The sequence below is a fragment of the Novosphingobium sp. 18050 genome, from assembly GCF_902706195.1.
Lineage (GTDB): Bacteria > Pseudomonadota > Alphaproteobacteria > Sphingomonadales > Sphingomonadaceae > Novosphingobium.
This window is the reverse complement of sequence record NZ_CACSJO010000013.1, coordinates 1-112,625: the sequence shown is the minus strand read 5'-3', so window position 1 is coordinate 112,625 and position 112,625 is coordinate 1. Positions and strand designations below refer to the sequence as shown.

Sequence of the window (112,625 nt, the reverse complement as noted above, 5' to 3'; positions counted from 1 at the left end):
CTGATCGAGCGCAAAGGCGCGATCGTCATGCTGTCATCGGTGGCGGCGACCTACCCTTATACCGGCGGCAACGTCTACGGCGGCACCAAGGCCTTCGTACGCCAGTTCGCGCTGGGGCTGCGCTCGGACCTGTCGGGAACGGGCGTGCGCGTGACCTCGATCGAGCCCGGCATGGTCGAAACCGAATTCACCGTCGTGCGCAATGGCGGCGACCAGCAGGCCTCGGACACTCTCTATTCCAGCGTCAACCCGCTGACCGGCGCGGATATTGCCGAGACCGTGTTGTGGGTCGCCACGCTGCCGGCGCACGTCAACATCAACACGCTGGAACTGATGCCGGTGAACCAGTCGTTTGCAGGGTTTCAGGTGGCACGAGAAGGGTAAGACGAAATTCTGGGGCCATCGCCCCAGACCCCCTTACTGTCGTTGTGGTGCGTGCAGCCGCCTTGGGTGCTCCCTGCTGCCGAAGGCTATCATGTCTCCCGACTCACCGTCGGCGCATAATCAGGCTGCACGCGTGACCTCGACATTCCCGGGGTCTGGGGCAATGGCCCCAGGTCTTACTCTTCAGACTTCTCTCCGGGACAACCCGGATAACGCCAACTGCCGATCAATCTCGGCAACCAGCCGCGCCAGCCCCTCCACCGTGTCGCTTTCCGCGCGGGCAGTCAGGGCGGCCTGCGTGTTGGACGCCCGCAACAGCCACCAGCCATCGGGTAAGGTCACCCTTACCCCGTCGAGGGCGTTGACCTCGGTGCCGGCTTCGACCAGCCGCGCGTGTACTTCCTCGATCACCGCGAACTTTCGCTCTTCCGGGACGGCGAAGCGTATCTCGGGGGTGTTGCACATCGCGGGCATCGCATCGCGCAGCTGGGCCAGCGACGCGCCGAGTCTCGCGCTGGCGGCGATCAGGCGCACGGCGGCGTAGAGGCCGTCGTCGAAACCGTAGTAATCGTCGCCAAGGAAGATGTGGCCGCTCGTCTCTCCCCCGAGCAGCGCGCCCGTTTCCTTCATTCTGGATTTTATATGGGAATGCCCTGAAGGCGCCATTTCGGCAATCCCGCCCAGTGCCCGCACGGTGTCGTAGACGGCGCCCGATGCCTTCACATCCGCGATTATCGTGGCTCCCGGGTGGCGGGCCAGAACGTCGCGGGCGTAGATCATGACCAGTTGGTCGGCGTCGATCACTCGGCCCTGTGCATCGATAACCCCGATGCGGTCGGCGTCGCCATCGAAAGCCACTCCGAAATCGAGGTTCTTCGCCGCGACGAGCGCGCGCAGGTCTGCGAGGTTCGCCTCGATCGTGGGATCGGGATGGTGATTGGGGAACCGCCCGTCCACTTCGGAGAAAAGCAGATGGTGTTCGCCCGGCAGCCGCGAAGTCAGCAGTTCCAGAGCGGGTCCGGCAGCGCCGTTGCCGGCGTCCCAGCCGATGCGCAGGGCGCCGATGTGATCTGCATCCAGACCGGACAACCCCTGAAGCAGCCGATCGACGTAGAGTGGGAGGAATTCCTGCAGTTCGCAGCGCCCAGCGGGTTCGTCCTGCTCGGTGGCAGCCCAGTCTCCCGCTGCCGCCATCGCGCCAAGACGCTGGATATCCGCACCGAAGAACGGCCGGCCTCCAAGCACCATCTTGAAGCCATTGTGATCGGCGGGATTGTGGCTGCCAGTTACCTGAATGCCGCCCTGCACATCTTCGGCTGACACTTCGGCGAAGTAGAGCATCGGCGTGGCGGCAAGGCCGATGCGCACCGTGTCCACGCCGCTTGCCGTCAGACCTTCGACCAGCGCCTGTTCCAGCATGGGCGAACTGAGGCGGCCGTCACGGCCCACCACCAGCCGGTGCCCGCCGGACCGGCGCAGCACGGTGCCGAAACTGCGGCCAATGGCATAAGCGTCTGCCTCCCCCAGCGTCTGCCCGACAACGCCGCGGATATCGTATTCGCGCAGCACCGACGGATCGAAGCGGTGGCTCACCTCACACGTCGACCGGCAGCTGGGCAAGCAGGACATCGCGCGCGGCGTTGGCCTCGTGGACCTGTTCGTTGCTGCCGCCGCGGTCGGGATGGACGGCGGTGATGCGGCGGCGGTGTGCTTCCACGATCTCGCGGCGATCGGCATTGGCAGCGACGCCCAGAAGGGCACGCGCCTGTGCGGCTTCGAACGAAGGCGCCGCCTTGCCGGCAACCTTGCCCTGCCAGGGCCAGCGCCCCTTCATCATCCGCCAGACGATGCAGCCCAGCGCGACAAGCCAGATCAGCTTGATCATCGGCCGGCGGCGATGAGCGCGGGTTCATCTGCCCCGCGCACGAGCTTGGGAAGGTTCAAGCCGGCGACGAGGCCGCGTACTTCCTGCCGGGCGACGAGATGGCTGGTGCCCAGATCCCCCAGATAGCCCTTGTCGAGCAAGGTCAGCCCCGAGGGGAACAGCTCGCGGAAGATCACGCGCTCGGACAGGCCGCCGGCGATACGGAAGCCCGCGCGCTTCGACAGTTCCTGAAGCGCGCCGTCGATGCGGCGCATGTTGCGTGCCTCCACGTGCTGGACGCGGTTGCGCACCACCACCCAGTCAAGCTCGCGCCGCCCTTCGGCGAGGGTCTTGAGGCCGCGCTTCTTGCGCGCTTCCCACATGACCTCGGCATAGAAGGACAGCCGCTTGACCTTGAAGGTCTCGCTCTCGACCTGACCGAGAAGGTCGAAGTCCACGAAGCTGTCGTTCAGCGGGGTCACCAGCGTATCGGCCGTGGTGGCGACATGGCGGGCGAAGAGATCGTCGCGGCCGGGCGTGTCGAAGACGAGGAAATCGTAGCCCTCGGCGATCTGCTCGGCGAGGTCGTCGAGTTCGCCCAGATCGTCACCGTCGTAGACCGCGAAGCGCGCGCCGGGCAGCGAGATATCACGGCGACGCTCGGTCTCCATGCGATTTTCGAGGTATCGGTACAAAGTCCGCTGCCGGTGATCGAGGTCGATTGCCGCTACTTTGGCCCCCTGATAGGCGAGCGCAATGGCGACATGGACGGCAGTCGTGGACTTGCCGGTCCCGCCCTTCTCATTGGCAAAGACGATACGATGCGCTGTCACAGGACCGTTACGCTTTCTTCTAGCGGCCCCGATGGGACCGACCGTTTCTATTCACCCCGGACCGGCCAGGCCGGTCCGTCAGCTCAATTCAATTGCCCCCAGAAGCGCGCAGCGGCTAAGGCCGGCGCGCCAGCCGGTCGAAGCCCACCATACTGGAGCAGTGAAGCTCAATGCAAATCATCCACACTCTTGATCCACTACGCCGTGCAATCGAGCACCTGCGCGAGACCGGGCCGGTCGCCCTGGTGCCCACGATGGGCGCGCTCCATGAAGGGCATCTGACACTCGTTCGCGAGGCGCGCAAACATGCCGCGAACGTGGTCGTCTCGATCTTCGTGAACCCCTTGCAGTTCGGCGCAGGCGAGGACCTGGACGCCTATCCACGCCAGCTGGAACGCGACGCAGGCCTGCTCGCGGCCGAAGGCGTGGACGTGCTGTGGGCGCCCACGGTGGACACTATGTACCCGGCCGGCTTTGCCTCCAACGTCTCGGTCGCCGGGGTAAGCGAAGGCCTCTGCGGCGCGGCCCGGCCCGGCCATTTCGACGGCGTCGCCACGGTCGTGGGCAAGCTGTTCAACCAGATCCTGCCGGACGTGGCGCTATTCGGCCAGAAGGACTGGCAGCAGATCGCGGTGATCCGCCGCATGGCGCGCGACCTCGACCTTACCCGCCCGGCGGCGGACAATATCCTGGGCGTCGAGACGGTACGCGAACCGGACGGCCTCGCGCTGTCCTCGCGCAATGCCTACCTCTCGCCCGAGCAGCGCGCCGCCGCAGTCGCCCTGCCCATCGCCATGCGCGCCGCCATCGCCGCGATTGAAGCCGGAGCCGAAGTGCCGGCCACGCTAGCGAAGCTGGAGGCCGACATCCTTGCCGGCGGCTTCCATGCGATCGATTACGCCCAGCTGCGCGAGGCGGCCGACCTGGAACTGCTGGATGCGCGCACCGACAAGCCGATGCGCTTGCTGGTCGCGGCACGGATCGGCACCACCCGGCTCATCGACAATATGGCCGTCACTCCCGCCAACAATTGAACAATCAGGAAAATTTCTCACAGACATCGTCATTTGTTCGTGCCAAAATCGCGCTCTATCTGACGTGTCGCCCTGCGGATCGGGCGGACCGCGCCATCACAGCGCGGTAAAATGGGAGCAACGATCGACATGAAAACCTCTGTCTGCGCGCTTGCCGCGCTTGCTATTTCTCTGACCGCGACGCCGACGCTCGCTGCCGACAAGTCTTCTGCCCGCAAGCAGCAGGAAACCCGCACCCAGAACATTCCGATGTGCACCAAGAAGCTGGGCAGCGTCGCCATCGTCGAGCCCGACAACCAGTGGTGGCGCGAACTGAGCCTGGGCAGCCCCGAGGCGATCCTGCGCGTCTTCGTGCAGAAGTCCGGCTGCTTCACCCTGGTCAATCGTGGCCGCAGCCTTGAAAACAGTGCGATGGAACGCGCCCTGGCCGCACAGGGTGAACTGCAGAAGGGCTCGAACATCGGCAAGGGCCAGATCAAGGCGGCGGACTACTTCCTGCAGCCCGACATCGTCTCGACCAACAACAACTCCGGCGGCGGCGGCCTCGGCGGCGTGCTGGGCGGAGTGGGCGGCATGTTCGGACGCGGCATCGGCGCCATCGCCGGCGGCCTCAACGTCAAGAAGGGCGAGGCCAATGTCACCCTCTCGATCGTCAATTCGCGCACAACGGTGGAAGAAGCCCTGACCGAGGGCTACGCGCGCAAATCCGACGTCAGCTTCGGCGGGGGCGGCGCGGGCTTCTTCGGCGGAACCTTCGGCGGTGTCGGCGGCGGCGGCTATCAGAACACCCAGATCGGCCAGATCATCGTACTTGCCTACCTCGACGCCTATACGCAGCTGGTCACCCAGCTCGGCGGCCTGCCGGTAGACCCCTCCGCAGCCGCGCCCCAGGCGCACTGAAGCGGATCGGCGCAAGGGGCGTGCACGGGGTCCCGGGGCAACCCGGGACAACACGCCCTCAAGCGCCTGCCATCGGCGGGTTCCCGCGCATGAGCGCCGCATAACAGCCATTGTCAGGCGACCCCGCCGAGGCCGTGGTTTATTTTGCGAATCAACGTACCATGCGGGGAATAGGCACCGGGGGACGGACTATTCGCGACTGGGCTCATCACTGGCATGGCGCCGGCGAAACAGGATGCCACATGGCTTCAGACATGAATGGGGGCGTAGCCGCCATGAGGGAGACAAAGCTGGCATGAGCGGGCTGAACATCCTCTACATCGAGGACGATTCGCGCGCCGCCGCGCAAGTCGGCGAACTGGCGGGCGGGTCCGGCGACACGCTGACCTGGTGCGCGACCGGCAATGACGGCCTCAAGCGCGCCGGGGCCGATCGCTTCGACGTCATAATCCTCGATCGTATGCTGCCGGACCTCGACGGGCTGACCATCCTGTCGCGCCTGCGCGAAAGCGGAGTGGGCACGCCGGTCCTGTTGCTCTCTGCCCTGGGCCGCACCTCCGACCGCGCCGAGGGGCTGAATGCCGGCGCCGACGACTACCTGGCCAAGCCTTTCGAGGGGGAGGAACTACTCGCCCGCCTGCGCGCGCTGCACCGCCGCTCCTCGGGGCGTGAGCATTCCGCAGTGATCCTCTACGGGGCGTTCGAGTGCCACGTGAAGGCCCGGACCGCCTTTCGCGACAATCGCCACCTCTCCCTCAGCCCGAAGGAATTCGAGCTGTTCCGCTACTTCATGGAGAACGCGGGCGAAGTGCTCACCCGCGAGATGCTGCTGCGCGACGTGTGGAAGATGAACTTCGACCCGCAGACCAATGTCGTCGATGTCAACATCGGGCGCCTTCGCCGCAAGCTGGAAGAAGGCTTCGAACGGCCGGCGCTCGAGACGATCTGGGGGTCAGGATACAGGCTATTGGACGGCCGGTGAGAGGCTTGCCCGGATCGGCACTACCCCGCAAAACGAAGACCTGGCGGTGAGCCGCGTCTTCGTCATCCGCCACTCCATCTTCGCGCAGATCGTGCTCTGGGCGATCTTCACGGCGGCGACGATCACTTTCGGCCTGTGGGTACTGACCAACGCGACGATCCAGCGCACCAGCCGCCAGGCCCTCGAACGCGCGGTCAACGTCGACCTTGCCGGCATGGTCGACATCTACGCCAGCGGCGACAAGGACGAACTGGCCAAGCGCATCAACGACCGTCTCGCGCTGCAGCAGCGCGACGGAGACGCCGCTCACTACCTGCTCGCGGACGCGCAAGGCACGCGCATCGCCGGCGACCTGACCCGCTGGCCAGGCCTTCATGCCGGCATCTCCGAAGCGGCAGACATGTACATCGACGGGTCCGGCCAGGCTTTCGCCCGCTCAACCCAACTCGGTCCGAACCTGCGCCTGCTTGTCGCCCACGAATACCGCGACCTCGGGCTGTTGCTGCGGCAGGTCGCTCTGGTGTTCCTGACCGGCGGCGTGCTGGCCGTGCTGGCAGTGGCACTGGGCGGGTGGACGGCAGCGCACCGGCTGGCAGGAAGGCTCGAGCGGATCAACGCCGCTTTCCGCCAACCCGACGATGCCGCGCTTGAGGAACTGGCGCGCGGATCGGCCGGGCATGACGAGATCGACGAACTGGCCAGCCATTCGGGCAATGCCCTCGCCCGGCTCAAGCGCCTGGCCGCCTCCCACCGCGAGACGAGCGACCACGTCGCCCACGAGATGCGCACGCCCCTCATGCATCTCGACAACCGGCTGGTGAAAGCGCTGGCGGCCACGCCCGATGCCGAGACTGCCGCGCGCATCGCCGATGCCCGCACCGAGATTCGGGGCATCATCCGAATGCTCGAATCTCTGCTCGACATTGCCGCCAGCGAAGCCCGGCGCGGCGACCGCCACGGCCTTGCCCCGGTGGACCTCAGCGCGCTTGCGGCTCGGCTTGGCGAGCTTTACGCTGACAGCGCCGAAGAATCGGGCCACGTCCTGCAACTAGACATTGAGCCCGAAGTGACGATCGACGGCGAGGAAATGCAGCTGACCAGGCTCATCACCAACCTGCTCGACAACGCCTTCAAATTCGTGCCGCGTGGTGGTATTGTCCGTCTCAAGCTGCGCAGGGGACCGAGGCTGATCGTCAGTGATGACGGCCCGGGTATCCCCGAAGACCAGCGCGAAAGTATTTTCGAGAAATTCAACCGGGGCGGAAGCTGCTTCGGCACGGAAGGCGCCGGCCTCGGCCTTGCCCTGTGCCGCGCGATCGCCGAACGCCATCACCTGAAGATTGCTCTGGCCCCCACCGATCGGGGCGCCTGTTTCACCGTTACCCCGGAGTTCCAACGATGAGCCCTGTATCGCGCAAATGCGCGGTTCTCGCAGCATCTACCGCCGTTATTCTGGCCGTACCGGGCGCCGCCGCGCAGGAGCAGGCGTCCGCCGCTCCCCTTGCCCTGGGCGAACGCGTCGCACTGGCGCTCGCCACCGCGCAGACCGCCCAAAGCCACGCCGACCGCGAAGGGCTGGCGCAGGCGCTGGGCGTGATCGAGCGTTCCGGCGCCCGCCCGCTGAGCGACTGGAACGGCGAAGACCCGGTGCCCGCATGGCGCACACTGGCGGCCCCCATGCCCAGCCCCCTGCGCGGCAGCGCGCTTGGCCCCGGCTACCGTGCCGGCAAAGCGCAGCCAGGCCGCAGCGACAGCTTCGAGCAGGTCTTCCTCTCGGGCAAGAAAGCGAGCATCGCCCTCTCCACGCCCAGCGATACGCCCCTCACCCTGCAAGTCCTCGACGCCGAGCGCCGCGCAGTGTGCAGCACCGCGGACGCGCGCCGCGCCTGCCGCTGGGTTCCGGTGTTCACCCAGCGTTACGTGATCGAGGTTCGCAACGGCGGCAACCGCGTGGCCGAGTACTTCCTCGTCGTCGAATAACGAACCGCGCCTGATCCGGCCACACCCCGCCGACAGCGCCGCCTTTCAAAAGCACCGCAATCAGCATGCGTTCCAACCCGTGATCTCGGTCCCCCGACGGCGACGCCCACTGAGCAGGATCGTCCCAAAGCCCCGGTCTTCATGGGCCAGTCCCTCACCAGCACGCCTGTTCAAGGTAGCTCCGACCTCAAACACCACCTTCCCGCTCAATATTACGGCCGATGATCGTATGTCCTTTTGCAAAGGCCCCTTCAAAACATTCCGGCCGATGATCTCATCGCAGGTTGAACTGCTCGCGCACCCGAAACTGGTAGACTGAGCTTCGGCGGGGCAAGCCACAAATCTGCCATGTACAACCCAGACGTCAGAAGCTGGCCTAGATTGACAAAATCAGCGTCTTTTCATGGGTTTGTGGCGGCTTGGAGCGGGTAGCGGGAGACTGCCAGACCTCTGAACCGGGTCCGGGACTACGACGTTGATCTGGCGCGATTTCCTTGGTGGCCGGGTTCGGTTCGGTAGCGGGAACCGCATGGCACCTATAACTGATTGAAATGAAATATAATGCTGCATTGCAGCAAAATTTAGGCCCCACAGTGAGGCCCCACTCCCTTTTCGCTAATCGGGTTCGAAGCACAAACAGGGTTCGCTTGGCTGCCCTCGAACAGGAACTACCATAGCTCGCGTCGTCGATTCGGGCGAGTTGCCAATAAACATGACTGATCCGCCGCTGTCCTCCGTGCTTAGCGCAAAAGGCAATTCGTGTAGTCTCCGGTCTTTTCGACCCTAGTCGGACGCTCAGCGAGCAAATTTCGCTCCCCAATTGCAGACCGTTCGGTATTCCGAAGGCTCCCGACCAGATTACGCCGATCGAGTGGCTAGCGGTAGGTTCCGCCGGAAGGTGCCGCTGGGGTTCGGGGAAACGCAAGCAGCAACAATCGCCATTGTTGCCTTAAGGCTTGCGGGAAGTGGGGAGCTTGCACCAAATATGCGGAGCAATGGAAAACCCCTACGAAACCGCCAAAGCGTTCGCGCTTGATTTCGGGCAGACGGAATATGCGCTCAAGCGCTCCGACTATCTTCGAAAGAACAAGGACGTCGCCGAGGCGGACTGGGACTCATTCGCCGGCGATCTCGGCACGGATTTTTTCGCGCATATAGTTAAGAAGGAGATCGCCAAGACACTGATTGGCGATCCACCGCGTCGACTGATGGCAGACATGACTTGGTCACCAGAGAAAACCTCGCCGCTCACCAACGTGCACGAGTTGATAGTTCAAGGCGTATGTCGCGTGCGGAATAGCTTTCTTCACGGAGAAAAATTCACAGGCGGACCAGAGGGGCAGTGGGATCGCGACCTTACGCTAGTCAAAGAGGCGCACGCCGTGCTGACGGAAGCGATGGCCTTCGGGCACCTCACGCACGATTGAGCAAGGGTTGCGGCGAATGCGCTTCACAAAATCCGAAGGACTGACACAGTCCGAAGCGCTTCTTGCCTCGCTATGCGAGCGATCGTTCTTTGCGCTGTGGACATAAAGAAATCGCTTCATTTTGGAGATACCTGATCCGGAAACCTAAATAATATCGAATATATCGCCTTCGCCGTATTGACATCTGGTCCATGCGACACCCAGTTTCGATGGCAAGGGTGGAGTAATAGGTTCGACGACTACCGTCGTCATGGGCGTCCTGCCCGACTTAGGATATCCAGCTAAGTATACGAGCGAATGGAGTGCGGTCCGTGTGGGCTGATACTGAGACCGACGTCGACTTTCTGAATTACTCCGAGGTCGCCGAGCTAATCGCTGAGATGATCGGCGATGATACCCTCCTGCCGATGTCGCTGGGCGTGTTTGGCGGCTGGGGCATCGGGAAGTCCAGCACGCTCAATCTGGTGGAGAGCCTGCTGAAAGAACAGGGCGACGCCCATCTGATCGTCCGGTTTGACGCTTGGCTCTATCAGGGGTTCGACGACGCCCGTGCTGCTCTGATGTCGGTCATCGCGAATGCCCTCGCTGCCGCAGCGCCGGAAGGCATGAAGACGAAGGCAGGCAGCCTCATCAAACGTGTGAATAAGATGCGCGTCCTAGGGCTGCTGGTCGAGGGTGGTGCGGCGGCGATGGGCTTCCCCACCTTCGGAGCGGCTGGTCGGCTGGTCGAGGCCAGCGGCAAGGCGTTGGGCGCGGGGCTGGACGACAAGGATCGCGAGGATGCTGGTGAAGATGCGGAGAAGCTAGCCGAAAAGGCCGGCAAGCTACTGGATCCCGCCAAGGCGCCAACCGAGGAAATCACGGCATTCCGGGCGGAATTCGGCGAAATTCTTACCGGGCTCGAAAAGAAGTTGGTCGTCTTCATTGACAACCTCGATCGCTGCCTGCCGGCCAATTCCATCCAGACTCTAGAAGCGATCCGCCTGTTCCTGTTCCTTCCGAACACGGCCTTCGTCGTGGCGGCCGACGAGGACATGATCCGGCACGCCGTGTCTCAGCACTTCCATGATCCCGACGATCGTCTCGTCACTGACTATCTCGACAAACTCATCCAAGTGCCGGTCTACGTTCCGCGTCCGGGGATCCTTGAAATCCGCGCCTATCTCACGATGCTGAACGCCGTGCGCTCTGGCTGCGGCGAGGATAAGATCGCCGCGCTTCGTACCTTCCTCATCGAGGATTTGCGGCATTCCTGGAAGGATGGCGACGGCTATGACGTCGACAAGGTCATGGGGTTGCTCGGCTCGAACGATCCGACCCTACGCAATCAGATCGAGCTCGGTCTCCGAATGGCGCCGACGCTGGCCCAATCGGCGAAGGTGAACGGCAATCCGCGGATCGTGAAGCGCATGATGAACGTGGTGCGAATGCGCTCGTCCGTCGCGAAGCGTCGGACGATGAACCTCGACGAGGCAATTATCGCCAAGCTCGCGCTATTCGAGCGATGCGTTGACGGCAAAGCCATTCAGGCTCTCCAGCGGGAGATTCAGACCGCCGAGGCGGGCAGGTCGGAGCTGTTCGCCAAGGCCGAGGCGGCGCAGACTGAGGGGGCACTGCGCGGCCTTCTGCCCGAGGCCCTGAAACCGCATCTCTCCGTTTTGCGAGACTGGTTCGGCCTGCCTCCGAAACTGGCCGGCGTCGATCTTCGCCCGGCCGTCTATCTCTCGCGCGAGACCGTGCCGATGCGCCTACGCGGTTCGACTTTGTCGCCCTCGACGCTGGGTGCGGTCGAGGCGTTGCTCACGACTGCGACCATCGGCTCTTCCGTCGCGCAAGAGACCGCTGCCGGGATCGATCCGTCCGAGGCGGTCGCGGCTATGGAGGCGATGATCGCCGAGATACGCAAAAACACGGAATGGTCGAAGGGCAGAAACGATGTGCGCGGCAGCGTGATTCTGGCTCGGGCTTGGCCCGATGCGGCAACGAGGCTCAACCAGTATCTCACTTCGCTGACCGATAAGCCTAAATGGCTGAAGGCGCTGATCAAGAATGATACCTGGATCGAGCTGGCCTGATGGGTACATCCGCATCCGCGAAGGGGCCGAACAGCAGGTCGCCGCTGGTCCCGCCTTGGGCCGACGCCACACCGGGCGCGCCAGTTCCGCAGCCTACGGGGCAGCGCTTCCGTAGCTTCCGAACCGAATTCGGTAAGGTCGCCAGCGGTAACGGCGGTTCGCTGGGCAAGGCGCTGAAGAAGTATGCCTCAGCCGCCACCGGCGGTTCGTCCGTCGGTCCACGGCGCTTCGGACCTGCCTATGCGGCCGGCGCCGATCTCGCGCAGGCCTTATCCGGTGGCCAGATCCAGACCGCGTCCGGGACATTTGACCTAGCCGCTCTGGCGGGCTTGCCAATGGACGAGGCGGCGCAGGCGATCGCCGAGACACTCGCTCCCGAGAACGCCGACGCCGACCAAGTTCGCGCGGCGATGCAGGAGGCCCTCGCCGAGGTGCTGGGCGACGAAGGCGTATTCGACCCAGCTTCGATCAAGCCCGACCAGATCATCACCATACTGGTCGAATTCTTCTCGCAAATTCTCTTCCAGGAAATATCGGCCGCCGCAGGCGAGGCTTGGAAGAAGGCGCCGAGTGTCGAGCGCTCGACCGCCACGGAGAACGAGCTTCTCGAAGTGGTACGCGCCGCGATGGACGCGCATCTCTCTTCCCGGCTTGTAGGCGACCTTGGCACCCTGACTCGCGATCAGATTGCAAAGATCGAACAGGCCGCACTCGCCGACATCTGGCAGGTGTGGAGCGACACGGAATGACCCGCGTCGTTCTTAGGCTGGATCCCAAGCGTCTCGGCGAAGGACTTGGGGGCGAGGACATCCCGGTCCTGCTCTACGGTGCCCACACTTCGGTTCCAGGCGCAGGCCTCGTCGGCAATGACCTTCGCGACCGCTTCTCGCGCCTGGCGGTTCCCCCTTCTCGTCAGGCGATGGACCTCGTCGCCGTGGCGATGGCGATCACCGCCGCCGACACCTTCGTCCTGCGTGACGACACCGCCGACGGATGGCGCCGGGACATCGAGATCGACCTGCCGGTGACCGAGCCAGATCGCTGGAGATCGCTGACCCCGCTGCTCTCCAAGGCGCTGAACTTCCTCAGCGGCGACAGCTGGACGTTCGTGTTCCGTGGCGGCGGGCTCGAGCCGCCATCCAAGCGGGACGTGCACCGTCGTGAAGTCATCGACCCGTCCAAGATCGACGCCGTTGCTCTCTTCTCCGGAGGCCTCGACAGCGGGCTCGGCGTCATGGATCTGATGGATGGCGGAATTCGTCCGCTTCTCGTCAGCCATGCGCCTCGTGGCGACAAGACCTATCAGGGAGCGGTCGCCAGCCTGCTGCCTTGGACGCCACAGCGCTTCGAGTTCAATAGCTACCCTAGCCGCGAGGGCGTCACCGAGATCACTACGCGCACGCGCAGCTTTCTCTTTCTCACCTTCGCTGCCCTGGTGGCGCAGGCGGTCCGAACTTTCCGTGGACCTGCCTCAATCAACCTCTACATGTGCGAGAACGGCCTTATTGCTCTCAATCCGCCCCTCACGGCTCGCCGGATCGGCGCGCTCAGCACGAGGACGGCCCATCCCCACTATCTTTCGCTTCTTCAGGAATTGTTCGACGCGATCGATCTCGGCGTCAGGATCATCAATCCGCATCGGCACGAGACTAAGGGCGAGATGCTCGCACGCCGGGCGAATCAGGCGAATATCGCAGAGTTTGCGACGGCCACCGTGTCGTGTGGAAACTGGAAGCGGAAGAACATGCAGTGTGGTCGCTGCTGGCCATGCTCCATCCGTCGTTCGTCTTTCCACCGGGCCGGCCTGTCCGACGGAACCGAATACGACACGGATAGACTGGTCGACGCGCTGGCCGAAGACGACTACAGGGACGACGTCGTGTCCATCCACACAGCGCTCAAGCGCCGCTATGATCGCGGACTTCGCAGCTGGGTGATGCAGACTGGGCCACTCCCGCAAGACCTCACCGAGCGCACCGCGCTCTTCAGCGTCGTCGAACGGGGGATGGACGAACTTGAGAGCTTCTTCGCGTCGCATGGGCTGAGCATTTGATCGACTTCCACTGCCATCTCGATCTCTATCCGGATCCCGTCCGTGAAGTCCGCGATGCGGAAGCCGCTGGCATCTATGTCCTGTCCGTCACGACTACTCCTCGCGCCTGGGTTCGCACGGCGCAGCTCGCGAAGGGGCATAAGCGGATCCGTACTGCGCTCGGCCTGCATCCGCAGCTTGCCCACGAGCGACATAACGAGTTGGGCCTTTTCGAGGAACTGCTTCCACGTTCGCGCTATGTCGGAGAGATCGGCCTAGATGGCGGCCCGGGCTATCGCGAGCACAGCGCGTTGCAGAGGAAGGTTTTCGATACCGTCCTGCGCCTCTCCGATAAGGGTGGTGGCCGGATCATGAGCATTCATAGCCGGCATGCCGTAGACGAGATTCTCGAGCGGCTCGCAGCGGTTCCTGGTGCGGGCCTGCCGATCCTCCACTGGTTTTCGGGATCCGCCACTCAGCTTCGGCGAGCGACCGACATCGGTTGCTGGTTCTCCGTGGGGCCGGCCATGCTTCGTGGTGCGAAGGGTAGATCGCTCGCTAAAGCGATGCCGCGCGATCGCATTCTCACTGAAACGGATGGGCCTTTTGGCAAGGGCCCAAATGGTCCGCTGCACCCGGTCGATGCTTGGGTGGCGGTCAAACAGCTGGCAACAATATGGGGGATCTCTCCTGGGGAAGCCGAAAAGCAGCTTCTCGACAACCTGCGATCTTTAAGCGCATCCGGGCCGGATCACATCCGCGCGCGATCGCCGATCAGTCAGCGTACGATCGCATAGTTCAGAACTACGAGTGCTACTCAGTTCGAGAAATAACTGATTTCGAGAGCAAAACGGAGATGGCTCTTCGCTGCTGGGTGACCACTTTAGCCAAAGCACTTCGGCAAAGTCGACGATCGCAAATGTCCCAACCTTGGACCGTTCTCCTGCTTCTTGCCGAAATGAACGAAGGGCGGCTCAGGCCAGGTTGGCGCCCGATAGGAGACTTTCCGGATTGTCCCACCCTCCGACGTTAGCAGCCCTTCAACGGACCGCAGATGGCTTGCTTCACGATCGTCAGCTTCCTGTCACGGCGGGACATTTCCCGGAATTCCCTCTCGCCTGCGATCAGCTGCCCTTCGTGACGCCCGTGCGGATGGTGCAAGAGGCCGCCCGCGCTTTGTCATGAGCCTGCTGCATGCAATCCGAAAACTGGGCGCGCTTCTCTTCCGGCAGCCGCAGGAACTCAGCCACTTGCTCCCACCGCTTCGGAGCGTAGACCTGCATCAAGCGCTCGCCAGCGGCCCAGCCATCGCGGTTCATGGTTTCGACAGCAGCCTTCTCCCGCCACAGCCAGCTGTCGGGAACGACGTTCAGCGCCGCGCGAGGCACCAGGAACATAAGCATCGCGCCAAGCACGATGCCCACGCCCCCACAGTACATGAGCCAGCGATCCTGCTTTCCGGCTTCCCTGGCGGAATAGACGACTTCCCGGATTGAACTGGCCTCGGCGTTCAACTGCTGGCGCGCCCGAGACCAGGCCTCCTGCTCGACCTCCCGCACTGCCTTTGCTGCCGCGTCGATCTGGCCCGCAACTTTTTCCGGCGTCAAAGCCATCGCTGGCCGGCGGCTGAGGAGGTTGATCCCTTCTCTCAGCCGCTCGATGCGAACATCGATCTGAGCCAGATCCTTGCTGTAGTCGCGCTCCTGCAGGTCATCAAAGCGCATGGCAAAGCCATCAATGGCGGCTGACATTCCTGCAAGACGGCGGTTCATTGCCTCGAACGCCTCGGTTGCATCAAGCTCGGCTGGTGGGTCGTTTTCAGTCATGCGCGAAGCCTAACGCTCAAGTCCACGCGAGCGCGAGCGGCTGATCCAGTCCTGGATGTCCCGAGACAAAGTACTCCCCTCCCGGACCTTGAGGCCCAGTTCGTGAGACCTCATGCGAAGCCGGGATTCCAGTTCCGGGTCGCGATGGAAGCTCTTTGCCAGGTGATCGATTCGCTCTGCCGCACGCTCGGCGCCAAGATGATCGCCCATCTTCTGGAGTCGCAGGAACTGCCGGGTACGGGTCCGCCATTCCTCAACGAAGCGGTCGGCACGCCGATCGGCCGCGACACGGATTTCGCTTTCCATCCGCATCGCCTGGATGGCGCGCGTACTTTTGCCTTTGGCGGCCTCGTCCATCAGCGACGGGTCCTTCCGCATGGCCGCATATGCATCCTCTGCGCCATTCTGGCGCTGGGCATCGAGGTCGCGCCCTGCGCGTTCGATCGCCTGCCTTTGGCTGACGATCGGATTGAGCCCCTGATGCTGCATACGATCGATGTCGCGTAGGGCCCGTCCGTAGCGCGCGACGGCCACATCGAGTGGCTGGGCCTGCTGAGGCGTCGGCTCCGGCGGCGCCTTGAACCGTAGCCCTGCGAAGGGATTGCGCCGTACCTGTGGTTCGCGCTCCGGCTTGAGTGCGATTTCGGGCTTCGGTACACGTGCAGGCACGCGGGCATAGTCCGAGGCCATGTCCTTGGACCGCTCGCGGCTGAGCGCGCGGACAAGCCGATCCCGATCGGCAAAGTCGTCCCGGCCGTAATGAAGGTCAACGTTGTCCCGGTGCCGCGAAAGCGCCACATAGGACGCATGCCGATCGAGGCCCGGCGTTGCCAGCACATGGACGCTGTCCACCGTCATGCCTTGCGCCTTGTGGATCGTCGCAGCGTAGCCGTGATCGACATGGGCGTAATCCTTCAGGTCGAAGGCGACGGTCCGCCCGTCATCGGTGCGCACGAGCATGGCTGATCGGCTGACCTGCTCGACAGTGCCGAGCGTGCCGTTCTTGACCGCCAGGCTGCGCTCGTTCTTCAGGAACATCACCCGGTCGCCAGAGGCGAAGTCGCGCTCGCCCCGCTCGACCATGAGCCCCACGTCCTGCCCCAGCATCTGCGCTGCTCGCAGGCGGGTACGGGCAACCTCGTTCAGCTCGCGCACTTCCTCGTTGGTGTGGGTGAGGATGATGCGGCTCGTATCGGGCCGGGCCTGCCGTCCCCTGTCCCAGCGATCGATGAGGTCGGCGCGCGCCTGTTCGCGCGTCTCGGCGGCATGGACATGACCGGCCTGCTCGTAGGCCGCGAGTGCTTCGCCGGTGCGCCCGGTGGCGAGCTGGCGCGTCGCATCGCGCTGCCAGTCAATGGACTGGCGACGGATCGAGGTGATCTCCACCGCGCCGTGCCTTTCGGCGATCGAGCGGAACGAGGCGCCGGCCTCGATCGCCTGCAGCTGCTCGGGATCACCGACCAGCACCACCTTGGCGCCGCGCTTCTCGGCCTCGCGCATCACGCGTTCCATCTGGCGCGTGCCGATCATGCCGGCCTCGTCGATAACGAGGACGGACCTGTCGGTCAGCAGCTCGCGCTCCTGCGCCCATTGGTGCTCAAGACTGGCGATCGTGCGCGAGGCAATCCCCGAGCCGGTTTCGAGGTTTTCGGCAGCGATGCCGGACAAGGCCGCACCGCGCACCTCGTAGCCTGCCGCCTCCCAGGCGTCGCGCGCCACGCCCAGCATCGCGCTCTTGCCGGTGCCGGCATAGCCGATGACATTGCTGATGCCGCGCCCATCGGTCACATGCTCGAGCGCGCCGCGCTGTTCAGGCGACAACACCATGCCGCGCGCCTCGGCGCGGGACAGCGCCAGGTCGCGATGCCGATCTGGCAGGCCATGATGGCGCCGCGCCTCGAGCGTGGCGGTCTGGCGCTCCAGACGCTGCTCGGTCTCCAGCATCGCCCGTGAGGTGAAGCGGTCTTCGCCGCGCCCGTCCTTGCCCAGCCTGACGAGTTCGGGCGATGACTTCACCGTCGCCATCACCTGATCGAACTGATCCTTGCCCTCGCTATGGCGATGGACGAACATCGCAAGGTCCCGGGCGGTGAAGGTCGACTGCTGGTGGGTGATCGCATCGAGCGCGATCTCGGGATGCGCCAGCAGCTTCTCGCCATTGGCGCGGGCGATGGCGTGATGCTCGTCGAGCCGTTCGCTCTCCAGCCCTTGCCCGGCCATACGCGAAGCAGCCGGGCCGATCTTGTGCTGCGGTTCGAGCTCGATGCCCTGTGCTTCCAGGGAGCGGTGATCGACGCGGGCGTCGATATCGAGTGCTGCCAGCCGCTCATTGACATGCTCGGCCCAGGCCTCGCGCCAATGGGTGAGAAGTTCGGTCCGGTTCCAGTCGCGTACCTTGGGACCGAACCCTTCCTCGTTCACCTCGCGCATGCCCAGCATCACATGGGCATGGGGCTTGGGGCTGCCATCCTCGCCGATGTCCCAGTGCACATTGAGATCGGCGACCATGCCGCGCGCCACGAATTCGCGGTCAACGAAGTCACGCGCCAGCACGATCCCTTCGGCCTGGCTCATCTCGCGCGGGATGGCAAACTCGACTTCGCGGGCCAGCTGCGCGTCCTTGCGCTTCTCGATCGCCTCGACATCATTCCACAGCCGTTCTCGGTCGCGCCACTCTTCAGGCGCGCCCTCGGGCAACAGGATCTCGGAATGGACGACGCCCGCCTTGTTGGAAAAGTCGTGGGCACGATCGAGCCGCTGGTCGTGCAGCCGCGAGGCAGAACGATAGGCGGCTGCCGCCACGGCGGACGAGCCGCTGGCGCGCGAGATGACTTTGGCCGAGAAGTGGTAGATCGCCATGACGGCCTACCAATTACCCCTGAAAGCGCACGTCGGCACGACGTATAAGCGCGCCCTCGAACGATTTCATCTGCCTCGGGATCACGCAGTCCCAGAAAGCTTCGCCCTATTGAGAGGGTGCCATCATCCCGATACCTGGTTCGTCCGACATCATCAACATGAAGGACGGACGATGCGCAAACCCCGCGATTACGATGCCGAGCTCAAGGCGCTGAACGACAAGGCCAGGCAACTCAAGACCCGCAGGACCAGCCAGCTCGGCGAACTGGTCGCCGCGACGGGCGCCGATGCAATGGCGGTCGAGGAACTGGCGGGCGCGTTGCTCGCAATCGCGACGACGACCGATCCCGCCAAGCGGGAGGCGTGGCGCAAGCGGGGCGCTGCGTTCTTTTCGGGCGAGCGAGAGGCCGGGGCTGACAGCACTCGCCAAAGCGCTCACAGCGAGCCGGGTCAGTCTGCGGCGCAACCAGGCGGCAATGAACCGCCTCGCAGCCCAACGGGCACGGCATGACACCCGGGAATGGCAGGTGAAGCGGCGCGAGCGAACGCGGCACCTCATAGAGCTGGGCGGCCTCATCATGAAGGCCGGCCTTGTCGAACTTGTCGATGATGATCGCGCCGTACTGCTCAGGCTGCTGGTCGAAGCGGCAGGCAGATTGCACGGTGCCGATCGCGAGCAGGCGCTGACCCTGTGGCGGCGGCGCGGCATGCGGGCCTTTGCCGACGATGCGGATGCGGCTCAGGGCTCGCCCGGGACCCGGCGCAGCACGGCGCCGGCAATGCCCAGCGGCACTACCACCGCATCGCCGGTGAAGAGCGAGCGCTGATCGAAGGGTTCGAGTTCGCTGGGCTCGTAAACATAGCGCCAGCTGTTTATGCCGTCCGGCGTGACATCGAGAGAGGCGAGCCGCCGATCGTCACCATTGCGGACAATCCATCGCCTGCCGGGCGCCGTGCCTTCTTCGGGCGGTACGGTCAGCACGCCGTCATCGAGCGACGAGCGGGGATTGGCGTCCTCTCCTTCGCCGACGTAGAGATCGGAGGGCGATTGGCCCTTGGGCGTGCGGACCTCGACATGCAGGGCAACGGTCGGATCGCGTCTGGCTTCGAGCAGGCTGATGCGCGGTTCGCGCAGCGGCCTGGCGAACAGGTGCAGCGCGCCATTCTCGACACGCCACTCGCCCTTGAGGCTGGTCTCATGGGAGAGCCTGCCGCCTTCGGCCTCGAACATGGCGTCGTCGGCGACCATGTGCTGTTCGAAATGGCGATCGGCAGTGAGGCGCAGGGTAATCGTCATGCCCTCCTCGCTGCATCGGTAGGTGCCCGGCGACGGCGATGTGCCTGGCGCTCGGGCGTCGAGATCGACGTCGCTTCCGGCGCAGAGAAGCGGGACGCTGTCCGGATTGGCTCGCGCCGGAGATGATGTCGCAGCAAGCAGGACAAGAGCGCTGATGATCGTGATCCGCATGACCCATTCCTGCCGGTCCCGGCGGGCCGCTGCAAGCCGCTTGCCGCACCGGTCTGCCATGGCCATAGGCGCGGCAATGAACGACACGACCTCCGCCATCATCCTGCGCGTCATCGAGCGCGCACCGCAATGGGTCCGGCACGACCTGGGCGCAAAGGATGAGGCGTTCCGTATTCGCGCCGAAGAAACGCTGGCGGCGATGATCGCCAGTGCTCTCGATACGGGAACCACCGAGTCGCGCGAGGCTTAAGGAAGCTTACCCTCACCGGAGCTTTCCCGATGCGCCGCCGGGCGTTGTATTCCCTCGCTGTAACAGCCGCCCTGCTTGCCGGCGCGGCAGCTCCCCTTGCTTTGGCTCAACCGCGTGCGCCGGCAGAGCGCATCACCTGCGCGGGCGGCAGGCAATTCCTGCTGCAGACCGGTGCCAGTAGCGCCCGGATTCAGATCGGCGCCCGGCAACTGAAGCTCCCACGCAAACCCTCCTCGCTCAGCGAGCGCTATGCTGGCAGCGAGGGCACCCTCATGCTCGATGGTGATTTCGTCGCGTTCGTGCCCCGGGGCGATGCAGGCTGGCAGGACTGCCGCCGCGCGAAGATCATCCCGGCATCGTCGCCGAAGGGCTGAGCGGCCAACCCGCATAAATCCCGGCTTTCACGCAAGACTTGGCGCACGGATTCGCGTCTGATATCGTGCAAGGGCGCTGCGCAAAAGGCGGCGCCGGGACTGGTAATCCCGCAAGTGAAATAAGCTCGGAAAACAGTGTTTTCCGGGGTGCCGTCGCGCATGTCCAAACCTTCGGGTGAAAGGCGGCGGCGCATGTCACTTGCATGTTACCAGCTCCGGCGGCTCCCGCGCGTTTGCGTGCGGGAGTTCGGGGTCGGTCCGCGTGATACCCTGAAGCCTTCCGCTACCCGCCCCTAACGCGGACCGGAGGTACATATGGACAATACGGTTCCTGCTCCTTCAGCTGGCCTTGGCGCTGCCTCGCCGAGCGCTGCCGTCATCACCTTGCCCACCGAGAATTCCGAGCTCGGCGCACTGTGGCGCCGCTACGACGCGCGGCCGATCCGGCTGCTGAGAACGCGCGAAGGGCGCGAACTCAGCCTCGATCGCTATCAGCGTGCGGGCGAGTTCATGGGCTCGCTGACGTGCGGCGCGGCCGACGATACGGCCTGGTTCTTCTATTCGGCGGGCATCGTCGCGCAGCTGGCGATGTCGTCGCACCTGCTCGATGTCGGTTTTCCCGACATGTGGTGCGCGAAGTACATCGGCCTTCATGTCGACCGCTCGCTGGCCTACGCCAATGCCACCGCGTTCGGCTACGAAGACGCGGTTACCGAGCGGCTGATGGATGTGCTGTCGCCCTACTGGAAATGGAACAGCCTCAGCCGGGCCCAGGGCATCCAGCCAGATGATGGCGGCTTCGCCGCCGAGGAGGTCCGCGAGATCATTGCCGCACTGGTCGCGCATGTCGCGGAGGTCACAGGACACGATCGCCCGGCACGCCGTGCTGCACGATCCTGATCGGACATCGACGCAGGGCGCCGAATCGGTTCGCCAAGTCATTGTGATGCGGGGAAACTACCGGCGGGGAGAGCTGCGCGGGCGGTGAGACGCTCGCGCAGCGTCGTGCCGTGAAAAAATTTTGGGGTCCGTGAGGGTGCGCCAGAGGTCCTCAGGGTACTCTCGGGTGTCGTTCGGTGCGGAGAGCGGCGAGAGTGGGTTTTAACGCGGTTGCGCTTCTCCCGGAAAGCCCCAATTCTACTCGTGGCCGGCCAATCCAATCCCCCTAAAAGGAAGGATGCGCCACATGAATACCACCTCTCCCAATGCGTTCGTGCGTCTGCCCCAGGTGCTCAAGGAAACCGGGCTGTCGCGCGCGACGCTTTATCGCAAGGTTCAGGACGGGACCTTCCCCAGTCAGGTGCGCATCGCGAAGCGATGCGTCGGCTGGCGCCGCAGTGCCCTCGAGCAGTGGCTCGCCAATCCGTTCTTCTATTCTGTCGATGATCACACCTAACCCGCCCCGCCGGAACATGCCCCGCGAAACGATGCTGCCGCCCGGTCTCCCGGGCGGCAGCGACAATCGTCACCACCCTTCGCGTTCCTGCCGCTGCATGGAGCGCACGAGCATGAGAAGGGCATAAACGAAATGCCTGTGGGCCTGCCGCCTGGAAAGGCTAAGCCGAGCGGCGATCTCGTCGGTTGTCAGGTCCTCGAAGCGCGCCAGCCGGAACACCTCGTGATGCAGGGCCGGCAGCGATGCCACCGCCCGGTGCATACGGCGCAGGTGGGGATCCTCGACCTCCGGAAAGGCGTCACGCAAGCGCGCCTCCTTTCTGCGCTGCTGCCACATGGCGATGCGCTGGATCATGACCGGTCCTCCCCGAATGCGAGGAGATAGTCGGCGCCCTTGCTGGCCGCGCTGGCCGCCCGGAAGATCGCCTTCTCATCGGCCCGCATTGCTTCAAGCCACGCCCCGATGTAATCTGAGTGCCGCACGGTGGGCTGGATGCCCAGCGTTGCGCAGGTGAAAGCCGCCGTCATCTCGGCCGCCAGTTCCTCCTTGGCATAAGCCATCGAGCCGAACCGCCCGGACTGATCGCGCGCCAGTCGCCCCTTGCCGCCGACCCAATGACCAAGCTCGTGCAGCGCCGTCCTGTACCAGTTCACCGGATCGGGAAAGGCAGCCTGCGGCGGCACCTGTACGTAGTCCTGCCCCGGTGAATAGAACGCCTCCCCGCCGCCAATGCGGAAGTCTGCCCCGGTTGCGGCAATGATCCGGTCCGCCCCGGCAACTGCCATGACGGGATCGGGCAAGGCCGGTTCACCCTGCAGGTCGTCCGGCAGACCTTCGCACTGGTCGAGATTGAACACGGTGAAGCGCTTCAGAAACGCAACGGTGCGCGCCTCGCGGTCCTCGCCCTGCGCTTTGGCTGCCTCATCCTTGGGGGTGAAGCGATCAGCATAGCAGACCACCGTTCCTTTCTCGCCGCGCCGCACGTTCCCGCCCGCTGCTGCGGCCTGTTTGTAGGTCATCCACCGCTGTGAGCCGAAACCGCCGCCGATGCCCGCTGCCCATAAAATGAGCACGTTGATCCCGGAATAGACCCTGCCAGACACCGCATTGGCCGGCATCATACATGGACAGGTCGATGCGTCCCAAGGCTGCGCCCATGGCAACCTGCCTTCTTCCAGCTCGGCGATGATCCGCGCGGTCACCTCTCCATAGAGGCTCTGACGTTCGGTATGGCTCATGGCTCCTTCACTCCTATCTCAACCGCCATTGACCGGCGCCAGGGTGGCGGGGGGCGGCAGGAGCGAACTGAAAGCCCCGCCGGGTGAAGGCGGGGCGCACCTGAAAGGCCGAAATGAAATGAAGGACCCGGGAGCGAAGCGGACGGGTTGCGCCCCGTCGAGGCGGGGCTACAGGGCAGCGACGCCCCCCGCCACCAAGGAGCCGTCAAGGCTCAACGCCGCCGCGCGCAAAGCCCGGCGTCCGCCAGCGGGATGCAGCGCATCCCGCCCGTCAGCGATCGTAGCGGCTATGCCGACGAGACGCCGCAGGTGGCTCGGTTGAGCGTCAGCGAAATAGAGCGCGGCCGCGCGCACGCGCGGGGCGGCGTTACCCGCTTACCATAATGTCAGGATAAGACTGTCCTCGGGCAAGTCGGGTTCAGGGGGAACCTACACAGCGGTTAATGCGAAAAGGCGGGGTAAGGTGATCCATAATCAGCGTTTTCGCACAAATCTGCACGTTGAACAAATAGAGAACATTTGTTAATCTGATGTGTGCAGTGATCAACACGGGAGGGGCTTCATGGCATCGGAGAAAAGGTCTACCTTTCTTCCGTGCTTTCCGGCAGAAGCGAAATCACGCGCTTGGGTGGAACGAAAGGTAGGGGTAGAAATGCGGTATGGATACGCCCGAGTTTCGACCGACGAACAGAGCCTCGCGCCCCAGCGAGTTTCGCTCGTATCCGCCGACTGCGACCAGATTGTTGAGGAGGTAGAGAGCGGCGTGAAAGCCCGGCGTCGGCTCGATGCGCTCCTGGGGCAACTGCAATCGGGGGACGAGTTGATCGTCCTTGAGTTAGATCGTCTCGGTCGCAGTACGAGTGAGGTCATCCTGTTGATGGACGAGCTGATCAAGCGGGGCGTGCACCTTCGTATTCTTGCTCTTCCCTCACTTGATATCGCCACAAATGACGGTCGGCTAATTGCTGATATTCTCGCAAGCCTTGCGGCACATGAACGTCGCCGGTTGCGTGATCGTCAGCGTCAAGGGATTGCAGCGGCGAGATCGCTAGGCCGTCATCTTGGGCGGCCTCAGAAAATGAATGGCCAGCAAATCGGTGAGGCGCGCGCTAGACTAGCGGCGGACGAGCCGGTTCCGATTGTCGCGCGAGCATATGGCGTCACACCGAAAACGCTCCGCGCCACCCTGGCGCGGTCAAATAACCTTTCTAATCCTTCGCAACATTTGAAACGGCGATCGGCGTGATACCGATCGGCCCGCTACATTCGATATGCCCTGTTAGGTTTTAGCAATGCCCAAGAACTCCAAAAGCCCTAAAGGCCTAGAAAAAATGTCTATTTCTGTGGCGACCAAGCCCGATCCAGCGTTCAAGCTGTCAACCAGAGTGATCGCTGGGCGATTTGCAGATCAGGATCTCGATAAACTCCGTGGAGGCTACTATACGCCTGCGCCGCTCGCCCGGTGGCTGGCCTCATGGGCGGTTCAGAAGGCAACGGACCGTATCCTAGAGCCGAGCTGCGGCGACGGAGCCTTCGTTGATGCTGCCGCGCTGCGTTTGATGGAGCTTGGAGCATCAATCGGTGATACGGTTCAGCAGGTTCAGGGCGTCGAGATCGTGCCAACCGAAGCCGAAAAGGCCCGCACCAGGCTGCGCGCAAGCCTTGGTTTGCCTGGAAACCAAGTGGTTAAAACAGCAGACTTTTTTAACTGGCTTGAATTGGATGATGGTGGCTACGACTGTGTTGTCGGGAACCCGCCGTTTATACGCTACCAGGCCTTCCCAGAGCCGAGCCGAAGCCAAGCCATGGACCTCATGGTGCGAGAGGGCCTCAAGGCCAACAAGCTGACGAATATCTGGGTGCCTTTCGTCGTCGCGGCAGCCTCAAAGCTTCGCAAAGGTGGCCGTATGGCGCTTGTGCTGCCTGCTGAGCTACTCCAAGTGACTTATGCTGCGCAGCTTCGTTCATTCCTGACCGAGCGTTTCTCTCGGATAGACGTGATTGCCTGCAATGAGCTGTTTTTTGATAGGGCCGAACAGGAAGTTGTACTCCTCCTCGCGGATGGATGCCGAAAAGCGACAACGGCGAAGTGCCGTGTTGCATTAACCGAGGCCGCCACTGTCCGGGAGATAACAACACACAAGCCAAAAGAAATTTTGTCTAAAACTCTGCCAAAATCGGTCGAGCATAGCAATGAAAAGTGGCTAAAGTATTTTCTTCAGCCTAAAGAAATAGAATTCATGCGAGAAGTTCGCACTAATGGCGTTGCCGCTCCTTTGAAGGAGCATGGTAGCATCGATGTTGGCGTTGTTACAGGAAAGAATGAGTTTTTCGTTTTAAATGATGAGCAGGTAAAAGAGTGGGGGTTGGAGAAACTTACTGTGCCTCTCGTTTCCCGCGCTGTGCAAATGAAGGGCGCTTCTATAAATAAAGATGAGTGGGAGGGGCTCGTTAAGAACGGCGACCGTGTTCACTTACTTTATCTCAATGAAACGCTTGCGAATTCTATACCGGCACGCGCACTCCGATATATCTTGGAGGGTGAGAACCAGGGTTTCCAAACCGGGTATAAGTGCTCCATCCGGAGTCCTTGGTATAATGTGCCATCTGTCTGGATTCCGGACGGATTTTTCTTCCGGCAGATTTATGACTTTCCCCGGGTCGTCCTAAACAACGCCAATGCAACGTCCACGGACACGATTCATCGACTTAGAGCCGATCAACCCGAAAAAGTTGTATCTAACATCTATACCCATCTCACTGCTGCATCCGCTGAGATCGAGGGGCGGAGCTATGGCGGCGGTGTCTTGGAGCTAGAGCCGACCGAGGCCGAACGTATGCTAATGCCAGCGACGCTGAAAGCGGCGATGCCTCTGAAGGAGGTTGATCGGCTCGTGCGTGCTGGACGGCTCGATGATGTGCTATTCGAAAATGATAGGCTTGTCCTTGAGGCACTCGGGCTGAACAAAGCAGATTGTGTAATGCTCCGCAGTATATGGACGAAAATGCGTGATCGACGCTTAGCAAGGCGGCGGCGGAGCAAGCCAGGCCGCGACATTTAAGATGGCCGTTGCAAATACACGTGATGAGGGCCGCGCTGCGATCGCGGCTCTCGTGAGTGCCTTTAAAAGCAATGAAGTCGACCATAAGGCGACAGGGTATAACGAAACGCAAGCTCGGACCGATTTTATCTCCCCGATGTTGGAGGCCTTTGGTTGGGACGTTCATAACACTCTGCGACAGCCAATCGGCCTTCGTGAAGTTTTTGAAGAGGCGACCGTAGAAGTCGGTCCTGAAAAGCTATCCAAAAAACCCGATTACGAACTCAGGCTTGCTCGACAGCGCAAGCTATTCGTTGAGGCCAAGAAGCCTAGGGTGGATATCGATCGAGATATGGCGGCGTCGTTCCAAACTCGACGCTATGGATTTTCGGGCAGCTTGCCGATTTCGATCCTTACAAATTTCCGACAGCTTGCTGTTTATGACTGCCGTCCCGTTCCAGCCGAAGGCGAAGCGGCTCACGTCGCAAGACTGCTCCTTGTCGAATGCGAAGATTTCGAGCATCGGTTTGACGAGCTCTGGGACCTGTTTTCCCGTGAAACCATCTATAATGGGGCTTTCGACGAACGATTTTCTGTCGGAGCAACACGGCTTGGTGCTGCTCAGTTCGATGACCTCTTCCTTGCCCAGGTTCAGCACTGGAGATCAATACTTGCGGTCGATATTCATCGCAGTCGGCCAGAACTGAAACCGGCCGAATTGACCTATGTCGTTCAGCTTCTCATCTCACGCATCGTATTCCTCCGCATTTGCGAGGATCGAGATATTGAGGTGTATGAGAGCCTTCGCAATTTGGCGACGCCGGGCACCTACGCAGCTTTTCACGCGGTGTTGGAAGCAGCCGATCGCTTCTACAATTCTGGACTGTTTCGCTTATTGGCGGACGATCCTTTGGCCATCCAAGTCAGCGATGACGTGATGTCGTTGATGCTATCGGAACTTTACTATCCGCAAAGCCCCTACACCTTCGCCGTGGTGGAGCCGGAGGTTCTTGGCGAGGTCTATGAGCAGTTTTTGGGGGAAGAAATCGTCATCGACGGCGATCAGGTCGAGATTGTTTACAAGCCTGAAGTTCGCGAGAGCGGCGGAGTCGTGCCTACACCGCGCTACATTGTTGATGCGATTGTAGATCGCACCGTCGCGCCCAGGATCGCGGGGCAAAGTCCGGCTGACTTAGCCAACTTCACCATCGCTGATCTGTGCTGCGGTTCCGGGATTTTTCTGCTCTCAGCCTATGACTTGCTCTTAGATCACTATCTGGCCTGGTATGTCGCAAATGACCGTCCAACCCATTTGGGAAGCCAAATTTATGAAGTTGTAGGTGGGCATTGGAGACTGACCTTCGCCGAGCGACGGCGGATTCTGCTGACGCATATTCGAGGCGTTGATATCGACGCCAACGCCGTCGAAATCGCCCGCCTCAGCCTTCTATTGAAGCTCATTGAAAATGAGACCCGTGCTGACCTGGATGACTACGTGCAGCGCGTGCGCGCGCCCGCTCTGCCCTCGCTTGACGGCATTGTTCGGAGTGGAAACAGCCTCGTTTCCTTCGAAGAGTGGGATGCATTCAAGCCAGATGGTGCGCTGCCGGCGACGCTGAACCCATTCAGCTGGCCAGCCGAGTTTCCAGCGGATCTGGAGCGCGGTGGCTTTGACGTGATTGTCGGCAATCCGCCTTACACGCGCATCCAGATCATGCAGCGGTATTTCCCGGAGGAGGTGGATTTCTACCAATCCGCTCCCTCCCCTTACCGGTCGGCCACACGAAACAATTTCGACAAGTACGCCCTGTTCATCGAGAGGTCGTTGCAGCTGCAAGCGCCCAACGGCCGCCTAGGGCTGATCGTGCCTCACAAGTTCATGGCAACGGTCGCTGGTCGCGCCTTGCGGGCGGTCTTTTCGGCTGATCGACTTCTAGAAGAGGTTGTGCATTTCGGTGCACAGCAGGTGTTCGGCGACGTGGCCAACTACACATGCATTCTGATCGCTAGCGGGGCTGGCCAGGATAATGTTACCTTGGAGCGCGTCACCGACCTTGACCGTTGGCGCTATGGCAGCGCGGGCGAATTGTCGATCGTGCCAGCGGCGAGTTTGACCGCTGAGCCGTGGGAGATGGCTGAGCCCGCCGCTATGGCCGCGTTCCAGCGGATGCGTGCCGCGCATCCAGATCGTATCGGGACCGAGGCCGACATTTTCGTTGGCCTCCAAACGAGCGCCGACGACATCTATGCGATCACAGCGATTGGAGAGACGGCCACCCATATCCGTTTTCAGACCGGAGGCCGTGAATGGCAGATTGAGAAAGGCATCCTAAAGCCTTTCCTTCGTGACGTGACGCTAACGGCCTATCGGCGAAGCCCGGCGAACAGCTGGCTTGTGTTCCCTTATGAGGCTGTCGGGGGGCGTCAAAGATTGATTCAGCCCGTGGAGCTGCAGCGTGATTATCCGGATTGCTGGGCTTATCTTTCGGCCCATCGAGAGCAGCTCGATCGCCGTGCAGTCGCGGGCGGCCCAGCAGCCGAGCAGCAGTGGTACCAGTTCGGCCGCTCTCAAAGCCTTGGGAAGTTCGACACCGAAAAGCTGATTGTCCAGGTACTTAGCTTAGAGCCCCGCTACGCCTTCGATGATGCAGAGACGATGTTCACGGGCGGAGGTAATGGTCCCTACTACGGCGTTCGGGCGAACGCGGAATCACGATACTCATTGCGCTACTTGCTTGCAGTCTTGTCCCATCCCTTTAGTGAGGCAATGATTCGAACGCGGACCAGTGTCTTCCGGGGGGGCTACTATTCGCACGGAAAGCAGTTTCTCGTAGCGCTTCCGGTGCCTGATCCAGGCCAGGCGGAACGTGATCGCATTTCGGCGCTTGCTGGCGCTTTGACCGTCGCCTTTGAGGAGCTGGACGCGCTACGCCTTCCCCCTGACCAAGACCGGAAAAAACGCGAAATTGTTCGGCTACGGGAACGTATCGAGACAGCTGTTACGGCCGCCTTCGGTTTAACCGCCGAAGAGCTGAACGCTATAAAATTGGTGAAAATTCCTAATTAATTGTGTCATCCGAAAAGATTTCACGCTCATATCTTCAATGACAATGAGCACAACCGAACATGGTCGGAACAACTTTAGCGCCACAACTATTCTTGCTGATTTAGATTATCTAAGCCGGTTTGTTATCGGTAATTTCCAGCGAATATTCTCCTGTTGCAGACCGTTCTAGTAGAAGCCACTTCAGAGACATGTCACGGCGAGAAAAGGCTTTTGCTAGGGGGCCCAGGTGAAGAACCGATGTATAATTAGCTTGTCCAGATTGTCTATTTGGTGCGTATGTCACGTTAAAGCTCAGAACGCCCATATCTTTTCCGAGAACCGATGCCTTCATGCGTATTGATGCAGTTTCCAGATCCTGGCTAGTTCTAGTCTTTCCCTCAATCCAGTCAGCATTTTCAAAGAAATTTTTTCGGAAATAAGTCTGAGTATCAATTGGAAATCCTGCGGCGACGAGAGTTATACCGCCCCGTTGGTTTCCGCTTGGCTTTCTCTGTGCGTCTGAAATCGTTAGTCTCTTAAACCATCTCGCCGCCGTATAAGGGACTGGAATAGGAGGGGCTGCGTCATATAGGCGTGAGTTAGCGTACTTATAAGCTACATCACTCTGTAGGAACTGCTGTACATTATTTATATCGGCATCGCCGATATAATCGGCAGCATAAGCTTCGCATAAAGCTCGTATCTCTTCCATCAATACCAGCGTGCTTGCTAACCGCAAACGAAGGCCAAGTTTACGCCGAATAGACGGAGGAGCCGACCGAGCTAGAAGAACGGAATCTATGGCAAACCGGGCCCGGCTTAATAAAAGCGTTTCACCGAGCCATAATTTCCGTTCTCCTTCGGAGAGTGCGGTTTCGCATCGTTCCGCTTCATCAGCGAACCAACTGTACAAGCCAGACAGCTGAGCAAAATCTAGCCTCTCAAACGGATTGTCTATGGCATCTACCAACCACCGATTGGCAATAATATTGGCTCTTACGACATCGGCCGTATCAATGACGGAATTCTGTAGGTCATCGCTCCAGGTAACCCAATGTATGGCGGGGTTACCTGGATCAACGATTTTAGCCTTTGGACTACCTCGCACGGGTTCCCAGTCGCCAAGTTCCGCGAGTTCAAATAATACAACTGTGTCATCTATCCCAACATGCTGGACATAGGTGTAATTATCAGCCGACGAGTTAAAAGCAGGGACGCAGACTGATGGGCTGGAACCTCGTGGGTTAATGGCGCCCGACAACCTGTAACTTGCCACACTCATGACGATAGTCCTTGAAGCGATCCAACCACAGGAAAAAGCTGCTCTACCGTCCTGGCCGCGCAAGTTCTTCGCTGTGGCCTGTAAGAGCGTATGGTGGTGCCTCCGGCCTCCCATCGGCGGAGGGCGGTCGTCACAATGGGTTCAGCCAGTAGGAAGTCAGGGATAACTACACTTTCGATGGCGTCGTCTAAGCCCTGAACTTGATCTTGTGTTAATTCCACCGTTTGCGATCTGTCGTCGCATTCAGTTACGTGAGGGGAGGTTAGCAGGTCGTAAAATTTTGATCCTGCTACGCTGTTTGGTGCCGGATTAAGTGAAGATAACTCCTCGCCATAAAAATATGCATCATTAGCGCCAAAAAATCTTGAAACTATGCGCTTATCGGCGTCGGAAACACTTCTACAATCGAGATCGGGAAGCGGGACTCCATCAAGGAAGGGGGCATAGAAGCCCCTGTCGTGAGCGCCCGTGTCACACGGATATATGCCCATAATGGAATTCACTGCTTCTCTGCGGAAAAGCATAGAAACGGGACGGCTGTCATAGTCCCGGTTTGTGGAAGATATCGGTCCGGGGCGATAGGCCGGTCGTCCATAGAAAAAATAGGTGAGAGGGATGTTCATAACTGGGCAGAGCTGAGGTGTTAGAGACACGGTGCTGCCGCTACAGACCTGACGGAATAAGCTGACGGTCGTCGTATGAATGAGCGCCATTGATGGGTCCACTGGCGTCGCAATGGCAATGTCGGTAGCGATGCTCATTCAAGGTCCTCTGACTCGATCATTGCTAGATGCCATGCGCCATCTGGGATGGCTAGCCAGGCTGGTATCCGACGCGCGTCGCGCCCTCGTACCGCCCCCGTCATCACCTAAGCGGAAAATTGGTCGTGGCGGGTAGGGCCACCGACGGATTGATCGGCGCATGTGATTACGGCGAAATCGCGCCGGATTTCCTGGACTGAAGCATCGTTTGTGTCATGCCCTAGTACCCCACTGGTGAATGCAGTCATGCCGTATCTTCGTAAATCCGTATTTACGGGATGTGCTTGCTGAACAGATCGCGGAGGTAATCTGCAATCGCGCCACCCTCACCGGCCACGCCAATCCAGAGCGGTCGAAGCGCACGATCATGTCACGCACTGTAGAACGAGCAAGGCCAGTCAGCCGGGCAATCTCGCGCATCGGGACACAAGCTTCCCGATGCATTCTCATCACTTCGCGCACATGGCGCATCTTCGGCCTCCTCGTCGGCATCTCCATCCTCCGGCTGCTGTGCCGATAGGATGGACCCACGATCGGGCTTCTCACTCCCTCCCGGGTGGCCGGGAATTGCTCGGAATGGTGGCCGGCATCATCTCGGAATCCCGGCCGGGATCAAATCGGAATGGTGGCCGGGATGATCCCGGAATCCGCAGTCCGGCCATAACGATCGTCGCCCGAGACCGGGGCGGTGGTCATTGTGAAGAGATCACAAAAGGACTGCCGGTTGCCGATCGTTGGCATCTCATGGAAAATTCGAGCGGGGCGTTCCTCAACCAGCCATCGCTTCCGGAAAGGGCAAAATGGTGGCCCCGTCTCGTAAGGAATCCAATAAATCGGACCACCACTGCGCCATGGCGACACGCTCCTTCCAATGGGTACCGCGATGATAGGCTGCACGAACCTTGTCGCTGTCTCCATGCGCGAGCGAGCGTTCAATCGCGTCCGAGGACCACTTGCCCGATTCGTTGAGGAGTGTGCTGGCCATCGCCCGAAAGCCGTGGGCAGTCATTTCGTTGCTGGCATAACCAAGCCGCCTCAAAGCCGAGTTGAGCGTGTTCTCGGACATTGGCCGCAAGCGCGACCGCATTGACGGAAATATATATCCCAACGATCCTGTAATGGACCGGATTTCCTCCAGGATCGCGAGCGACTGGCGCGATAGCGGCACTTGATGCGGCTTACGCATCTTCATCTTCTCGCCCGGGATGATCCAAACCCGCGTTTCTAGGTTGACCTCTTCCCATCGCGCATGCCGCAGTTCACCTGGACGCACGAAGACGTGCGGAGCAAGCTGCAAAGCCCACTTAGTCATGCCCTGGCCTTCATAGCCGTCGATGGACCTGAGCAGTTCCCCTACCTGAGCGGCCTCAGTCACTGCCCCGTAGTGGGTGACTGTTGGCGTCGTCAGCGCGCCGCGCAGATCCCGAGTGGGATCCGACTTCAACCGAGCCGTCGCCACGGCGTAGCGAAAAACGGCACTGGCCAGTTGTAAGGTGCGCCGTGCGCTTTCCAGCTTGCCGCGCTTTTCGATCTTGCGGATGGCGGCAAGGGCATCGATGGGCTCGATTTCGTGAATCGGCATCCTGCCAATCGAGTGATCCAGCAGACTGAGAAGATATTCGCAGCGCGTCGCCGTTGCAGGCGCCCACGCCCTGTCGCCATCACGGCGCCGCTTGTTGCAATATTCCTGGGCGATGCTGGTGAACGTATTTTCCGCAAGCGCCTCCCCTCGGAGCTTTTCGCGATGCCTTTCAAACGAGGGGTCTTTACCTTCCGCCAGCATGTCTCGGGCCACGTCCCGCTGCTTTCGCGCGTCTCGCAGACTTACCCTAGGGTAGTCGCCTAGGCTCAGCTTCTTTTCGGCCCCCTTGAAGCGATATTTCATCCTCCACAGCTTGGAGCCGGAAGGTGAGATCAGCAGGAACAGGCCGAGCATGTCGCTAATTTTATACGATTTTTCCTTTGCCTTCGCATTCCGAATCGCGACGTCGGTTAAGGGCATAAGCTTGGCCTTTCCTCGGCGAGGCCCCCACGCTGGGGGCCTCGGTCAAAAATCGGCTCACTATTTTCGCCAAGAGGCCCCCAAACTTTGAGAGCAGCCATGAAACGACGCGAAACCTAACGAGCCGGATGACCCGAAAATACCGCAGAATTCAGCGGTTTACAAAGCTGTATGGGATGTGGTGAGATCGAGAATTGGAGCGGGTAGCGGGAATCGAACCCGCATAGCCAGCTTGGAAGGCTGGAGCTTTACCACTAAGCTATACCCGCTCATTAAGCCCTGAGGCCGTAACGGCCCTGTGGTGTCGCGGGCCGCGTCGTCGGAGGGCCGATTGCCACGGCCCGTGGGGTTTCGTCAACGACTCTCTTGCACTCGCCTTCGATCGTTTCGAAACGGTGTCCAGGCACAACCTGCGGATCGCCCTGGCGGCTTCTGGCAGAAACGCCTGTATATCTGCCATTCGGGCCGGCTTTGGGTAGGCTCATCCCGGCTTCACCGTATTCTCTCGCAGCTGCGGCAGTGATACCCTCAGACCTCATCAGCAGAGGACCCGAGACACCATGAACACTTCACGGACCCGCTCCCCTTCCGATGGTCCGGCGACGGGCACGGCGGCGAATCCGCGGCGGCGCAATCCGCTCGACCTGCTCATGAACTCAGGGCTGGGCAAGCTGCTGCGCGGGATCGGCGTGGCACCGCGACAGGACAGCGGGGAAAGCCTGCTCGAGATCGCCGACGCCCTGCTTTCGCTGCGCGGCCGTGCATCGGGACCGGCGCTGGCCTCGGCCTTTTTCGACCTCTACGAAGCCAGCGACCTGGACGCACGGCAAGATTTCCTGGGCAAAGTCCACGATTTGCATCCGGCCGACGCCAAGGCGATCGACAAGGCCATCGCCAAGTGGGCCGAAAAGCCCGACGAGGCTTCGGCGCTGGCGCTCAATGTTGCCAGCAAGTCACCCAGCCGGCGGCTCATCAACCAGCTCAACCTCGCGCCGCAGGGCACCCAGCGGCTGATCGGCCTGCGTGAGGACCTGCTGGCGGTGCCCAAGGCCGCCTCGACGCCCGGCCTCGCCGCGCTCGACCGCGATCTGGAGAATGCCTTCACTGCCTGGTTCAACGCGGGCTTCCTCGAACTGCGGCGGATCGGCTGGGACAGCTCGGCGCAGCTGCTCGAACGCATCATTCGCTACGAGGCGGTCCACCAGATCCAGGGCTGGGACGATCTGCGCCGCCGTGTCGAGCCGGTCGACCGGCGCTGCTATGGCTTCTTCCACCCGCAGATGCGCGACGACCCCCTGATCTTCGTCGAAGTGGCCCTGACCCCGCAGATTCCCGGCGCAATCCACCAGATCATCGCCGAGGAGCGGGAGACCATCGCCCCGCGCGATGCGACATGCGCGATCTTCTACTCGATCAGCAACTGCCAGGTCGGGCTCAAGGGCATCCCCTTCGGCAACCACCTCATCAAGCGCGTGGTCGGCCTGCTCAAGGAGGAGCTGCCGCACCTCAAAACCTTCGCCACGCTCTCGCCGGTTCCCACGTTCGCCAAGTGGCTAGGCAAGGAGCAGGGTGCCGAGGCCGCGCTGCCGGGTGCTGCGGACCTGCGCCTGCTGGCCGCGCGCTATCTTGTGGAGGCCAAGGGCAAAGGAAACCAGCCGGTGGACCCGGTCGCCCGCTTTCACCTCGGCAACGGGGCGCGGCTGGAGGCAGTCCACGCCAATGCCGACCTTTCCGCCAATGGGCAAAAGCAGTCGCACGGGGTCATGGTGAATTACCTCTACGAACTGGCCGACATCGAGGCGAACTTCTTCGCGCTTACCGAACTGGGCACGGTCGCCACTTCAAAGGCGGTGCAGAGCCTGCTCGAACCCGAGCCAAGCGGCAAAAAGGAAAAGGGAAAGAAGCTCGCCAAGGACACCGTGGCGGCCTGAGCGGCCCTGTCGTCCCGGACCTGATTCGGGACGACGGCTGTTGCCCGCCTCTTTAGTGCCCCTCGAATGCCATCAGGGCATCTGCGGGCACGTTTGCATCACGTAGCCGCTGGGCGCCGCCCAATTCCGGCAGGTCGATCGCGAACAGCGACTGGACGACCGTGCCCCCTGCCCGCCGCAGCAGTTCGACCGCCGCCATGGCGGTGCCGCCCGTCGCGATGAGATCGTCCACCAGCACTACCCGCGCGCCGTCCGGCACAGCGCCGGGATCGACCTCCAGCGTATCGGTGCCGTATTCCAGAGCGTAGTTGATCGCGAGGACCGGCACCGGCAGCTTGCCGGGCTTGCGCACCGGCACGAAGGGAAGCGCCAGGCGCGCCGCGATGGCTGCGCCGAAGATGAAACCGCGCGCCTCGATGCCTGCGATCACCTCTGCGCCTGCAGCCTCCGCCCGATCGGCCATGTGCCCGACTGCGGCAGCGAAGCCGGGACCGTCGCCGATCAGCGTGGTCACGTCGCGGAACAGGATGCCCGGCTTGGGGAAATCCGGGATCGTGCGCACGAGCGCCTTCAGGTCATCGACGGTCACGTTGCTCTTCTCCAAAAAGCGAAACGCCCCGCCATCGCTGGGATGGCGGGGCGCGGAGCCTTTAACAGTCCGGAGACCGTTCGTCAGTGCCTGTCGGCCTCAGTGCTTCTTGCCGGCCCAGATGTTCCGGTAAGCCATGTAACCCAGCACGGTCGCGAAGAGCAGGAACAGGGTGACCGCGAGGCCAGTCTGCTTGCGCTTGTCGAGCGAGGGTTCGGCGGTCCAGATCAGGAAAGCGGCAACGTCCTTCGACATCTGGTCAACCGTGGGCTTGGGGTTGCCCGGGCCGTATTCCACCTGCCCGTCGCCGGTCAGCGGCGGTGCCATCGCGAGGTTCAGGTTCGCGAAGTACGGGTTATAGTGAAGGCCATTGGGCGTCTTGGAGTCTGGGAACTCCTTAAGTAGCTGCGCCGGCTGTGCCTGGAAGCCCGTCAGCAGCGAATAGACATAAGCCGGGCCTTCATGGCGAGCCTTGGTCATCAGCGAGAGGTCGGGCGGAACCGCATTGTTGTTGGCGGCGCGCGCGGCGACGTCGTTGGCGAAGGGCTTGGGGAAATAGTCTGTCGGCAAGCCAGGGCGCAGGTTCGCCTCACCCGTTGTGGGATCGACGCCCGGAACCTGGAAGCCGGCAGCGATCGCCTTCACCTGGCCTTCGGAATACCCCAGCTGCGCCAGGTCGCGGAAAGCGACGTGGTTGAGCGAGTGGCAGGCCGAGCAGACTTCCTTGTAAACCTGGAAGCCGCGCTGCAGCTGCTGCTTGTCGAACTTGCCGAAGGCGCCGTCGCTGGCAAAGGCCACTTCCTTGGGCAGGAGGTGGAATTCATGCTCGGCGGTGGGCGCTGCCGGGTCGGTCGCCCAGGTGTAGAAACCCAGGCCGAACGACCACGCCAGCGCGACTGTGAAGAACAGCCCGACGAGGATCGAGAGAATGCGTGCCATGTCTTTCGTCTTCCGTTCTAGCTGTTGATCAAACCGTCGCCGAGGGAGCGAGCTGGGCGGCTTCGTCCGTACCGAGAACGGACTCGGTGATGGAGTAAGGCAGCGGCAGCGGCTTCTCGATGGCGGAGACGATCGGCAGGACGATCAGGAAGTGCGCGAAGTAATACAGCGCGGCGAGCTGGCTGATCATCACATAGGGCTCTGCAGCCGCGGCACCGCCGCAGTAGAACAGAACCGCCATCGCGGGGATCAGGCCGAACCAGAAGAACTTCTTGTACAGCGGGCGATACGAGCCCGAGCGCACCGGCGACTTGTCGAGCCAGGGCAGGAAGAACCACACCAGGATCGCGCCGAACATGGCGAGCACGCCCATCAGCTTGGCCGGAATGAAGAAGAAGTCCTGGGTGAAGGCACGCAGGATCGCGTAGAACGGCCAGAAATACCATTCCGGGACGATGTGCGCAGGCGTGCTCATCGGGTTGGCCGGAATGTAGTTGTCCGGGTGGCCCAGCGAGTTCGGGAAGTAGAACAGCATCAGGCTGAACACGATCGCGAAGACGCCGATGAACCAGCCGTCCTTGGCCACGTAATAGGGATAGAAAGGAACCGTGTCGCTCTCGGCCTTCACTTCCACGCCTGTCGGGTTCGACGAGCCGGGGATGTGGAGCGCCCAGATATGCAGGATCACCACGCCCACGATGACGAAGGGCAGAAGGTAGTGCAGCGAGAAGAAGCGGTTGAGCGCGGCGTTATCGGGCGCGAAACCGCCGAGCAGCCACTGCTGGAGCGGTTCGCCCACGAAGGGGATCGCGCCGAACAGGCCGGTGATGACCTTGGCGCCCCAGAAGCTCATCTGCCCCCAGGGAAGCACGTAGCCCATGAAGGCGGTAGCCATCATCAGCAGGAAAATCACAACGCCCAGCAGCCACACCATTTCGCGCGGGGCCTTGTAAGACCCGTAGTAGAAGCCGCGGAAGATGTGGACGTAGATCACGATGAAGAACATCGAGGCGCCGTTGGCATGCGCATAGCGCATCATCCAGCCCCAGTTCACGTCGCGGACGGTCATCTCGATGGTGTCGAACGCCACCGCCGTGTTGGCCGCATAGTGCATGGCCATGACGATGCCGGTTACGATCTGGACGATCAGGCACAGCGCCGCCAGGAAACCGAAGTTCCAGAAGTAGTTGAGGTTACGCGGCACCGGATAACCGGCGCCGACCGAATTGAACACCAGCCGCGGGAGCGGCAGCCTGTCATCCATCCACTGCATGAAGGGATGGCTCGGCTTGTATTCGTTGGCCCAGGGAAAGCTCATATTGTGATCCTCTCTCTTGGCCTCAACCGATCTGGACGACGGTATCTGTGGTGAAGGCGTATTCCGGAACCTCTAGGTTCTTGGGCGCGGGGCCCTTACGGATACGGGCGGCAGTGTCGTAGGCAGAACCGTGGCAGGGGCAGAAATATCCGCCGAACTCACCCTTGATCTCACCCTCGCCGGCGCCCAGCGGCACGCAGCCGAGGTGGGTGCAAACGCCCATGGTGATGAGCCAGTTTTCCTTGCCTTCCTTGGTCCGCTCGGCAAGCGTCTGGGGGTCGCGCAGAGATGCAGTATCGACCGCGTTGGCTTCCTCGATCTCCTTGGGAGTGAGGTTGCGCACGAAGACCGGCTGCTTGCGAAACACCGCCTTGATCGCCTGCCCCGGCTGGATCGCGGAAATGTCGATCTCGGTGGAAGAAGCCGCCAGCACGTCTGCGGATGCCGACATCTGGCTGACCAGGGGAATTACGACCCCCACGCCCGCGATACCCGCGGCGCTTACTGCGGCGATATTAATGAAATCGCGCCGCCGCACGCCCTCTGTTTCTGCCATGTTTGCCCTTGCCTTGCTTTCGACCACCCACTGTCGGTATCCGACAGGAGGCCAATCTTGACCATCGGTAAGCCTGGTATCCCCGTTTCGGTTCGCGCACCGGGCATTGCCCGACATTCTCCCGACTTTGCGGGCCTGATATACACGAAAGGCCACCGTGCCAACCGCCTTTTTGGTCGGTCGGCGATGCATCCTGGCAGCAATGCATCAATAGATCACGAAGTAATCAGGGCAATCCGATCAATGACATCTGCCGGCCATAGCTGGCTTCCGACCGATGCGTGGCCCGCCGGAACGAGAAGAATTGCTGCGGCGCACTATAAGTATCGAGACGCAGGCCCTGAACGCTGCCGATCCCGGCCCCTCGCAGCTGGCCCAGTACATAAGCTTCGAGGTCGAACTGGTAATGACCCGGACGGCCTTCATCGAAGCAGCGCACGTTGACGGGATGGTCGGCGACGAACCGATCGCGAAAACCCGCGTCCACTTCATAGGAGGAGCGCGCGATGCACGGGCCTACCGCCGCAACGATACTTTCGCGCCGCGCTCCCAGCTTCTCCATCGCCGCGATGGTAGCGTCTGTGACGCCGCCGATAGCGCCTTTCCAGCCGGCATGGGCGGCGCCGACGACACCCGCCTCGCGGTCCGCGAAAAGAACGGGCGCGCAGTCGGCAGTAAGGATGCCCAGCAGCAGGCCGGGCCGGTCAGTGACGATGGCGTCCGCGTGGGGGCGATCGACCTCGGGCCAGGGATCGGCCCCGGCCGTCACGCAATCGGCGGAGTGGACCTGATAGACCGTGACCAGCCGCGCTCCCGGCAGGATCGCTCCGGCCGCGAGCGCGCGGTTGCGGGCAACCCGCTCCGGGTCGTCGCCCGCGCCGTGCCCAACGTTTAGACCTGCAACATCGCCTTCACTCACCCCGCCCCGGCGGCCGAGGAAGCCATGCGGCAATCCCTCGAGCACGTCGGCGCGGTTGACTTCGACGGGCTCTACCTCAAAGTCAGCCAAGGCTCTTGGTCACCTGCTCGCGCACGTCGCGCGACAGCGTCGGCACGGCGGCGATGCGCTCCAACTCAGCCCGCATCAGGGCGGCGCGCACCGGCTCGATCCGCCGCCAGCGGCCCAGAACGGGCACGAAGCGCGCAGCGGTCTGCGGGTTCACCGGGTCCAGCTTGCGGATCAGCTCGCCGATCATGCGGTAACCCTCGCCGCCCTCGTCATGGAACGCGATGGGGTTGCTGGCGGCCGCCATGTAGAGCGCGCGCACCCGGTTGGGGTTGGTCATGGTGAAGTCCCCGTGACCGGCCAGCGCCTTGATATGCTCCAGCACCTGAGGGTGAAACGCGCTGCCCTGGAGCGAGAACCACTTGTCGATGACCAGCGCATTGCCGGTATAACGCTGGTGGAAATCGGCCAGTGCCTCGGCCCGCTCGGGCGCATCGAGGCTGGCGAGAACCATGAGCGCGCCCTGACGGTCGGTCATGGTATCGGCCGCCCGGTACTGCGCCAGCGCGCGCCTTGCACCTTCGGCCGGGTCGCCGGCGGCAATCAGGGTGAGCGCCTGGGTCTTGATCTTGCGGGCACCGCGCGCCGCCGCATCGCGCCCGTAGGGCACCGCCGCCGCGCGGTCGTGCAGGGCTTTCAGGCCCTCGCCGCATTCGCTGCCGAGCCAGGCCTTCAGTGCCTCGCGCTCGGCATGGATGGCGCCGGGATCGGCGATGAGCAGCTGTTCGGCAAGATAGGTCTCGGCGGGCAGGATCATCAGTTCGCCGCGCATCAGATCGTCGAGTTCGGGATCGGCGATCACCGCCGCGAAAGCCGCGCCGATCGCCGCGCGCCCCTCTGTACGGTCGGCATCGTCAAGCCGTCCGCTCACCGCTGCGACCAGATGCTGGACGACAAGGCCCTGCATGGCCTCATAACGGGCGAAAGGATCGTCGTCATGCGCGGCCAGGAACACAAGATCCTCGTTGGCCCGCGCAAAGTCGATCGCGACAGGGGCGGAGAAGCCGCGATTGATCGACAGCACCGGAGGCCTGACAAAACCGTCGAAGGTGAAGCTGCCGGTCTCCTTGTCGAGCACGATCAACTGCTCGCCCGAATGCACGCCGCTGTCGCGGTCGTAGAGGGCGATGCGCAGCGGGATCGGCACCGGCTGCTTTTCCGGCTGGCCCGGCGTTGCAGGTACGGCCTGCGTCAGGGTCAGTGTCGTCCGAGTGCCATCGTGGTCCAGTTCTACCGTCAGCTGCGGCGTGCCCGCCTGCGAGTACCAGAGGCGGAACTGGGTGAGGTCCAGCCCGGCGCCATCCTCGATCGCCTTGACGAAATCCTCGCAGGTCGCCGCTTCGCCGTCATGGCGCTCGAAGTACAGGTCGGTGCCTGCGCGGAACCGCTCGGGCCCGGCCATGGTGCGCATCATGCGGATCACCTCGGCGCCCTTGTTGTAGACGGTCGCGGTGTAGAAGTTGCTGATTTCCTGATAGGAATCCGGTCGGATCGGGTGGGCCAGCGGGCCGGAATCCTCAGGGAACTGTGCGATGCGCAGGACGCGCACGTCCTCGATCCGCTTGACCGCCGCAGAGCCCATGTCCGCGCTGAACATCTGGTCGCGCAGCACCGTGAAGCCTTCCTTGAGGCTCAGCTGGAACCAGTCGCGGCAGGTCACGCGGTTGCCCGACCAGTTGTGGAAGTATTCGTGACCGATCACTCCCTCGACCGCGTCATAGTCCGCATCGGTGGCGGTTTCCGGGTCGGCCAGGACATAGCGGGTGTTGAAGACGTTGAGGCCTTTGTTCTCCATCGCGCCCATGTTGAAATCGGACACGGCGACGATGTTGAACAGGTCGAGGTCATATTCGCGCCCGAAGGCTTCCTCGTCCCACTTCATCGAATTGATGAGCGAGTCCATCGCGTGCTGGGTGCGGTCCTCGTCGCCCGGGCGGACCCAGATGTTGAGGTCCACCTTGCGGCCGCCCATGGTCGTGAAAGTGTCGTGATTGGCGACCAGATCACCCGCGACGAGCGCGAATAGGTAGCTCGGCTTGGGCCAGGGATCGTGCCACTCTGCCCAGTGCGTGCCGTCCTCGCCTTCGCCGGTCGCGGTGCAGTTGCCATTTGCCAGGAGGATCGGGAACTGCGCCTTGTCGCCGCTCATCCGCACCGAATAGGTGGACAGCACATCGGGGCGGTCGGGGAAGAAAGTGATGCGTCGGAAGCCTTCGGCCTCGCACTGCGTGCACAGCATCCCGTTCGAGGCGTAAAGGCCCATGAGCTGGCTGTTGGCGGCTGGATTGACTGCCGTTTCAACCTCGACCTCATGCGCCTCGCCGGTCAGTTCGACAAGCAGGTCAGGCCCTTCGAGCCGCCAGTCGTTCACGTCGCGCCCATCGACCCGCACGGCGAGCGGGGCGATCTGATCGCCGTTGAGGCGCAGCGTGGATGCGCCATTCCCTTGCGGGTTGCGGGTGACCGAAAGCGTCGAGACGACATGCGTGGCATCCGCCCCGAGGCGGAAGTTCAGCAGGACCTGCGGGATCAGCCAGGCGGGCGGCCGGTAATCCTCGCGGCGGATCACCGGCGGCGCCTGCGGCGGCGGCGCGGCGTCGGCGATCTGGGTGTTCTCCACGGGCTCGGCGGTTCTGCTGGCGATATCCATGCCCGCATACTTAGAGGCTCGGCGGTCGATTGCCAGCGGGAGCGATGCGATTTCGGTGCGAGGGTTGCCCGCTCGCGCCGGGGTGGTAGGCATGGGCGATGCCCCGCCTGTTCATCTTCGGCCTCGGTTACACCGCGCGTTTCATCGCTGCCCGCTTCGAACAGCGCGGCTGGGAAGTGATCTCCACCGGCAGCGAAGGCACTCTCGCCTTCGACGACGCGGGTAATGTGCGGATGGCGCTGGCCGATGCCGACCATGTGCTGTCCTCCGTCCCGCCGGGGCGTGAGGGGCGCGGCGAACCGCTCGATCCAGTGCTGGACCTTTACGGCGATTCGCTGAAAGGACGAGCGCTGTCCTATCTTTCCTCCACCGGGGTCTACGGCGACACCGGCGGCGCGTGGGTGGACGAAAGCGCGCCGATCGGCACGGGCCGACGCACCGCGCGGGCCGAGGCGGACGCGGCATGGCAAGCGCTGGGGGCACGGGTCTACCGCCTGCCCGGCATCTACGGCCCCGGCCGCTCGATCTTCGAGCGGCTGGCCGAGGGGCGCGCCCACCGTATCGACTTGCCGGGGCAGGTCTTCAGCCGCGTCCATGTCGAGGATATCGCCGCCGGGGTCCTCGCCGGGATCGCGGCGCCGGGCGGAGCGTACAACCTTGCCGACGACCTGCCCTGCGCGCAGAACCGGCTGGTGGAGGAGGCATGCCGCCTTACCGCCGCGCCGCTGCCGCCGCTGCAATCGCTGGAAGAAGCCAAACTCTCACCGATGGCGCAGGCTTTCTATGCGGAGAACCGGCGCGTCACCAACGGCAAGGCCAAGGCCGTGCTGGGCTGGCGGCCACGCTACCCCACTTACGGCGAGGGCTTGCGCGCGCTCAGGGCGACGACCAGCCCCGCCATGGCCAGCAACGCCCCCGCTCCTGCGAGTAGCGACCAGCGGTAACCCTCCAGCGCCGTAGAAAACAGCATAGCGATCACCACCACGGCAACCCCGTTGTAGGCCGCACGCCCGGCACCCAGCTGGCGGATCAGCGTGTAGTAGAGTGGGAACGTCACAACCGAACCGAAAATCGCAAGGTAGGCGGTGCCCAGCCAGTATCCGCCATCGGTCGGCAGTACCGGGGGGCCGGCAATGGCGAAGGCTAGCGCAGCGTCGCACAGCGTGCCGTACAGCATCGCCCATGCCAGCAGGCTGACCATCGGCAGGCGCTGGCCGACTTCGTTGGCCTGGATAACATTCGATACCGAAGCGCACATCATCGCGATCAGCGCGAAAACGACGCCCAGCAGGACCTTGTCGCCCAGCGGCGCCTCATGCGCTTCATGAAGCAGCAGCAGGCCGATGCCGCCGATGGCGATGGCGCTGCCCACGGCAAAGCGGGGCAGGATCGGCTGCTTGAGCATGATCCGCGCCAGCACGGTGTTGGGCACCAGCAGCAGCGCGATCATGACCGCGACGATGCCCGAAGTAAGGTACATCTCGGCGCGATAGACGAAGTTGTAGTTGCCGCAGAACTGCGTCACGCCGACGAGGAAGGCCAGCCAGTGCCCTTCTTTGCCGATCCTGAGGCTGCGGCCCATCGCGGCGGCGACGACGAACATCGCCGGGGTCGCCAGGGCAAAGCGCCAGGTCACCGACCAACTGGCCGGAACATCGCCGATCTGGCCGGTGATCACCCACCAGGTCGAGCCCCATATCAGCGCGACGAGCAGGAACGGCAGCGCCACTGCCGGCCGCAGCATCGACTGCGCCGAGGCATCCGCGTTAATGGCGTCCACGCTCATAAGGCCGCGATCGCTTTCGCCAGCAGACCGACATGCTCGGCCCGTGCGTCCCACGAAGTCACCAGCCGCGCCGCATCGGCGCCCCAGTCGTAGAAAGCGAAGCCAGCGCCGCGCAAGGTTTCGCGTTCGGCGGCGGTACAGGTCAGAAACACCTCGTTCGCCTCGACCGGATGGAGCAGGCGGCCCGGTGCGGCGGCGGCGATCTCGGCCGCAGCGGCATTGGCGGAGCGCGCATTGTCCAGCCACAGGTCGTTTTCAAGCATCGCCAGGATCTGCGCGGCCATGAAACGGCCCTTGGACTGGAGGTGCCCGGCTCGCTTGCGGCGATAGCGGATCGCCTTGGCGGCCTCGACGTCGAAGAAGACGATGGCCTCGGCGCTCATGCCGCCGTTCTTGACGAAGCCGAAACTCAGCACGTCGACGTCGCCCGCCGTCTCGGCAGCGGTGCAGCCCAGATACGCCGCCGCATTGGCGAAGCGGGCCCCGTCCATGTGCAGGCCAAGCGAGCGCGCCTTCGCGAAGGCCGCAATGGCGGCGACCTCGTCCGGGCGGTAGACGCAGCCATATTCGCTTGCCTGGGTGATCGAGATCGCGTGGGGCTGAACCTGATGAACGTCGTCTCGGATGATATCGACCACCGCCGCCAGCGTCTGCGGCGTGACCTTGGCGCTGGCGCCATCCGCCAGCAGCAGCTTGGCGCCGTGAAGGAAAAAGCCGGGCGCACCGGCCTCGTCCATCTCGATATGCGCCTCGCGGTGGCATACGGCGGCGCCATGCGGCGGAACCAGCGAGGCAAGCGCGAGGCAGTTGGCCGCCGTGCCGGTCGCCGTCCAGAGCACCGCGCACTCGCGCCCGAACAGGCTTCCGAACACGCCGTCGAGGTCTCGGCTGAGCGCGTCGTTATCGTAAGGCGCATCGGGCGCATCGGCCGCCATCATCGCCTTCCAGACGGCGGGATGCACGGCGGCGGCATTGTCGGAGGTGAACTGCATGGCCATATGCCCTGTAAGGGTGCGCGGCCTGCGTCAAGCGCCCATCAGACATGGCCCATCGAACACGACAAGGAGAACCGCCCATGGTCGGCGTTACCATCACCAAGCACGAAACCGGCTCCACCGGCGAATACCAGGCACACCTCGCCGATAGCGACCACATCGGCCGCCTGACATGGACCGCGCGCGGCGGCGTGCACTACGCCGAACATACGCTGGTGCCGCAGGAAATCGGCGGACGCGGCGTGGCGGGCAGGCTGGTGGAAGCAATGGTCGCCGATGCGCGGGAGAACGGATTCAAGATCGCGCCGGAGTGCAGCTACGTCGCCGTCGCCTTCCAGCGCCACCCGGAATGGGCGGACGTGAAGGAGTAAGCCTGAAGCCTACTCCAGCGTGTCGTCCTCGACACCCACTGCGATCTTGCCTGCTTCGACCTGCCGCAGCGTGCGCCAGGCCATCAGACCCATCACGAGGTAGGAAACCGCACCGGCAAGCGCCACGGCCCAGGCCGCGCCGCTTGGCCCGATGGGGATGAACTGCCACAGGCCGATGCCCAGTGCGACCACCGCGATCAACCGCGCCACCAGCGAGTGACGCGCCCTGCCGGTCGAGTGCAGCACTGGCTCGAAAGCGACGCTGGCAAGGTCGAAGCTGGAGGCGATGGCCAGCGGCACCAGAATGCCGGCCCCGCTTTCGAAAGCCTCACCGCCGATCATGGCCAGCAACTGCTCGCCCGCGAGTACCGCGACGGCAACCACGGCAAGGCCGGCGACACCGGCGATCATCGTCGTCTGCACTGCCAGCTTGCGGAATTCCTCGGCCTTGGAGGCGACACGCACGCGGGCGACTTCGGCATAGACCGAGCGGGTAAGCAGCGTCGAAAGCTTGCTCAGCGCCTGCGAAAGCTGCGAGGCGAGGCGGTAGAGACCGGCGGCACGGGTGCCGACCCAGCCGCCGACGATCAGCAGCGGACCATTCTTCATGGCCGCGTCAATCGACGAGCCGCCGTAAGTAATGAGGAAGAACCGCGCGACGCCGGGATTTTCCGCCAGCGCCTGGCGCCATTTGCCAAGGTTGGAAAGGCGTACCGCTTCAGGGCTGAGCCTGCGCGCCATATACCAGTAAAGTACGGCTTCGAGGATATCGACCGCCGCCCATGCCGCCAGGAACCGCCCGACCGAAGGCCCCGTCGCCCAGATGATCAGCGCCGCGACGAGCCGCCCGCTCGGCACGATCGCCTCGACATAGACGGCCATGTCGAACCGGTTGAGTGCGCGCACCACGCCGGTCGGCGCGGAAACCAACGCCCAGAGCGAAATGCAGCAGTACCAGAAAGCGACGTCGACGTACTTGGGGTTGAGATCCAGCACATGCGCGAAACCGAAGATCACGACCGCGGCGAAGACGCAGCCGATCACCGCGCCCACCGCGTCGATCATGCCGCACAGCATCGCCAGGCGGCCAAACTTGCCCCAGTCCTTGTTGTGGACATGCTCGGAACCGTAGCGGACCGCCACGCGCCAGCTCTGGAAGCCGGCGATCGAGGTGAGCGCCTGCGCAGTGCCGAAGATCAGCGCGAAGTGGCCGAAGTCCTTCAGGCCCAGCGTGCGGGTCTGGATGGCAAGGTAGGCCAGGCCGCAGATCGCGCCGAAGCCCTTGCCGCCCAGCAGCCAGGCGGTGTTCTGGAGTATCCGCCCTAGCGGAGTGGTACTCTCCTGGCGGTCGCGTTTGGCGGGCATCGGGGTGCATTTGGACGAGGGGGCTGTCACTTGCAAGGGATCACTCGTAGTTGGGGGGGAAGAACGTTTTCGGGTCAGCCCCCGCCAGAGCTTTTCCTTTCGCGCCGCAATCGCTAGATGGCGCTGCTCCCCCCTAGGCGCCCTTAAGCAGACTGAACCTGAACATGATAGAACACGCCATCCTCCTCAGCGCCGGCCAGGGCTCGCGCCTTCTGCCGCTCACTGCCGAGCGTCCCAAGTGCCTGATCGACTTCTCGGGCCGCTCGCTGATCGCATGGCAGATCGAGATGCTGGCCCGCTGCGGCGTGAAGCGTATCGACGTGGTCACCGGGTTCATGACCGACATGCTGGAGGCACACCTTGCCGCGATCCGCGATCCGCGCGTGGAAATCGCCATCCGTTTCAACCCCTTCTACAAGGTGGCGGACAATCTCGGCTCGTGCTGGATCGTGCGTGAGGCGATGCGCGGCGACTTCCTGATCCTCAACGGCGACACGCTGGTGTCAGAGGATATCGTGCGCAAGGTGCAGGAAGGTTCGCTCGGCCCCGACGGCAAGTCCTGGCCGGTGACCGTCACCGTCGACGTCAAGGCGGACGGTTACGACAGCGACGACATGAAGGTCGAGCGTGAAGAAAGCGGCCGTCTCGTTCATATTGGCAAGACCCTGACCGCCGCGCAGTCGAACGCCGAATCGATCGGTTTCCTCGCCTTCCGGGGCGAAGGTGTCGAGCTGTTCCGCGAGACGGTGCGCAAGGCCATGCGCACGCCCGAGGGCGTGCAGCACTGGTATCTCAAGGTGATCGATTCGATCGCCCCCACCGGCAAGGTCGGCACAGTCTCGATCGAGGGGCTCGACTGGGCCGAGGTGGACTTTCTCAACGACATCGAAATCGCGACAAAGCTGACCGATACCTGGGTGTAAGAGTAGGCCTAGCCTGCAAAATACCCTTTGAGCCACGCCGTCAGCGCATCGAGGGCCTCGCCCTCCAGCGTTACGGCATGGCCGAGGTCCGGCACCTTGGGCCAGCCGCAGTCGACGAATTCGCGCCCCTGCCACTCGCGCGCGCCTTCGTAGCGCGGGACGACGTGGAAATGGACCTGCGGGTCCGCCATCATCAGCATCAGATAGTTGATTTTCGCGTAGCCCACCGCACGGCCCAGCGCGGCCTCGATGGCGGCGGTGGCAATCTTCAGTTCCGCGTGGGCCTCGCCCGGCAGATCGCCGAAAGCGGTTGCCTCGCTTTTCGCGGCAAGCACCAAGGCGCCGAGCGTGGGCTGCGACGGCCTTGCCAGCACGAGCCAGTGATCGAACTCCGCTACCAGCGTGGCGGGCCAGCCGAACTTCTCGATCGTCGCGTGCATGCTCAGCCTTCCGAAAGCCAGGAGGTGATCTTACTGCCGCGTGCCCGAACGGTCCATGCCTGGACCAGCCGCACGGCATGGACGAGACACGACAGGGCCGTCCACCAGGCCACTGCGATCAGGCCGAGGTCGGGCCGCGAGAACAGCATGGCGACGAACAGGATCACCATGTTCGGATTGCGCCGCGCGGTAATCAGGCGGAACCAGCTGTCGAAGCGGGTCCACACGTGGATGTGCATCATGCCGTTCTGGCGCATGAAGGCGCCTTCGATCAGGCGCTGGACGATATAACCGCCCTGGATCGCGCCCTGCACCCACCAGAAGGTGACCGGATCATAGGCCATGCCCCAGAAGCCGAGGCCGGTTGCCCAGAACCACCACCAGAACGGCGGGTGGACGAGGTCCATGCCGTGGTCGAACACATTGCCCCAGGCAGACGACGTGATCGTGCAGCGCGCCAGCTTGCCGTCCACGGTGTCCAGCACCATAAACACGAGGCCGGTCGCCATGCCCGCCCAGTAATGGCCATAAGCGAACAGCACGGTGGCGACGACGCAGAACACTGCGCCCACGCTCGTCACCATGTTGGGGGTAATCCCCAGCTTCGCGCAGATGCGGGTGAGGACCAGAGCCCATTCGGGCCAGAGGTACTTGGTCAGCACATCGGTCACGCCCTTGTAGGCGCCGAAATAGCTGGCCCGCTCGATCGCACGTACCGTTTCGGGGACGAGCGGCATGAGGAACGGCGTCTCGCGCTTCCTGAGCTGCTTGTTCTCGACGGTCGGGCCGTCCTCGTAGGCGATCACGTCCAGACCGGAGGTATCCGCCAGCGGCGTGCCCTGCATCATGGCCTGCGCGATTCGGGCAGCCTGTCCGCCATCCGCGGCATGGGCGAGCGCCGGAATACCCCCCAAAGTGAGCACCACGCCGGGCCTGTCGGTGATGTTTCCAAACCACGCCGGGTCCCAGGCATGGGCCGCGTTGGAGAGGATCGCGGGGCCTGCAGGCACCTCGTCCAGCGAAACCAGCCCTGCCGCCCGCGCGATCCGCGCCACGCGCCTGGCCATCGTCAGACCCCAGAGCTTCACGAAATTCTCACCGATCGTAACGACCGGCATTGCCTGCTTTTCCTGCACCATGACCCCAGCCCGTAGTCGGTCGCAGGCAGGCTGGCAATTGCAGCGGGGCGAACGTGTCTGCCCGGCAACAGCTGCCATCGAACTGTAACTTTAATGTGTCAGAGCATGTTTATTGATGATTTTACGGCCGGGCGTCACTACATAGCGGCCGTGCACGGAAGCATTTACGAATTTGAGACGCTGCCGATCTTCGGTGAGCTTGGCCGCCATGGCGGCGCCCACACGGTCCGCCCCGCACGCCGTGGACGGGCGGTTCCGCTCGTCGGTATCGTGCGCAATCCACGCAGCCACCGCAACAAGGGCAAGAAGCCCGAAATGGCGGATTGCTCCAACATCCTGACGCAGACGCCCAGCACCCGCGAGGAACTGCATTACACGCTGGCGGAATTCGCCCGGCGCGGCATCGACTACCTCGTGGTCGACGGCGGCGACGGCACTGTACGCGATGTGCTGTCCTGCGGCGCCGACATTTTCGGGGACGACTGGCCGACTTTCGTGGTCCTGCCCAAGGGCAAGACCAACGCACTCGCGGTCGACCTGGGCCTGCCCAACCATTGGTCGCTGACCCAGGCGATGGCCGCCGCGCACCGGGGTGAAACCCTGGCCCGCCGACCGATGCGTCTAACCCCGGCCGACGGCAAGGGACGCGGTGTCCTCGGCTTCGTGCTGGGCACCGGCATCTTCGCACTGGCCACCGAGGCCGGGCAGGAAGCCCACCGCCGCGGCGCCTTCAACAGCTTCGCCGTGGGTCTTTCCATTCTGGCCGCCATCGTCGGCGCCCTGTTCGGCCGCGCCGGGAATATCTGGCGCGCCTGCACGCCCACCCGCATCGTCGATCGCCGCACCGGCCGCCATCTGCCTTATGACGGGCGCGGTAATCCCGGTGAGCGTTTCCTGACTTTCGCCACCACATTCGAGCGCTTCCCGCTGGGCGCGCGGCCGTTCGGACGCAATCCCGGCGCGGGCCTCAAGCTGGCAGTGATGGATTCGCCGGTGCGCTGGATCGTCGCGCTGTTGCCGGCGATCATGTTCGGCCTCCAGGGCAAGTTCCTGACCCGCAACGGCGCCAAGCGTTTCAGCGTGAACAACATCGACCTTGACATCGGCGGCGCGTTCATCCTCGACGGCGAGGCTTTCCCCGCCGGTCGCTACGTGCTGGACGAAGGCCCGCAGATCAACTTCGTGGTGCCCTGACGCAGCCCTGGGCTTGCATTGACAGCAGGCCTGCACGATGCACGCCCGAATGAGCGACGACCTCTACGGATCCGAAACCCTTGCAGACCGCACTGCGGCAGCGCTGGCCCGCGACGTGGTGCCGCAGGTGCGCGCCTTTGCCGAGCGGCTGGCCCGTGATGCGGGCGCTCTGGGCGTGCTGTTTTACGGCTCCAACTTGCGCACCGGATCGCTGGAAGGCGTACTCGATTTCTACGTGCTGCTGCCGGGGCCTCAGGTCGAACGGATCTGGCCGCGCGTCAGCTATCACGAATGGGCCCATGACGGGGTTCCCCTGCGCGCGAAAGTCGCGACTATGGCGCTGGAAACGTTCCGCGCCGCCGCCGCCGGAGAGCGGATCGACACCACGATCTGGGCCCGCTTCGTCCAGCCCAGCGCCCTTGCCTGGCAGCAGGACCAAGCCGCCGGCGCGCTCATCGCCGAGGCGGCGGGGCAGGCTTCACGCACCGCTGCACGACTCGCCGTCGCCCTCGGACCCGAGGCAGGGACGCCCGAGGATTACTGGCGCGCCTTGTTCCGCGCCACTTATGCCGCAGAATTCCGCGTCGAGAAGGCAGGCCGCGAGGATTCGATTCTCGCCGCCAACCGCGCCCACTTCGACGGACTGCTGCCGCTGGCGCTGACGGCGCAGTCGATCCGCTTCACGCGCGGCGCGGGCGGCACGATCCGCCCCGAACTCACAGAGCGCGACCGCGCCCGGACCCTGGCCTGGTGGAAGCGCCGCCAGCGGCTGGGCAAGCCCTACAACGTGCTGCGCCTGCTCAAGGCCTCGACCACGTTCGAGGGCGCCTCGCTCTACGCCGCCTGGAAGATTGAGCGCCACACCGGCGTTGCCGTCACGATAACCCCCTGGCGCGAGCGTCATCCGGTGCTGAGCGCGCCCGGCGTGCTGTGGCAGGTCTGGCGCGGCCGCAAGGCACTGGCAAATGCGGGAGATACGCGGTGAAGCCTTCTGCTCTCATCCTCGCCGGTTCCCGCCCCGGCGCGCCCGACCCGGTCGCCGAGGCCGAAGGGGTCGCGCACAAGTCGCTGGTGGAGATCGCCGGGCAGCCGATGCTCACCCATGTCGTCCACGCCCTGCGCGACGCCGGGATAGAGCGGATCGCGGTCTCGGCCAGCGACGACAAGGTGCGGGCACTCGCCCTGCTGCTCGGCTGCGAAGTGCTGGCGACCGGCACCGGGCCCAGCGCCAGCGTAGCCGTCGGCCTCGATGCGCTGGGCGCGCCGCTGCTCGTCACCACCAGCGACCATGCGCTGCTGCGCGGCGAATGGGTGCGCGATTTTCTGAATGATACACCCGAGGGCAGCGACGTCGCGATACTGCTCGCCCGGCGCGAGGCGATCGAGGCTGCCATGCCCGGCAGCAAGCGCACCTATCTGCGCTTTGCCGACGGGCAGTGGTCAGGCTGCAACCTGTTCCTGCTGGCGAGCGGCCATGCCGGGCTGGCGATCGAGACCTGGAAGATGGTCGAGGCCGACCGCAAGCGCCCCTGGCGCATCGCCGCGCGGCTGGGGCTGGGGATGCTGCTGGGCTATGCGCTGGGCCGGCTGACGCTGGCGGCAGCGATCGCGAAGCTGGGCAGGCGCATCGGCGTGAACGCCAGCCTCGTCGCGGCGCGCGACGGGCTGGCCGCGGTGGATGTCGACAAACCATCCGACCTCGCGGATGCACGGACGATTTTGACAGAGCGCCTGTCCTCCCGGCCCCGGGGAGGTGGCGGCCCGCAGGGCTGACAGAGGGGAGTCGCAGCCCCACCGGACCTCGCGTAAAGCGAAATTCCCTTTCGCCATCCTGCGGGCGGTCTCCCTCCCCGCCCGGGAAGAACTACATATACTTCATCTGAATACGGATCGACTTGACCGAGCCGCCCACCGGCACGCCAACCTTGCTGTAGCTGGGCTTGCCGAGGTTGAAGATGTTGATCGAGGGATTGTTCGACATCGCCCCGCCATCGGTGCTGATATCGGTGTCGCCATTGCCGTTGACGTCATGGCGCACCGCAACGCCGTACGTGCCCGAGGCCGGCAGCGGGACACAGAAAGACATGGTGCCCGCACGCGCCGGCACTTCGATCCGCGAAAGCCACTTGCCCTTCACCAGCCATTCGCCCGCATTCGCCCGGTAGGCCTGCACGCGCACCGTCCCCGACGAGGCCTTGATGCCGTCTACGGTGACCATCAGCCCCGGCCCCTTGTCGGCGGAGCAGCGGCTCATCTCGTTGCGAATCTCGTTGCGGTACTCGCCCTGTGCCGAAGCCGGCATGGCAAGGCCTCCCGCAGCGACGAGCGCCAGGGCTGTGGAGATTCTGAAAGGGATGGCAAACGGTGCCCCCAAACTGGTCGTGCGACTGGTCGTGGTCATTTCTCTTCCGTGTAATGAATTTGCGGCCGGGTCGGTGCCGGTGGCTCGCCCCATGCGGCGGGGCATGTCGTAAACCCGTTTCATGGGGCATAAATGCCCGAAGCGCCGTGAATGGCTACTGAATTTCCCGCTCCGCCGACTGAAAGGCCCGGCCCGCCGCAAGAGTGCAGATAGTGCCCCCTTGCCCGGCTTGACCCAATATCGCGTGTGGAAAACGGCCCCTCCCATGCTTGTCCCCCCAACATGTGGTGGCGTATTCGTGTAAAGCGAGGAGCTCCGTAACCCTGCCATGACAATACCCCTGATTTCCCCCTCGATCCTGTCCGCCGACTTCGCTCGGCTCGGCGAGGAAGTGCGCGCCATCGACGAAGCAGGAGCCGACTGGATCCACGTCGATGTGATGGACGGCCACTTCGTGCCCAACATCACGATCGGCCCCGCTGTCGTGAAGGCCCTGCGCCCGCACAGCGCGAAGGTCTTCGACGTGCACCTGATGATCTCGCCGGTCGACAGCTATCTCGAAGCTTTCGCCGATGCCGGCGCGGACTATATCACCGTCCATCCCGAGGCCGGCCCGCACATCCACCGCACTGTGCAGACGATCAGGAACCTGGGCAAAAAGGCGGGCATCTCGCTCAACCCGGCAACCCCGGCCAAGATGCTCGACTATCTGATCGACGACATCGACCTGGTGCTCATCATGAGCGTGAACCCCGGTTTCGGCGGGCAGAGCTTCATCTCCAGCCAGCTTCGCAAGATCGAGGCCGTCCGCAAGATGATCGACAAGTCCGGCCGCGATATCCGCCTGGAAGTCGACGGCGGCGTCGATGCGAAGACCGCCCCGCTATGCGTTTCGGCCGGTGCCGACGTGCTGGTGGCCGGATCGGCGACCTTCCGCGGCGGTCCGTCGCAGTACGCCGCGAATATCAAGACGCTCAAGGGCCTGGCATAAGAGTGGACACTCGCACCCCTCTTCGCCCTGCGGCAAGGAACCCGGACCCGTCCCGGGCGATTCCCATGTCGCAGGTGGCGGAGGAGGGTGCAGTGAACGGCAGAGTGGATGAACCCGAAGCCCCCGCCTTACGGCGCCCGGCGCCCATTCCTCCTGCGCACACCCCTCATGCAGAAGTGATCGAACCCGGCCATATCGAGCCGGGGCGCGCACTGGCGCTGGTCGATTTCTCGCCGCCCTCGGTGGGCATGGGCGAAAAACTGATCCGCATGGCCTACCGCATGGGTGTGCCGGGATCGATGCTCGGCGCACCGATGGGCAAAAAGGCGCGCACCCGCCTGCTTGCGACGGTGAGCAATACCCTGCCCGGCAACCGCGCCGCCGGCACCGCGATCCGCGCCGGCCATTTCATTGTCCACGGCGCCAAGACCCCGGTCGCGCAAGTCGACTATGCCGGCGCCCAGCGCGTGACCCCGCCGCTGGAAAAGGTGGTCCATTCCTTCTCCTGGCTGACCGACCTGGAATCCTGCGCCCCGCGCGAACAGGCCGCGCCGGTTGCCGAACGCATTCTCACCGCCTGGCTCCAGGCCAACCCCAAGCCGCCCGCCAAGCCCGGCAAGGGCCCGGCGTGGAGCGTTGGCAACACCGGCGCGCGAATCGCCAACTGGCTTGCCCATGCGCCGCTGATCATGTCCGGCGACAAGGCGCTGCGCGTGCGCACCCTCGCCCACATCGCCGCCACCGCGCGCTGGCTCGACCGCCATGTCACCCACGGCGAGGACGGACTGGCGGAAGTCGCCGGCTGGTGCGGTATCGTCGCGGCCGGCCTGCTGCTGCCCGATGGCCGCCCGCGCCGCCTCTACGGCGAGGCCGGGCTTATCAAGGCTCTGGGCGAGCTGATGGGCGACGACGGCGGTGTCCTGGCCCGCAGCCCGCTGGCGCAGATGGAGGCGATCGCGCTGCTGGTGCGGCTGCGCAACTGCTACCAGGCGACCCGCCGCGATGCTCCGACTTCGGTGGAGCGGGTGATCGAACTGCTGGTTCCGCCGCTTCTGGCGCTCACGCACGGCGACGGCTCGCTGGGTTCGTGGCAGGGCGGCTGGGCGGTCTCCGCCGAGGATGTCGAAGGCCTCGTCAAGGCCAGCGGCGTGCGCACCCGCCCCCTGCGCGACGTGCGCCAGTGGGGTTATCAGCGCGTGACGGCGCACAAGTCCATCCTGCAGTTCGATACTGCGCCCCCGCCGATGCCCGCCCATGCCCGCTTCGGCTGCGCTTCGACGCTGGCATTCGAAATGTCGCACGGTCCGCACCGCCTGATCGTCAACTGCGGCGGCGCGGCCAGCGGCGGCGGTCTTGTGCCCGTCCGCCTCGAACAGGGCCTGCGGGCAACGGCAGCGCATTCGACGCTGACGCTCGACGATGCCAATTCCACCGCGATCCTGATCGGCGGCATGATCGGCTCGGGCGTCACCGAAGTCGCGCTCGACCGCAAGACCCTCGCGCAGGAAAAGGGTTCTACCGCGACCCGGCTCGAGGCCAGCCATAATGGCTATGCCGCGCGCTACGGCCTCACCCACCAACGCATCCTGCTGCTGCGCGACGACGGCAGCGAACTGCGCGGTGAAGACTTGCTGCTGCCCTCCGGCCGCAAGGGCAAGCGCGGCATGGTGAGCTTCGCGATCCGCTTCCACCTCGGCCCCGAAGTCGACGTGAACCTCACCGCCGACGGACAGGGCGCAGGCCTCTCGCTGCCCGACGGCAGCTACTGGCAGTTCCGCTCGGGCGCCAATACCGAAGGCGGCGAAGTCACAGTCGAGGATTCGCTGTGGGTCGACGGGCAAGGGCGTCCTCAAGCGACGCAGCAGCTCGTCATCCAGGGCATGGTCTCACGCGGCGGCGGCACGTTTGGCTGGGTGCTCAAGAAGATGAACTAAGCCGCGGCGGGCGCCAGGCCCGCCGTATCGGACAAAGCACCCCGGCGCACTTGCCCCTCTTCCCCCGCCGCCCTAAAGGCCCGCGCAAAGAACCTGCCGCAAGGAAGCCGTCCGATGACCGATACAGTCCAGATCCGCCGTGCCCTGCTATCCGTCTCCGACAAGACGGGGCTTGCCGAACTGGGCCAGGTTCTCAGCGCGCGCGGAGTGGAACTGGTCTCCACCGGCGGCACCGCCAAGGCGCTGCGCGAAGCCGGCCTGACGGTGAAGGACATCTCCGAGATCACCGGCTTCCCCGAGATGATGGACGGCCGCGTCAAGACGCTGCACCCGATGGTCCACGGCGGCCTGCTGGCCGTGCGCGACAATGCCGAACATGCCGCCGCCATGGCCGAGCATGCGATCGGCGCCATCGACCTCGTCGTCGTCAACCTCTACCCCTTCGAGGCGACCGTGGCCAAGGGCGCAGACCGGGACGAGGTGATCGAGAACATCGACATCGGCGGCCCTTCGATGGTGCGCTCGGCGGCCAAGAACCACGCCTTCGTCGCCATCGTCACCGACCCCAAGGACTACGCCGGCCTCATCGCCGAACTGGACGCGACCGACGGCGGCACCACCCTGCCCTTCCGCAAGCTGCTGGCCGCGCGCGCCTTCGCGCAGACCGCCGCTTACGATTCGATGATCGCACAGTGGTTCGCGTTCAGCGATCAGGGCGTCGAGTTCCCCGAGATGCTCAGCGTCAACGGCCGCCTTGCCACCACGCTGCGCTACGGTGAGAACCCGCACCAGAAGGCCGCGCTCTATACGCCGGTCGGCCCGTTCACCAAGGGCCTGGCCCAGGCCGAGCAGGTGCAGGGCAAGGAACTGTCCTACAACAACTACAACGACGCCGACGCCGCCTTCGAACTCGCCGCCGAGTTCAAGGGCCAGAAGCCGGCCGTCATCATCGTCAAGCACGCCAACCCCTGCGGCGTGGCCCAGGGTGATAGCCTGCTCGAAGCCTGGCAGGGTGCGCTCGCCTGTGACGACGTCTCGGCCTTCGGCGGCATCGTCGCGGTGAACACGCTGCTCGATGGGCCCACTGCCGAGGCGATCTGCCAGATCTTCACCGAAGTCGTCGTCGCCCCCGATGCCGATGAGGAAGCCCGCGCCTTCTTCGCCAAAAAGAAGAACCTGCGCCTGCTGCTGACCGGCGAACTGCCCGATCCGCGCCGCGCCGGTCTGACCGTCAAGCCGATCACCGGCGGCCTGCTGGTACAGGGCCGCGATGCCGGCGCGATCGGTTTCGATGACCTCAAGGTGGTGACCAAGCGCGCCCCGACCGACCGCGAACTGGCCGATTGCCTGTTCGCCTGGACCGTGGCGCGCCATGTGAAGTCCAACGCCATCGTCTATGCAAAGGACGGCGTCACCGCCGGCATCGGCGCAGGCCAGATGAACCGCCGCGACAGCTCGCGCATCGCCGCGATGAAGGCTGCTGAAGCGGCCGAGAAGTTCGGCTGGGACGCCTCGCGCACGGTCGGGTCCGCGGTCGCATCGGACGCCTTCTTCCCGTTCGCCGATGGCCTGCTTGCTGCGGCAGAGGCTGGCGCCACCGCCGTCATCCAGCCGGGCGGCTCAATCCGCGACGACGAAGTGATCGCCGCCGCTAATGAAGCTGGCCTGGCGATGGTCTTCACCGGAATGCGCCATTTCAAGCACTAAGGCGCTCGTCCCCTTGACTACCCCCCTTCGTCATTGCGAGCATGGAGGCCCATGCCCCATGCCCTCCGCAATGACGCGGCGGGCGGGACCGGCCGCACTCTAGCGGCTCGCGGCGCCAAGGCCCCGCGCGACAAGGAGACTGACGACCATGTGGGTGATCTGGTTCGGCCCCATGGTTGTGGTCTGTTTTCTGGCCGGCATGACGATCGCCGCCGTCCTCCTGCGGCTGGGCAAGCTGCAGTCGCCGCGCAGTGCACTTGCCGCCGTCGCCCTGCCCTTCGGATGCGGCGCGCTGCCGGTGCTGGCGCTGGCGCTGTTTTCCCTCGCCGCGTCGATCTTCGGGCCGGATAGCCTGGCGCTCTATGCCGAACTGTTCGGCCCCGATCCCTCGGCCGTTTCCTCGCCGGGCCGGATGTTGTCCGATGCCTTCGGCGCCGGTCCGACTCGCGAAATCCTCCTGCGGATCGACCCCACCCCCGCCGAGCGCGCACGGCTGATGACTCTGCCCGGCCTGACCCACTCGGATATGACCCCCGAGGACTTTGCCCAGCGCGGCGCCCAGCGCGGCCTCGGCAACTGGTGGATGCGGCCCGCCTCGCCCGGCACCATCAATCGCGAGCCGGGGACCGACTGTCTTTCTCCGGTGATTTACCAAGCGGATGGTTTCAACGGCTGGCGCGAGCTGCGATTGGCCCTGTGCACCCCCGAGCGCGGGGATGCCTTTTCGATGTTTGTGGCAGCTTACGGGCGATAACCGCTAAAGTTGCCTGAATTCGTCGCCCCCGGCGAACCGTTCGTCGCAAAAACAGCGTATGATGCATTTTGTTCACTGGACGGCAAGGGGTTTCGCGCCATGTGGGCCGCACGCCATTTCCGACCGGCCTTTTGAGCCAGTCACCCAGCAACACCGAAAGCCGATTACGTCATGGGACTCTTCAAGGCCGACTTCTACCGCTTCTTCGCATTCGGCTTTGCCGGCGGGGCTCTGCTGGTGCTCGGCGTGATGGGTATCGGCAGCCATTCGTCCTTCGCCGACGACTTCGCGCCCGCCGCCCAGGCCGCCGAAACGCGCTGATTGCATAGGGCCGCCGCTGCCCCCATATGGGCAGCATGTCCGCGCATCACCACCACCACGAACATTCCGGCGAAAGCCTCGTCAACGAGGCCCGCACCGCTCTTGTCGAAGCCGGCGAACAGTGGACAGAGATGCGCGCCGACGTGTTCTCGGCACTGGCGCAGGTCGAGCGCCCCGCCTCCGCCTACGACCTTGCCGAAAACGTTTCGGCCCTGCGCGGTAAGCGAGTCGCGCCCAACAGCGTCTATCGCATCCTCGATCTTTTCGTGCGCACCAACCTCGCCCGCCGCGTGGAAAGCGCCAATGCCTATGTCGCCAACAGCCACCCCGGCTGCCAGCACGACTGCATCTTCCTCATCTGCGACAGCTGCGGGCAGGCCGTCCACATCGACGATGACAAGCTTACCGGCGCGCTGGTTGCGGCTGCGCGCGCCAACGGCTTTGCCGACGTGCGCCCCGTCGTGGAGCTGCGCGGCACCTGTGCGGGCTGCAGCTGAAGTCGCTGCGGCGCATTCCTACCGGCACTGACAGTTGAAATCGGCAATCGCCGCATCGGCGCTGTTATGTATTGGCCGCGCGTCAATCGACATCAAAGTCACAAGCGTGTAAGGGCCGGAAGATGAACGCCAACCCGGCCACTCCCCTGCTCGATACGGTTTCGACCCCCGAAGACCTCCGCAAGCTCAAGCCGGCCCAATTGCGCCAGCTTGCCGACGAGTTGCGCACCGAAATGATCTCTGCCGTCGGGCAGACCGGGGGCCACCTCGGCTCCGGTCTCGGCGTAGTGGAACTGACTACCGCGATTCACTATGTGTTCGATACGCCTGCCGACCGCCTCATCTGGGACGTCGGCCATCAGGCCTATCCGCACAAGATTCTCACCGGTAGGCGCGACCGGATCCGCACCCTGCGTCAGGGCGGCGGCCTCTCCGGCTTTACCAAGCGCAGCGAGAGCGAATACGATCCGTTCGGCACGGCCCACAGTTCCACCTCGATCTCGGCCGCGCTGGGCTTTGCCATGGCGAACAAGATCAAGGGCCAGCCGGGACGCGGCATCGCCGTGATCGGCGACGGCGCGATGAGCGCGGGCATGGCCTACGAGGCGATGAACAACGCGCGGGACGCAGGCAACCGCCTGATCGTCATCCTCAACGACAACGACATGTCGATCGCGCCCCCGGTGGGCGGCCTGTCGGCATATCTGGCGCGGCTCGTCTCCTCCGGTCGGTTCCTGGGCCTGCGCGAACTGGCGCGCAAGTTCGCCCGCCGCCTGCCGCGCCCGCTGCACGTCGCCGCCAAGAAGACCGACGAATTCGCCCGCGGAATGGCCATGGGCGGCACTCTGTTCGAGGAACTGGGCTTCTATTACGTCGGCCCGATCGACGGCCATGACCTCGACGCGCTGGTGCCGGTACTGGAAAACGTGCGCGATGCGGGCGAAGGCCCGATCCTCGTCCACGTCGTGACCCAGAAGGGCAAGGGCTACGCCCCGGCCGAAGAAGCTGCCGACAAGTACCACGGCGTCCAGAAATTCAACGTCTTCACCGGAGAGCAGGCCAAAGCCCCTGCGGGCCCGCCCAGCTATACTGGCGTCTTTGCCAAGGCCCTGACCGCCGAAGCCGAAGCCGATCCCACGATCTGCGCGATCACTGCCGCGATGCCGTCCGGCACCGGGCTCGACAAGTTCGCCGCGCAGTTCCCCGAACGCAGCTTCGATGTCGGCATTGCCGAACAGCACGCCGTTACCTTTGCCGCCGGCCTTGCCGCGCAGGGGATGCGCCCGTTCTGTGCGATCTACTCCACCTTCCTGCAGCGCGCCTTCGACCAGGTCGTCCATGATGTGGCGATCCAGAACCTGCCGGTGCGCTTCGCCATCGACCGCGCCGGCCTCGTCGGCGCAGACGGCGCCACCCACGCCGGCTCGTTCGACGTGACGTACCTCGCCACCCTGCCCAACATGGTAGTCATGGCCGCCGCAGACGAGGTGGAACTGGTCCACATGGTCCACACCGCCGCGCAGTACGACGCGGGGCCCATCGCCTTCCGCTACCCGCGCGGCAACGGCATCGGCCTCGATCTGCCGGAAACCCCGCTGGCGCTGGAAATCGGCAAGGGCCGGGTCGTGCGCGAAGGCAGCAAGGTTGCGATCCTGTCGCTCGGCACACGGCTGGGCGAAGCGCTCAAGGCTGCCGACCAGCTCGACGCGCGCGGCCTGTCCACCACCGTAGCCGACCTGCGCTTCGTAAAGCCGCTCGACACCGACCTGATCCGCCGCTTGATGCTCACCCACGAAGTTATCGTGACCGTGGAAGAAGGCTCGATCGGCGGCCTCGGCGCCCACGTCCTGACCATGGCGAGCGACGAGGGCCTCACCGACGCCGGCCTCAAGATTCGCACCATGCGCCTGCCCGACGTGTTCCAGGACCACGACAAGCCCGAGGCTCAGTACGACGAAGCCGGCCTCAACGGCCCGCAAATCGTCGATACGGTGCTGAAAGCGCTGCGTCACAACAGCGCAGGCGTGAACGAGGCGCGGGCTTAAGGCAAAGGTCCGGGGCCATCGCGCCAGACCCCTTGCCTTTTGCTACCCCGCATTGGTGACCATGTAACGCCAAAGGCCGAGCCGGAATCCTCGCCGCTGGCCGGCCATTCGCAAACAAGGGAATAGGCGCCCCCATCCTCCACCTCTGAGGAGGGGAAGGATGGAAGCACCCTCGACTGCGTAAACGCCCCCGCTTCAGGGAGGGGTTACCAGTCGTAGGCCTTGGGCAGGTACGTCTCGTCCAGATCCTTGTAGCGCGCGCGCAGGCGGCTCTGGTGATTGTCCAGCGGCTGCTTCACCCCGTCGATCCAAACCTCGACCGGCGCGGAGGACAGCTCCAGTGGATCGCCGTCCCACAGCACGACATCGCCCACCGCGCCGGGGGCCAATACGCCCAGCTTGCCGCCGAAACCGCTGATCTCGGCCGGGACCGAAGTGATCGCGGCAAAGGCCTCGCCCCAGCTCAGGCCGGTGGCACCGGGCATCTTCGTCAGGGCGACGAGGTTGCCGGCCTGCTGCGGGGCATAGCGCGGCTGGTCCATGCCCGCGAACATGCCGATGGCAACCTTCACGCCCGCCTTTTTCATCCGGCCGACGTTCGACATGGTGGCCGCCAGCGTCTCGAACGTTGCGGGCAGATCGCGCATGGGCATGGTGATGACCGGCACCCTGGCAGCTGCGATATCCGCCGCAACGAGCCAGCCCTCGGTCGCCCCGACGAGCACGAGGTCAAGCTTGGGAAACTCAGCTCTAAGGGCAAGGACGCTGCGGATATCGGCCGCCCGCTCGACGCCGACATAAAGGGGCTGGCTGCCGTCGATCACTTTCGCCAGCGCCAGTGCGTCAGCGCGGGTGAGCAGTACATCGCCCTGCCGCTGGGCACCGGGCGTCAGCGCCGCCGCCTCACGCGCCTCGCGCAGGGCGTTGCGCAGCGCGGTATGCGCGGCGACACGGCTGCCGCCGGCAAGGCGCGCTCCGGCCTCGCCCAGTTCGACGTACTGGAACGCGCGCGGGCGCATCACGATCGCCGCATCCGCGCCCAGATCGATCACCGCGCCCTGCCCGGCGAAGATCGAGCCGCCGTTGAACGCGGCCACACTGGCGCGCGTCACCCCGCCTTCACGGCTGACGGCAATGTGCTGGCTCGACGGATTGAGAGCGACAGCCACGTCGAGCGCCGCATTGAACGGCGACTTTTCGGCAGACATGTCGTTGCTGTCGGTGACCGCCTCGACATCCCACAGCCCAAGATCGGTGACGGCGGAGAACAAGCCGGGCGTCACCCATTTTCCGGTGCCGTCAACGGTCTGGACACCGGCGGGCACGGCCACGCCTGCTCCGGCGGCAACTACCTTGCCCGCCCGCACGATAACGGAGCCATGCTCGATAGGAGCGCCGCCGTCGCCTGTCGCGAGGGTGGCATTGGTGACGGCGAAGTCCTGCGCGAAAACAGGAAGCGGAGCGGCCGCGAGCAAAGCGGCAATGAACAGACGGGACTTCACTTCACGTCTCCTTCACCGGGCTGGCCGAGTTCGAAATCGCTCACCGGCTTTCGCTTGGGATCGCCCGCGTCGTACATCATCGCACCGTCCACCCAGACCTTCTCGGGACGCGAATAGACGGACAGCGGGTTACCGTTCCACAGCACCACGTCGGCCATCTTGCCGGCTTCCAGGCTGCCCGTCTTCGCGCCGATGCCCATGGCCTTGGCGGCGTTGTAGGTGAACCAGCCGACGACCTGCGCATCGGGAATATCGACGCCGATGCGCCTGCCCGATGCCTGTGCGCGGGCGGCGGCCTGGTTCAGGCGCTGAATGCCGTTCTCGTCGTCGGAGTGAATGACCACGCAGGCGCCCTGCTTGGCGAGCAGCGCGGCGTTTTCGGGGATGCCGTCGTAGGCTTCCATCTTGAAGCCGTACCAGTCGGCCCAGATCGCGGCGCAGACGTCGTTGGCTTTCAGCAGGTCGCCTATCTTGTAGGCTTCGACTGCGTGATGGAAGGCGGTAACCTTGTAGCCCATCTCCTTGGCCATATCGAGGACCTGCGCCATCTCGTCCGCCCGGTAGCAGTGGTTCTGGACAAGAATCTCGCCTTTGAGCACGCCTTCGAGAGTGTCCTTGCCGAGGTCTCGTTCGGCATGATCGCCGTCCATGTACTGCTTGGCATCGATCCACGCCTGGCGATTGACCGAGAAGTTGCCCATGCGGGTGGAGGGCTTTTGTCCCTTGGCCCCATAGACCCGCTTGGGGTTTTCACCGCAGGCCATCTTCAGCGAATAGGGAGCGCCGGGGAACTTCATTCCCTGCACGGTGCGGCTGGGCACGTTCTTGAGCGTAACCGCGCGGCCGCCCATCAGGTTCGCCGAGCCGGGCAGGATCTGCAGCGAAGTGACTCCGCCGTTGACCAGCGCGCGGCTGAAGCCGGGGTCCTGCGGCCATACCGAATGCTCGGCCCAGACGTCGGGCGTGGTGGGCGAGCTCATCTCGTTGCCGTCGGAATTCGCATCGACACCGGGGCTGGGATAAACGCCGAGGTGCGAGTGGATGTCGATCACGCCCGGGGTGACGAACTTGCCCGCCCCGTCGACACGGTCATAGCCTGCCGGGATCGCAAGCTCGGGGCCGCCCACGGCGACCACCTTGCCGTTCTCGAACAGCACGGTGCCGTTCTCGATCCGGCCGCCGCGCCCGTCATAGACGATGGCGCCGACAAGGGCGGTGGGCCGCCCGGGATAGGCCTTGTAGGTGGACGCGTAAGGCGTCTCGGCCTTGGCGCCCTTGTCCTTCTTCTTCGCGTCGGCAGCCTGCCCGGCGAGCGTGAGCGCAGCGCCAAGCGCCAGCAGCGAAGTCCAGCGCCGCATCGCGGTCGATACCCTCATGACGGTTCCCCTGTTGTCGGCCCCTGTTCCGGGGCCGTCGCCCCGGGGCAGGCCATTTGAAAAATCAGTGCGGCTTGGTGCCCGGATGGAAGCCTGCTTCCTGCGCGTCGAGACCAAGGCCGGCCTCTCCCGCAAGGTCGTGGTCACTGGCGCGGTCGCCCAGCGTGTCGACATGCATCCAGCGCTTCACCAGCGGCGAAAGCGCCAGCACGACGACGGCGACGCCTACCGTGGTCCAGCCGATCTTGCTGTAGATATCCAGCGTCAGCGCCTTGTTCATCGTGCCGCCCTCGCCGCCGGTGGCCTCGCCGATCTTGCCAGCCACGAAGTTGCCCACGGCGGTCATGTAGAACCAGGCGCCCATGATGAAGCTGCCCAGGTGCATCGGCGAAAGCCGGGTCATGGCCGAAAGGCCGACGGGCGAAAGGCACAGCTCGCCAGTGGTATGCAGGGCATAGATCAGGAACACGAAGAGGACCGAGGTCATCACCGCCGGATCGCCGGTGCCCGCGCCCCATACGAAGACCAGGAAGCCCAGGCCCACCTGGATCAGCGCGAGGCCGAACTTGGCAGGGGCGGAAGGCTCGATGCCCTTCTTGCCGAGGTATTGCCACAAGGCCGCAAAGATCGGGCCGAACAGCACGATGTAGATCGGGTTGATCGACTGGAAGAGGCTGGTGGGCACCCCGCCGCGATCGACGAACTTGTCGGTATAGAGGCTGAGGCTACCGCCGGCCTGCTCGAACAGGCCCCAGAAGATCGGGTTGAGGGCGATCAGGAACAGGATCGCGAACATGCGCTCACGCGGCTCCTTGGGCAGCTTGAAGGCTTCCCAAAGGGTGTAGGCCAGCATGCCAACGCCGGTGAGGATCAGCAGGTTCTGGATCACGCTTACGTACTGGATCAGGAACCAGATCACGAGAACCGCCGCGCCGCCGGTGCCGTAGAGAATCAATTCCGACTTCTTCGCCAGAGCCTTGGGCGGTTCGCCCCTGCCGCGCAGGGCTGGTTTGCCGACGACGAAGATGATGAGGCCCAGCACCATGCCGATACCGGCGACGCCGAAACCATAGGACCAGCCGATCGTCTCGCCCAGGTAGCCGACCAGGATAGTTCCGAGCGCAGCGCCGGTGTTCACGCCCATGTAGAAGATCGTGTAGGCCGCATCGCGGCGCGTATCGGTCATCTTGTAGAGCTGACCGACGATGACCGAGATGTTGGCCTTCAGGAAGCCCGAGCCGACGATGATCAACGCCAGCGCCAGCCAGAATACGTCGATCGCCGGATCAGCCTGCTTGACGGCCGGATCGGTGACGCCCTGCAGGCCCTCGTAGGCCATGAAAAGGTGGCCTAGCGCCAGCACGATGCCGCCGAACAACACGGCCTTGCGCTGCCCCAGCCAGCGGTCGGCCAGATAGCCGCCCAGCACCGGGGTGATGTAGACGAGGCTGGTGTAGGCCCCGTAGATCAGGTTGGACCGGCCATCCGAGTACAGCCAGAACTTGGTGAGATAGAGGATCAGCAGCGCGCGCATGCCGTAATAGGAGAAACGTTCCCACATTTCGGCATAGAACAGCACAAACAGACCGCGAGGGTGCCCGACGAATTCGTCGCTCTTGCGCGTGGCGATAAGACCGCCGATCGCCAGCACGGCGAAAAGGCAGATCGCGCCGATCGCGCCGATCCAGTCCCCTTCGTTCCAAAGTGCGATGTCCTTCATGTCGCTTCTATGCCCTCACGCCCTGTAATCCTGCCCGCACCATGCCCGTCTGGGACGGTGCAGTGCGAAAGAAGGGAGGTTAGCGGGCAATTTGCCGGTGTAAATGGGCTGCGGCGCGTCTGACCGGCGGTCGCAGGGGCCAAAACTGCGCGATTTCACACACGTAACACTTCCCATTGCGCGAAGCGGCATGCGATGGCATTTTCCCGGCAGGCGACGGACTGGCGATACGTAATTTTATGTTCCGACACGGTTTGTCGTTTTTTTGGGGGGAAATTTCGCGATGATCAGGTCCGAACTGCTGCAGGTGCTCTCCAAGGACAATCCCGAGCTGCGCGCAGAGGACGTGGAGCGTGCGGTGGACACCTTCTTCGATGAGATCGGCCAGCGCCTGGCAGACGGCGGCCGCGTGGAACTGCGCGGCTTCGGCGCCTTTTCCACCCGCCACCGCGACGGCCGCAAGGGGCGCAACCCGCGCACCGGCGAAAGCGTGGAAGTGCCGGAGAAGCGCGTCCCCTATTTCAAGCCCGGCAAGGAAATGCGCGCCCGCCTCAACGTGGAGTAACCACGCCCTTCGGTGATTTTCGTACAATATGCGTCATGGTCCCGGTTGCCGGGGCCACCGCGATCTGCAAGATGCAGCGCCTGACGCAGGCCGTGCGGGCGTGGCGGAATGGTAGACGCTGCGGACTTAAAATCCGCTTGGGTATCCAGTGCGGGTTCGAGTCCCGCCGCCCGCACCAATTTTCCCGATCTTCGAGTAGTTCGCATTTATTTGCAGTAGTGAGCGCATGCAAACGTTTGCGTTTACAAATAGGTAATGTGCCAAAAGGTATCTATTACTAGGTATCCACCCGTTGAGCTGTTGCGCATCCCGCGTAGCGTCGCCTCGCCGACCTTACGGGCGCGTACCAAGGGGGTATCGTTCGCATGAATTTCCCGGGCAGCCTGTCCACCCGCAGCGCCGCATCGTCGGCCGACCAACGCGCGACTCCGCGCTTTGCGCTGCTGCTGCGTGCGGCCAAGCTGGTCTCACCCGGAGGCGAATACCTTTGCATCGTGCGCGACGTGTCGGCGACCGGCGTCAAGCTGCGGCTGTTCCACTCGCTGGCCGGCGTCGAGCAACTGGCGCTGGAAAGCGTGACCGGCGAACGCACCGGCGTCAATCTGGTGTGGGAGCATGAAGGCGAAGCAGGTTTCCGTTTCGTGCAGCCGATCGACGTCGAGCGCTTCATCGCCGAAGCCGGACCCCATCCCAAGCGCCCCATCCGCATCGGCGTGGACCATCCCGCCCGCATCACCGTGACCGGCACCGTATCTGGCGCGCGCCTTCTCGACCTTTCGCGTCAGGGCGCCCGGATCGAAACCGACCAGCACCTTGCGATCGGACAGCAACTTCGCATCGATGCCGCGGAAATGCCGCAGTTCGAGGCGACCGTCTGCTGGCGCCGTGAACCGGCCTATGGCCTGGTGTTCCGCCAGCTCATGAGCCTGGAGGAACTGGCCCAGCGCACCTTCCGCATGCAGGCCCTGCGCGGCCTTCCCTCCCGATAAAGGCCCATCGGCGCTAGCCCGGCCGAAACTTCATCGCCGCACCGTTCATGCAATAGCGCTTGCCCGTAGGCGGCGGCCCATCGGCGCTAGCCCGGCCGAAACTTCATCGCCGCACCGTTCATGCAATAGCGCTTGCCCGTAGGCGGCGGCCCATCGGCGCTAGCCCGGCCGAAACTTCATCGCCGCACCGTTCATGCAATAGCGCTTGCCCGTAGGCGGCGGCCCATCGGCGCTAGCCCGGCCGAAACTTCATCGCCGCACCGTTCATGCAATAGCGCTTGCCCGTAGGCGGCGGCCCATCGGCGCTAGCCCGGCCGAAACTTCATCGCCGCACCGTTCATGCAATAGCGCTTGCCCGTAGGCGGCGGCCCATCGTCGAAGACGTGGCCCAGATGCCCACCGCAGCGCATGCAGTGCACTTCGGTGCGCGAGATCCCCAGCGTCGAATCGCCGGAGACACCGACGGCGCCGGGCAGCGGCTTCCAGAAACTGGGCCAGCCGGTGCCGCTGTCGAACTTGGTCTTCGAGGAAAAGAGCGGATTGCCGTCCGCTGCGCAGATGAAAGTGCCCGCACGGTGCTCGTCGTTGAGGGGCGAAGTGAAGGACCGCTCCGTCCCTTGCTGGCGCAGGATGCGGTATTGCTCGGCGGTCAGGCGGCGGCGCCATTCCGCATCGGGAAAATGCACCGGATAGACTTTCGCCTCGGCTTCGGTTCCACCGCAGGCGGCGAGCACCGGCAGCGCGGCCCCTGCGCTGAGCCAGGCCAGGACGGTTCGGCGGGTTGTCGCTATGGGCATGATGACGCCTGACCTCTCGCTTGTTCCTCCGCCACCTTCATGTGGCGATCACGCCGCGCTATTCAATCTCGCCCCGATATCTTGCCCCTAAGGCCTGGCGGCGCGCCGCCGCGCCGGCCACCAGCGGCCCTTGCCCTTGCTCCCCTGCGCGCCGGACTTCATCACGCGCATGCGAAACAGGCCCGAACCCAGCCGCACCAGCAGCAGAACCCACAGGCCCTGCCACAGCACCGCGCCCAAATGGGGCAACAGCGCCGGGTCCTGCGCCGCGCGGGCGAGCATCGCGAAGGGCGAGCTGAACGGGAACAGCGCCGCGACCATCTCGATCGTGCTGCCCGGCTGGGTCATTGCGTAAGTGGCAAAGAAGAACAGCATGAGCTGCATCATCGTCACCGGCATCGAGAGCGTCTGCACCTCGCGCACCGTGGTCGCCAGCGAGCCGATCGACAGGAACACCGAACCCAGCAGCAGGTAGGCCATGGAGAAGTAGAGGATGCCCAGCAGGACCAGCATCGGCCAGCCCACGGCAGGGTCCGGCAGCGACGGCACCGCCGATTCGGCAAGCATGTAAAGCCCGCCCCCGACACCGGCCCAGGTGGCGATGCCGACCAGCGACACGCCGAGCATCGCAAAGAGCTTGCCAAAGAACACCGCCTCCATCGGGATCGCGGCGGCCAGTACCTCGATGATCTTGTTGGCCTTCTCCTCGACAAGGTTGGACAGGACCATGCCCGCCAGCATCATCGTCAACAGAAACAGCAGCGTCTGGGCGCCCTGCGCGGTCCTGAGACGGCTCTTGCGGTCGTTAACCCGGCTGCTGACGGTGGTTTCCAGCCTGACCTGCGGCCAGGGCGCCACGGAGGCCTGCTTCGCCTGCGCGGCGATCATCGCCACGTCGCCGCTCCACGCCGCAATCTGGTCGCGCGGGCCGGTCAACACGGGGGCTTCGGGGGAGCCGGAAAGGATCGCGGCGATGTTGCCTTCCTTGCCGGCCATGGCAGCGGCCGGATCGGCGCGCTCGTCCGGGGCAAGGCGCTTCAACACCATGAGGCCGGGCAGGTCCTGTCCCAGCCGGTCGGCAAGCCCATCACGGGCGCGAACCATGGCGTCGGCATCGGCCCCTGCCATGATGACGCCCACTTCCGGCCGCTCGGTCGAATGCTCCACCTGATTGCCTACGCTGCCCGCCAGCGCGCCGACGATCAGCGGAAACAGCGGCCCGAGCAGGAAGAAGAAGAACGTGCGCGAGAACAGGATCGCGGTGAAATCGCGGCGGGCCACGACCCAGGCGGCGCTTAGAGCCGAGAGCCGGCCCTGATGCGAATCGGGGATCATCGGCGCGGCTCCTCGGGCTTTTCCTCTTCCAGAGCGCGTGCGGCGGCCTCACCGGCGATGGCGACGAAGGCATCGTGCAGGCCGGCCCGCTCGATGGAAAGCGAAAGGATGCCCGCCTCGCCCGCGATCAGTGCGCGCAGCAGGGGTTCGATACCCGAATCGGGGAGCGCGAAGTGCCAGAACTGGCCCTCCTGCCGCACATCGGCCGGTAGCGCCGCGCGCCATGCGCCCTGCAGCGCGCGCGTTTCGAGGCGGACCTGCGCCGGGATGCGATCCCGCGCCAGGTCGACCGGGCCGGCGAAAGGCACCTTGCCGCCGGCGATGATCGCCACTTCGTCGCACAGGCGTTCGGCATGGGCGATAACGTGGGTGGAGAAAATGACGGTGGCGCCGTCCTGAGCCAAACCGCGCATCATCGCTTCCAGCTTGCCCTGATTGAGCGCATCGAGGCCGGAGAACGGCTCGTCGAAGATCACCAGCCGGGGCCGGTGGACCAGCGTGCCCAGGATCTGGACCTGCTGCGCCATGCCCTTGGAAAGCTGGCGAATCTGCCGGCCCGCGGCATAGCCCAGCCCATGCCGTTCCAGCAGTTCGTGCGCCCGGCGGCGGCCTTCCTTCAGCGGCAGTCCGCGCAGAGCGCCCAGAAACGCGATCGCCTCGGTCGCCTTCATGGAAGGGTAAAGGCCGCGCTCCTCGGGAAGGTAGCCGATGGCGTGGGCAACGTCGTGCGGACGTTCGGCGCCAAGGATGCGGCGGTAGCCCGAATCGGGGTCGATGATGCCCAGAAGCATCCGCAAAGTGGTGGTCTTGCCGGCGCCGTTGGGGCCGAGGATGCCGTAGACAGAGCCCGCCGGGACCGAGAGGTCGACGCCGTCGACGGCGGTGAAACCCTCGAAACGCTTGACCAGCCCGCGTGCTTCGATCGCCAGCGGCCGGTCAAAGGGCAGTCCTGCATCTGACTGCCGTGCATTGCCGGTCAACCTCGGATCTCCTACTTGCACATCCATGACGTCCCCCGGCTCTAACACATCCGCCCACGATGGCGCAGATCTGGTTAACGCCAAGCTAAATGCTTTTGCGAAGGATGCGGAAGCTGAGGCACGCGCGTTGGGCTTCTGCGCCTTCGGCATCGCCTCGGCCGCGACCGACGACAGCCGCGCCGCCCGGCTCGATGCCTGGCTGGCGGCGGGCATGCATGGCACCATGGGCTGGATGGAAGAACGCGCCCACCATCGCCGCAGCCCGCAGGGCATGTGGCCCGAGGCCCGCAGCGTGATCGCGCTGGGCATGAGTTATGCTCCGGCCGCCGACCCGCTGCGGCTGGCGGGCGAATCGCAGATCGGACGCATCTCTACCTATGCGCAAGGCGCCGACTATCACGACGTAGTCAAAAAGGCGCTGAAGCACCTGGCCCGCTGGATCGTGGCCGAGGGGCAGGCGCGCAGGATCGCGCCCGAAGTGGGCGTGAAAGTGTTCACCGATACCGCCCCGGTCATGGAAAAACCGCTCGCCGCCGCAGCCGGACTGGGTTGGCAGGGCAAGCATACCAATGTCGTCAGCCGCGAGCATGGGTCGTGGCTGTTCCTTGGCGAGATCTACACGACGTTGGAGTTCGAGCCCGCGAAACCCGGCCGGGACAGCTGCGGGTCCTGTAACGCCTGTCAGGATGCCTGCCCGACGAACGCGTTCCCCGCGCCCTACCAGCTCGATGCCCGCCGCTGCGTCAGCTACCTCACCATCGAACACAAGGGGCCCGTCCCCGAAGACCTGCGCGAAGGGCTGGGCAACCGCATTTACGGCTGCGACGATTGCCTGGCGGTGTGCCCGTGGAACAAGTTCGCGCAGGTTTCGCACACAATCAAGGCGTACCTGCCGCGCGCGGAACTGACCGCGCCGGAGCTGGCGGAGCTGCTCGTGCTGGACGATGCGGGTTTTCGCGCGCTGTTCTCGGGCAGCCCGATCAAGCGGATCGGGCGCAACCGCTTCGTGAGGAACTGCCTCTATGCGGCGGGGAACAGCGGAAGGGCGGCGCTGCTGGCGCAAGTAGAGCCGCTGCTGGGGGATGAGGACCCGGTGGTGGCGGAAGCTGCGCAGTGGGCACGGGAGCGGCTTCGCGCTCCGGCCTAGTTTACGTCGAAAGAAAGCGGGGCCCCGCGAATGCCGAGGCCCCGCCTGCCTTTACAGCAGTTCCTTCAGCGGCGTGCCCGCATCGGCCAGCGCAGCCACGTCTGGCGCCGCACCGGCTTCGACCAGCTTGCGGCCCTGCACGTAGTCCTTGACCGCGTTCACGCAGTCCAGCGCGACCACGCGGCCTTCCTTCAGGTACACGACCGAGAAGCTGCGGGCACCCGGCTCGCCGCGGATCACGGTCTTGTCGAAGCCCATGTTGATGCCGGCGGTCTGGAGGCGCAGGTCATACTGGTTCGACCAGAACCACGGGAAAGCCTTGTAGGCCTTCTCGTCGCCGCAGATGGCCTTGGCAACGCAGGTCGCCATGTCGTTGGCGTTCTGCACCGATTCGACGCGCATCACGGTACCGCCGGCATAGTCGCAGGCGAAGGCAGCGCAGTCGCCGATGGCGTAGATGTCGGGCAGCGAAGTACGGCAGAATTCGTCCACGTCGACGCCGTTCGCGCCGCTGGCGCCTGCCGCGATCAGCGGGCCAATCGCCGGTACGATGCCTATGCCGACGATCACTGCTTCGGCCGGGACCACTTCGCCGTCGGCCAGCTGAACGCCGGTAACGCGCCTATTTCCCTCGGGGCCGTCGCCCACCAGGCAGTCTACGGCTACGCCGGTGCGCAGGTCGACGCCGTGGTCGCGGTGTTCCTTCTGGTAAAACTCGGACAGTTCCTCACCGGCGACGCGCGCCAGCACGCGCGGCAGCGCTTCGAGCAGGGTGACGTTGAGCTTCAGCTTCGACAGCACCGCCGCCGCTTCAAGGCCGATGTAGCCGCCGCCGATGACGACAATGTTCTTCGTACCCGCATCGACTTCCGCCATCAGCGTGTCGCAGTCCTCGCGGGTGCGCACGGCATGGACGCCGGCCAGTTCGGCGCCCGAGCACGAGAGACGGCGCGGATCTCCGCCGGTCGCCCAGACCAGCTTGCCGTAGCTCAGCGTGGTGCCGTTCGAGAGCGTCAGCTCCTTCGCCTCGGCATCCACCTTGGTGACTTCGGTGCTGAGCTTGAAGGTGACATCCTTCTCGGCCCAGAAGGTCGGAGGGCGGATATAGAGGCGGTCGAAGGTCTTCTCGCGCGCGAAGTACTCCTTGGAGAGCGGCGGGCGCTCGTAAGGGTATTCCGGCTCGCGGCCGACTACGGTGATGGTTCCGGTGAACCCGTTCTGGCGCAAGGCGATGGCGCACTGCGCCCCGCCATGTCCCGCTCCCACGATGACGACGTCTGTTGTTTCCATGGGCGGTTGAGTTCCGCAATTTAACCGCGCGGTCAATGCCCCTGAAGATATCATGTTGCGATAATCTAGGTATCGAAGCGCCCAAGGCCCCGCACCGCGCGGCCCTCACGAAAAACGCCGCCCTGAAACAATTTCAAAGCGGCGTTTGGGACAAACCGGACTCGAGCGGTGTCAGGCCGGCACCTGCCCCAGCGCTTCCATCGTCAGCTCCAGCGAGCGGATCTGCGCCGCCGGATCGTAAGTGGCGATGCTGACCATCAGTTCGTCCGCCTGCGTGCGGGCCACGAATTCCTCGATTCCGGCCCGCACCGTCTGCGGGTTGCCCACCGCGCTGACCGAGCGGACCTGCTCTAGCATCGCCTTCGCAGAACCCGGCAGGCTATCGCGGTAGCCTCGCACCGGAGGCAGCAGCCTTCCCGGATTGCCGGTGCGCAGGGCCACAAAGCTCTGGTCGGTGGACGAGGCAAGGTAAACCGCCTCCTCGTCCGTATCGGCGGCGATCACGTTGATCCCGGCCATGAAGTGGGGCTTGTCTAGAAACTCGGATGGCTGGAACCGCTCGCGGTAGACTTTCGCCGCTTCGTCCAGCGCAGCTGGCGCGAAGTGCGAGGCGAAGGCGTAAGGCAGGCCCAGCATCGCCGCGAGCTGCGCCCCGAACAGGCTGGAGCCGAGAATCCACATCTCCACGTCCGCGCCCGCCGCCTGAGGCGAAGGAACGCCGCCCGCCGCCTGCCCGGCGAAGCGGGCCTGCAGTTCGACGACATCGTTGGGAAAGCGCTCGGACGCGGCGTGGATGTCCTTGCGCAGCGCATGGGCGAGCCGTCCATCGGCTCCGGGCGCCCGGCCGAGCCCCAGATCGACGCGGCCCGGGAACAGCGCCGAAAGCGTCCCGAACTGTTCGGCGATCACGTAAGGCGTGTGGTTGGGCAGCATGATGCCGCCCGCGCCGATGCGGATCGTGCTGGTGGCATTGCCGAGGTGGGCAAGCACCACCGAAGTCGCTCCGCCCGCGATCCCGTCCATGCCGTGGTGCTCGGCCACCCAGTAGCGCTTGTAGCCGGCGCGTTCGGCGGCTTGCGCGGTCTTGACCGAGATATCGAGCGCCTGGGCGACCGTGCCGCCTTCGCGGACGGAAACGAGATCGAGGACGGAAAGCGGAATCATGGCGTCGGGGCCTTCGCTGGAGTCGATCCGGGCTTGTCGGAATCCGGGCCGAGCTGGGAGAGGTACTGTTTGGCGGTAACGGCCGCATCGCTGCCTGCGCCGGCGGCGAGGACCGAGTTCCAGCTGCGCCGCGCCGCCGTCTCATTGCCCGAGAGCATGGCGATGACGCCTGCCTCAAGTCCGATTTCGGGGTCCTGCGGGGCAAGGCTGGCGGCCTTTTCGATCTGGGTCTGGGCTTGGCTGAGCTTTTCCTGACGGCGCGACAGCGTGGCCGAAAGCAGCCATGCCTGAGCATTGTCGGGCTGCGCGGTGCGGGCTTCCGCCAGCGCGGCGGCGGCTTCGTCGGGCTGCTTCACGGCCACCAGCGCGCGGGCCCGGTCCAGCGCTATGGAGCCGGTGAGTTCGGCGTCGCCGATGATCTTGGCGTCGGTCGCCGCCGGACCCAGCAGAGCCAGCGCCTGACCCGGCTGTCCGGCGGCCAGCGCGGCGTTGCCCGCCATCGCGCCGAGCCGGGCCCGGCTGGCGTGGTCGGTCACGTCAGCAGCATCGCGCGCATTGGAGAAGGCAGTGCGGGCCTCGTCCCAGCGGCCCAGATCGCTCAGCGCCGCGCCGAGGCACAGCCCGGCGCGCACGCGCTCACGCCCGATTGCATCGCCCAGCGCGCTCCGGGCCAGTTCGGCCGAACGTTCGGGATTCGATTCGACCGCGCTCATGCAGCCCGCTGTCCCGCGCGAGGACGGCAGAGTGACGTTCTGCGCCGCCCGTGCCCGTTTGGCGGCCTCGGCATCCTTTTTCTCGATGATCTCGATCGGCAGCGAGGAGGCATAGGGATTGGCGTTGCTGGGCAGCGCGGACGCGGGGCCGACCTGGGCCATGAGGGGAAGCAGGAGAGGCAGCAGGGACATGGGATCAGGACTCCGAGGGAACCTGCGCCGCGCGGGGGAGAACGAGCTGCGCGACCGTGCGCAGCAGCAGCTGGATGTCGCCGTCGCGCGAGAGGCGGTGATCGCCGTCCTTGATCAGCGTCACCTGCACATCGGCTGAACGCAGTCGCTCGGCCAGTTGCAGGGAAATGTCGAAGGGCACGTCCTCGTCGCGCTGGCCGTGGAGCAGGCGCACCGGCGCATCGATCGCGATCGGGCCTTCCAGCAGGAGGTTGGCCTGTCCATCCGCCCAGAAGCCGGGGTGCGTGGGAGTCGGTTCGGGGCCGTAGGGGTTGTCCTCGAAGATCGTCTCGCCATCGGCCAGCATGGCCTTGTCCATCTGGGCGATACCCCAGTCGGTGAAGTCCGGCGCCGCCGCGATGCCGACCAGACCGGCAAGCCGATCACCCAGCGCCAGACCGGCCAGCAGCATGACCCAGCCGCCCATCGAGGAACCGACGAGGACGACCTTCTCGTCCGGCATCTCCAGCGCGGCGACCAGCGCCAGCACTTCCTGCGTCCAGCCCGTCAGGGTGCCGTCGCCGAAATAGCCGGGGCTTTCACCGCAGCCGGAATAATCGAACAGCAGGCACGGCAAGCCGCTGGCCCGCGCCATCTCGAACACCGCAGCGGCCTTGGAGCCGTTCATGTCCGACATGTAGCCGGGCAGAAAGACGATCACCGGGCCGGTCCCCGGCGTGAAGCGATAGGCGATGGTGCGACCGTCGGACAGGTCGAGGAAACTGGTAGAAGTCATACCTGCGTTAGTGGGAACCCGAAGCCCCAAGGGCAACCCGCGAAAGGCAAAGACTTGCTTGCACAGACATAATGCGATCTTAAGCCTGCGCTGCTAGAGACGGACCCGTAATGAGCGCCAAGGTCATCCATTTCCCGTCCCGCCCTTCGCGGCTTGCCTTGCGGCTCGAATGGTTCGCTACCGACAAGTCGGTGCTGCTGGGCATCTGGGCGCTCTATTTCGCCCTGCGCGCGGCGGTGCTGCTGATCGACGTGGCGCCCACATCCGATGCCGAGTGGTACTATGCACGCGCGGCCAGCCTTGCGGCGGGTCTGGGCTATCTCGACAATTCCGGCGCGCCCACCGCCTTCTGGCCGGCCGGCTGGCCGATCGCGCTGGGTCTCACCTTCTCGCAGTTCGGCACTTCGCTGGTGACGCTGGGGCTTTTCAACCTGGCCAGCGCGATGCTGATCGGGGTGACGATGCTGGCGCTGGGGCGGCGGCTGTTCGGCTCGGAAGGCGCGGCGCGCGCCGGACTGCTGATGCTGGCGGTCTACCCCAATGCCATCGGCTACGTCCCGCTGGCGCTCACCGAGGTGTTCTACACCGCGCTGCTGATGGCCGGGTGCTGGGTGGTGGTGACGCGCACCAATCGCTGGCAGCTTGTCAGCGCCGGCCTGCTGTTCGGCTTCGCCACGCTGGTCAAGGCGCAGACGCTGGTGGTGGTGCCGCTGCTGTTTGCGATCGACTGGCTGCGGATGGGGCAAGTCTGGCATCGCCTGCCGCGCTTGCTGGGCGAGGGCCTCATGGTGCTTGGCATCGCCCTGCTGACGGTGCTGCCCTGGACGATCCGCAACGAGGTGCAACTGGGCCACTGGGTCGCGGTGTCCACCAACGGCGGCTACACCCTGCTCACCGGCAACCACGACACCGCCACCGGCGACTACACCCCCGACGCCCCGGTGGTGAAGGAACTGATGGCCCGGCCCGGCCTGAACGAAGTCACCCGCGATGCCGAGGCCGGGCGGCTGGGCATGGCGTGGATCACGCAGCACCCGGACCGCTTCCTGGCGCTTGCCCCGAAGAAGCTGGCGCGCCTGTGGCTGCCCGACGGCGAGGCCGAGTGGGCCTATCAGGGCGGCGCCCCCGGCTATGCGCGGTTCGAGATCGTCTACCGCGCGGTGCGTGTGCTCAACCAGGGCTATTACGCAGCGCTGATGCTGGCCTTCGCCGCCGCGTTTTTCGTAATGATCGCGCGCCGCCGCCGCGACGGTCAGCGCTGGATCGGCTGGTGGCTGCTGCCTTACGGGATCGCGCTATATCCGACGCTGATCTGCGTGGTGTTCTCGGGCCAGTCGCGCTTCCACTATCCGGTGATGCCCTGGGTGTGCATCACCGCAGGCTGGCTGGTGATGACCGCGCTGGGCCGTCTGGGCGAACGCAGTGCGCCGAGACCGACGCTGCACTGAGGCGCTTCGTCATTCAGTAGAGTTTTGGCGCCAGTACCCGCAGCACCAGCCTGCCCTCGGCCGGAATTGCGCCGAGGCTGGCCTGGACAAGGGGTTCGGGCCCTTTTTTCGACGCATGGAACAGGCCAAGGGAAATCGCCACGACCACCGCGACTGCGGAAACCGCGCCTATTCCAGCCCCTGGCTTGCGCCGTCCGGTCGCCATCACTCGTCCCTCTGGAAGATATCCTCGATCATCATACCAAACAGATCGGCAATGCGAAAGGCGAGGGGCAAGGAAGGGTCATAGCGCCCCGTCTCGATCGCGTTGACGCTCTGGCGAGACACTTCCAGCCGCGCCGCGAGGTCCTGCTGGCTCCAGCCCCGCTCGGCGCGCAGAACCTTGAGGCGGTTGTTCACAAACCCTCCCCGCCGCCTTGCGTGAAGCGGTTGACCGCCACCCCCACGAACAGGCCCAGCGCCCAGAGCGGAAAGACCAGAAACACCGGCATCCGGGGCACGAACGGCGAAAACAGTTCGAGAATGCCCCAAACGCTGCACACCGCCAGCGTCACTCCCGTAGCGATCAGGAATTTGCGCACTTCGAGCATGCGCAGATATTCGTCCTGAAGTTCGACCAGCAGCCTGCCCATCGCCCATATCCAGCCCAGCACCGCAAAACCGGGCAGGAGCGCGAGGCCGACCGTGGTCGCGCTGGCCGGCGCGTTATCCGGCACCAGCCGCGTCGCCAGCGCAATAGCGGCCACATAAAGCACGCTCAGCGGCAGCATACGCTTTGTGTAGCGCAGGTAAGCGGGGTTCTTCGTCGGCGAGGCCATGGCTTCGATCTCCGGTTCATCGATGTAAAGCAAACTTGTCGCCGACATGAAAAAGAGTCAAGCTTCATTGACATAGTGAAAAGCATCCTTGTCCCCGTGGGCGCGGGAGGACAAACCTCGACTTATTGGCTTCGAAGCGCTACATCGCACCCACCATGCCGCGCCTGCGCACATCTGCGACCACTACCACCACTACCCGGCTCGTCCGGGCACGGTCGGTCGCGGCTTAAGGCAAGCGATCACCGTCGCCCGGGCTTTTCGGGCGAGACGGCGTCTCTCTGCCCGAAACGAAGCTATTTAACAGGCGCCGCCGCTTCACCCCCGCGTGTGCCTGTGCCATGGCGCGCAAAGACCGCCCAGATGCTCCAGTTCGGCATTGGGCAAACGAGAGACGAGCTTTCATGTCCCAGATGTTCAAGATCAGCCTGCCCGACGGTTCGGTCCGCGAGATGCCCGAGGGGTCCACCCCCGCCGACGTCGCCGCCGCCATCGGCCCGGGGCTCGCCAAAGCCGCGCTTGCCGCGAAGATCGACGGCGAGCTGGTCGACCTGACCCGTCCCTTCACGGGCGACGCCAGCCTCGCCCTCGTCACCAGCCGCGACGAAGCCGAAGCGCTCAACCTGGCCCGGCACGATTTCGCGCACATCCTCGCCGAAGCGGTGCAGGCGCTGTTCCCCGGCACGCAGATCACTTTCGGTCCGTCGACCGACGATGGCTTTTACTACGACTTCGCGCCGAAGGATCGCCCTTTCACGGATGACGATCTACCCGCGATCGAGGCCGAGATGCGCAGGATCATCGCCGCCGACAAGCCACTGCGCCGCGAAGTGTGGGACCGTGAGCAGCTGATCAGCCGCTGGAAGCAGCAGGGCGAAAACTTCAAGGCCGAATGGGCCGCCGAACTCCCCGGCGACGAGCCGCTGACCGTCTACTGGTCGGGCGACGACTGGCTGGATATGTGCCGCGGCCCGCACCTGCCCTCCACCGGCAAGCTGGACCCGGCCGCCTTCAAGCTGACGCGCGTGTCGGGCGCCTACTGGCGCGGCGACCAGAAGAACGCGATGCTCAGCCGCATCTACGGCACCGGCTGGCTGAACAAGAAGCAGCTTTCCGCGCACCTGACGCGCCTCGAAGAAGCCGCCAAGCGCGACCACCGCAAGCTGGGGGGCGAGATGGACCTGTTCCACCTCCAGCACGAAGCGCATGGTTCGGTCTTCTGGCACCCCAAGGGCTACGTGATCTATCGCGCGCTCGAGGACTACATGCGCCGCGCCATCAGCCAGGCCGACTGCAAGGAAGTGAAAACCCCGCAGGTCATGGACGCGCGGCAGTGGGAACAGTCTGGCCACTGGGGCAAGTACCGTGAGAATATGTTCGTCATCCCCGACGAAGTGCCCAACACCGAGGACGACGGCCCGATCATCTCGGAAGATGCCGAGTGGATGGCGCTGAAGCCGATGAACTGCCCGGCCCACGTGCTGATCTTCAAGCAGGGCATCAAGTCCTACCGCGACCTGCCGCTGCGCATCGTCGAGAACGGCTGCTGCCACCGCAACGAACCGCACGGTGCGCTCCACGGCCTGATGCGCGTACGCCAGTTCACGCAGGATGACGGCCACATCTTCTGCCGCGAAGACCAGATCGTCGGCGAAGTACAGGCGTTCTGCGAGATGGCCGACAAGGTCTACCGCGATTTCGGCTTCACCTATTCGATCAAGCTGGCGCTGCGCCCCGACAACCGCATCGGCAGCGACGAACAGTGGGACAAGGCCGAGGCCGAATTGCGCGACGCCGTGGAGCGTGCGGGCCTCGCCACGCCCGAATACGGTTGGGAGGAACTCCCCGGCGAAGGCGCGTTCTACGCCCCCAAGCTGGAATGGCACCTGACCGACGCAATCGGCCGCACCTGGCAGGTCGGCACGATCCAGTCCGACCGCATGCTGCCCGAGCGCCTCGACGCACATTACATCGGCGAGGACGGCGCCCGCCACCGCCCGGTCATGCTGCACCGCGCGATCTTCGGATCGTACGAGCGCTTCATCGGCATCCTGATCGAGCATTTCGCCGGCAAGCTGCCGGTCTGGCTCGCCCCGGTGCAGGCCGTGGTCGCCACGATCGTGTCCGACGCCGACGACTATGCGGCCGAGGTTTCCGCGAAGCTGAAGGCAGCGGGCATCCGCGTCGAGACGGACGTGCGCAACGAGAAGATCAACTACAAGGTGCGTGAGCACTCGCTGAAGAAGATCCCGCATCTCCTCGTCGTCGGCAAGCGCGAGGCCGAGGAAGGCACCGTCGCCCTGCGCACACTGGGCGCCGAGCATCAGAAGGTCATGACGCTGGACGAGGCGATCGCCCTGCTGAAGACCGAAGCGACCGCACCGGATCTGGTCGCATGATCCAGCGCGAACTCCTCGACACCGCATGGATTCCCGACGGCGAGAAGATGGAACTCTTCCGCCACGACAAGGACTTCATGGTCGTGATCGGCCACAACGAGCTGATGAGCACCCGCAAGTGGGGGTCCGAAGAAGCTCTGGCGACGATGGCCTACGATCGGATCAAGAACGCCAAACGCCCGCACGTCCTGATCGGCGGCTACGGCATGGGCTTCACCCTGCGCGCCGCGCTTCGGGTGCTGCCGGAAAACGCCCTCGTCACCGTGGTCGAACTGGTGCCGGAAATCATCGCATGGGCACGAGGCCCGATGGCGCACCTGACGGAAGGCCACCTTGAAGATCCCCGCGTCAGGCTGGTGATGGGCGATGTCGCCCACGTCATCGCCGAGGGCCACGGAGACTATGACGCCATCCTGCTCGACGTCGACAACGGACCCGACGGGCTGGTGCGCGAAGACAACAACGTCATCTATTCGAAGGTCGGCCTGCGTAATGCCAAGCGCGCGCTGACGCCGGATGGCGTGCTGGCGATCTGGTCTGCCGGGGCGGACCCGGTGTTCAAGCGCAGGCTTGAGAAGGCCGGGCTGGCTGTGGACGAAGTGAAGGTTCACGCGCGCAGCAACGGCAAGGGTGCCAAGCACACGATCTGGTTTTCTACCAAGAGCGAGTAGGGGGAAGTCCTGGGGCCATCGCCCCAGACCCCTTTATCGTCGTCGCGGTGCGTGCAGCGGCGTTTTGCGCGCACCCGCCGGAGGCTATATGTAGTGGGCGCGCCTAGGCGTCGCCCCGCAACCTCGACATTAATGGGGATGCAGGGGGGGGCGATGCTCCCCTGCTTCCTACCCTTCGATCCTACCCATGAAACGCCGGCGCCCAGCCGCCACGATCACGGCACTACTCAGCAGTATCCCCGAAACCAGCAGACCTGCCGCGACAAGCCCCACCGGGCTGAAGTCCGTGCGCGCCTCCATACTAAAGACTTTGCCGATACGGATCACGGCGCTGGTCGTCTGGCGATCTTTGGAGAGGCGCATGGGTTTGTGCTTTCCGTTGGCGAATTCGCCCTGCCCTACCACAGCACCCCGTGCTTGTCCGGTCCTAGCGGCTGCGGAGCTTCTTCGCCGATGCTCTGCAGGAGGTCGATTTCGATCGTGCGGCACATCGTGTTGAGCGGCAGGTCATGCACGTCGTTGGCGAAGGGGTCGACGAGGTCGTCGCCGATGGTCAGCACGGCAAGGAACATCACGCCCGCTATCGTCGAGCCGAGCGGCGTTGCGAACTGCAGCGTCTCGACCAGGCCGATCGGCAGCAGCACGCAGAACAGGTGCGTGAACAGCATGGGAAGGAAGCGGTACTGGAACGGCAGCGGCGTGTTCTTGAGCCGCTCCATCCCGCCCTGGGCATTGGCGATATCGACCAGCACGGCTTCCATCTGCGCCTGCTGGATGGTGTCGATCCAGCCGTTGCGCCGTGCTTCGTCGATGCGGCGGCCGGTGCCGTCGAGGATGCCGTTGGCCACGTTGGTACGGTTGAGCGCAAGATCCGCCTCATGCTGGGGAAGCAAGCGGAGCACTTCCTCGTCGGGCGGCAGGCGGCGCAGCTGGCAGCGCAGAGCGTTGACGTAGGCGATCTGGCGCAGGACGATCCGGCGCTTGTAGTCCGATGCCTCCGGGTCCGGCATGAAGTTGCGGACCGAGCGCGCGATGTTGCGGCTGGCGTTGATCATCGAACCCCACAGGCCCCGGCCTTCCCACCAGCGCTGGTAGGCGGAATTGCTGCGGAAACCGAGAAACAGTCCCAGCACTGTGCCGAACAGCGTTACCGGCAGTTCGGGAGCCTCGAACGGCAGGACATAATAAGTGACAGTGACCATCACGTCCCAGATGAACAGGACAGCGAGCGGCTTCCATATTTCCCGGACCATCCGGGCAGGACTTGGAATTGTGCTGACGATCATTGGTGAAGCGGGGTCTCCGGTAGGGGCTGCTGCGCCACGGTGATGCGCTTTTCAGTGGAGGGATTCTTTTTCGCGGACTTGTCGGCTGCTTCGGTCGAACGGGCCATGGCTATCGAAGTTCCGGTTGCCGGACGAATCGAGAACCAGTTCACCCGGTCGGCTGCCACAAGAAAGGCCAGAACACCGCATCCGAACAGGAGCAGCAGGAAGTTGCCCACGAGCGATTCGCGAAGGCGGGTACGGTCAGCATCGGTCATGTTGCGCATGGTCGATCTCCAAAACCAAGTGTCAGCCCCAAGTTGGGGAAACCGGGTTTCGATTGCATCAGCACTTTGCGACGAATGTTTGCTGCAGTGCAATATTAAGGTGTGCAGTGCAACATTGGAGACAAGATGCAGCCAAGGCGCACCTTTTCACATTGAAAATACGGAATAATATTGCTGCCCGATGAACGGCCCGGCGATCAGAACGGCAGCGAGGTGCGCGCAAGAATCAGCGCGAGTGCGCAGCCGCCCACCACCAGCGGACGCAGCATCCCGGCAGTCGGGATGTGCAGCGGTGCCTGTGCGAGAGCGACGATACGAGCCATGCCGGCGACCATGCTCCGGCAGTGGTTGCCAAAGCGTTAAGATCGCGCGCCAGTCTCGTATCGCGCCCCGTATCGCGCCTTAATTCAGACCGGCGAGGGCATCTGCTGGCTGGAGCAGTGGAACGAGCCGCCACCCGCCAGCACCGCATCGGCCATCACGCCCACCGTGTCGCGGTCGGGGAACAGTGCCGCGATGGCGGCGATGCCTTCCTCGTCATGCACGGTGCCATAGATCGGCACCACGACCAGCTTCGAGGTGATCGCGAAATTCATGTAGCTTGCCGGCTCGATCCGCCCGCCGTCACTCTCCACCCGGCCCGGCGAGGGGACTTCGGCCACGGCCACGCCCATCGCCTCGGCCCGCGCCTTGGCATCGGCGTAGATCGCCGCGTTTGGATCGTCCTTGCCGGTTGCGCGTGGCAGCGCCAGCACATTGGGCGAAACGAAGCGCGCGAGGTTGTCGACATGGCCGTCGGTGTGGTCGTTGATGAGGCCGTCGCCCAGCCACAGCACCCGGTCGTAACCGAGATCGCGTTCCAGCCGCATCTCAAGGTCGGCCTGCGTGAGGTGCGGGTTGCGGTTGGTGTTCAGCAGGCACTGCCCGGTCGTGGCGACCAGCCCGGTGCCGTCCCCGTCGAGCGCGCCGCCCTCGAGGATCCAGTCCGCCGTCTCGACTTCAAGCCCGGCATCGCGCGCCAGTTCCTCGCCGATCTCCTGATCGCCGTCCATCAGGTACTTGCCGCCCCAGCCGTTGAAGCCGAAGCGCATCGCCTTGCGGGCACCGTGCTGGTCCATGACCACCAGCGGCCCGGTATCGCGCAGCCAAACGTCGCCGTAGCGCCGCGTCTCCAGCTTCACTTTGGACGAGACGAGTTCCATCGCCCGCGCGCGGTTCGTTTCGTCGCGCACGACAAGGCGCACTTCCTGCCCGCTTTCGGCGACGGCGCTGGCGAAAGCGGCCATCTGCTCCTGCGCGGCTTCGAGGAAGCCCGGCCATTCTTCGGCCGCATGCGGAAAGCCGATCCAGATCCAGTCCTGCGGGTGCCATTCAGGGGGTAGTGCGAAAGTCACGGGTGGCATCCTTTGGTAGCGGCAGCGCAATCCTTGTCGCGGATCGCGCGGAATTCGTCGGTCTTGCGCCAGTTCGGCCATAGGGCGCTGTCGGCAAGCTCGCGCCCCAGATCGTAATAAAGGGCGACGTCCTGGGCGATACCGCTCCAGTCCCAATCGTCCGAATATTCGTCGGACGGGGCATGATAGCGATTATCGGTATAGTCCTGCGCGGCCTTCTCTCCGGCAGCGGTGCCGCCGGTGACGAGATCGGTGCTGCGCTCGATGTTGAACATCGGCACGCCGCGCTTGGCGAGGCTGAAGTGGTCCGAACGGTAGTAACCGCCCTGCTCCGGGTGGCTTTCCGCAGCGACGGTGAGACCACGCGCGGTCAGCGCCTTTTGCAGCAGGTCGCCAAGCTGCGACTTGTCACCGCCAACCATGGTATAGGACTTCGCCGGGCCGGTCGGCAGCAGCGCGTCCATGTTGACGCCGCCCACCGTGTGATCGAGCGGATAGATCGGGTTGGCACCGTAGTATTCCGAGCCGAGCAGCCCTGATTCCTCCAGCGTCAGCGCCACGAAAACCTGACTGCGGGCGGCGGGTCCCGCCTCGACGTTCATCTTGGCCAGCGCGGTCATCGCGGCCACGCCGGTCGCATTGTCGACCGCGCCGTTGCAGATGTCGTCGCCGGTCTTGTCTGCTGTGCAGTGGCCAAGATGGTCCCAGTGCGCGGAATAGAGCACCACTTCGTCGGGGCGGGTCTTGCCCGGCAGCACGCCGACGACATTGTTGGAGGTCGCGCGGCGGATCGCGTTATCGAACCCGAAGCTGGCCTTGAGGCCAAGGGGCACGGCCTTGAAGCCCTTCTTCTGCGCGGCGGCGGTCAGCGCGGTCAAATCCTTACCGGCAGCTTTCAGGATCGCCTCGGCCACGGACTTCTGCACCCAGCCGTTGGCGGCGGTCTGGTCCATGCCGTCATTGGGCTTCTGCACGGAATACTGCGCGCCGGTCCAGCTGGAGTTAACGACATTCCAGCCATAGGCGGCCGGGAATGTGTCATGCACGATCAGCGCGGCGGTGGCGCCCTGGCGTGCGGCTTCCTCGAACTTGTAGGTCCAGCGGCCGTAATAGGTCATGCGGCGCCCCTTGAAGAGGCCCTGCTCGCTTTCCATCGCATAGTCGGGATCGTTGACGAGGATGACAGCGGTTTTCCCCTTCATGTCGACGCCGGCATAGTCGTTCCAGCCCAGTTCCGGCGCGTTGATGCCGTAACCGACGAAGACCAGTTCGCTGTCCTTCACCTGCGTCGTGGGCGTCACCCGGTAGCTGGCTGCTACGTATTCGTTGCCGAACCTGAACGAAAGCGCCTTGCCCGCGCCGGACACGGTGAGCGGGGTGTAGCCGCTGGCGGTGATCTCCACCGTGGGCACCGGCTGCAGCCACTGCCCCTTGTTGCCCGGTTGAAGGCCTGCCTTCTGGAACTGCTCGACAATGTAATCGAGCACTTTCGGCTCGACATCGGTGCTGGGCGCGCGACCCTCGAAATCGTCGGCGGCGAGACGCCTGGTGATCTCCTGCATCAGCGGCACCGACACGTCGGGCTGAGCGCCCGCGTCCTGCGGCGGCGGCAGCGCGGTGCCCTTGGGCAGGGTATCATCCCTCGCCGAGGCAGCAGTGCAGATACCGAGCACAACGGCTGCGGTGAGAGACAGGAGATGTTTCATCGGGGGGACACCTTACGCTGGAACGCACGGCACAGGTGCCAGAGCGGGCCAGACGGCACAAGGCCGGAGCCCACATAGACATCCCCCTCGTCTGACGCCCCCTTGCCCGTCACCGGCCCAGCGGGCAGGGATGTGGCCATGAATGCCGACTGGACAAGCGCCATCGCCCGCGCCCGCGCCCACGCCCCCTACCTTGCCGGTGCGCTGAACCGCCTGCCGGGGCTCACCGAGATCCTCGCCGCCGGCGATGGCGCCGGAGCGCTCGCCCTGGCAAAGGCGGCAGGCGAAGGCGCGCCCGATACTTCGGCGGCGCTACGGCGCGAGAAGCAGGCGCTCTCCCTCGCGCTCGCCATCGGCGATCTTGCCGGCGCCTTCCCGCTGCTGGAGGTGACCGGCGCCCTCTCCGCCTTCGCCGACCGCGCTCTGGACGCCGCCATCATCGAGGGCATCCGCCGCCGCGCACCGGACTTCGACCCGGCACAGGCGCCCACCGGCTTCATTGCCCTGGCCCTTGGCAAGCACGGCGCGGGCGAACTCAACTACAGTTCCGACATCGACCCGATCCTGCTGTTCGATCCCCTGCTGCTCCCCCGCCGAGAGCGCGACGAACCGGGCGAGGCGGCGCAGCGCGTGGCGCGCACCGTGGTCGAAACCCTCTCGCGCATGGACCACGAAGGCTATGTCTTCCGCGTTGACCTGCGGCTGCGTCCGGCCTCCGAAGTCAGCCCGCTGGCGATCTCGGTCGACGCCGCGCTGACCCATTACGAATCCTCCGCCCTGACGTGGGAGCGCGCAGCCTTCATCCGCGCCCGCGCCTGCGCCGGAGACATCGCGGCGGGCGAAGGCTTCCTCACCGCGATTCGCCCCTTCGTCTGGCGCCGCAGTCTCGATTTCGGGGCCATCGCCGAGATCGGCCGTCTGACCGCGCAGATCCGCGCCAGTACACGCGGCTCTGCGGTTGTCGGCCCCGGATTCGACCTCAAGAAAGGGCGCGGCGGCATCCGCGAGGTGGAGTTCTACGCCCAGACCCACCAGCTGATACACGGCGGCCGCAACCCGGCGCTGCGCCTGCGCGGCACCCGCGCCACGCTGGATGCGCTGGCCGAAGCCGGGCTGGTCCCTGCCGAAGAAGCCCGCCTGCTGGGCGAAAGCTACGACCGTCTGCGCAACGTCGAACACCGCCTGCAGATGATGCAGGACCAGCAGACCCACAGCCTGCCCAAAACGGCAGAGGCGATCGAGGCGGTGGCCCGGCTCGACGGGCTGCCCAGCGGACAGGCCCTGCTCGACGAACTGACCGAGATCACCGAGGCCGTCGGGACGCGCTACGATGCGCTGATCATGGCCAATACGCCGCAGGGCAGCGTGGCCGTGGCCATGCCCGACCAGTCTTCGCTGGTGGAGGAGCTGGAGGCGCTGGGCTTTGCCGAACCCGCCGCGCTGGCAGAGCGGATTCGCGGCTGGCTGGGCGGCAGGGTCAGGGCGCTGCGTTCGGAAGCCGCACGCTCCGCCTTCGAGACGATCCGCCCCGACCTCCTCGCCGCCTTCGCCGCCGCGCCCGAGCCGGAGCGCGCGCTGGCTCGCTGGGAACAGCTGCTGGGCAACCTGCCAAGCGCCATCAACCTGTTCAACCTGCTGGTAGCGCGCCCGGCCCTGATCGAACTGCTGGCCCGCATCCTCGGCCTGGCCCCGCCGCTGGCCGATGCACTGGCGCGCCGGGCCGACCTGCTCGACCCGCTGATCGACGCCAGCGCCTTCGACCTGCCGGGCACGGTGGAGGACCTGACCGCGCAGCTGACCCGCTTCGAATCGGGCGACGATTACGAACGCAAACTCGACGCGGTGCGCCGCAAGGTGGGCGAAATGCGCTTCAAGCTAGGCGTTCAGCTGATCGAAGGCGCCAATGACCCGATAGCCATCGGCCACGCCCTTGCGCGCATTGCCGAAGCCGCACTGGTAGTGCTGACCGATGCCACACTCGACGAATTCCGCAGCGCCCACGGCGCAGTACCGGCAAGCGAGCTGCTCGTGCTGGGGCTGGGCCGGATGGGCGGCGGGGTGCTTACCCATGCCTCCGACCTTGACCTGATCTACCTGTTCAGCGGCGATTATCAGGCGGAATCGGACGGCCGCCGCCCGCTGGGGGCCACGCATTACTACAACCGCCTGTCGCAGCGGGCGATCTCGGCGCTTTCGGTGGCAACCGCGCAGGGCGCCCTGTTCGAGGTCGATACCCGCCTGCGTCCGTCGGGCGAACAAGGCCCTCCCGCCGCCAGTCTCGACAGCTTCGAACGCTACCAGCGCGAACAGGCCTGGACTTGGGAACACATGGCGCTGTGCCGTGCCCGCCCGCTCTACGGATCGACGGAGGGCCGCGCACCGCTCGCGGCGATCGTGCGCGATGTCCTCACCGCCCCGCGGGATGACGAGAAGCTGCGCGCCGACGTGCTCGAAATGCGCGCCAAGATGGCAAAGCACAAACCCGCCAAGGGCCCGCTCGACGTCAAGCTGGCGCGCGGGGGGCTGGTCGACCTCGAATTCATCATCCACTTCATCCAGTTGCGCGAACGCGGTCCCGGCCTCGATCCCGACCTTGGCGAAGCAGTCCGCGCGCTGGCCGCCGCCGGGCTGCTGCCCGCCACGCTGGTGGACGCGCACGACGCGCTGACCCGCCTGCTCGTCGCCGGCCGCCTGCTTGCCCCCGACGCGCTGGTGCCCGGCCCTGCCGCCTGCATGGCGCTGGTGCGCGCATGTGGCTATGGCGACTGGGAAGCGCTCGAACAGGGCCTCGGCCTTGCCCGCCGCCACATCGCGGCCGCATGGCACGAGGCCTTCGGCGAAACATTGGAGACAGACGCATGACAACCGCCACCAGCTCTCAGGGCCGCCCGCACGTCGGCGACGCTTTCCCCGACATCGCCATGGAAACACCCGAAGGCGGCAGTGTGAAGGCGTCTGACTTCGCCGGGCGCAAACTGGTGATGTTCTTCTACCCCAAGGACAGCACGCCGGGCTGCACCACCGAAAACATCGAATTCTCCGCCCTCAAGGCCGAATTCGAAGCCGCCGGCACCGCGCTGCTGGGCGTCAGCAAGGATTCGGCAAAGAAGCACCAGAACTTCATCGCCAAGCACGACCTCACCGCCCCGCTCGCCAGCGATGCCGAGGAAAACGGCCTGTCCGACGCGCTCGGCATCTGGACCGAAAAGCAGAACTACGGCCGTACTTACATGGGCATGGTCCGCACCACTTACCTGATCGGGCCGGACGGCAAGATCGCTCAGGTCTGGGACAAAGTGAAGGTCAAGGACCACGCCGCCAAGGTGCTGGAGGCCGCGAAAGCCCTGTGAAGCAGCCCACCGTTGCCGCCGCGATCCGGGCCGCGCTGTGCCAGCGCGATCCCCGGGCCAAGGCGATGGCCGCGCGAAAAGTCGCGCGCGACTGGCGGCTGAACAGGCTGGCCTTCGCCTTTGACGCCGTGATGCCCGAAACGCCCGGCCGCCCGGACAGGCCCGAACTGCTGCTGCCCGGCAAGATGCCCAAGCGTGGCAAGGCCGGGTCCGAGCGCGGGCGCATCGCCTTGTGGCACGCCCTCGCCCACATCGAGTTCGTGGCGATCGACCTTGCGCTCGACATGGCGGGGCGTTTCGGCGCCGAAATGGGGCCCGCCTTCGTCGGCGATTTCCTCAGCGTTGCAGCGGACGAAGCGATGCATTTCGCCCTGCTGGAACGTCATCTGCATACATTGGGCAGCCATTACGGCGCCCTGCCTGCTCATGACGGGTTGTGGACTTACGCCCATGACACCCGAAACGACGTCGCAGCCCGTCTTGCGGTGGTGCCGATGGTGCTGGAAGCGCGCGGCCTCGACGTCACTCCGGCCATGCTGGAACGGGTGCGTACGGCCGGTGACGAGCGCGGCGCGCGCATCCTGGAGCGAATCCTTGACGATGAAATTCGCCATGTTCGATTCGGCTCAATTCATTTCACCGACCTTGCCGAACGGTTGGGCGAAGACCCCTCAGAGCGGTGGAAATCCTTGGTTTTTCGTTACTTTCGCGGCAACCTGAAACCGCCGTTCAACGACTCGGCGCGCCTCGCTGCCGGTTTGTCGCGCGATCTGTATACAGGGCTTGCCTGAGCGAAAGCTAACGGCATAAGTCATGCTCACGAGACGGCGGGGGGTTCCGACGATCTCCAAAACCTAAGGCACGGCGACTTCACGCTTGAAGTTGGCCGCGCTCAAAATTCAGCGTCGCGCTCCACAGGTTGCTGGGCGGGTAGCGGCGGAAAGCAAGGTATTGCGAGTGGTCGTAACGAAATTCTTCGCCAAGTTCCGCGCAGTGACTGGTCTCTTCGTCGCCGCGGGTCTCACCATGGCCGCACATCCCGCCATGGCCAACAGCAGCGCCGCAGCTGCCGATATCTCTGCTCCGCTGCGCGCCGCACAGGCCGCCAACCAGTCTGTAACGGGCGGTGAGGACGAACAGTTCCGCCAGCTCTTCAGTTCGTGGCAGAATTTCGAGGAAACCGGCCTCGCCGCCGCCAAGCCCAAGCCCGCCGTCGCCGGCAGCTTCGCCTCGGTCGCCATTCCTTCGCGCAACCCCCTCGCGCAAGAGCGTATGACCAGCACTTTCGGCATGCGCGAACACCCCATTCTCGGCGGTCGCCGCGCCCACAAGGGCGTCGATCTCGCCGCGCCGACCGGCACGCCGATCTACGCAACCGCTGACGGCACCGTCAGCCGTGCTTCGTGGTTCAGCGGCTACGGCCTTTACATCTCGCTTGAGCACGGCGGTGACATGCAGACCCGCTACGGTCACATGTCGCGCCTCAACGTTGCCGAAGGCCAGCGCGTCCACAAGGGCGACGTGATCGGCTTCGTCGGCAGCACCGGCAATTCGACCGGCCCACACCTCCATTACGAAGTGCGCGTTTCCGGTGAAGCCGTTAACCCGCTGGCTTACATGCAGACCGGCATCGCCGCCAACGATGGCGATGCCAAGGGCGGCTGATCCGCCCCACCCGGTTGAGAGGGGGAAGAGGCGGCTCGCAAGGCCGCCTTTTCTTTGTCCGCAATCCGCCGAAAAAAGGGGCGGCCCGTCACGAGGGTGGGCCGCCCGAAGTCGGGGAGAAGCGGATCGCACCCTGGGGTCCGCCAGGCGACGGAATGCGGGTGCGGGACCGGCAGAAAGGTTCTTCGCATTTGCAGCGCGTACCGGCATTGATCGCGATCAAACCCACCCAACTCCTGGGAAAATCTGCTTCATCACCTTAAATTTACGGCCGCATCCGCCGTCCTCGTTCGGAATGGACAAGCTGCGTTTCCGACCCACGCCCAACTTGCGCGAACGCCGTCGGCGGCGCTGCATGCGCTTCGCGCTCACGAATTCGCGCGGGGCGGAAATCCCCGTGATCGTACGCGACATATCCTCGCGCGGGCTGAGCGCGGCCGCACTGGGCGATCCACCCGCACTCAACGAAGTGGTGCGCGCGAGGCTGGAGGACGGACGTGAGCTGTGGGGCCTGGTGCGCTGGCGCGAAGACAACCTGTTCGGGGTAGAATTCGATACGCAGACCTAGGCCGCCGCGGTAACCGATGCCAGTCAGACGGCCGAGCTGAAACGGCGCAGCGAGTCCTTGCGATAAGGATCAAAATGCGCCGCGATGGAACGGGCGTAGGGCAGCCCTCCCGGCAGAATCACCAGATCGTCGCCGTCCGCCTCGCACAGGCCTGCACCGAGATAGGGGCCGAGCAGCGGCCATGCCTCGGCGCGCAGATCCGGCTCGATCCGCGCCCGGCCCCGGCACAGCAGCCCCTCTATCACCGCAGCTCGCCTGCGGTCCTCGGCGCTGCGCACGATACCGCGATTGGCGGTGAGGCGCTCCTGCGAAAGCATCATGCGATAGCGTCCGGTGTTCTTCTCGTTCTGGACAAGCAAGTCTGGAAAACTGCCGATCGCCGAGGCACCAAGGCCCAGCAGCACCGGTGCCTGATCGTCGGTGAAGCCCTGAAAATTGCGCTTGAGGTGCCCGGTCAGGGTCGCCTGCGCCAGTGGGTCGCCGGGCCGGGCGAAGTGATCGAAGCCGACCGGGACGTAGCCCTCGTCCAGCAGGAATTTATACCCGAAAGCAGCCATGCCGAACCGCGCGGCGGCCCCCGGCAAATCGCTGGCGTCGATCTTGCGCTGGCGGGTGATGAGGTGCGGCACATGGGCATAGCCAAACAGGGCGATGCGGTCGGCTCCGAGCGCGACGGTGCGTTCCAGCGACTCGCTCAGGTGCGCCATCGTCTGCCCCGGCAAGCCGTACATCAGGTCGAAGTTCAGCGAATTCACCCCTGCCCTGCGCAGCGTGGCCGTCGCCTCCTCGATCATGCGTGTGGGCTGGATGCGGCCTATCGCAGCCTGCAGGCCTGGCGCAAAGGTCTGGACGCCCAGGCTGGCCCGCTCAATGCCGACGGTGCCGATCACATCCGCCCATTCGGGGCCAAGGGTGCGCGGGTCCAGTTCGACGGAAATCACCGGGCTGGATACCTCGAACTGCAAGGTCAGCGCATCCACCAGCCGCACGAAATCGACCGGCGAAATGCCATTGGGACTGCCCCCTCCGAAGGCGATGCGCGTCACCCGGGCTCCGTCCGGCAGGCGTTCGGCCGTAAGCACGATCTCGCGGTGGAGAGCGTCCAGATAGCTGGCAACTCTGTCCCTGCGGCCTGCGGCGCTGGTATTACAGCCGCAGTACCAGCAGATTTTCTCGCAGAACGGGATGTGGACGTAGAGCGAGACTTCGTCGCTTGCACCGGCCAATGCGGCCTCCAGCTGCGGGGTTCCGACGGAGCCGCCGAACTCGGCCGCAGTCGGGTAGCTAGTGTAGCGCGGGACGGGGATCGCCAGCAGTTCGGGGTGATAGGTCCAGGTCATGAGGCCGGTTTCGCGCGGAACGGTGTCCCGGTCATTGCGATCGATCAAGCCGTTTGCGCTTGCCGTCCGTATAACAACCCTTGGCGCAGCACGGCCCCCGCGGCGGCCCCGGAGGAGCATCGCGGGCGGGCATGGGGATGGCCAGCGCCGTACCTCCGCACAGCGGTAAGGCCAGGCTGCGCGCCTCCGCCTCCAGCGGGCCGACCATCGCCGGCAGCAGTGCGAGCGCGCCGAACAAGGCTAAAATGCGTCTCACCCCTCGCCGTCCTCGTCGATAAGGATGCGGTTGGCGGCGCCGTCGAGGTCTTCGAACTGGCCGGTCCGCGAAGCCCAGAAGAAGAAGTACAGGCCCGCCAGCCCCATGGCCAGCGCCAGCGGGATCAGGAAACCCAGGATCGTCATACCGCGCCCTTTCCGCCGCACGCTTCAGCGGCGCGCGCCAGCCGCAGCGAATTGCCGACGACCAGAAGCGAACTACCCGACATCGCCAGCGCCGCGACCAGCGGCGTCACGAAGCCCGCAATCGCCAGCGGCACCGCCAGCACGTTGTATACCACCGCCACCGCGAAGTTCTGGCGCACCACCCGCATGGTCGCGCGTCCGACGCGGACCGCCAGCGCCACCGGCATCAGCGCCGCGCCTACGAAGACCGCGTCGGCGGCCTGCTGCGAAACGTCGCTCGCCCCGCCCGGCGCGATGGAAACGTGGGCACCGGCCAGCGCCGGGCCGTCGTTCAGCCCATCGCCGACCATCAGCACCTTGCGGCCCATCGCCGCACGGCGTTCGAGCAGTGCCAGCTTGTCGGCCGGAGTCATGCCGGCGGCAGCGAACAGGCCGAGGTCGCGGGCGACCACGCCCACCGCCTCTACCCGGTCGCCCGAGGCTATGGCGGCGCGCAGGCCCTGCGCGTTCAGCGCGGCCAGCGTCTCGCGCACGTCGGGGCGCAGAGGGTCGGCGAAGGCGATCCGGGTGCGAAAGCCGCCGACGAGCAGGTCCACCGCCAGGCCCGCCGTCTCCGCCTCGGGCCGCAGCAGGGCCACGTCCACACCATCGATCCTGCCGCTCATGCCGGTTCCGGCGGTTTCCGAGATACCCTCGATCGAGGCGGGTTCGGTGCCGTCTTCGCGCAGGGCGCGGGCAAGGCCACGGCTCAGCGGATGGCGACTTGCCTGCGCCAGCCCCAGCGCGATGGCGCGCCAGCGGGGGCCGAGCGCCTTGAGGTTGGCCGGGCGCGGCTCTCCCAGCGTCAGGGTGCCGGTCTTGTCGAGCAGCACTTCATCGGCTTCGGCAAGGCGTTCCAGCGCCGAGCCGTCCTTGATCAGCAGCCCGCGCTTCATCAGCGCGCCCGCCGCCACGACTTGCGCCGCCGGCACCGCCAGCCCCAGCGCGCAGGGGCAGGTGATGATGAGCACCGCCGTCGCAATCGTCAGCGCATGGTACACCCCGGCTCCAGCCAGCATCCAGCCGCAGAAGCTCAGGAACGCCAGCGTGTGGACCGCCGGAGCATAGAGCCGCGCGGCCCGGTCGGCGACGCGCACATAGCGCGAGCGGGACTGCCCGGCCTCATCCATCAGCCGCGCTATGTCGGCGATGGCGGTGTCCTGCGCCGCCGCCGTGATGCGCACGCGCACCGGATTTCCGAGGTTTATCATGCCGGCATGAACGATGTCGCCGGATTGGGCCGGGCGCGCCTCGCTTTCGCCGGTGAGCATCGAAGCGTCGATGCTGGTGCGGCCTTCGACGATCTCGCCGTCCGCCGCCAAGGCCTCGCCGGCGGCCACCAGCATGACCATGCCGGGGGCCAGCCGCTCGGCCTCGACATAGCGGGCGGCGCCGCCGTCCTGCACGACTTGCGCGCCCCGGCCCATGCGCCCCAGCAGCGCAGCAATGCCCGAGCGGGCACGGCCGCGCATCATCGCGTCCAGAGCGCGGCCGGCGAGGAGGAAGAACAGAAGCATCACCGCGCCGTCGAAATAGGCGTGTTCACCACCTGTAACCGTCTCGTAGAGGCTCATGCCGGTGGCTAGCAGGACACCGATGGAGATCGGCACGTCCATGTTCGTGCGCCTGTAGCGCAGCGCCATCAACGCCGAGGCGAAGAACGGGCGGCCCGAGTAGGCGATGACCGGAATCGCGATCAGGGCGCTGAGCCAGTGGAACATCTCACGCGTCACAAGGTCCGCGCCGGACCATACCGATACCGAGAACAGCATGATGTTCATCATACCGAAGCCGGCCACGGCGAGCGCGCGCATCAGACGCTTTGTCTCCGCATCGTCTGGGGCGAGCGGTTTGTCGGCGGCGCGTTCGGCCTCGAAGCCGAGTTTGCGAAGTTCTTCGAGTATTTCGTCCGCATCCAGGGTCCGGGCATGGCTGACGGCGACGCGCTTTGCCGAGAAGTTCACGCGGGCCGAGGCGATACCCGGAACGGCGGCAAGGCCGCGCTCGATCTTGCCGATGCACCCGGCACAGCGGATCCCCGGGACGGTGAAACGGCTGTCGATCAGGGGTTCCTGCAAAGGCGACCCAAGCGGCACCGAGAGGGACATGGCGGCTACGTTCACGATGCCGCTCCCGCGCTGATCGGTCGTTCGGTGCGCCAGTTGCGCCCTCCCGCCTCGACATCGAAGCGAAGCGTCCAGCGTCCGGCGGGAAGCTGTCCGGTGCTGACCCATTCGCCGCTTTCATCCCGCCGGAAGGTGAGCGGCACATCGGCGAGCCTGCCGAGGGGATGGCGCGCGGTGGCGGTGACTTTCGCCGCCGCGAGCGATGTGCCTGCCACCGCTACCGGTTCGTCGATCCGGGCGGTCACGCGGCCGTCGCTGCGCCAGCGCGCCTCTATCCGCCAGCCGAGGGCCTTTTCCTTCTCGGCCTCGTCCAGCCAGCGGTTGAAGTGCTGGCTGGCGACGTAGGAGTTCTCGACGACCACACCGCCGAAGGTCGAACTCGCCAGTCCCGCCATCGTGAAGTTGACGGCGACGACCACCCCGAAACCGGCGACAAGGATCGCGGTCATGTGGCGGCCAGTAAAAGGCTTGCGGGGGGCTTGCATCTTCATCGCCTTGGTCCTCAGGGGGTGTCGAACGTGGTGTTGGCGGTGTCTGCCTCGCCGGCCTCGCCGATGGCCTGGAGGTGGAAGGCGAAGTCATGCGCCGCGCTGCCCGCTGGCGCGGTGACGTAGACGCGCAGGCCCTGCGTGGCGTCGGGGGCTACGGTGCGGACGATGCGCCGCGCGGCGGAATCGCGCGCGGTGTCCTCGGTCCACATCACCGCGCCGGGCAGGCCCTGCAGCGCGATTTCCATGTCTCGCGGGCGGCCCTGCATGTTGCGCAGGCGCAAGGTGTAGGCATTGCGCACGGCCCCGCCCTTCATCAGGATATACGGCGGGTTGCGGTCCTTGGAGACGGTCAGCCCGGTGTGGACGCGGGTGCCCAGCAGGAACAGCAGCGTGAAGCCGATGGCCGACCACGCCGCCAGATATAATAGCGTGCGCGGGCGCCAGATCAGCTTGAGGTGGCGGGTCGGGGGCTGGCCCGCCTTCTCGGCTTCCGAGTCCTCCAGCGTCGCGTAGTCGATCAGGCCGCGCGGGCGCCCGATCTCGTCCATTACCCGGTCGCAGGCGTCGATGCACAGCGCGCAGGTGATGCAGCCGACCTGCGGGCCTTCGCGGATGTCGATGCCGGTGGGGCAGACGGCGACGCATTGGTTGCAGTCGATGCAGTCGCCGAACTGGCCGGGGTTGGCCTTCGCCTTCTTGAGGCTGCCCCGCGCCTCGCCGCGCCAGTCCTTGTAGGTGACGATCAGGCTCTTTTCGTCGAGCATCGCGGTCTGGATACGCGGCCAGGGGCACATGTAGATGCACACCTGTTCGCGCATGAAGCCGCCGAGGATAAAGGTCGTCGCGGTGAGCACGGCTACGGTGCCGTAGGCGACCGGGTCCGCGCTGCCGGTCCAGAACTGGTGCTGGAGCGTGGGCGCATCGGCGAAGTAGAATATCCATGCGCCGCCGGTGGCGAAGCTGATCGCCAGGTAGATCGACCACTTGGCGAGGCGCCGTGCGATCTTGGCCGTGCCCCACGGCGCTTTGTACAGGCGCATCCGGGCGTTGCGGTCGCCGTCGATAAGGCGATCGACGTGCTGGAACAGGTCGGTCCAGACGGTCTGCGGGCAGGCATAGCCGCACCACGCCCGCCCCACCGCGCTGGTGACGAGGAAAAGGCCGATGCCCGCCATGATGAGCAGGCCGGCGACGAAGTAGAACTCGTGCGGCCAGATCTCGATGCCGAACATGTAGAAGCGGCGGTGGGCGAGGTCGATCAGCACCGCCTGAGTCGGCGCATAGGGGCCGCGGTCCCAGCGCAGCCAGGGAGTAACCCAATAGACAGCAAGGCACAGCGCCATGATCGCCCACTTTATGCGGCGAAACTTGCCGTCGATGCGCTTGTTGAACACCGGCTCGCGCTTTGCATAAAGCGAGGGAGCGCGCGGCGGCTTGACCATCTTGTTCATCGTGTTTGTCCGCTTCGACGCTATTCCCACTGCCCCGTCATTCCCGCGTAGGCGGGGATGACCAAAGGGTGGGCGGGGCGTCAGCGCGCCTCCGCTTCTTTGGGCGCTTGCCCATCAGGCAGTGCCGCGAACTTCTCGCCGCCGCCCAGCGAGTGGACGTAGGCGGCCAGCATCTTGATCGTGACCGGGTCCAGACGCGTGCCCCAAGCAGGCATGACGCCCATGTGCGGACGATTGATCTGCGCGATCACGTCTTCGCGGGCGGCGCCGTCCAGCCAGATCGCATCGGTGAGGTCCGGCGCACCGAACTGGCGGCTGCCCTTGCCAGCCGGGCCGTGGCAGACGGCGCAGTTGTCCGCGAAAAGCTGGGTGCCGCGCTGGCTGGCGGCGCTGCGCTTCTCCTTACCCGAAAGGGTCAGGACATAGCTGGTGACATCGGCGATCTGTTCGGGTGTCAGCAGGCCGTCGGCCCCGAAATTGGGCATGATCGACTGGCGCGTCGCCTCGTCGCCGGGCTGGCGGATGCCGTGGATCAGCGTGGTTTCGATGGTCTTGAGATCACCGCCCCACAGCCAGTCGTCGTCGTTCAGGTTGGGGAAGCCCTTCGATCCCGCCGCGCCCGCGCCGTGGCACTGGACGCAGTTGATGCGGAAGGCCGCCGCGCCGCCCGCCACCGCCGCGCGCATCAGTTCGGGATGGGCGGGAAGCTGCTCGATCGGCATGTCGGCCAGCGCGGCCACGGTGTGGGCGCGCGCCGTGGCTGTAGCTTTCAGGTCCTTGTCCAAATCGCCCCGGCTGCTCCACCCGAGCGTACCTTCGGTCGCCCGCGTCAGCATCGGCCAGGCCGGATAGGCCACGCAGTAAACCAGCGAGAAGGCGATGCAGGCGTAGAAGGTCCATAGCCACCAGCGCGGCAGCGGCGTGTTCAGCTCCTCGATCCCGTCCCACTCGTGGCCGACAGTCTCGGTCTGGGTGGCCTCGTCGAGACGCCCCTTGGGGTGTTTCTCAGACATCTGTGTCGTCCTTGAAGATCAGGCGCGCGGCGGCGTCGTTCTTGGCGCGGTGACCGGGGCGGAAGGGCCAGGCGATCAGCACCAGAAACACCGCCAGCATCGCCAGCAGGCCCCAACTATCGGCAAGATGCCGCAGCGCGTCGTAGGTGGAGTGCACGCTCATCGGCCCTTCTCCGAGGCCAGTTCCTCCTGAGCGGCGGCGCCGTTTACGTCGACCATGGTGCCCAGTACCTGCAGGTACGCGACCAGCGCATCCATCTCGGTCAGGCGTTTCGGGTCGCCGTCGTAGTCGCGGATCTGCGCCTTGGGGTAGCGGGCGGCGAGGTCGCCCGCGTCTTGCTCGGGGTCGGCCTGGGCCTTGAGATCGGCCATGGCCATCTTCACGTCCTGGTCGGTGTAGGGCACGCCCACCCGGCGCAGCGCCGTGAGATTGGCGGCCACGTCGGGCACGCTGAGGTCGTTCTGCGCGAGGAAGCCGTACCTCGGCATCACCGATTCGGGCACCACGCCCTGCGGGTTCGTCAGGTGCTGGACGTGCCAGCTATCCGAATAGCGGCCGCCGACGCGGGCAAGGTCCGGCCCGGTCCGCTTGGAGCCCCACTGGAACGGATGGTCGAACATCGATTCCGCCGCGAGGCTGTAGTGGCCGTAACGCTCCACCTCGTCGCGGAAAGGGCGGATCATCTGGCTGTGGCAGGTGTAACATCCCTCGCGCACGTAGATGTCGCGGCCTGCCTGTTCGAGCGGGGTATAGGGGCGCACGCCCTTCACTTTCTCGATGGTATTGTCGATCCAGAACAGCGGCGCGATCTCGACGATGCCGCCGATGGCGACCGTGACGAGAGCGCAGAGGCCGAGGAGGGTGACGCTCTTTTCAAGCGTCTTGTGGCGTTCGACGATGGTGGTCATGGCTTGGGTTCTCTCAGGCCTGAGCGACGATGGGGCGATCGCGCGCGGCGTCGTAGGCGGCATCGCGCATGGGGGCTTCGCTGCGCAGCTTGCCCAGGATCGTGGCCCAGACGTTGACCGTCATGATGACCGCGCCCGACAGGTAGAGAAGGCCGCCGAAGGCGCGCAGGATGAACATCGGGTGCACTGCGGCGACGGAGTCGGCGAAGGAGTTCACCAGATAGCCGTCGGCCCCGTATTCGCGCCACATCAGGCCCTGGGTGATGCCCGACACCCACATGGCGGCGGCGTAGAAGACGATCCCCAACGTCGCGAGCCAGAAGTGCCAGTTCACCATGCGCAGGGAGTAGAGCCGGGTCCGTCCCCACAGACGCGGCACGAGGTAGTAGATCGCCCCGAAGGTTATCATCCCGTTCCAGCCCAGCGCGCCGGAATGGACGTGGCCGATGGTCCAGTCGGTATAGTGCGACAGCGAGTTGACGCTCTTCACGGCCATCATCGGGCCTTCGAAGGTGCTCATGCCGTAGAAGGCCAGCGCCATCACCATCATGCGGATGATCGGGTCGGTGCGGACTTTGTCCCAGGCGCCGTTCAGCGTCATCAGCCCGTTGATCATGCCGCCCCAGCTGGGCATCCACAGCATGATCGAGAACACCATGCCCAGCGTCTGCGCCCAGTCGGGCAGCGCGGTGTAGTGCAGGTGGTGCGGCCCGGCCCAGATGTAGAGGAAGATCAGCGACCAGAAGTGGATGATCGAAAGGCGGTAGGAATAGATCGGACGCTCGGCCTGCTTGGGCACGAAGTAGTACATCATCGCCAGAAAGCCGGCGGTCAGGAAGAAGCCCACCGCGTTGTGGCCGTACCACCACTCCACCAGCGCGCCCTGCACGCCGCCGAACAGCGGGTAGCTTTTCGAGCCGAGCAGGCTGACCGGCACGTCAAGGTTGTTGACGATATGGAGCATCGCCACGGTCACGATGAAGGCGAGGTAGAACCAGTTGGCCACGTAGATATGCGGCTCACTGCGCTTCACGATCGTGCCCACGAAGACGATCAGGTAGCAGACCCAGACGATCGTCAGCCACCAGTCGACGTACCATTCCGGCTCGGCGTATTCCTTGCCCTGGGTGGTGCCCAGCAGGTAACCGGTGGCGGCCAGCACGATGAACAGCTGATACCCCCAGAACACGAACCGGGCGAGCGCGGGGAAGGCCAGCCGCGCGCGGCAGGTGCGCTGGACGACGTAGTAGCTCGTCGCGATCAGGGCATTGCCGCCGAACGCGAAGATCACCGCCGAGGTGTGCAGCGGCCTCACCCGGCCGAAGTTGAGGTAAGGCTCGAGGTTGAGCCAGGGCCAGGCCAGCTGCGCGGCGATGAACAGCCCGGCGGCAAAGCCCGCCATGCCCCAGAACACCGTGGCGATCATGCCCCAGCGTACCGGGTCGTCATCATAGCGCCCCTGGTCGGGCATCCGAAGCAGCCCGCGCGCGATGGCGTCGTAGTCCGCGCTGCGCACGGTGAACCATACCGCGATGAATGCGGTAAACGCGACGATGGCCATGTGGATGGCGAAACCCTGATCCGCCGCGAGGGCGGACGCCATGACAGCCAGGAATAGCACGACAAGCCATACGCCTGCCCGCGCAAGGACCGAAACCATAGTGTTCTCTTTTCGAGATGAATTGCTGATCACCTGCCGCCTTGAGCGCGCGGCGGGCGGCCTGCATTGACGGGAATCAAAAAGGTGGAGGAGCGCGAAATTTCGACGATTTTGCGCCCGATCAATTCATCCGGGGCACGCCGGGCGCATTGCGGGGGTGCCGCTCAGAGGGGGGATACGCGTGGTGCGGCCCCGGCGGCTTTCGGAAAAAAGAGAGCGATTATGCGCAAGACCACCCTGCTCGCCGCGTTAACGGCTGCGACTGCGTTCTCCAGCCCGGCGCTGGCCGGCAGCCCCGAGGGCAAGCTCCAGGTGAAGGTGCTGGCAACCGGCGTGCTGCCCGATGGCGGCGTCGACAAGATCAAGTCGATCGATGCAGGGCTGGCCACTACGCTGACCGGAATGGGCGTGAGCGACGTCGACGCCAAGGCCAACGACAATGTCGTGCCCACTCTCGCGGTGGAGTACTTCTTCAGCAGGGCCGTATCGGTGGAGACGATCTGCTGCTTCACCCAGCACCATGTCAGCGGCGCGGCGGACCTGGCCGGTACGCGGCTCGTCGACCATGTTCTGATCCTGCCCGCCACGCTGACGGCCAAGTTCCACCTCGACACCGGCGGTCCGATCAAGCCCTATGTCGGCGCGGGTCCGGCGCTGTTCCTCGTCTTCGACGAAAAGCCCGGCGCGACCGCGCAGGCGCTGGGCGTGGACAAGGTGAAGATGTCGAATTCGCTGGGCGTAGCGCTGCAGGGCGGTGTCGACATCGCGCTCGGGCGCAGCGGCTACGGCGTTTCGCTGGATGCCAAGAAGTACTTCATCAAGCCCACCGCCAGCTTCTACGCCGATGGCGCGAAAGTGCTGGAGACCAAGCACGATCTCGACCCCTGGGTGATCAGCGCGGGCCTTTCGTACAGGTTCTGAGGCCTTTGTCCTCCCCGTATCGGGGAGGACAGGTTTCCTAAACCTCGTGGAAATTCAGCGTTGCGTTGAGGATGAACACGATCGTCCCCGCGCACATCGAGACGATCACGCGGGCCACCAGATAATGCGTATCCAGCGGCCCGGTCAGGAGCGCGAAGCCCGCAAGGATGATCGCCAGCCCCACCAGCGCATTGCCCAGGAAATAGATGTATCCGGTGAACAGCCCGCGCTCGCTGTCCCTGAACACCCAGAGCCGCGCCAGCACATAGTTAACCGCATTGGCGACAAGGAAGCCCAATGTCACCGCCACGAACTTGTCGAGCCCCGCGCGCGACACCATCACCCAGATCAGCGCCATGTCGATCGCGAAGCACAGGCTGGAAACCAGCGCGTTACGCAGGAACAGCACCGCACCGTGGCGGCTGAACAGGCCCGGATGGGAAGAGACAACCAACATGTCCTCGCAAACACCGCGCGCGGACATTGTTTCCCGCACTGCAAAAAGACGCGCCGGAACGTTACCCCGCTTCGGCGACCAGCGCTTCGTAGTCGACGATCGTGACATCCCGGCGCGAGGGCAGATCGATAACGCCTTCGTTCTTGAGGCGGGTGAACTGGCGGCTGACGGTCTCGATCGTCAGGCCCAGCACGTCGGCAATCTGCTGGCGCGAGAACGGCAGGCTCAGCAGGCGCTGACCGGGCTTGTCCAACTGGGTCCGCCAGCCGAGCCGTTCGACCATCTCGACCAGGAAGCTCGCCATCTTTTCCGCCGCCGACTTGCGGCCGAGCAGCAGCATCCAGCGCCGGGTGCGGTCCAGTTCGCCCAGCGTGCGTTCGAGCAGCTTGTGCTCCAGCGCCGGATGCGTCCGTGCAAAAGCGTCGAAATCGCGGCGCGAGAACACGCAGACCTGCGAATCGACCAGCGCGGTGACGCCGTGCCCGGTGGTGCCGCCGAAAGGCCGGCCGATGAAGTCGGATGGGTAGACCACGCCGACGATCTGCTCGCGCCCGTCCTCGGTATTGGTGGAAAGTTTCAGCACGCCGTCGATGACATTGGCGACGAGGACCGAATCCTCGCCCTCCCAGATGATCGATTCGCCCGCCGTCAGGACACGGGTCCGCCCGATGGCGTTCAGCGCCTCGAGTTCCTTCGCATCGAGCGCGGAACAGATCGCCCGGTTACGGACGACGCAAAGATCACAATTGGCCATTATCAAGCATCACCGGGTCGCTTCTCATCGATCGCATAGCCCATGGGGGGCGGACAGGGAACCATGCGTGGGCCGCTTCGACACGCCAGGCCCCCGTCAAAGCTGCCGCTTCTCCAGCTTACGCGCCAGAGTGCGGCGGTGGAGCCCAAGCCGCCGCGCGGTTTCCGAAATGTTGAATTCGCACTCGACGAGGGTCTGGTGGATATATTCCCACTCCAGCGTCTTGATCGAGCTTTTGCGCCCTTCCACCGGGATGCTGGCATCGCCGCGCAGATTGCCGAAAGCGGCCTCGATATCGTCCGTGTTCGAAGGCTTGGCGAGGTAGTGCGCCGCGCCAAGCTTGATCGCCTCGACGGCGGTTGCGATGCTCGCATAGCCGGTCAGCACGACGATGCGGGTCTGCGGTGCATGGGCATGGAGCGCCTCCACCACCGCAAGGCCCGAACCGGAACCCAGCTTGAGATCGACCACCGCGAATTCGAAATCCTCGGCCAGGAACAGGGCCTCGGCCTCGTCCGGGCTGGCGGCGGAGGCCACGCGGTAACCCCGGCGTTCGAACGAGCGGCGCAGGGTCCGCGCGAAAGTAGGGTCGTCCTCGACGATCAGCAGGCTGGCGCCGCTGCCCGAAGCATCGGCGGGCGCTGCGAGAGGAGGAACAGCGGGGGGAGGAACCTCGGTCATGCCCCCTTGTCCGGCTCCGGCTGCGCGCTGTCCAGTGCCAGTGTAGCAAGCGGGATCGCCAGTTGCACGCTGGCACCGCCGTCGCGCCGATTTTCGACGAAGACCGAGCCGCCCAGCTTGCGGATCACATTGACCACCAGGAACAGGCCCAGCCCGCCCCCGTCACGCCCCTTGGTTGAGGCGTAGGGCTGACCGATGCGCCCCAGCATCTCGGGCGAGAAGCCCGGCCCGCGGTCGCTGACGGTGAGGACCAGGCTGGGGCTTTCCGTCTCATGATTCAGCCAGGCCTCGATCACCACGAGTTCGGGCGAAACTTCGGCGGCATTGTCGATGACGTTGCCGATGATCTGACGCAGGCCGGGATCGGCGATGATCGGCACTTCCCCGGCGATCCGGTCGACGAGGCGCAGTTCGCCCGCAAAGCGCGCGCGCCATTCCTCGGCAATGTCCTCGATGAAGGCGCGCACCCCGGTCACCGCCGGGTCGATACCGCGCACTTCGCCCGCCGACATCAGGATGCCCGAGACGATGGTCTTGCAGCGCGCCAGTTCGCGCCGCACGTCGGCGAGGTCGGCGGCCATGTCGGGATCGCCGGCGATCAGCGGCTCGCGGCTCCAGTCGCCCAGGATCACCGAAATCGACGACAGCGGCGTGCCCAATTCATGCGCGGCGCCCGAAGCCAGCAGACCCATGCGGATGATGTGGTCCTCCTCCGCCGCCTGCTGGCGCAGCGACGCGAGGCTGGCGTCGTTCTCGCGCCGGGAGTGGTCGAGCCGGACCACGAAGACGATCAGCAGCACCGCCGCCAGCACGAAGCAGAACAGGCTGCCGTAGATGTAGAGGTGAAAATGATCCGCCGCATAAGGGAACGGCAGGCTTAGCGGGACGTATACGAACGTCAGCAGCGCCATGCACAGGCAGGCGTTGAGCGCGACCAGCCAGCTCCAGCGCGCATCCAGGATGATCGCGCCGATCACGATCTGGAGCAGGAACAGGAAGGTGAAGGGGTTCGTCGCCCCGCCGGAATAATAGAGCTGCCAGCACAGCGCGACGACGTCGATCATCAGCGCCGAAAACAACTCCCGCTGCGAGAACGCCGTGCGCCGCTTGAGCACACCCGTGACCGCCAGGTTGACGAGGATCAGCAGCAGCGGCGCCAGCAGCAGCGGGGCCAGCGGCAGCCGGACCTTCAGCGCCTGCGAGACGACGACGATCGCCGCCAGTTGCCCGAACACCGCAATCCAGCGCAGCTGCGTCAACAGGATGACGCTGGAGCGGCTGGGCGTACTGGTCGCCGCGCCCGGCCCTATTTCAGGCGGGGCGAACAACGCCAGCAGCGGCTCGATCACGCGCGGCGCCAGATGTAGACCAGGCCGAACGCCGAGAGCGCCGTGAGCGCGAACCATGTCAGCGCGTAAGTGAGGTGGTTGTCGGGGAAGTGAATCTGGGTAAGGCCCGAAACCGGCTTTACCGGCGAGGGCGGGATCTGCGCGGCCTGCTCCACCTGCACGTCGACGAAGGCGGGCACGACAGCCCCCAGTTTCCGCGCTGCGGCAAGGCCTGCGACATCGCGCGAATACCAGCGGTCGTCCTGCGGCCGGTTGGCCTGGAGCACGCTGCCCTTGGGCTCATTTAGGCGCAGCAGGCCGGCCACCGTTACCCGGCCCTCGGGGGTGGAGGCGGCGGCAACGGCGCGCGGAGTTCCCTCCGGCACGAAGCCGCGGTTGATCCATACCTGCCGGCCATCGTCCATCCGCAGCGGCGTCATCGTCCAGTACCCGGTCCCAAGGTCCGTGGCGGCCCGCACCAGCGCGGTCGCGGAACCCTGATATACGCCGGAGAGCTTTACGCGAAGATATTCCAGATCGCGGGCGCCCGCGTCGGCCGGAAGGTCCACGGGGGCCGCATGGACGCGGGCGTCGACGCGCGCGATCAGCGCGTGCTTCCACTGCATACGCTGCACCTGCCACACGCCAAGGGTCGCGAAAACGGCAAGGGCCATCAGCAGAAACGCGGCGAGCCCGTAAGGCCGCCGCGTTCCGCTTGTCCGATCCGGGGAGCCGGACAGGGTCAGGGTACCTGACTCATGTCATGGCTCATCGGCATCATGTTGTGGTTCAGGTGGTACATCACCCAGAGCGAACCGGAGAGCGTGATGACGAGGACGACGATCGTGAAGATCAGCGCCATCACCGTCCAGCCGTTCTCCGACTTGGTGTTCATGTGCAGGAAGTAGATCATGTGAACCACGATCTGCACCAGGGCGAAGGCCATGATCACCAGCGCGGTGGTCTGCTTGTCGGGGATCGCACCCGTCATCACCAGCCAGAACGGGATCGCGGTGAGCACGACCGACAGCAGGAAGCCCACGACGTATTCGCGCATCGAGCCATGGCTTCCGCCATGCTCGTCATGGTGGTCGGGGGCGTTGGGGTTGGAGTGCGCGTGTTCGGTGCCCATCAGAGCATTCCCATCAGATAGACGAAGGTGAAGACGCCGATCCAGATGACGTCGAGGAAGTGCCAGAACAGCGACAGGCACATCAGGCGGCGGCGGTTGGCCGGGATCAGACCCTTCGTGCCGACCTGCACGACCAGCGTGAACAGCCAGATCAGGCCGAAGGTGACGTGAAGGCCGTGGGTACCCACCAGCGAGAAGAACGCGGTGAGGAAGCCCGAGCGCATCGGCGTCGCGCCCTCATGGATGAGGTGGTAGAATTCGTACATCTCGATCGCGAGGAACGCGATGCCGAACGCGGCGGTAACCAGCAGCCACAGCTGCACGGCGCCCTTGCTACCCTTTTCCATCGCCAGCATGGCGAAGCCGTAGGTGATCGACGAGAACAGCAGCATCGCGGTGTTGAGCGCGACGAGCGGCAGCTCGAACAGGTCCTTCGGCCCCGGCCCGGCGGCAAAGTTGCCACCGAGCACGCCGTATGCGGCAAAGAGCATCGCGAAGATGAGGCAATCGCTCATCAGGTACATCCAGAAGCCCAGCATGGTGCTGCCGCCTTCGGGATGGTCGTGCTCGTCGAGGTCGTAGAACGCAGCCTGGAGCTGCGCCTGCGACAGGTCGTGGGTCGGATTTACGGTTGTAGCGGTCATGACATCAGGCTCCCGCAGCGGCGAGCTGGCGGGTGCGTGCCGCCTCGGTCGCTTCGACCGTCTCGACGGGGATGTGGTAGTCCCGCTTGTAGTTGAAGGTATGGAAGATCGAGTAGCCGAGGATGCCCACGAAGGACACGGCCGCCAGCCACCAGATGTACCAGATCATCGCGAAGCCGAGCGCCGTCGACAGGCCGGCAAGGATGATGCCGGTGCCGGTGCCCTTGGGCATGTGGATCGGACGGAAGCCGGTGGTCGGACGTTCCACGCCGCAGCGCTTCATGTCTTCCCACGCGTCGATGTCGTGGACGATCGGCGTGAAGGCGAAGTTGTACTCCGGCGGGGGCGAGGAGGTCGCCCATTCCAGGGTACGACCGTTCCACGGATCGCCCGTCTCGTCCTTCAGTTCCTCACGCTTCCAGATCGATACCGCGAACTGGACCAGCATGGCGCCGATGCCGCCCGCGATCATCACCACACCAAAGGCCGCGATGACGAACCAGATCTGGATGCTCGGATCGTCGAACACCCGCATGCGGCGGGTCACGCCCATGAAGCCCAGGATGTAGAGCGGCGTGAAGGCCACCCAGAAGCCCGGAACCCAGAGCCAGAAGCTGACCTTGCCCCAGAACTGGTTGAGCTTGAAGCCGAAGGCCTTGGGCCACCAGAAGTTGATCGCCGCGAAGATGCCGAACAGCACGCCGCCGATGATGACGTTGTGGAAGTGGGCGATCAGGAACAGCGAGTTGTGCAGGACGAAGTCGGCGGGCGGGATGGCGAGCATCACGCCGGTCATGCCGCCGATGGTGAAGGTCAGCATGAAGGCGACCGTCCACATCATCGGCAGTTCATAACGGATGCGCGCGCGGTACATCGTGAACAGCCAGTTGAACAGCTTCGCGCCGGTCGGGATCGAGATCACCATGGTGGTGATGCCGAAGAACGAGTTGACGCTCGCGCCCGAACCCATCGTGAAGAAGTGGTGCAGCCAGACGAGGTACGACAGGATGGTGATGACCAGCGTGGCGTAGACCATCGACGAGTAGCCGAACAGGCGCTTGCCGCAGAAGGTCGCGGTCACTTCCGAGAACACGCCGAACAGCGGCAGGATCAGAATGTAGACCTCAGGGTGACCCCAGATCCAGATCAGGTTGACGTACATCATCGGCGAGCCGCCGAAGTCGTTCGAGAAGAAGTTGAAGCCCAGGTAGCGGTCGAGCGAGAGCATCGACATCACTGCCGTCAGGACCGGGAAGGCCGCGACGATCAGGATGTTGGTGCAAAGCGAAGTCCAGGTGAAGATCGGCATGCGCATCATGGTCATGCCCGGCGCGCGCATCTTGACGATGGTCGCGATCAGGTTGACGCCCGATAGCAATGTACCCACGCCCGCGATCTGCAAGGCCCAGATATAGTAGTCGACACCGACCCACGGACTGTACGCCAGGTTCGAGAGCGGCGGATAGGCCAGCCACCCGGTCTGTGCGAACTCGCCGATGAACAGCGACATCATGACCAGAACCGCGCCTGCGGTGGTCATCCAGAAGCTGAAGTTGTTCAGGAACGGGAAGCTGACGTCACGCGCGCCGATCTGCAGCGGCACGATGTAGTTCATCAGGCCGGTCACGAAGGGCATCGCCACGAAGAAGATCATGATCACGCCGTGGGCGGTGAAGATCTGGTCGTAGTGATGGGCGTTGAGGTAGCCCTCGTTGCCGTTGAAGGCGATCGACTGCTGGATACGCATCATGACCGCGTCGGCAAAGCCGCGCAGGAGCATGATGAGGCCCAGCACCATGTACATGACGCCGATCTTCTTGTGGTCGACGCTGGTGAACCACTCCTTCCAGAGATACCCCCAGAGTTTGAAGTAGGTGAGCGCGGCCACGAGGGCCACGCCGCCCAGCGCGACGACCACGAAGGTCGCCAGCACGATCGGTTCCTGCGGGAGGGCATCCAGCCACAGGCGTCCCAGCAAGGGACTCCAGTGGGAATGATCTACGGCTTCGATTGCCATGATACTATCAGTTCCGGGAATTCAGGGAAACGTGAGCGGGCCTGGCGGCAGCATCGGGCGCAAGCGCCTCTTGCTGACCCAGCCCGATCGATTGCGGCGCAGCAAGGCCTGCGCCGTTAAGCGAGCGCATGTCGGTCGGCGCCTTGATGGTGCCGTCCGGCGCCGAGCCGGGGATCTGACGGCACAGCGCGCGCACCCACGCCAGTTCCTTGCGGACAGCAGCGTCGGGGCTTGCGGTGGCATCGGTCCCGGCCTGGCGGCCGTTCTTGTCGTATTCGAGCATCGAGACGTTGCGGATGCCGGCCTTGCCCAGGCCGCCGTGCGCGTCGATCGCCATCATCTCGCTCGAGCACATCTTGCCCGGCTCGACGCACATATCGACGATCGCGCCGTAGAGGTCGGGGGCGACGGTAGCGAAGCGGATCACGGGGACCTTCTCGCTCGGCTTTTCAAGTTCGAGGTAGGCCGCGCGGTCGAGGTTGCCGCCCAGCGGCGGGGCCGCGGGTGCCTCGGGAAGCGGGGCGTCGGCGGTCTGGCCGGTGTTGGCCTGTTTGCCGCTGGCCTTCACTTCGCCGACCCACTTGGCAAAGCCCGCTTCATCGACCGAATGCGTGGCGAAACGCATGTTCGAGAAGCCCGCGCCCGAGTAGTTGGCCGAGAAACCCTCAAACTTGCCGGTCTCGTTCATCACCGCGTGCAGGCGCGTTTCCATGCCCGGCATCGCGTAGATCTGGCCGGCCATGGCGGGCACGTAGAACGAATTCATCACGCTGGACGAGGTGATCTTGAACTGCAGCGGACGCCCTGCGGGCACCACCAGCTCGTTGACCGTGGCGATTCCCTGCTCGGGATAGATGAACAGCCACTTCCAGTCGAGCGCGACCACCTGAACCTCAAGCGGCTTCGCATTTGCAGCAACGGGCGTCTCGTGATCGATCCGTCCGATGGTCCGGTAGGGGTCAAGCAGGTGGGTGCTGGTCCAGGTCACTGCGCCAAGGCAGATGATGATCAGCAGGGGCGCGGTCCAGATCAGCAGCTCCAGCTGGGTCGAGTGATCCCAGTCGGGCTCGTACTTGGCGTCCTTGTTAGACGCGCGGTAACGCCAGGCGAAGATCACCACGGCCGCCATGACCGGAATCACGATCAGCAGCATGAGCAGCACGGAGACGATAACGAGATCGCCCTGCTGCCGCGCCACGTCGCCTGCCGGGTCGAGCACGACCGTGTTGCAGCCGGAAAGTGCGGCGGTCAGCATCCCGGCCAGCCCGAGGGCGGCGACGGTGCGCTGGTTGAGGAAACGACTCGGGCCGAATAGACGGCCGGGCGGGTTCAGACGTGGCTCGGGCGGATGCATGGCGCTGCGCCTAGGCTCGTGCTGCGGATGCGAACATAGGACATTTTGTCCAATCCCCTTATGGCCCTGCAATGACGATAGGGCCGCTCATGTGGAGCCGGTCGCCTTTTGCGCCCGGCCGATTCGCGTAGCGTGTGGAGTTCTTCTACGCGCCCGTGTATACCTTGATACCAGACAAAGGCCGCGAAACGCCAGATGAGCAGCACAAACACCCCGACCCGCGAGGAACTCGGCCTGCCGACGTTCAAGCCGCACCACACGATCTCTCCCGGAGAGATCGCGATCGGCGTGATCATCGGGCGCACCTCGGAGTTCTTCGACTTCTTCGTTTATGCCATCGCCTCGGTGCTGGTGTTCCCGAAGCTGTTTTTCCCTTTCGTCGATCCGCTTACCGGCACGCTCTATTCCTTCGCCGTCTTCTCGCTGGCATTCCTGGCCCGCCCGATCGGCAGCCTCGTGTTCATGGCAATCGACCGCGCGTACGGGCGCGGCGTCAAGCTGACGATCGCCCTGTTCGGCCTGGGCGGCTCGACGGCAGCCATCGCCTTCCTGCCTTCCTATGAAACCGCCGGGATGACCTCGGTCTGGCTGCTCGCGCTGCTGCGTCTGGGCCAGGGTTTCGCGCTGGGCGGCACCTGGGACGGCCTGGCATCGCTGCTGGCCCTCAACGCCCCGGAAAACCGCCGCGGTTGGTACGCGATGATCCCGCAGCTCGGCGCGCCGTTCGGCCTGATCGTTGCCAGCCTGCTCTTCGCGTTCATGATCACCACCCTGCCCGCGGCCGACTTCCTCGACTGGGGCTGGCGCTATCCGTTCTTCGTGGCTTTCGCGATCAACGTCGTGGCGCTCTTCGCCCGCCTGCGCATCGTGGTGACCGAAGAATTCCAGAGCCTGTTCGAAAGCCGTGACCTCCAGCCCGTCAGTGTCGTCGGCACCGTGACGCGTGAATGGCGCACGATCGTGATCGGCGCTTTCGCGCCGCTCGCCAGCTTCGCGCTGTTTCACATGGTCACCGTGTTCCCGCTCTCCTGGGTCTTCCTCTTCACGCGTGAAGCCCCCACCGGCTTCCTCCTGATCGAAGCCCTGGCCGCTGCCTTCGGCGTCGTCGCCATGATCTTTTCGGGCCGTCTGGCAGACCGCTACGGCCGCCGTACCCTGCTTGGGGCCTGCGCCGTTGGCATTGCGGTGTTCAGCGGCTTCGCTCCCCAGCTGCTCGACGGCGGCACGGCCGGCGAGATCGTGTTCATGATCTCGGGCTTCATCCTGCTGGGCCTCGCCTTCGGCCAGTCCTCAGGCGTCGTCTCCTCGGCATTCGCAACTGAGCACCGCTACACCGGCTCGGCGCTCACCAGCGACCTTGCGTGGCTCTTCGGCGCCGGCTTCGCTCCGCTGGCGGCGCTGCTGCTCTCCGTGAACTTCGGCCTAATCGCTTCGGGCGGCTACCTGCTCTCCGGCGCCCTCGCGACGCTGGCGGCCCTGTGGTTCAACAAGGAACTGGCAAGCCGCTAAGGCCCAGCCCCAACACCAAAAAAGGCCGCACCCCGATAAGGGCTGCGGCCTTTTTTTATATCAATATCAGGTTTGCCTTAGGTAGCCATCCTAAAGCCGATCAACGGACCAGGCGATTGAACCGCGCCGGGTTTGCCAGAGGCTCCAACGCCTGAGAAGGTGGAGCCTGTATGATCAAGACGACGAACAAGTTTGCGCCGGAAGTTCGCGAACGCGCGGTACGGATGGTTTTCGGCGACGAGCGGGATCATCCCTCGCGATAGGCAGCGCTGGTGTCGATCGCCCCATCCACCTACCACGAGCGCGGGGCGCTGCGACAAGATTCGACACGCCTGTCGGCGCGGGTACGGCACGATGTTGCTCTCAAACCCGAGATCGCGCGCGTGTTCGCTGAGAACTTCGCGGTCTACGGCGTGCGCAAGGTTCGGCGTCAGATGATACGAGAAGGCGTGCCCGTCGCTCGTTGTACGGTTGCGCGACTGATGCGCGAGATGGACTTGGCAGGCGTGATCCGTGGCAAGCGCGGTGCGCACCACGATCAGCGACAAGGCCGCGCCGTGCCCGCTCGATCACGTCAGCCGCCAGTTCTACGCGTCAGCGTCGAACATGCTGTGGGTCTCAGACTTCACCTACGTCGCGACCTGGGCGGGGTTCGTATACGTCGCCTTCGTCATAGATACCTATGCTCGGCGGATCGTAGGCTGGCGGGCCAGCAAGACGGCGCATGCCAGCTTCGCATCAATGCCTTGGAACAAGCGCTCCACGATCGCTGTCCGAGCCATCGGGGCGGCCTGATCCATCATAGCGACCGTGGGGCGCAATACGTGTCTATCAAGTAAACCGAGCGCCTGCCCGAGGCCGGCATCGAGCCGTCAGTGTCGGCGACAGCTACGACAACGCTTTGGCCGAGACGATCAACGGACTCTACAAAGTCGAAGTGATCCACCGCCGCGGACCCTGGCGCAGCTTCGAAGCCGTCGAGTACGCCACGCTGCAGTGGGTCGACTGGTTCAACCATCGTCGGCTGCTGGAGCCCATCGGCAACATTCCGCCTGCCGAAGCCGAAGACCAATTTTATGCTGCCGCAGACAACAGCGATATGGCAGCATGACTCACAACCCAACGCCTCCGGTAGACCCGGCGCGGTTCAGTCCGCGGTGATCTGGCAGGCATTCTGTCGATTGCGCAGGAACGCAAAAAAACCCGCCTCCAGGGCGGGTTCCGGGCGGTCTGCAACGACCGGTACTGACTTGCAATTTAAGATGGTTGCGGGGGTAGGATTTGAACCTACGACCTTCAGGTTATGAGCCTGACGAGCTACCGGGCTGCTCCACCCCGCGTCAATCTTGCGCGTTCTGCAGGAACGCGAAGAGGGCCGCATGGGCCCTCTTGTTTGTTGTCATTGTGATGGGTTTTT

107 protein-coding genes, 3 tRNA genes and 5 pseudogenes (1 of these 115 running past the window's edge) are annotated in these 112,625 nt (G+C 64.7%); 49 read left to right on the top strand and 66 right to left on the bottom strand.

Annotation, left to right across the window (positions count from 1 at the left end):
• Positions 1-384, top strand: the 3' portion of a protein-coding gene (locus GVL61_RS14215) for an SDR family NAD(P)-dependent oxidoreductase (protein WP_159981166.1). Its footprint begins 366 nt before the window's first position; only the last 384 of its 750 coding nucleotides appear in the window; the start codon falls outside the window, past its left edge; the stop codon is at positions 382-384.
• 183 nt (positions 385-567) lie between these two features.
• Here the strand turns inward: GVL61_RS14215 and pgmG are convergent, their stop codons facing one another.
• Genes pgmG through GVL61_RS14200 form a run of 3 tightly spaced genes read right to left on the bottom strand, consistent with a single transcriptional unit; the run spans position 568 to position 3,081 of the window.
• Complete coding sequence (gene pgmG, locus GVL61_RS14210) at positions 568-1,977, bottom strand: phosphoglucomutase/phosphomannomutase PgmG (protein WP_159981163.1); 1,410 nt, start codon at positions 1,975-1,977, stop codon at positions 568-570.
• Between the two features lies 1 nt (position 1,978).
• Positions 1,979-2,269 (bottom strand): J domain-containing protein, encoded by a 291-nt coding sequence (locus GVL61_RS14205; protein WP_159981160.1) that lies wholly within the window; start codon positions 2,267-2,269, stop codon positions 1,979-1,981.
• Entirely contained in the window at positions 2,266-3,081 is an 816-nt protein-coding gene (locus tag GVL61_RS14200) for a division plane positioning ATPase MipZ (RefSeq protein WP_159981157.1), read from the bottom strand. Before GVL61_RS14200 ends, GVL61_RS14205 begins: the two co-directional genes overlap by 4 nt.
• A 170-nt stretch (positions 3,082-3,251) precedes the next feature.
• On the opposite strand from GVL61_RS14200, the gene panC reads away from it, so the two are divergent.
• From panC to qatD, 10 genes are all read left to right on the top strand, one after another.
• Positions 3,252-4,115 (top strand): pantoate--beta-alanine ligase, encoded by an 864-nt coding sequence (gene panC, locus GVL61_RS14195; RefSeq protein ID WP_159981154.1) that lies wholly within the window; start codon positions 3,252-3,254, stop codon positions 4,113-4,115.
• Positions 4,116-4,244: 129 nt separating this feature from the next.
• A complete protein-coding gene (locus GVL61_RS14190; protein WP_159981151.1) occupies positions 4,245-5,015 on the top strand; it encodes a CsgG/HfaB family protein in 771 nt (256 codons plus the stop codon).
• A 295-nt stretch (positions 5,016-5,310) separates the two neighbouring features.
• The gene (locus GVL61_RS14185) at positions 5,311-5,997 is read left to right on the top strand and encodes a response regulator transcription factor (protein ID WP_159981148.1); all 687 of its coding nucleotides are present in this window, start codon (positions 5,311-5,313) and stop codon (positions 5,995-5,997) included.
• Between the two features lie 46 nt (positions 5,998-6,043).
• Entirely contained in the window at positions 6,044-7,399 is a 1,356-nt protein-coding gene (locus GVL61_RS14180; protein ID WP_159981145.1) for a HAMP domain-containing sensor histidine kinase, read from the top strand.
• Positions 7,396-7,977, top strand: coding sequence for a hypothetical protein (locus GVL61_RS14175; RefSeq protein ID WP_159981143.1), 582 nt, complete (start codon positions 7,396-7,398; stop codon positions 7,975-7,977). The genes GVL61_RS14180 and GVL61_RS14175 overlap by 4 nt, the downstream gene beginning before the upstream one ends.
• Positions 7,978-8,972: 995 nt before the next feature.
• Entirely contained in the window at positions 8,973-9,404 is a 432-nt protein-coding gene (locus tag GVL61_RS14170; RefSeq protein ID WP_159981140.1) for a hypothetical protein, read from the top strand.
• A 311-nt stretch (positions 9,405-9,715) separates the two neighbouring features.
• Positions 9,716-11,479 carry a P-loop NTPase fold protein gene (locus GVL61_RS14165; protein ID WP_159981137.1) on the top strand — a complete coding sequence of 588 codons (1,764 nt, stop codon included), beginning with the start codon at positions 9,716-9,718 and terminating at the stop codon, positions 11,477-11,479.
• Entirely contained in the window at positions 11,479-12,228 is a 750-nt protein-coding gene (locus GVL61_RS14160) for a hypothetical protein (protein ID WP_159981135.1), read from the top strand. The genes GVL61_RS14165 and GVL61_RS14160 overlap by 1 nt, the downstream gene beginning before the upstream one ends.
• The gene (qatC, locus tag GVL61_RS14155; RefSeq protein ID WP_159981132.1) at positions 12,225-13,532 is read left to right on the top strand and encodes a Qat anti-phage system QueC-like protein QatC; all 1,308 of its coding nucleotides are present in this window, start codon (positions 12,225-12,227) and stop codon (positions 13,530-13,532) included. The genes GVL61_RS14160 and qatC overlap by 4 nt, the downstream gene beginning before the upstream one ends.
• Positions 13,529-14,308, top strand: coding sequence for a Qat anti-phage system TatD family nuclease QatD (qatD, locus tag GVL61_RS14150; protein WP_159981129.1), 780 nt, complete (start codon positions 13,529-13,531; stop codon positions 14,306-14,308). The genes qatC and qatD overlap by 4 nt, the downstream gene beginning before the upstream one ends.
• Before the next feature lie 327 nt (positions 14,309-14,635).
• On the opposite strand, the gene GVL61_RS14145 is transcribed toward qatD, so the two are convergent.
• Positions 14,636-15,337, bottom strand: coding sequence for a DUF6118 family protein (locus tag GVL61_RS14145; RefSeq protein WP_159981126.1), 702 nt, complete (start codon positions 15,335-15,337; stop codon positions 14,636-14,638).
• Between the two features lie 9 nt (positions 15,338-15,346).
• Positions 15,347-18,196 (bottom strand): Ti-type conjugative transfer relaxase TraA, encoded by a 2,850-nt coding sequence (traA, locus tag GVL61_RS14140; protein ID WP_159981123.1) that lies wholly within the window; start codon positions 18,194-18,196, stop codon positions 15,347-15,349.
• 172 nt (positions 18,197-18,368) lie between these two features.
• On the opposite strand from traA, the gene GVL61_RS14135 reads away from it, so the two are divergent.
• On the top strand, positions 18,369-18,707 hold the full coding sequence (locus tag GVL61_RS14135; RefSeq protein ID WP_159981120.1) for a conjugal transfer protein TraD: 339 nt from the start codon (positions 18,369-18,371) through the stop codon (positions 18,705-18,707).
• A complete protein-coding gene (locus GVL61_RS14130) occupies positions 18,673-19,023 on the top strand; it encodes a conjugal transfer protein TraD (protein WP_200844720.1) in 351 nt (116 codons plus the stop codon). The genes GVL61_RS14135 and GVL61_RS14130 overlap by 35 nt, the downstream gene beginning before the upstream one ends.
• Here GVL61_RS14130 and GVL61_RS14125 read toward each other — a convergent pair.
• A complete protein-coding gene (locus GVL61_RS14125; protein ID WP_159981118.1) occupies positions 18,936-19,664 on the bottom strand; it encodes a hypothetical protein in 729 nt (242 codons plus the stop codon). The two genes, GVL61_RS14130 and GVL61_RS14125, sit on opposite strands and share 88 nt — an antisense overlap.
• Between GVL61_RS14125 and GVL61_RS14120 the strand changes: the two genes are divergently transcribed.
• The 4 genes from GVL61_RS14120 (at position 19,648) to GVL61_RS14105 (ending at position 21,684) form a co-directional block, all read left to right on the top strand.
• Positions 19,648-19,914 (top strand): DUF6771 family protein, encoded by a 267-nt coding sequence (locus GVL61_RS14120; protein ID WP_159981115.1) that lies wholly within the window; start codon positions 19,648-19,650, stop codon positions 19,912-19,914. The two genes, GVL61_RS14125 and GVL61_RS14120, sit on opposite strands and share 17 nt — an antisense overlap.
• Before the next feature lie 29 nt (positions 19,915-19,943).
• Positions 19,944-20,288 (top strand): hypothetical protein, encoded by a 345-nt coding sequence (locus GVL61_RS14115; RefSeq protein ID WP_159981112.1) that lies wholly within the window; start codon positions 19,944-19,946, stop codon positions 20,286-20,288.
• A 315-nt stretch (positions 20,289-20,603) separates the two neighbouring features.
• A complete protein-coding gene (locus GVL61_RS14110) occupies positions 20,604-21,188 on the top strand; it encodes a hypothetical protein (protein ID WP_159981109.1) in 585 nt (194 codons plus the stop codon).
• 286 nt (positions 21,189-21,474) lie between these two features.
• A complete protein-coding gene (locus GVL61_RS14105) occupies positions 21,475-21,684 on the top strand; it encodes an AlpA family transcriptional regulator (protein WP_159981106.1) in 210 nt (69 codons plus the stop codon).
• Between the two features lie 69 nt (positions 21,685-21,753).
• Here the strand turns inward: GVL61_RS14105 and GVL61_RS14100 are convergent, their stop codons facing one another.
• Together GVL61_RS14100 and GVL61_RS14095 are read right to left on the bottom strand one after the other, a co-directional pair.
• Positions 21,754-22,038, bottom strand: a complete 285-nt coding sequence (locus tag GVL61_RS14100) for a sigma factor-like helix-turn-helix DNA-binding protein (protein WP_159981103.1) — start codon at positions 22,036-22,038, stop codon at positions 21,754-21,756.
• Positions 22,035-22,922 carry an ArdC family protein gene (locus GVL61_RS14095; RefSeq protein ID WP_159981101.1) on the bottom strand — a complete coding sequence of 296 codons (888 nt, stop codon included), beginning with the start codon at positions 22,920-22,922 and terminating at the stop codon, positions 22,035-22,037. Before GVL61_RS14095 ends, GVL61_RS14100 begins: the two co-directional genes overlap by 4 nt.
• A 562-nt stretch (positions 22,923-23,484) precedes the next feature.
• On the opposite strand from GVL61_RS14095, the gene GVL61_RS14090 reads away from it, so the two are divergent.
• The 3 genes from GVL61_RS14090 to GVL61_RS14080 are packed head-to-tail and all read left to right on the top strand — an operon-like array spanning position 23,485 to position 29,030.
• The gene (locus tag GVL61_RS14090; protein ID WP_159981098.1) at positions 23,485-24,168 is read left to right on the top strand and encodes a recombinase family protein; all 684 of its coding nucleotides are present in this window, start codon (positions 23,485-23,487) and stop codon (positions 24,166-24,168) included.
• Positions 24,169-24,214: 46 nt separating this feature from the next.
• Positions 24,215-25,984, top strand: a complete 1,770-nt coding sequence (locus GVL61_RS14085) for a class I SAM-dependent methyltransferase (RefSeq protein ID WP_200844719.1) — start codon at positions 24,215-24,217, stop codon at positions 25,982-25,984.
• Between the two features lies 1 nt (position 25,985).
• Positions 25,986-29,030, top strand: a complete 3,045-nt coding sequence (locus tag GVL61_RS14080; protein WP_159981096.1) for an Eco57I restriction-modification methylase domain-containing protein — start codon at positions 25,986-25,988, stop codon at positions 29,028-29,030.
• A gap of 109 nt (positions 29,031-29,139) precedes the next feature.
• Here the strand turns inward: GVL61_RS14080 and GVL61_RS14075 are convergent, their stop codons facing one another.
• The 3 genes from GVL61_RS14075 to GVL61_RS14065 all read right to left on the bottom strand — a co-directional run bounded on the left by GVL61_RS14075 (position 29,140) and on the right by GVL61_RS14065 (position 33,323).
• Positions 29,140-30,291, bottom strand: a complete 1,152-nt coding sequence (locus GVL61_RS14075) for a hypothetical protein (protein ID WP_159981093.1) — start codon at positions 30,289-30,291, stop codon at positions 29,140-29,142.
• Positions 30,292-31,821: 1,530 nt separating this feature from the next.
• Entirely contained in the window at positions 31,822-33,054 is a 1,233-nt protein-coding gene (locus tag GVL61_RS14070; RefSeq protein ID WP_159981090.1) for an integrase arm-type DNA-binding domain-containing protein, read from the bottom strand.
• 195 nt (positions 33,055-33,249) lie between these two features.
• Positions 33,250-33,323, bottom strand: a tRNA-Gly gene (locus GVL61_RS14065).
• Between the two features lie 291 nt (positions 33,324-33,614).
• On the opposite strand from GVL61_RS14065, the gene GVL61_RS14060 reads away from it, so the two are divergent.
• Positions 33,615-34,985 (top strand): malonyl-CoA decarboxylase, encoded by a 1,371-nt coding sequence (locus GVL61_RS14060; protein WP_159981088.1) that lies wholly within the window; start codon positions 33,615-33,617, stop codon positions 34,983-34,985.
• Positions 34,986-35,037: 52 nt separating this feature from the next.
• On the opposite strand, the gene GVL61_RS14055 is transcribed toward GVL61_RS14060, so the two are convergent.
• From GVL61_RS14055 to pepN, 6 genes are all read right to left on the bottom strand, one after another.
• On the bottom strand, positions 35,038-35,574 hold the full coding sequence (locus tag GVL61_RS14055) for an adenine phosphoribosyltransferase (RefSeq protein WP_159981085.1): 537 nt from the start codon (positions 35,572-35,574) through the stop codon (positions 35,038-35,040).
• A 99-nt stretch (positions 35,575-35,673) separates the two neighbouring features.
• Positions 35,674-36,513: a cytochrome c1 gene (locus GVL61_RS14050; RefSeq protein WP_159981082.1), complete on the bottom strand. Its 840-nt coding sequence runs from the start codon at positions 36,511-36,513 to the stop codon at positions 35,674-35,676.
• 28 nt (positions 36,514-36,541) lie between these two features.
• On the bottom strand, positions 36,542-37,831 hold the full coding sequence (locus tag GVL61_RS14045) for a cytochrome b N-terminal domain-containing protein (RefSeq protein ID WP_159981079.1): 1,290 nt from the start codon (positions 37,829-37,831) through the stop codon (positions 36,542-36,544).
• A 22-nt stretch (positions 37,832-37,853) separates the two neighbouring features.
• Positions 37,854-38,387: a ubiquinol-cytochrome c reductase iron-sulfur subunit gene (gene petA, locus GVL61_RS14040; RefSeq protein ID WP_043978424.1), complete on the bottom strand. Its 534-nt coding sequence runs from the start codon at positions 38,385-38,387 to the stop codon at positions 37,854-37,856.
• 226 nt (positions 38,388-38,613) lie between these two features.
• A complete protein-coding gene (pgeF, locus tag GVL61_RS14035; protein ID WP_159981076.1) occupies positions 38,614-39,396 on the bottom strand; it encodes a peptidoglycan editing factor PgeF in 783 nt (260 codons plus the stop codon).
• Entirely contained in the window at positions 39,389-42,043 is a 2,655-nt protein-coding gene (gene pepN / locus GVL61_RS14030; protein ID WP_159981259.1) for an aminopeptidase N, read from the bottom strand. Before pepN ends, pgeF begins: the two co-directional genes overlap by 8 nt.
• Positions 42,044-42,141: 98 nt before the next feature.
• Between pepN and GVL61_RS14025 the strand changes: the two genes are divergently transcribed.
• Complete coding sequence (locus GVL61_RS14025) at positions 42,142-42,987, top strand: SDR family NAD(P)-dependent oxidoreductase (RefSeq protein WP_159981073.1); 846 nt, start codon at positions 42,142-42,144, stop codon at positions 42,985-42,987.
• Here GVL61_RS14025 and GVL61_RS14020 read toward each other — a convergent pair.
• Complete coding sequence (locus GVL61_RS14020; RefSeq protein WP_200844726.1) at positions 42,897-43,787, bottom strand: DMT family transporter; 891 nt, start codon at positions 43,785-43,787, stop codon at positions 42,897-42,899. The two genes, GVL61_RS14025 and GVL61_RS14020, sit on opposite strands and share 91 nt — an antisense overlap.
• A 38-nt stretch (positions 43,788-43,825) precedes the next feature.
• Positions 43,826-44,821, bottom strand: a complete 996-nt coding sequence (locus GVL61_RS14015) for a low specificity L-threonine aldolase (protein ID WP_159981068.1) — start codon at positions 44,819-44,821, stop codon at positions 43,826-43,828.
• Between the two features lie 83 nt (positions 44,822-44,904).
• Here GVL61_RS14015 and GVL61_RS14010 point away from each other — a divergent pair, with 83 nt between their 5' ends.
• Complete coding sequence (locus tag GVL61_RS14010) at positions 44,905-45,195, top strand: GNAT family N-acetyltransferase (protein WP_159981065.1); 291 nt, start codon at positions 44,905-44,907, stop codon at positions 45,193-45,195.
• A gap of 9 nt (positions 45,196-45,204) precedes the next feature.
• On the opposite strand, the gene GVL61_RS14005 is transcribed toward GVL61_RS14010, so the two are convergent.
• On the bottom strand, positions 45,205-46,560 hold the full coding sequence (locus GVL61_RS14005) for a lipopolysaccharide biosynthesis protein (protein ID WP_159981063.1): 1,356 nt from the start codon (positions 46,558-46,560) through the stop codon (positions 45,205-45,207).
• Positions 46,561-46,724: 164 nt separating this feature from the next.
• On the opposite strand from GVL61_RS14005, the gene GVL61_RS14000 reads away from it, so the two are divergent.
• Positions 46,725-47,483: a sugar phosphate nucleotidyltransferase gene (locus GVL61_RS14000; protein WP_159981060.1), complete on the top strand. Its 759-nt coding sequence runs from the start codon at positions 46,725-46,727 to the stop codon at positions 47,481-47,483.
• A gap of 8 nt (positions 47,484-47,491) precedes the next feature.
• On the opposite strand, the gene GVL61_RS13995 is transcribed toward GVL61_RS14000, so the two are convergent.
• Both GVL61_RS13995 and GVL61_RS13990 read right to left on the bottom strand, forming a co-directional pair.
• Complete coding sequence (locus GVL61_RS13995) at positions 47,492-47,923, bottom strand: HIT family protein (protein WP_159981057.1); 432 nt, start codon at positions 47,921-47,923, stop codon at positions 47,492-47,494.
• A gap of 2 nt (positions 47,924-47,925) precedes the next feature.
• Complete coding sequence (locus GVL61_RS13990; RefSeq protein ID WP_159981055.1) at positions 47,926-49,062, bottom strand: CDP-alcohol phosphatidyltransferase family protein; 1,137 nt, start codon at positions 49,060-49,062, stop codon at positions 47,926-47,928.
• 105 nt (positions 49,063-49,167) lie between these two features.
• Between GVL61_RS13990 and GVL61_RS13985 the strand changes: the two genes are divergently transcribed.
• From GVL61_RS13985 to GVL61_RS13975, 3 genes are read left to right on the top strand one after another with little or no spacing between them, the layout of a single operon-like run.
• Positions 49,168-50,256 (top strand): diacylglycerol kinase family protein, encoded by a 1,089-nt coding sequence (locus GVL61_RS13985; RefSeq protein WP_235037694.1) that lies wholly within the window; start codon positions 49,168-49,170, stop codon positions 50,254-50,256.
• Positions 50,257-50,305: 49 nt separating this feature from the next.
• Entirely contained in the window at positions 50,306-51,241 is a 936-nt protein-coding gene (locus tag GVL61_RS13980) for a hypothetical protein (protein WP_159981052.1), read from the top strand.
• Positions 51,238-52,029 carry a nucleotidyltransferase family protein gene (locus GVL61_RS13975; RefSeq protein ID WP_159981049.1) on the top strand — a complete coding sequence of 264 codons (792 nt, stop codon included), beginning with the start codon at positions 51,238-51,240 and terminating at the stop codon, positions 52,027-52,029. Before GVL61_RS13980 ends, GVL61_RS13975 begins: the two co-directional genes overlap by 4 nt.
• 91 nt (positions 52,030-52,120) lie before the next feature.
• On the opposite strand, the gene GVL61_RS13970 is transcribed toward GVL61_RS13975, so the two are convergent.
• On the bottom strand, positions 52,121-52,657 hold the full coding sequence (locus GVL61_RS13970) for a DUF2141 domain-containing protein (protein WP_159981047.1): 537 nt from the start codon (positions 52,655-52,657) through the stop codon (positions 52,121-52,123).
• Between the two features lie 289 nt (positions 52,658-52,946).
• Between GVL61_RS13970 and rpe the strand changes: the two genes are divergently transcribed.
• The 7 genes from rpe to dxs all read left to right on the top strand — a co-directional run bounded on the left by rpe (position 52,947) and on the right by dxs (position 60,867).
• Entirely contained in the window at positions 52,947-53,609 is a 663-nt protein-coding gene (gene rpe, locus GVL61_RS13965) for a ribulose-phosphate 3-epimerase (protein ID WP_159981045.1), read from the top strand.
• A gap of 65 nt (positions 53,610-53,674) precedes the next feature.
• On the top strand, positions 53,675-55,543 hold the full coding sequence (locus tag GVL61_RS13960) for a heparinase II/III family protein (RefSeq protein WP_159981043.1): 1,869 nt from the start codon (positions 53,675-53,677) through the stop codon (positions 55,541-55,543).
• A gap of 114 nt (positions 55,544-55,657) precedes the next feature.
• Positions 55,658-57,250 (top strand): bifunctional phosphoribosylaminoimidazolecarboxamide formyltransferase/IMP cyclohydrolase, encoded by a 1,593-nt coding sequence (gene purH, locus GVL61_RS13955; protein WP_159981041.1) that lies wholly within the window; start codon positions 55,658-55,660, stop codon positions 57,248-57,250.
• A 148-nt stretch (positions 57,251-57,398) separates the two neighbouring features.
• Positions 57,399-58,004 carry a hypothetical protein gene (locus tag GVL61_RS13950; RefSeq protein WP_159981039.1) on the top strand — a complete coding sequence of 202 codons (606 nt, stop codon included), beginning with the start codon at positions 57,399-57,401 and terminating at the stop codon, positions 58,002-58,004.
• A gap of 171 nt (positions 58,005-58,175) precedes the next feature.
• Positions 58,176-58,325: a hypothetical protein gene (locus GVL61_RS24780; RefSeq protein ID WP_200844718.1), complete on the top strand. Its 150-nt coding sequence runs from the start codon at positions 58,176-58,178 to the stop codon at positions 58,323-58,325.
• Positions 58,326-58,360: 35 nt separating this feature from the next.
• Entirely contained in the window at positions 58,361-58,822 is a 462-nt protein-coding gene (locus tag GVL61_RS13945) for a Fur family transcriptional regulator (protein WP_200844717.1), read from the top strand.
• 122 nt (positions 58,823-58,944) lie between these two features.
• Positions 58,945-60,867 (top strand): 1-deoxy-D-xylulose-5-phosphate synthase, encoded by a 1,923-nt coding sequence (dxs, locus tag GVL61_RS13940; RefSeq protein ID WP_159981035.1) that lies wholly within the window; start codon positions 58,945-58,947, stop codon positions 60,865-60,867.
• 206 nt (positions 60,868-61,073) lie between these two features.
• Here dxs and GVL61_RS13935 read toward each other — a convergent pair whose 3' ends face one another.
• The 3 genes from GVL61_RS13935 to GVL61_RS13925 form a co-directional block, all read right to left on the bottom strand.
• Positions 61,074-62,369, bottom strand: a complete 1,296-nt coding sequence (locus tag GVL61_RS13935; protein WP_159981033.1) for an amidohydrolase family protein — start codon at positions 62,367-62,369, stop codon at positions 61,074-61,076.
• Positions 62,366-63,745 (bottom strand): amidohydrolase, encoded by a 1,380-nt coding sequence (locus tag GVL61_RS13930; protein WP_159981031.1) that lies wholly within the window; start codon positions 63,743-63,745, stop codon positions 62,366-62,368. The genes GVL61_RS13935 and GVL61_RS13930 overlap by 4 nt, the downstream gene beginning before the upstream one ends.
• Positions 63,746-63,809: 64 nt before the next feature.
• Positions 63,810-65,465 carry a peptide MFS transporter gene (locus GVL61_RS13925; RefSeq protein ID WP_159981029.1) on the bottom strand — a complete coding sequence of 552 codons (1,656 nt, stop codon included), beginning with the start codon at positions 65,463-65,465 and terminating at the stop codon, positions 63,810-63,812.
• Between the two features lie 283 nt (positions 65,466-65,748).
• Between GVL61_RS13925 and GVL61_RS13920 the strand changes: the two genes are divergently transcribed.
• The 3 genes from GVL61_RS13920 (at position 65,749) to GVL61_RS13910 (ending at position 67,019) form a co-directional block, all read left to right on the top strand.
• On the top strand, positions 65,749-66,030 hold the full coding sequence (locus GVL61_RS13920; protein ID WP_043978468.1) for an integration host factor subunit beta: 282 nt from the start codon (positions 65,749-65,751) through the stop codon (positions 66,028-66,030).
• Positions 66,031-66,124: 94 nt separating this feature from the next.
• Positions 66,125-66,208: transfer RNA gene (locus GVL61_RS13915), tRNA-Leu, on the top strand.
• A 187-nt stretch (positions 66,209-66,395) separates the two neighbouring features.
• Positions 66,396-67,019 carry a PilZ domain-containing protein gene (locus tag GVL61_RS13910; RefSeq protein ID WP_159981027.1) on the top strand — a complete coding sequence of 208 codons (624 nt, stop codon included), beginning with the start codon at positions 66,396-66,398 and terminating at the stop codon, positions 67,017-67,019.
• A gap of 13 nt (positions 67,020-67,032) precedes the next feature.
• Here the strand turns inward: GVL61_RS13910 and GVL61_RS25425 are convergent.
• From GVL61_RS25425 to GVL61_RS13875, 7 genes and pseudogenes are all read right to left on the bottom strand, one after another.
• Positions 67,033-67,104, bottom strand: a pseudogene (locus GVL61_RS25425) (peptide-methionine (R)-S-oxide reductase); the annotation flags it as partial.
• Between the two features lies 1 nt (position 67,105).
• Positions 67,106-67,153 (bottom strand): annotated as a pseudogene (locus GVL61_RS25420) (hypothetical protein); the annotation flags it as partial.
• Between the two features lie 25 nt (positions 67,154-67,178).
• A pseudogene (locus GVL61_RS25415) lies at positions 67,179-67,250 on the bottom strand (peptide-methionine (R)-S-oxide reductase); the annotation flags it as partial.
• A 1-nt stretch (position 67,251) separates the two neighbouring features.
• Positions 67,252-67,299, bottom strand: a pseudogene (locus GVL61_RS25410) (hypothetical protein); the annotation flags it as partial.
• A 25-nt stretch (positions 67,300-67,324) separates the two neighbouring features.
• Complete coding sequence (gene msrB, locus GVL61_RS13885; RefSeq protein WP_159981025.1) at positions 67,325-67,816, bottom strand: peptide-methionine (R)-S-oxide reductase MsrB; 492 nt, start codon at positions 67,814-67,816, stop codon at positions 67,325-67,327.
• An 87-nt stretch (positions 67,817-67,903) separates the two neighbouring features.
• Positions 67,904-69,151: an ABC transporter permease gene (locus GVL61_RS13880; protein WP_159981023.1), complete on the bottom strand. Its 1,248-nt coding sequence runs from the start codon at positions 69,149-69,151 to the stop codon at positions 67,904-67,906.
• Positions 69,148-70,158, bottom strand: coding sequence for an ABC transporter ATP-binding protein (locus GVL61_RS13875; RefSeq protein ID WP_235037693.1), 1,011 nt, complete (start codon positions 70,156-70,158; stop codon positions 69,148-69,150). The genes GVL61_RS13880 and GVL61_RS13875 overlap by 4 nt, the downstream gene beginning before the upstream one ends.
• Here GVL61_RS13875 and queG point away from each other — a divergent pair.
• The gene (gene queG / locus GVL61_RS13870) at positions 70,157-71,278 is read left to right on the top strand and encodes a tRNA epoxyqueuosine(34) reductase QueG (protein WP_200844716.1); all 1,122 of its coding nucleotides are present in this window, start codon (positions 70,157-70,159) and stop codon (positions 71,276-71,278) included. The two genes, GVL61_RS13875 and queG, sit on opposite strands and share 2 nt — an antisense overlap.
• Before the next feature lie 51 nt (positions 71,279-71,329).
• Here the strand turns inward: queG and GVL61_RS13865 are convergent, their stop codons facing one another.
• The 4 genes from GVL61_RS13865 to GVL61_RS13850 form a co-directional block, all read right to left on the bottom strand.
• The gene (locus GVL61_RS13865; RefSeq protein WP_159981019.1) at positions 71,330-72,568 is read right to left on the bottom strand and encodes an NAD(P)/FAD-dependent oxidoreductase; all 1,239 of its coding nucleotides are present in this window, start codon (positions 72,566-72,568) and stop codon (positions 71,330-71,332) included.
• 171 nt (positions 72,569-72,739) lie between these two features.
• Positions 72,740-73,732 carry an LLM class flavin-dependent oxidoreductase gene (locus tag GVL61_RS13860; RefSeq protein ID WP_159981017.1) on the bottom strand — a complete coding sequence of 331 codons (993 nt, stop codon included), beginning with the start codon at positions 73,730-73,732 and terminating at the stop codon, positions 72,740-72,742.
• Positions 73,729-74,637, bottom strand: a complete 909-nt coding sequence (locus GVL61_RS13855; protein WP_159981015.1) for a hypothetical protein — start codon at positions 74,635-74,637, stop codon at positions 73,729-73,731. Before GVL61_RS13855 ends, GVL61_RS13860 begins: the two co-directional genes overlap by 4 nt.
• A 4-nt stretch (positions 74,638-74,641) precedes the next feature.
• A complete protein-coding gene (locus tag GVL61_RS13850; RefSeq protein WP_159981013.1) occupies positions 74,642-75,412 on the bottom strand; it encodes an alpha/beta fold hydrolase in 771 nt (256 codons plus the stop codon).
• A gap of 110 nt (positions 75,413-75,522) precedes the next feature.
• Between GVL61_RS13850 and GVL61_RS13845 the strand changes: the two genes are divergently transcribed.
• Positions 75,523-76,860 (top strand): glycosyltransferase family 39 protein, encoded by a 1,338-nt coding sequence (locus GVL61_RS13845; protein WP_159981011.1) that lies wholly within the window; start codon positions 75,523-75,525, stop codon positions 76,858-76,860.
• Positions 76,861-76,873: 13 nt separating this feature from the next.
• Here GVL61_RS13845 and GVL61_RS13840 read toward each other — a convergent pair whose 3' ends face one another.
• From GVL61_RS13840 to GVL61_RS13830, 3 genes are read right to left on the bottom strand one after another with little or no spacing between them, the layout of a single operon-like run.
• Complete coding sequence (locus GVL61_RS13840; protein WP_159981009.1) at positions 76,874-77,065, bottom strand: hypothetical protein; 192 nt, start codon at positions 77,063-77,065, stop codon at positions 76,874-76,876.
• Positions 77,065-77,259, bottom strand: coding sequence for a helix-turn-helix transcriptional regulator (locus GVL61_RS13835; protein ID WP_159981007.1), 195 nt, complete (start codon positions 77,257-77,259; stop codon positions 77,065-77,067). Before GVL61_RS13835 ends, GVL61_RS13840 begins: the two co-directional genes overlap by 1 nt.
• Positions 77,256-77,711 carry a hypothetical protein gene (locus GVL61_RS13830; protein WP_235037692.1) on the bottom strand — a complete coding sequence of 152 codons (456 nt, stop codon included), beginning with the start codon at positions 77,709-77,711 and terminating at the stop codon, positions 77,256-77,258. Before GVL61_RS13830 ends, GVL61_RS13835 begins: the two co-directional genes overlap by 4 nt.
• Positions 77,712-78,079: 368 nt before the next feature.
• Here GVL61_RS13830 and thrS point away from each other — a divergent pair, with 368 nt between their 5' ends.
• Together thrS and GVL61_RS13820 are read left to right on the top strand one after the other, a co-directional pair.
• Complete coding sequence (gene thrS, locus GVL61_RS13825; RefSeq protein ID WP_159981005.1) at positions 78,080-80,074, top strand: threonine--tRNA ligase; 1,995 nt, start codon at positions 78,080-78,082, stop codon at positions 80,072-80,074.
• Positions 80,071-80,745, top strand: coding sequence for a spermidine synthase (locus GVL61_RS13820; RefSeq protein WP_159981002.1), 675 nt, complete (start codon positions 80,071-80,073; stop codon positions 80,743-80,745). The genes thrS and GVL61_RS13820 overlap by 4 nt, the downstream gene beginning before the upstream one ends.
• A 168-nt stretch (positions 80,746-80,913) precedes the next feature.
• On the opposite strand, the gene GVL61_RS13815 is transcribed toward GVL61_RS13820, so the two are convergent.
• From GVL61_RS13815 to GVL61_RS13795, 6 genes are all read right to left on the bottom strand, one after another.
• Positions 80,914-81,108 carry a hypothetical protein gene (locus GVL61_RS13815; RefSeq protein WP_159981001.1) on the bottom strand — a complete coding sequence of 65 codons (195 nt, stop codon included), beginning with the start codon at positions 81,106-81,108 and terminating at the stop codon, positions 80,914-80,916.
• A 35-nt stretch (positions 81,109-81,143) separates the two neighbouring features.
• On the bottom strand, positions 81,144-82,031 hold the full coding sequence (locus tag GVL61_RS13810) for a bestrophin family protein (RefSeq protein WP_159980999.1): 888 nt from the start codon (positions 82,029-82,031) through the stop codon (positions 81,144-81,146).
• On the bottom strand, positions 82,028-82,297 hold the full coding sequence (locus GVL61_RS13805) for a hypothetical protein (RefSeq protein WP_159980997.1): 270 nt from the start codon (positions 82,295-82,297) through the stop codon (positions 82,028-82,030). Before GVL61_RS13805 ends, GVL61_RS13810 begins: the two co-directional genes overlap by 4 nt.
• A gap of 197 nt (positions 82,298-82,494) precedes the next feature.
• Positions 82,495-82,620: a hypothetical protein gene (locus GVL61_RS25265; RefSeq protein ID WP_255456490.1), complete on the bottom strand. Its 126-nt coding sequence runs from the start codon at positions 82,618-82,620 to the stop codon at positions 82,495-82,497.
• Positions 82,621-82,704: 84 nt separating this feature from the next.
• Complete coding sequence (locus tag GVL61_RS13800) at positions 82,705-83,700, bottom strand: agmatine deiminase family protein (RefSeq protein ID WP_159980995.1); 996 nt, start codon at positions 83,698-83,700, stop codon at positions 82,705-82,707.
• Positions 83,688-85,397, bottom strand: coding sequence for a M28 family metallopeptidase (locus tag GVL61_RS13795; protein WP_159980993.1), 1,710 nt, complete (start codon positions 85,395-85,397; stop codon positions 83,688-83,690). The genes GVL61_RS13800 and GVL61_RS13795 overlap by 13 nt, the downstream gene beginning before the upstream one ends.
• A 138-nt stretch (positions 85,398-85,535) precedes the next feature.
• On the opposite strand from GVL61_RS13795, the gene GVL61_RS13790 reads away from it, so the two are divergent.
• From GVL61_RS13790 to GVL61_RS13770, 5 genes are all read left to right on the top strand, one after another.
• Positions 85,536-88,259 carry a bifunctional [glutamine synthetase] adenylyltransferase/[glutamine synthetase]-adenylyl-L-tyrosine phosphorylase gene (locus tag GVL61_RS13790; RefSeq protein ID WP_159980991.1) on the top strand — a complete coding sequence of 908 codons (2,724 nt, stop codon included), beginning with the start codon at positions 85,536-85,538 and terminating at the stop codon, positions 88,257-88,259.
• Positions 88,256-88,747, top strand: coding sequence for a peroxiredoxin (locus GVL61_RS13785; RefSeq protein ID WP_159980989.1), 492 nt, complete (start codon positions 88,256-88,258; stop codon positions 88,745-88,747). The genes GVL61_RS13790 and GVL61_RS13785 overlap by 4 nt, the downstream gene beginning before the upstream one ends.
• Positions 88,744-89,538, top strand: a complete 795-nt coding sequence (locus tag GVL61_RS13780; protein WP_159980987.1) for a ferritin-like domain-containing protein — start codon at positions 88,744-88,746, stop codon at positions 89,536-89,538. The genes GVL61_RS13785 and GVL61_RS13780 overlap by 4 nt, the downstream gene beginning before the upstream one ends.
• Before the next feature lie 166 nt (positions 89,539-89,704).
• Positions 89,705-90,412: a M23 family metallopeptidase gene (locus GVL61_RS13775; RefSeq protein ID WP_159980985.1), complete on the top strand. Its 708-nt coding sequence runs from the start codon at positions 89,705-89,707 to the stop codon at positions 90,410-90,412.
• A gap of 355 nt (positions 90,413-90,767) precedes the next feature.
• Entirely contained in the window at positions 90,768-90,980 is a 213-nt protein-coding gene (locus GVL61_RS13770) for a histidine kinase (RefSeq protein ID WP_200844715.1), read from the top strand.
• A 23-nt stretch (positions 90,981-91,003) separates the two neighbouring features.
• Here the strand turns inward: GVL61_RS13770 and hemN are convergent, their stop codons facing one another.
• The 10 genes from hemN to ccoN form a co-directional block, all read right to left on the bottom strand.
• Positions 91,004-92,320, bottom strand: coding sequence for an oxygen-independent coproporphyrinogen III oxidase (hemN, locus tag GVL61_RS13765; RefSeq protein WP_159981251.1), 1,317 nt, complete (start codon positions 92,318-92,320; stop codon positions 91,004-91,006).
• Between the two features lie 31 nt (positions 92,321-92,351).
• Positions 92,352-92,576 carry a hypothetical protein gene (locus GVL61_RS13760; protein WP_159980981.1) on the bottom strand — a complete coding sequence of 75 codons (225 nt, stop codon included), beginning with the start codon at positions 92,574-92,576 and terminating at the stop codon, positions 92,352-92,354.
• The gene (gene ccoS, locus GVL61_RS13755) at positions 92,573-92,722 is read right to left on the bottom strand and encodes a cbb3-type cytochrome oxidase assembly protein CcoS (protein ID WP_159980979.1); all 150 of its coding nucleotides are present in this window, start codon (positions 92,720-92,722) and stop codon (positions 92,573-92,575) included. The genes GVL61_RS13760 and ccoS overlap by 4 nt, the downstream gene beginning before the upstream one ends.
• Positions 92,719-94,869, bottom strand: a complete 2,151-nt coding sequence (locus GVL61_RS13750; protein ID WP_159981248.1) for a heavy metal translocating P-type ATPase — start codon at positions 94,867-94,869, stop codon at positions 92,719-92,721. The genes ccoS and GVL61_RS13750 overlap by 4 nt, the downstream gene beginning before the upstream one ends.
• Before the next feature lie 11 nt (positions 94,870-94,880).
• Positions 94,881-95,378, bottom strand: coding sequence for a FixH family protein (locus GVL61_RS13745; protein ID WP_159980977.1), 498 nt, complete (start codon positions 95,376-95,378; stop codon positions 94,881-94,883).
• Positions 95,379-95,389: 11 nt separating this feature from the next.
• The gene (gene ccoG, locus GVL61_RS13740) at positions 95,390-96,820 is read right to left on the bottom strand and encodes a cytochrome c oxidase accessory protein CcoG (RefSeq protein ID WP_200844723.1); all 1,431 of its coding nucleotides are present in this window, start codon (positions 96,818-96,820) and stop codon (positions 95,390-95,392) included.
• 89 nt (positions 96,821-96,909) lie between these two features.
• Positions 96,910-97,842 carry a cytochrome-c oxidase, cbb3-type subunit III gene (ccoP, locus tag GVL61_RS13735; RefSeq protein ID WP_159980973.1) on the bottom strand — a complete coding sequence of 311 codons (933 nt, stop codon included), beginning with the start codon at positions 97,840-97,842 and terminating at the stop codon, positions 96,910-96,912.
• A complete protein-coding gene (locus tag GVL61_RS13730; protein WP_159980971.1) occupies positions 97,835-98,005 on the bottom strand; it encodes a cbb3-type cytochrome c oxidase subunit 3 in 171 nt (56 codons plus the stop codon). Before GVL61_RS13730 ends, ccoP begins: the two co-directional genes overlap by 8 nt.
• Entirely contained in the window at positions 98,002-98,751 is a 750-nt protein-coding gene (ccoO, locus tag GVL61_RS13725) for a cytochrome-c oxidase, cbb3-type subunit II (protein ID WP_159980969.1), read from the bottom strand. The genes GVL61_RS13730 and ccoO overlap by 4 nt, the downstream gene beginning before the upstream one ends.
• Positions 98,752-98,764: 13 nt before the next feature.
• A complete protein-coding gene (gene ccoN, locus GVL61_RS13720) occupies positions 98,765-100,411 on the bottom strand; it encodes a cytochrome-c oxidase, cbb3-type subunit I (RefSeq protein ID WP_159980967.1) in 1,647 nt (548 codons plus the stop codon).
• A gap of 222 nt (positions 100,412-100,633) precedes the next feature.
• Here ccoN and GVL61_RS13715 point away from each other — a divergent pair, with 222 nt between their 5' ends.
• Positions 100,634-101,332, top strand: a complete 699-nt coding sequence (locus GVL61_RS13715) for an OmpW family protein (RefSeq protein WP_159980965.1) — start codon at positions 100,634-100,636, stop codon at positions 101,330-101,332.
• A gap of 37 nt (positions 101,333-101,369) precedes the next feature.
• Here the strand turns inward: GVL61_RS13715 and GVL61_RS13710 are convergent, their stop codons facing one another.
• The 9 genes from GVL61_RS13710 to cyoA form a co-directional block, all read right to left on the bottom strand.
• A complete protein-coding gene (locus GVL61_RS13710) occupies positions 101,370-101,816 on the bottom strand; it encodes a GtrA family protein (RefSeq protein ID WP_235037691.1) in 447 nt (148 codons plus the stop codon).
• A 34-nt stretch (positions 101,817-101,850) separates the two neighbouring features.
• A complete protein-coding gene (locus tag GVL61_RS13705; RefSeq protein WP_159980963.1) occupies positions 101,851-102,543 on the bottom strand; it encodes a Crp/Fnr family transcriptional regulator in 693 nt (230 codons plus the stop codon).
• Positions 102,544-102,639: 96 nt separating this feature from the next.
• A complete protein-coding gene (locus GVL61_RS13700) occupies positions 102,640-103,224 on the bottom strand; it encodes a response regulator transcription factor (RefSeq protein ID WP_235037690.1) in 585 nt (194 codons plus the stop codon).
• Positions 103,221-104,573 carry an ATP-binding protein gene (locus tag GVL61_RS13695; protein ID WP_235037689.1) on the bottom strand — a complete coding sequence of 451 codons (1,353 nt, stop codon included), beginning with the start codon at positions 104,571-104,573 and terminating at the stop codon, positions 103,221-103,223. Before GVL61_RS13695 ends, GVL61_RS13700 begins: the two co-directional genes overlap by 4 nt.
• The gene (locus GVL61_RS13690; RefSeq protein ID WP_159980959.1) at positions 104,570-105,226 is read right to left on the bottom strand and encodes an SURF1 family protein; all 657 of its coding nucleotides are present in this window, start codon (positions 105,224-105,226) and stop codon (positions 104,570-104,572) included. The genes GVL61_RS13695 and GVL61_RS13690 overlap by 4 nt, the downstream gene beginning before the upstream one ends.
• 68 nt (positions 105,227-105,294) lie before the next feature.
• Positions 105,295-105,684: a cytochrome o ubiquinol oxidase subunit IV gene (gene cyoD / locus GVL61_RS13685; RefSeq protein WP_159980957.1), complete on the bottom strand. Its 390-nt coding sequence runs from the start codon at positions 105,682-105,684 to the stop codon at positions 105,295-105,297.
• Positions 105,684-106,328, bottom strand: a complete 645-nt coding sequence (gene cyoC / locus GVL61_RS13680; protein WP_159980955.1) for a cytochrome o ubiquinol oxidase subunit III — start codon at positions 106,326-106,328, stop codon at positions 105,684-105,686. Before cyoC ends, cyoD begins: the two co-directional genes overlap by 1 nt.
• Before the next feature lie 4 nt (positions 106,329-106,332).
• A complete protein-coding gene (gene cyoB / locus GVL61_RS13675) occupies positions 106,333-108,345 on the bottom strand; it encodes a cytochrome o ubiquinol oxidase subunit I (protein WP_200844714.1) in 2,013 nt (670 codons plus the stop codon).
• Positions 108,346-108,352: 7 nt separating this feature from the next.
• Entirely contained in the window at positions 108,353-109,600 is a 1,248-nt protein-coding gene (gene cyoA / locus GVL61_RS13670) for a ubiquinol oxidase subunit II (protein WP_235037698.1), read from the bottom strand.
• Positions 109,601-109,894: 294 nt separating this feature from the next.
• On the opposite strand from cyoA, the gene GVL61_RS13665 reads away from it, so the two are divergent.
• Together GVL61_RS13665 and GVL61_RS13660 are read left to right on the top strand one after the other, a co-directional pair.
• Entirely contained in the window at positions 109,895-111,208 is a 1,314-nt protein-coding gene (locus GVL61_RS13665) for an MFS transporter (protein ID WP_159980951.1), read from the top strand.
• A gap of 170 nt (positions 111,209-111,378) precedes the next feature.
• Positions 111,379-112,319, top strand: a pseudogene (locus GVL61_RS13660) (IS3 family transposase).
• 152 nt (positions 112,320-112,471) lie between these two features.
• Here the strand turns inward: GVL61_RS13660 and GVL61_RS13655 are convergent.
• Positions 112,472-112,548, bottom strand: a tRNA-Met gene (locus GVL61_RS13655).
• Positions 112,549-112,625: the final 77 nt, after the last annotated feature.

Coding starts and splice junctions, on each gene's coding strand:
- GVL61_RS14205 (WP_159981160.1), bottom strand. CDS start 2,269: ATGATCAAGCTGATCTGGCTTGTCGCGCTGGGCTGCATCGTCTGGCGG.
- panC (WP_159981154.1), top strand. CDS start 3,252: ATGCAAATCATCCACACTCTTGATCCACTACGCCGTGCAATCGAGCAC.
- GVL61_RS14190 (WP_159981151.1), top strand. CDS start 4,245: ATGAAAACCTCTGTCTGCGCGCTTGCCGCGCTTGCTATTTCTCTGACC.
- GVL61_RS14185 (WP_159981148.1), top strand. CDS start 5,311: ATGAGCGGGCTGAACATCCTCTACATCGAGGACGATTCGCGCGCCGCC.
- GVL61_RS14175 (WP_159981143.1), top strand. CDS start 7,396: ATGAGCCCTGTATCGCGCAAATGCGCGGTTCTCGCAGCATCTACCGCC.
- GVL61_RS14170 (WP_159981140.1), top strand. CDS start 8,973: ATGGAAAACCCCTACGAAACCGCCAAAGCGTTCGCGCTTGATTTCGGG.
- GVL61_RS14160 (WP_159981135.1), top strand. CDS start 11,479: ATGGGTACATCCGCATCCGCGAAGGGGCCGAACAGCAGGTCGCCGCTG.
- qatC (WP_159981132.1), top strand. CDS start 12,225: ATGACCCGCGTCGTTCTTAGGCTGGATCCCAAGCGTCTCGGCGAAGGA.
- GVL61_RS14145 (WP_159981126.1), bottom strand. CDS start 15,337: ATGACTGAAAACGACCCACCAGCCGAGCTTGATGCAACCGAGGCGTTC.
- traA (WP_159981123.1), bottom strand. CDS start 18,196: ATGGCGATCTACCACTTCTCGGCCAAAGTCATCTCGCGCGCCAGCGGC.
- GVL61_RS14135 (WP_159981120.1), top strand. CDS start 18,369: ATGCGCAAACCCCGCGATTACGATGCCGAGCTCAAGGCGCTGAACGAC.
- GVL61_RS14130 (WP_200844720.1), top strand. CDS start 18,673: ATGAACCGCCTCGCAGCCCAACGGGCACGGCATGACACCCGGGAATGG.
- GVL61_RS14120 (WP_159981115.1), top strand. CDS start 19,648: ATGATCGTGATCCGCATGACCCATTCCTGCCGGTCCCGGCGGGCCGCT.
- GVL61_RS14125 (WP_159981118.1), bottom strand. CDS start 19,664: ATGCGGATCACGATCATCAGCGCTCTTGTCCTGCTTGCTGCGACATCA.
- GVL61_RS14115 (WP_159981112.1), top strand. CDS start 19,944: ATGCGCCGCCGGGCGTTGTATTCCCTCGCTGTAACAGCCGCCCTGCTT.
- GVL61_RS14110 (WP_159981109.1), top strand. CDS start 20,604: ATGGACAATACGGTTCCTGCTCCTTCAGCTGGCCTTGGCGCTGCCTCG.
- GVL61_RS14105 (WP_159981106.1), top strand. CDS start 21,475: ATGAATACCACCTCTCCCAATGCGTTCGTGCGTCTGCCCCAGGTGCTC.
- GVL61_RS14100 (WP_159981103.1), bottom strand. CDS start 22,038: ATGATCCAGCGCATCGCCATGTGGCAGCAGCGCAGAAAGGAGGCGCGC.
- GVL61_RS14095 (WP_159981101.1), bottom strand. CDS start 22,922: ATGAGCCATACCGAACGTCAGAGCCTCTATGGAGAGGTGACCGCGCGG.
- GVL61_RS14090 (WP_159981098.1), top strand. CDS start 23,485: ATGGCATCGGAGAAAAGGTCTACCTTTCTTCCGTGCTTTCCGGCAGAA.
- GVL61_RS14085 (WP_200844719.1), top strand. CDS start 24,215: ATGCCCAAGAACTCCAAAAGCCCTAAAGGCCTAGAAAAAATGTCTATT.
- GVL61_RS14080 (WP_159981096.1), top strand. CDS start 25,986: ATGGCCGTTGCAAATACACGTGATGAGGGCCGCGCTGCGATCGCGGCT.
- GVL61_RS14075 (WP_159981093.1), bottom strand. CDS start 30,291: ATGAGTGTGGCAAGTTACAGGTTGTCGGGCGCCATTAACCCACGAGGT.
- GVL61_RS14070 (WP_159981090.1), bottom strand. CDS start 33,054: ATGCCCTTAACCGACGTCGCGATTCGGAATGCGAAGGCAAAGGAAAAA.
- GVL61_RS14060 (WP_159981088.1), top strand. CDS start 33,615: ATGAACACTTCACGGACCCGCTCCCCTTCCGATGGTCCGGCGACGGGC.
- GVL61_RS14050 (WP_159981082.1), bottom strand. CDS start 36,513: ATGGCACGCATTCTCTCGATCCTCGTCGGGCTGTTCTTCACAGTCGCG.
- GVL61_RS14045 (WP_159981079.1), bottom strand. CDS start 37,831: ATGAGCTTTCCCTGGGCCAACGAATACAAGCCGAGCCATCCCTTCATG.
- petA (WP_043978424.1), bottom strand. CDS start 38,387: ATGGCAGAAACAGAGGGCGTGCGGCGGCGCGATTTCATTAATATCGCC.
- pepN (WP_159981259.1), bottom strand. CDS start 42,043: ATGGATATCGCCAGCAGAACCGCCGAGCCCGTGGAGAACACCCAGATC.
- GVL61_RS14025 (WP_159981073.1), top strand. CDS start 42,142: ATGCCCCGCCTGTTCATCTTCGGCCTCGGTTACACCGCGCGTTTCATC.
- GVL61_RS14020 (WP_200844726.1), bottom strand. CDS start 43,787: ATGCTGCGGCCGGCAGTGGCGCTGCCGTTCCTGCTCGTCGCGCTGATA.
- GVL61_RS14015 (WP_159981068.1), bottom strand. CDS start 44,821: ATGCAGTTCACCTCCGACAATGCCGCCGCCGTGCATCCCGCCGTCTGG.
- GVL61_RS14010 (WP_159981065.1), top strand. CDS start 44,905: ATGGTCGGCGTTACCATCACCAAGCACGAAACCGGCTCCACCGGCGAA.
- GVL61_RS14005 (WP_159981063.1), bottom strand. CDS start 46,560: ATGCCCGCCAAACGCGACCGCCAGGAGAGTACCACTCCGCTAGGGCGG.
- GVL61_RS14000 (WP_159981060.1), top strand. CDS start 46,725: ATGATAGAACACGCCATCCTCCTCAGCGCCGGCCAGGGCTCGCGCCTT.
- GVL61_RS13995 (WP_159981057.1), bottom strand. CDS start 47,923: ATGCACGCGACGATCGAGAAGTTCGGCTGGCCCGCCACGCTGGTAGCG.
- GVL61_RS13990 (WP_159981055.1), bottom strand. CDS start 49,062: ATGGTGCAGGAAAAGCAGGCAATGCCGGTCGTTACGATCGGTGAGAAT.
- GVL61_RS13985 (WP_235037694.1), top strand. CDS start 49,168: ATGTTTATTGATGATTTTACGGCCGGGCGTCACTACATAGCGGCCGTG.
- GVL61_RS13980 (WP_159981052.1), top strand. CDS start 50,306: ATGAGCGACGACCTCTACGGATCCGAAACCCTTGCAGACCGCACTGCG.
- GVL61_RS13970 (WP_159981047.1), bottom strand. CDS start 52,657: ATGACCACGACCAGTCGCACGACCAGTTTGGGGGCACCGTTTGCCATC.
- rpe (WP_159981045.1), top strand. CDS start 52,947: ATGACAATACCCCTGATTTCCCCCTCGATCCTGTCCGCCGACTTCGCT.
- GVL61_RS13960 (WP_159981043.1), top strand. CDS start 53,675: ATGTCGCAGGTGGCGGAGGAGGGTGCAGTGAACGGCAGAGTGGATGAA.
- purH (WP_159981041.1), top strand. CDS start 55,658: ATGACCGATACAGTCCAGATCCGCCGTGCCCTGCTATCCGTCTCCGAC.
- GVL61_RS13950 (WP_159981039.1), top strand. CDS start 57,399: ATGTGGGTGATCTGGTTCGGCCCCATGGTTGTGGTCTGTTTTCTGGCC.
- GVL61_RS24780 (WP_200844718.1), top strand. CDS start 58,176: ATGGGACTCTTCAAGGCCGACTTCTACCGCTTCTTCGCATTCGGCTTT.
- GVL61_RS13945 (WP_200844717.1), top strand. CDS start 58,361: ATGTCCGCGCATCACCACCACCACGAACATTCCGGCGAAAGCCTCGTC.
- dxs (WP_159981035.1), top strand. CDS start 58,945: ATGAACGCCAACCCGGCCACTCCCCTGCTCGATACGGTTTCGACCCCC.
- GVL61_RS13930 (WP_159981031.1), bottom strand. CDS start 63,745: ATGAGGGTATCGACCGCGATGCGGCGCTGGACTTCGCTGCTGGCGCTT.
- GVL61_RS13925 (WP_159981029.1), bottom strand. CDS start 65,465: ATGAAGGACATCGCACTTTGGAACGAAGGGGACTGGATCGGCGCGATC.
- GVL61_RS13920 (WP_043978468.1), top strand. CDS start 65,749: ATGATCAGGTCCGAACTGCTGCAGGTGCTCTCCAAGGACAATCCCGAG.
- GVL61_RS13910 (WP_159981027.1), top strand. CDS start 66,396: ATGAATTTCCCGGGCAGCCTGTCCACCCGCAGCGCCGCATCGTCGGCC.
- msrB (WP_159981025.1), bottom strand. CDS start 67,816: ATGCCCATAGCGACAACCCGCCGAACCGTCCTGGCCTGGCTCAGCGCA.
- GVL61_RS13880 (WP_159981023.1), bottom strand. CDS start 69,151: ATGATCCCCGATTCGCATCAGGGCCGGCTCTCGGCTCTAAGCGCCGCC.
- queG (WP_200844716.1), top strand. CDS start 70,157: ATGACGTCCCCCGGCTCTAACACATCCGCCCACGATGGCGCAGATCTG.
- GVL61_RS13875 (WP_235037693.1), bottom strand. CDS start 70,158: ATGGATGTGCAAGTAGGAGATCCGAGGTTGACCGGCAATGCACGGCAG.
- GVL61_RS13865 (WP_159981019.1), bottom strand. CDS start 72,568: ATGGAAACAACAGACGTCGTCATCGTGGGAGCGGGACATGGCGGGGCG.
- GVL61_RS13860 (WP_159981017.1), bottom strand. CDS start 73,732: ATGATTCCGCTTTCCGTCCTCGATCTCGTTTCCGTCCGCGAAGGCGGC.
- GVL61_RS13855 (WP_159981015.1), bottom strand. CDS start 74,637: ATGTCCCTGCTGCCTCTCCTGCTTCCCCTCATGGCCCAGGTCGGCCCC.
- GVL61_RS13850 (WP_159981013.1), bottom strand. CDS start 75,412: ATGACTTCTACCAGTTTCCTCGACCTGTCCGACGGTCGCACCATCGCC.
- GVL61_RS13845 (WP_159981011.1), top strand. CDS start 75,523: ATGAGCGCCAAGGTCATCCATTTCCCGTCCCGCCCTTCGCGGCTTGCC.
- GVL61_RS13840 (WP_159981009.1), bottom strand. CDS start 77,065: ATGGCGACCGGACGGCGCAAGCCAGGGGCTGGAATAGGCGCGGTTTCC.
- thrS (WP_159981005.1), top strand. CDS start 78,080: ATGTCCCAGATGTTCAAGATCAGCCTGCCCGACGGTTCGGTCCGCGAG.
- GVL61_RS13820 (WP_159981002.1), top strand. CDS start 80,071: ATGATCCAGCGCGAACTCCTCGACACCGCATGGATTCCCGACGGCGAG.
- GVL61_RS13815 (WP_159981001.1), bottom strand. CDS start 81,108: ATGCGCCTCTCCAAAGATCGCCAGACGACCAGCGCCGTGATCCGTATC.
- GVL61_RS13810 (WP_159980999.1), bottom strand. CDS start 82,031: ATGATCGTCAGCACAATTCCAAGTCCTGCCCGGATGGTCCGGGAAATA.
- GVL61_RS13805 (WP_159980997.1), bottom strand. CDS start 82,297: ATGCGCAACATGACCGATGCTGACCGTACCCGCCTTCGCGAATCGCTC.
- GVL61_RS25265 (WP_255456490.1), bottom strand. CDS start 82,620: ATGGCTCGTATCGTCGCTCTCGCACAGGCACCGCTGCACATCCCGACT.
- GVL61_RS13800 (WP_159980995.1), bottom strand. CDS start 83,700: ATGCCACCCGTGACTTTCGCACTACCCCCTGAATGGCACCCGCAGGAC.
- GVL61_RS13795 (WP_159980993.1), bottom strand. CDS start 85,397: ATGAAACATCTCCTGTCTCTCACCGCAGCCGTTGTGCTCGGTATCTGC.
- GVL61_RS13790 (WP_159980991.1), top strand. CDS start 85,536: ATGAATGCCGACTGGACAAGCGCCATCGCCCGCGCCCGCGCCCACGCC.
- GVL61_RS13785 (WP_159980989.1), top strand. CDS start 88,256: ATGACAACCGCCACCAGCTCTCAGGGCCGCCCGCACGTCGGCGACGCT.
- GVL61_RS13770 (WP_200844715.1), top strand. CDS start 90,768: ATGCGCTTCGCGCTCACGAATTCGCGCGGGGCGGAAATCCCCGTGATC.
- hemN (WP_159981251.1), bottom strand. CDS start 92,320: ATGACCTGGACCTATCACCCCGAACTGCTGGCGATCCCCGTCCCGCGC.
- ccoS (WP_159980979.1), bottom strand. CDS start 92,722: ATGACGATCCTGGGTTTCCTGATCCCGCTGGCGCTGGCCATGGGGCTG.
- GVL61_RS13750 (WP_159981248.1), bottom strand. CDS start 94,869: ATGTCCCTCTCGGTGCCGCTTGGGTCGCCTTTGCAGGAACCCCTGATC.
- GVL61_RS13745 (WP_159980977.1), bottom strand. CDS start 95,378: ATGAAGATGCAAGCCCCCCGCAAGCCTTTTACTGGCCGCCACATGACC.
- ccoG (WP_200844723.1), bottom strand. CDS start 96,820: ATGGTCAAGCCGCCGCGCGCTCCCTCGCTTTATGCAAAGCGCGAGCCG.
- ccoP (WP_159980973.1), bottom strand. CDS start 97,842: ATGTCTGAGAAACACCCCAAGGGGCGTCTCGACGAGGCCACCCAGACC.
- GVL61_RS13730 (WP_159980971.1), bottom strand. CDS start 98,005: ATGAGCGTGCACTCCACCTACGACGCGCTGCGGCATCTTGCCGATAGT.
- ccoO (WP_159980969.1), bottom strand. CDS start 98,751: ATGACCACCATCGTCGAACGCCACAAGACGCTTGAAAAGAGCGTCACC.
- ccoN (WP_159980967.1), bottom strand. CDS start 100,411: ATGGTTTCGGTCCTTGCGCGGGCAGGCGTATGGCTTGTCGTGCTATTC.
- GVL61_RS13715 (WP_159980965.1), top strand. CDS start 100,634: ATGCGCAAGACCACCCTGCTCGCCGCGTTAACGGCTGCGACTGCGTTC.
- GVL61_RS13710 (WP_235037691.1), bottom strand. CDS start 101,816: ATGTCCGCGCGCGGTGTTTGCGAGGACATGTTGGTTGTCTCTTCCCAT.
- GVL61_RS13705 (WP_159980963.1), bottom strand. CDS start 102,543: ATGGCCAATTGTGATCTTTGCGTCGTCCGTAACCGGGCGATCTGTTCC.
- GVL61_RS13700 (WP_235037690.1), bottom strand. CDS start 103,224: ATGACCGAGGTTCCTCCCCCCGCTGTTCCTCCTCTCGCAGCGCCCGCC.
- GVL61_RS13690 (WP_159980959.1), bottom strand. CDS start 105,226: ATGGCCCTTGCCGTTTTCGCGACCCTTGGCGTGTGGCAGGTGCAGCGT.
- cyoD (WP_159980957.1), bottom strand. CDS start 105,684: ATGGGCACCGAACACGCGCACTCCAACCCCAACGCCCCCGACCACCAT.
- cyoC (WP_159980955.1), bottom strand. CDS start 106,328: ATGACCGCTACAACCGTAAATCCGACCCACGACCTGTCGCAGGCGCAG.
- cyoB (WP_200844714.1), bottom strand. CDS start 108,345: ATGGCAATCGAAGCCGTAGATCATTCCCACTGGAGTCCCTTGCTGGGA.
- cyoA (WP_235037698.1), bottom strand. CDS start 109,600: ATGCTGACCGCCGCACTTTCCGGCTGCAACACGGTCGTGCTCGACCCG.
- GVL61_RS13665 (WP_159980951.1), top strand. CDS start 109,895: ATGAGCAGCACAAACACCCCGACCCGCGAGGAACTCGGCCTGCCGACG.